This is a genomic window from Micromonospora sp. WMMD980 (assembly GCF_029626035.1).
In the GTDB taxonomy this organism is placed as follows: domain Bacteria; phylum Actinomycetota; class Actinomycetes; order Mycobacteriales; family Micromonosporaceae; genus Micromonospora.
Genome location: NZ_JARUBE010000003.1, coordinates 5078734 through 5194076 on the forward strand (window position 1 = coordinate 5078734; position 115343 = coordinate 5194076).

The 115343-nt window shown below is 69.1% G+C and carries 103 protein-coding genes and 4 pseudogenes; 44 read left to right on the top strand and 63 right to left on the bottom strand.

Annotation, left to right across the window (positions count from 1 at the left end):
* The first annotated feature begins 47 nt into the window (after positions 1-47).
* The 4 genes from O7618_RS23900 (at position 48) to O7618_RS23915 (ending at position 4087) form a co-directional block, all read left to right on the top strand.
* On the top strand, positions 48-767 hold the full coding sequence (locus O7618_RS23900) for a protein phosphatase 2C domain-containing protein (RefSeq protein ID WP_278108364.1): 720 nt from the start codon (positions 48-50) through the stop codon (positions 765-767).
* A 52-nt stretch (positions 768-819) separates the two neighbouring features.
* Positions 820-2019, top strand: a complete 1200-nt coding sequence (locus O7618_RS23905; protein WP_278108365.1) for a GNAT family N-acetyltransferase — start codon at positions 820-822, stop codon at positions 2017-2019.
* Positions 2020-2058: 39 nt separating this feature from the next.
* The gene (locus O7618_RS23910; RefSeq protein ID WP_278108366.1) at positions 2059-2808 is read left to right on the top strand and encodes a ZIP family zinc transporter; all 750 of its coding nucleotides are present in this window, start codon (positions 2059-2061) and stop codon (positions 2806-2808) included.
* Between the two features lie 82 nt (positions 2809-2890).
* Complete coding sequence (locus O7618_RS23915; RefSeq protein ID WP_278108367.1) at positions 2891-4087, top strand: hypothetical protein; 1197 nt, start codon at positions 2891-2893, stop codon at positions 4085-4087.
* A 119-nt stretch (positions 4088-4206) separates the two neighbouring features.
* Here O7618_RS23915 and O7618_RS23920 read toward each other — a convergent pair whose 3' ends face one another.
* Positions 4207-5289: an NAD-dependent epimerase/dehydratase family protein gene (locus O7618_RS23920; protein WP_278108368.1), complete on the bottom strand. Its 1083-nt coding sequence runs from the start codon at positions 5287-5289 to the stop codon at positions 4207-4209.
* 321 nt (positions 5290-5610) lie between these two features.
* Here O7618_RS23920 and O7618_RS23925 point away from each other — a divergent pair, with 321 nt between their 5' ends.
* Positions 5611-5946 carry a hypothetical protein gene (locus O7618_RS23925; RefSeq protein ID WP_278108369.1) on the top strand — a complete coding sequence of 112 codons (336 nt, stop codon included), beginning with the start codon at positions 5611-5613 and terminating at the stop codon, positions 5944-5946.
* A 1222-nt stretch (positions 5947-7168) separates the two neighbouring features.
* Here O7618_RS23925 and O7618_RS23930 read toward each other — a convergent pair.
* Positions 7169-8041, bottom strand: a complete 873-nt coding sequence (locus O7618_RS23930) for a restriction endonuclease (RefSeq protein ID WP_278108370.1) — start codon at positions 8039-8041, stop codon at positions 7169-7171.
* A gap of 381 nt (positions 8042-8422) precedes the next feature.
* Here O7618_RS23930 and O7618_RS23935 point away from each other — a divergent pair, with 381 nt between their 5' ends.
* From O7618_RS23935 to O7618_RS23965, 7 genes are all read left to right on the top strand, one after another.
* On the top strand, positions 8423-8749 hold the full coding sequence (locus tag O7618_RS23935; protein ID WP_278108371.1) for an ATP-binding protein: 327 nt from the start codon (positions 8423-8425) through the stop codon (positions 8747-8749).
* A gap of 120 nt (positions 8750-8869) precedes the next feature.
* Positions 8870-10039 (top strand): ISAs1 family transposase, encoded by a 1170-nt coding sequence (locus tag O7618_RS23940; protein ID WP_278104995.1) that lies wholly within the window; start codon positions 8870-8872, stop codon positions 10037-10039.
* A gap of 42 nt (positions 10040-10081) precedes the next feature.
* On the top strand, positions 10082-10324 hold the full coding sequence (locus tag O7618_RS23945; RefSeq protein WP_278108372.1) for a hypothetical protein: 243 nt from the start codon (positions 10082-10084) through the stop codon (positions 10322-10324).
* Between the two features lie 82 nt (positions 10325-10406).
* Positions 10407-11687 carry an IS701 family transposase gene (locus O7618_RS23950; protein WP_278103967.1) on the top strand — a complete coding sequence of 427 codons (1281 nt, stop codon included), beginning with the start codon at positions 10407-10409 and terminating at the stop codon, positions 11685-11687.
* A 78-nt stretch (positions 11688-11765) separates the two neighbouring features.
* Positions 11766-12647 (top strand): hypothetical protein, encoded by an 882-nt coding sequence (locus O7618_RS23955; protein WP_278108373.1) that lies wholly within the window; start codon positions 11766-11768, stop codon positions 12645-12647.
* Between the two features lie 52 nt (positions 12648-12699).
* The gene (locus tag O7618_RS23960; RefSeq protein ID WP_278108374.1) at positions 12700-15402 is read left to right on the top strand and encodes a Z1 domain-containing protein; all 2703 of its coding nucleotides are present in this window, start codon (positions 12700-12702) and stop codon (positions 15400-15402) included.
* Positions 15399-16442 (top strand): PD-(D/E)XK motif protein, encoded by a 1044-nt coding sequence (locus O7618_RS23965; RefSeq protein WP_278108375.1) that lies wholly within the window; start codon positions 15399-15401, stop codon positions 16440-16442. Before O7618_RS23960 ends, O7618_RS23965 begins: the two co-directional genes overlap by 4 nt.
* 49 nt (positions 16443-16491) lie before the next feature.
* On the opposite strand, the gene O7618_RS23970 is transcribed toward O7618_RS23965, so the two are convergent.
* Positions 16492-17436, bottom strand: coding sequence for a DUF4268 domain-containing protein (locus O7618_RS23970; protein ID WP_278108376.1), 945 nt, complete (start codon positions 17434-17436; stop codon positions 16492-16494).
* Positions 17437-17497: 61 nt separating this feature from the next.
* Positions 17498-20401: a Z1 domain-containing protein gene (locus O7618_RS23975; protein WP_278108377.1), complete on the bottom strand. Its 2904-nt coding sequence runs from the start codon at positions 20399-20401 to the stop codon at positions 17498-17500.
* A gap of 432 nt (positions 20402-20833) precedes the next feature.
* Here O7618_RS23975 and O7618_RS23980 point away from each other — a divergent pair, with 432 nt between their 5' ends.
* Both O7618_RS23980 and O7618_RS23985 read left to right on the top strand, forming a co-directional pair.
* A complete protein-coding gene (locus tag O7618_RS23980; protein ID WP_278108378.1) occupies positions 20834-21616 on the top strand; it encodes a transposase family protein in 783 nt (260 codons plus the stop codon).
* A gap of 123 nt (positions 21617-21739) precedes the next feature.
* Positions 21740-22000 (top strand): hypothetical protein, encoded by a 261-nt coding sequence (locus tag O7618_RS23985; protein WP_278108379.1) that lies wholly within the window; start codon positions 21740-21742, stop codon positions 21998-22000.
* A 302-nt stretch (positions 22001-22302) separates the two neighbouring features.
* Here the strand turns inward: O7618_RS23985 and O7618_RS23990 are convergent, their stop codons facing one another.
* A complete protein-coding gene (locus O7618_RS23990; protein WP_278108380.1) occupies positions 22303-23817 on the bottom strand; it encodes an ATP-binding protein in 1515 nt (504 codons plus the stop codon).
* Between the two features lie 42 nt (positions 23818-23859).
* On the bottom strand, positions 23860-25845 hold the full coding sequence (locus tag O7618_RS23995) for an AIPR family protein (RefSeq protein ID WP_278108381.1): 1986 nt from the start codon (positions 25843-25845) through the stop codon (positions 23860-23862).
* A gap of 380 nt (positions 25846-26225) precedes the next feature.
* Between O7618_RS23995 and dcm the strand changes: the two genes are divergently transcribed.
* A complete protein-coding gene (gene dcm / locus O7618_RS24000) occupies positions 26226-28184 on the top strand; it encodes a DNA cytosine methyltransferase (protein WP_278108382.1) in 1959 nt (652 codons plus the stop codon).
* Here the strand turns inward: dcm and O7618_RS24005 are convergent.
* A complete protein-coding gene (locus tag O7618_RS24005; protein ID WP_278108383.1) occupies positions 28174-29490 on the bottom strand; it encodes an ATP-binding protein in 1317 nt (438 codons plus the stop codon). The two genes, dcm and O7618_RS24005, sit on opposite strands and share 11 nt — an antisense overlap.
* 998 nt (positions 29491-30488) lie before the next feature.
* Between O7618_RS24005 and O7618_RS24010 the strand changes: the two genes are divergently transcribed.
* Together O7618_RS24010 and O7618_RS24015 are read left to right on the top strand one after the other, a co-directional pair.
* A complete protein-coding gene (locus tag O7618_RS24010) occupies positions 30489-30713 on the top strand; it encodes a hypothetical protein (RefSeq protein WP_278104785.1) in 225 nt (74 codons plus the stop codon).
* 32 nt (positions 30714-30745) lie between these two features.
* Positions 30746-31735, top strand: a complete 990-nt coding sequence (locus O7618_RS24015; RefSeq protein ID WP_278109923.1) for an IS3 family transposase — start codon at positions 30746-30748, stop codon at positions 31733-31735.
* Here O7618_RS24015 and O7618_RS24020 read toward each other — a convergent pair.
* Together O7618_RS24020 and O7618_RS32290 are read right to left on the bottom strand one after the other, a co-directional pair.
* A complete protein-coding gene (locus O7618_RS24020) occupies positions 31732-32064 on the bottom strand; it encodes a hypothetical protein (RefSeq protein ID WP_347405393.1) in 333 nt (110 codons plus the stop codon). The genes O7618_RS24015 and O7618_RS24020 overlap by 4 nt on opposite strands.
* A gap of 483 nt (positions 32065-32547) precedes the next feature.
* Positions 32548-32745: pseudogene (locus O7618_RS32290) on the bottom strand (hypothetical protein); the annotation flags it as partial.
* Positions 32746-32801: 56 nt separating this feature from the next.
* Here O7618_RS32290 and O7618_RS24025 point away from each other — a divergent pair.
* Positions 32802-32927 (top strand): hypothetical protein, encoded by a 126-nt coding sequence (locus O7618_RS24025; protein WP_278108384.1) that lies wholly within the window; start codon positions 32802-32804, stop codon positions 32925-32927.
* Between the two features lie 347 nt (positions 32928-33274).
* Here O7618_RS24025 and O7618_RS24030 read toward each other — a convergent pair whose 3' ends face one another.
* The 3 genes from O7618_RS24030 to O7618_RS24040 all read right to left on the bottom strand — a co-directional run bounded on the left by O7618_RS24030 (position 33275) and on the right by O7618_RS24040 (position 37085).
* Complete coding sequence (locus O7618_RS24030; protein WP_278108385.1) at positions 33275-34210, bottom strand: replication-relaxation family protein; 936 nt, start codon at positions 34208-34210, stop codon at positions 33275-33277.
* Between the two features lie 627 nt (positions 34211-34837).
* On the bottom strand, positions 34838-35806 hold the full coding sequence (locus O7618_RS24035) for a replication-relaxation family protein (protein ID WP_278108386.1): 969 nt from the start codon (positions 35804-35806) through the stop codon (positions 34838-34840).
* Between the two features lie 418 nt (positions 35807-36224).
* Positions 36225-37085, bottom strand: a complete 861-nt coding sequence (locus tag O7618_RS24040; RefSeq protein WP_278108387.1) for a hypothetical protein — start codon at positions 37083-37085, stop codon at positions 36225-36227.
* A gap of 477 nt (positions 37086-37562) precedes the next feature.
* Here O7618_RS24040 and O7618_RS24045 point away from each other — a divergent pair, with 477 nt between their 5' ends.
* The 7 genes from O7618_RS24045 (at position 37563) to O7618_RS24075 (ending at position 47293) form a co-directional block, all read left to right on the top strand.
* A complete protein-coding gene (locus tag O7618_RS24045) occupies positions 37563-38306 on the top strand; it encodes a TnsA-like heteromeric transposase endonuclease subunit (RefSeq protein ID WP_278105928.1) in 744 nt (247 codons plus the stop codon).
* A 59-nt stretch (positions 38307-38365) separates the two neighbouring features.
* Complete coding sequence (locus tag O7618_RS24050; RefSeq protein WP_278105929.1) at positions 38366-40348, top strand: Mu transposase C-terminal domain-containing protein; 1983 nt, start codon at positions 38366-38368, stop codon at positions 40346-40348.
* Complete coding sequence (locus O7618_RS24055; protein WP_278105930.1) at positions 40345-41400, top strand: ATP-binding protein; 1056 nt, start codon at positions 40345-40347, stop codon at positions 41398-41400. Before O7618_RS24050 ends, O7618_RS24055 begins: the two co-directional genes overlap by 4 nt.
* A complete protein-coding gene (locus O7618_RS24060; RefSeq protein ID WP_278105932.1) occupies positions 41397-42431 on the top strand; it encodes a hypothetical protein in 1035 nt (344 codons plus the stop codon). The genes O7618_RS24055 and O7618_RS24060 overlap by 4 nt, the downstream gene beginning before the upstream one ends.
* Positions 42432-44273: 1842 nt before the next feature.
* A complete protein-coding gene (locus tag O7618_RS24065) occupies positions 44274-44669 on the top strand; it encodes a helix-turn-helix domain-containing protein (protein ID WP_245716391.1) in 396 nt (131 codons plus the stop codon).
* A gap of 2 nt (positions 44670-44671) precedes the next feature.
* Positions 44672-46150 (top strand): tyrosine-type recombinase/integrase, encoded by a 1479-nt coding sequence (locus O7618_RS24070; RefSeq protein ID WP_278108389.1) that lies wholly within the window; start codon positions 44672-44674, stop codon positions 46148-46150.
* Between the two features lie 510 nt (positions 46151-46660).
* Positions 46661-47293, top strand: a complete 633-nt coding sequence (locus O7618_RS24075) for a 2'-5' RNA ligase family protein (protein ID WP_278108390.1) — start codon at positions 46661-46663, stop codon at positions 47291-47293.
* 425 nt (positions 47294-47718) lie between these two features.
* Here the strand turns inward: O7618_RS24075 and O7618_RS24080 are convergent, their stop codons facing one another.
* Positions 47719-48432 (bottom strand): alpha/beta hydrolase, encoded by a 714-nt coding sequence (locus O7618_RS24080; protein WP_278108391.1) that lies wholly within the window; start codon positions 48430-48432, stop codon positions 47719-47721.
* Positions 48433-48496: 64 nt separating this feature from the next.
* The gene (locus O7618_RS24085) at positions 48497-49666 is read right to left on the bottom strand and encodes an ISAs1 family transposase (protein ID WP_278104995.1); all 1170 of its coding nucleotides are present in this window, start codon (positions 49664-49666) and stop codon (positions 48497-48499) included.
* Between the two features lie 479 nt (positions 49667-50145).
* Between O7618_RS24085 and O7618_RS24090 the strand changes: the two genes are divergently transcribed.
* Together O7618_RS24090 and O7618_RS24095 are read left to right on the top strand one after the other, a co-directional pair.
* Complete coding sequence (locus O7618_RS24090; RefSeq protein WP_278108392.1) at positions 50146-50961, top strand: hypothetical protein; 816 nt, start codon at positions 50146-50148, stop codon at positions 50959-50961.
* Between the two features lie 446 nt (positions 50962-51407).
* Positions 51408-52343: a hypothetical protein gene (locus O7618_RS24095; RefSeq protein WP_278108393.1), complete on the top strand. Its 936-nt coding sequence runs from the start codon at positions 51408-51410 to the stop codon at positions 52341-52343.
* Positions 52344-53000: 657 nt separating this feature from the next.
* Here the strand turns inward: O7618_RS24095 and O7618_RS24100 are convergent.
* The 4 genes from O7618_RS24100 to O7618_RS24115 all read right to left on the bottom strand — a co-directional run bounded on the left by O7618_RS24100 (position 53001) and on the right by O7618_RS24115 (position 56713).
* A complete protein-coding gene (locus O7618_RS24100) occupies positions 53001-54743 on the bottom strand; it encodes an ABC-three component system protein (RefSeq protein WP_278108394.1) in 1743 nt (580 codons plus the stop codon).
* A complete protein-coding gene (locus O7618_RS24105; protein ID WP_278108396.1) occupies positions 54718-54987 on the bottom strand; it encodes an ABC-three component system middle component 6 in 270 nt (89 codons plus the stop codon). Before O7618_RS24105 ends, O7618_RS24100 begins: the two co-directional genes overlap by 26 nt.
* Entirely contained in the window at positions 54984-55952 is a 969-nt protein-coding gene (locus O7618_RS24110; RefSeq protein ID WP_278110134.1) for an ABC-three component system protein, read from the bottom strand. The genes O7618_RS24105 and O7618_RS24110 overlap by 4 nt, the downstream gene beginning before the upstream one ends.
* Positions 55953-56284: 332 nt before the next feature.
* Positions 56285-56713 (bottom strand): hypothetical protein, encoded by a 429-nt coding sequence (locus tag O7618_RS24115; protein ID WP_278108397.1) that lies wholly within the window; start codon positions 56711-56713, stop codon positions 56285-56287.
* Positions 56714-57344: 631 nt separating this feature from the next.
* Here O7618_RS24115 and O7618_RS24120 point away from each other — a divergent pair.
* Positions 57345-58646: an APC family permease gene (locus tag O7618_RS24120; RefSeq protein WP_278108398.1), complete on the top strand. Its 1302-nt coding sequence runs from the start codon at positions 57345-57347 to the stop codon at positions 58644-58646.
* Positions 58643-59965 (top strand): MFS transporter, encoded by a 1323-nt coding sequence (locus tag O7618_RS24125; protein WP_278108399.1) that lies wholly within the window; start codon positions 58643-58645, stop codon positions 59963-59965. The genes O7618_RS24120 and O7618_RS24125 overlap by 4 nt, the downstream gene beginning before the upstream one ends.
* Positions 59966-60045: 80 nt before the next feature.
* Here the strand turns inward: O7618_RS24125 and O7618_RS24130 are convergent.
* From O7618_RS24130 to O7618_RS24140, 3 genes and pseudogenes are all read right to left on the bottom strand, one after another.
* Positions 60046-60132, bottom strand: a pseudogene (locus O7618_RS24130) (IS5/IS1182 family transposase); the annotation flags it as partial.
* Between the two features lie 111 nt (positions 60133-60243).
* Positions 60244-60489, bottom strand: a complete 246-nt coding sequence (locus tag O7618_RS24135) for a hypothetical protein (protein WP_278108400.1) — start codon at positions 60487-60489, stop codon at positions 60244-60246.
* A gap of 105 nt (positions 60490-60594) precedes the next feature.
* Positions 60595-60782, bottom strand: a pseudogene (locus O7618_RS24140) (hypothetical protein); the annotation flags it as partial.
* A 12-nt stretch (positions 60783-60794) separates the two neighbouring features.
* Between O7618_RS24140 and O7618_RS24145 the strand changes: the two are divergent.
* Positions 60795-60953: a hypothetical protein gene (locus O7618_RS24145; RefSeq protein WP_278110253.1), complete on the top strand. Its 159-nt coding sequence runs from the start codon at positions 60795-60797 to the stop codon at positions 60951-60953.
* A 1-nt stretch (position 60954) separates the two neighbouring features.
* Here O7618_RS24145 and O7618_RS24150 read toward each other — a convergent pair whose 3' ends face one another.
* The 13 genes from O7618_RS24150 to O7618_RS24210 form a co-directional block, all read right to left on the bottom strand.
* Positions 60955-62181 carry an XRE family transcriptional regulator gene (locus tag O7618_RS24150; RefSeq protein WP_278108401.1) on the bottom strand — a complete coding sequence of 409 codons (1227 nt, stop codon included), beginning with the start codon at positions 62179-62181 and terminating at the stop codon, positions 60955-60957.
* A 68-nt stretch (positions 62182-62249) separates the two neighbouring features.
* Positions 62250-62717, bottom strand: coding sequence for a hypothetical protein (locus tag O7618_RS24155; protein ID WP_278108402.1), 468 nt, complete (start codon positions 62715-62717; stop codon positions 62250-62252).
* Positions 62678-63931, bottom strand: coding sequence for a nitric oxide synthase oxygenase (locus tag O7618_RS24160; protein WP_278108404.1), 1254 nt, complete (start codon positions 63929-63931; stop codon positions 62678-62680). The genes O7618_RS24155 and O7618_RS24160 overlap by 40 nt, the downstream gene beginning before the upstream one ends.
* Positions 63928-65163 (bottom strand): tryptophan 2,3-dioxygenase family protein, encoded by a 1236-nt coding sequence (locus O7618_RS24165; RefSeq protein WP_278108405.1) that lies wholly within the window; start codon positions 65161-65163, stop codon positions 63928-63930. The genes O7618_RS24160 and O7618_RS24165 overlap by 4 nt, the downstream gene beginning before the upstream one ends.
* Positions 65160-66314 (bottom strand): aminotransferase class V-fold PLP-dependent enzyme, encoded by a 1155-nt coding sequence (locus tag O7618_RS24170; protein WP_278108407.1) that lies wholly within the window; start codon positions 66312-66314, stop codon positions 65160-65162. Before O7618_RS24170 ends, O7618_RS24165 begins: the two co-directional genes overlap by 4 nt.
* A complete protein-coding gene (locus O7618_RS24175) occupies positions 66311-67030 on the bottom strand; it encodes a tryptophan 2,3-dioxygenase family protein (protein ID WP_278108408.1) in 720 nt (239 codons plus the stop codon). Before O7618_RS24175 ends, O7618_RS24170 begins: the two co-directional genes overlap by 4 nt.
* A gap of 42 nt (positions 67031-67072) precedes the next feature.
* Complete coding sequence (locus O7618_RS24180; protein ID WP_278108409.1) at positions 67073-67360, bottom strand: hypothetical protein; 288 nt, start codon at positions 67358-67360, stop codon at positions 67073-67075.
* 754 nt (positions 67361-68114) lie between these two features.
* Positions 68115-69041 carry an IS3 family transposase gene (locus O7618_RS24185; RefSeq protein WP_278108410.1) on the bottom strand — a complete coding sequence of 309 codons (927 nt, stop codon included), beginning with the start codon at positions 69039-69041 and terminating at the stop codon, positions 68115-68117.
* Positions 69038-69349: a transposase gene (locus O7618_RS24190; RefSeq protein ID WP_216932790.1), complete on the bottom strand. Its 312-nt coding sequence runs from the start codon at positions 69347-69349 to the stop codon at positions 69038-69040. Before O7618_RS24190 ends, O7618_RS24185 begins: the two co-directional genes overlap by 4 nt.
* A gap of 357 nt (positions 69350-69706) precedes the next feature.
* Complete coding sequence (locus tag O7618_RS24195) at positions 69707-70540, bottom strand: SAM-dependent methyltransferase (protein WP_278108411.1); 834 nt, start codon at positions 70538-70540, stop codon at positions 69707-69709.
* A 124-nt stretch (positions 70541-70664) separates the two neighbouring features.
* Positions 70665-71060, bottom strand: coding sequence for a hypothetical protein (locus tag O7618_RS24200; protein ID WP_278108413.1), 396 nt, complete (start codon positions 71058-71060; stop codon positions 70665-70667).
* A 675-nt stretch (positions 71061-71735) separates the two neighbouring features.
* Positions 71736-74183 carry an EAL domain-containing protein gene (locus O7618_RS24205; RefSeq protein WP_278108415.1) on the bottom strand — a complete coding sequence of 816 codons (2448 nt, stop codon included), beginning with the start codon at positions 74181-74183 and terminating at the stop codon, positions 71736-71738.
* Between the two features lie 629 nt (positions 74184-74812).
* The gene (locus O7618_RS24210) at positions 74813-76054 is read right to left on the bottom strand and encodes an IS110 family transposase (protein ID WP_278108416.1); all 1242 of its coding nucleotides are present in this window, start codon (positions 76052-76054) and stop codon (positions 74813-74815) included.
* A 668-nt stretch (positions 76055-76722) separates the two neighbouring features.
* Between O7618_RS24210 and O7618_RS24215 the strand changes: the two genes are divergently transcribed.
* Positions 76723-77115 carry an Lsr2 family protein gene (locus tag O7618_RS24215; protein ID WP_278108417.1) on the top strand — a complete coding sequence of 131 codons (393 nt, stop codon included), beginning with the start codon at positions 76723-76725 and terminating at the stop codon, positions 77113-77115.
* A gap of 85 nt (positions 77116-77200) precedes the next feature.
* Here the strand turns inward: O7618_RS24215 and O7618_RS24220 are convergent, their stop codons facing one another.
* The 3 genes from O7618_RS24220 to O7618_RS24230 all read right to left on the bottom strand — a co-directional run bounded on the left by O7618_RS24220 (position 77201) and on the right by O7618_RS24230 (position 78587).
* Positions 77201-77500 (bottom strand): hypothetical protein, encoded by a 300-nt coding sequence (locus tag O7618_RS24220; RefSeq protein WP_278108418.1) that lies wholly within the window; start codon positions 77498-77500, stop codon positions 77201-77203.
* 49 nt (positions 77501-77549) lie between these two features.
* Positions 77550-77750: a hypothetical protein gene (locus O7618_RS24225; protein WP_278108419.1), complete on the bottom strand. Its 201-nt coding sequence runs from the start codon at positions 77748-77750 to the stop codon at positions 77550-77552.
* A gap of 261 nt (positions 77751-78011) precedes the next feature.
* Positions 78012-78587 carry a peptidase A24 gene (locus O7618_RS24230; RefSeq protein WP_278108420.1) on the bottom strand — a complete coding sequence of 192 codons (576 nt, stop codon included), beginning with the start codon at positions 78585-78587 and terminating at the stop codon, positions 78012-78014.
* Positions 78588-79158: 571 nt separating this feature from the next.
* Between O7618_RS24230 and O7618_RS24235 the strand changes: the two genes are divergently transcribed.
* Entirely contained in the window at positions 79159-79755 is a 597-nt protein-coding gene (locus O7618_RS24235; RefSeq protein WP_278108421.1) for a hypothetical protein, read from the top strand.
* A 352-nt stretch (positions 79756-80107) separates the two neighbouring features.
* On the opposite strand, the gene O7618_RS24240 is transcribed toward O7618_RS24235, so the two are convergent.
* Positions 80108-80350, bottom strand: a complete 243-nt coding sequence (locus O7618_RS24240) for a hypothetical protein (RefSeq protein ID WP_278108422.1) — start codon at positions 80348-80350, stop codon at positions 80108-80110.
* 339 nt (positions 80351-80689) lie between these two features.
* Between O7618_RS24240 and O7618_RS24245 the strand changes: the two genes are divergently transcribed.
* From O7618_RS24245 to O7618_RS24295, 11 genes and pseudogenes are all read left to right on the top strand, one after another.
* On the top strand, positions 80690-81274 hold the full coding sequence (locus O7618_RS24245) for an SAF domain-containing protein (RefSeq protein ID WP_278108423.1): 585 nt from the start codon (positions 80690-80692) through the stop codon (positions 81272-81274).
* A 16-nt stretch (positions 81275-81290) separates the two neighbouring features.
* Positions 81291-82037, top strand: coding sequence for a hypothetical protein (locus O7618_RS24250; RefSeq protein ID WP_278108424.1), 747 nt, complete (start codon positions 81291-81293; stop codon positions 82035-82037).
* Positions 82034-83335, top strand: a complete 1302-nt coding sequence (locus tag O7618_RS24255; protein WP_278108425.1) for an ATPase, T2SS/T4P/T4SS family — start codon at positions 82034-82036, stop codon at positions 83333-83335. The genes O7618_RS24250 and O7618_RS24255 overlap by 4 nt, the downstream gene beginning before the upstream one ends.
* Positions 83332-84192 (top strand): type II secretion system F family protein, encoded by an 861-nt coding sequence (locus O7618_RS24260; protein ID WP_278108426.1) that lies wholly within the window; start codon positions 83332-83334, stop codon positions 84190-84192. The genes O7618_RS24255 and O7618_RS24260 overlap by 4 nt, the downstream gene beginning before the upstream one ends.
* A complete protein-coding gene (locus O7618_RS24265; protein ID WP_278108427.1) occupies positions 84189-85055 on the top strand; it encodes a type II secretion system F family protein in 867 nt (288 codons plus the stop codon). Before O7618_RS24260 ends, O7618_RS24265 begins: the two co-directional genes overlap by 4 nt.
* 11 nt (positions 85056-85066) lie before the next feature.
* The gene (locus O7618_RS24270; protein WP_278108428.1) at positions 85067-85273 is read left to right on the top strand and encodes a hypothetical protein; all 207 of its coding nucleotides are present in this window, start codon (positions 85067-85069) and stop codon (positions 85271-85273) included.
* Positions 85274-85332: 59 nt separating this feature from the next.
* Positions 85333-85680, top strand: a complete 348-nt coding sequence (locus O7618_RS24275; protein WP_278108429.1) for a TadE/TadG family type IV pilus assembly protein — start codon at positions 85333-85335, stop codon at positions 85678-85680.
* Positions 85681-85800: 120 nt separating this feature from the next.
* Positions 85801-86190: a TadE family protein gene (locus O7618_RS24280; protein WP_278108430.1), complete on the top strand. Its 390-nt coding sequence runs from the start codon at positions 85801-85803 to the stop codon at positions 86188-86190.
* On the top strand, positions 86187-86606 hold the full coding sequence (locus O7618_RS24285) for a pilus assembly protein TadG-related protein (RefSeq protein WP_278108431.1): 420 nt from the start codon (positions 86187-86189) through the stop codon (positions 86604-86606). Before O7618_RS24280 ends, O7618_RS24285 begins: the two co-directional genes overlap by 4 nt.
* A 29-nt stretch (positions 86607-86635) precedes the next feature.
* Positions 86636-89758, top strand: a complete 3123-nt coding sequence (locus tag O7618_RS24290; protein ID WP_278108432.1) for a BTAD domain-containing putative transcriptional regulator — start codon at positions 86636-86638, stop codon at positions 89756-89758.
* Positions 89755-90051, top strand: a pseudogene (locus O7618_RS24295) (hypothetical protein); the annotation flags it as partial. The gene O7618_RS24290 and the pseudogene O7618_RS24295, both read left to right, overlap by 4 nt.
* A 119-nt stretch (positions 90052-90170) precedes the next feature.
* Here O7618_RS24295 and ltrA read toward each other — a convergent pair.
* Entirely contained in the window at positions 90171-91628 is a 1458-nt protein-coding gene (gene ltrA / locus O7618_RS24300) for a group II intron reverse transcriptase/maturase (protein WP_278107998.1), read from the bottom strand.
* Between the two features lie 616 nt (positions 91629-92244).
* Between ltrA and O7618_RS24305 the strand changes: the two genes are divergently transcribed.
* Positions 92245-92973, top strand: coding sequence for a DUF2637 domain-containing protein (locus O7618_RS24305; RefSeq protein ID WP_278108433.1), 729 nt, complete (start codon positions 92245-92247; stop codon positions 92971-92973).
* 418 nt (positions 92974-93391) lie between these two features.
* Here the strand turns inward: O7618_RS24305 and O7618_RS24310 are convergent, their stop codons facing one another.
* From O7618_RS24310 to O7618_RS24425, 24 genes are all read right to left on the bottom strand, one after another.
* On the bottom strand, positions 93392-93745 hold the full coding sequence (locus O7618_RS24310; RefSeq protein ID WP_278108434.1) for a DUF4262 domain-containing protein: 354 nt from the start codon (positions 93743-93745) through the stop codon (positions 93392-93394).
* A complete protein-coding gene (locus O7618_RS24315) occupies positions 93679-94131 on the bottom strand; it encodes a hypothetical protein (protein WP_278108435.1) in 453 nt (150 codons plus the stop codon). The genes O7618_RS24310 and O7618_RS24315 overlap by 67 nt, the downstream gene beginning before the upstream one ends.
* Before the next feature lie 95 nt (positions 94132-94226).
* A complete protein-coding gene (locus tag O7618_RS24320) occupies positions 94227-94820 on the bottom strand; it encodes a hypothetical protein (RefSeq protein ID WP_278108436.1) in 594 nt (197 codons plus the stop codon).
* Positions 94821-95969: 1149 nt separating this feature from the next.
* Complete coding sequence (locus tag O7618_RS24325; protein ID WP_278108438.1) at positions 95970-98060, bottom strand: hypothetical protein; 2091 nt, start codon at positions 98058-98060, stop codon at positions 95970-95972.
* 150 nt (positions 98061-98210) lie between these two features.
* Complete coding sequence (locus O7618_RS24330; RefSeq protein ID WP_278108439.1) at positions 98211-98642, bottom strand: DUF3085 domain-containing protein; 432 nt, start codon at positions 98640-98642, stop codon at positions 98211-98213.
* Between the two features lie 27 nt (positions 98643-98669).
* Positions 98670-99839, bottom strand: a complete 1170-nt coding sequence (locus tag O7618_RS24335) for an FAD-dependent monooxygenase (protein ID WP_278108440.1) — start codon at positions 99837-99839, stop codon at positions 98670-98672.
* A gap of 209 nt (positions 99840-100048) precedes the next feature.
* Positions 100049-100567, bottom strand: coding sequence for a hypothetical protein (locus O7618_RS24340; RefSeq protein WP_278108441.1), 519 nt, complete (start codon positions 100565-100567; stop codon positions 100049-100051).
* A 173-nt stretch (positions 100568-100740) separates the two neighbouring features.
* Positions 100741-102339, bottom strand: coding sequence for a VWA domain-containing protein (locus O7618_RS24345; RefSeq protein WP_278108442.1), 1599 nt, complete (start codon positions 102337-102339; stop codon positions 100741-100743).
* A gap of 27 nt (positions 102340-102366) precedes the next feature.
* A complete protein-coding gene (locus tag O7618_RS24350; protein WP_278108443.1) occupies positions 102367-103479 on the bottom strand; it encodes an AAA family ATPase in 1113 nt (370 codons plus the stop codon).
* Between the two features lie 177 nt (positions 103480-103656).
* Positions 103657-104238 carry a hypothetical protein gene (locus O7618_RS24355; RefSeq protein ID WP_278108444.1) on the bottom strand — a complete coding sequence of 194 codons (582 nt, stop codon included), beginning with the start codon at positions 104236-104238 and terminating at the stop codon, positions 103657-103659.
* A gap of 231 nt (positions 104239-104469) precedes the next feature.
* On the bottom strand, positions 104470-104868 hold the full coding sequence (locus tag O7618_RS24360; RefSeq protein ID WP_278108445.1) for a hypothetical protein: 399 nt from the start codon (positions 104866-104868) through the stop codon (positions 104470-104472).
* Positions 104855-105520, bottom strand: coding sequence for a hypothetical protein (locus O7618_RS24365; protein WP_278108447.1), 666 nt, complete (start codon positions 105518-105520; stop codon positions 104855-104857). Before O7618_RS24365 ends, O7618_RS24360 begins: the two co-directional genes overlap by 14 nt.
* Positions 105520-105879 carry an Lsr2 family protein gene (locus tag O7618_RS24370; RefSeq protein WP_278108449.1) on the bottom strand — a complete coding sequence of 120 codons (360 nt, stop codon included), beginning with the start codon at positions 105877-105879 and terminating at the stop codon, positions 105520-105522. Before O7618_RS24370 ends, O7618_RS24365 begins: the two co-directional genes overlap by 1 nt.
* Before the next feature lie 119 nt (positions 105880-105998).
* Positions 105999-106271: a hypothetical protein gene (locus O7618_RS24375; RefSeq protein ID WP_278108450.1), complete on the bottom strand. Its 273-nt coding sequence runs from the start codon at positions 106269-106271 to the stop codon at positions 105999-106001.
* Positions 106264-107427, bottom strand: coding sequence for a DUF4314 domain-containing protein (locus tag O7618_RS24380; protein WP_278108451.1), 1164 nt, complete (start codon positions 107425-107427; stop codon positions 106264-106266). The genes O7618_RS24375 and O7618_RS24380 overlap by 8 nt, the downstream gene beginning before the upstream one ends.
* Positions 107428-107536: 109 nt before the next feature.
* Positions 107537-108205 carry a hypothetical protein gene (locus O7618_RS24385; RefSeq protein WP_278108452.1) on the bottom strand — a complete coding sequence of 223 codons (669 nt, stop codon included), beginning with the start codon at positions 108203-108205 and terminating at the stop codon, positions 107537-107539.
* A 98-nt stretch (positions 108206-108303) separates the two neighbouring features.
* Positions 108304-108804 (bottom strand): hypothetical protein, encoded by a 501-nt coding sequence (locus O7618_RS24390; RefSeq protein WP_278108453.1) that lies wholly within the window; start codon positions 108802-108804, stop codon positions 108304-108306.
* 47 nt (positions 108805-108851) lie between these two features.
* Positions 108852-109523, bottom strand: a complete 672-nt coding sequence (locus tag O7618_RS24395) for a hypothetical protein (protein WP_278108454.1) — start codon at positions 109521-109523, stop codon at positions 108852-108854.
* Positions 109524-109715: 192 nt separating this feature from the next.
* A complete protein-coding gene (locus O7618_RS24400) occupies positions 109716-110828 on the bottom strand; it encodes a C40 family peptidase (RefSeq protein ID WP_278108455.1) in 1113 nt (370 codons plus the stop codon).
* Entirely contained in the window at positions 110825-111340 is a 516-nt protein-coding gene (locus O7618_RS24405) for a hypothetical protein (protein ID WP_278108456.1), read from the bottom strand. The genes O7618_RS24400 and O7618_RS24405 overlap by 4 nt, the downstream gene beginning before the upstream one ends.
* Positions 111341-111872: 532 nt before the next feature.
* Complete coding sequence (locus O7618_RS24410) at positions 111873-112472, bottom strand: hypothetical protein (protein WP_278108457.1); 600 nt, start codon at positions 112470-112472, stop codon at positions 111873-111875.
* Between the two features lie 97 nt (positions 112473-112569).
* Entirely contained in the window at positions 112570-113196 is a 627-nt protein-coding gene (locus O7618_RS24415; RefSeq protein WP_278108458.1) for a GGDEF domain-containing protein, read from the bottom strand.
* Positions 113197-113295: 99 nt separating this feature from the next.
* Positions 113296-114126, bottom strand: a complete 831-nt coding sequence (locus O7618_RS24420) for a MarR family transcriptional regulator (protein WP_278108459.1) — start codon at positions 114124-114126, stop codon at positions 113296-113298.
* Positions 114127-114310: 184 nt separating this feature from the next.
* On the bottom strand, positions 114311-115177 hold the full coding sequence (locus O7618_RS24425; protein WP_278108460.1) for a hypothetical protein: 867 nt from the start codon (positions 115175-115177) through the stop codon (positions 114311-114313).
* Between the last annotated feature and the right edge of the window lie 166 nt (positions 115178-115343).

Consider the following 115343-nt stretch of genomic DNA (forward strand, 5'->3'; position numbering starts at 1 on the left):
GCAGCGCGTAGAGACGCGGGGGCGTTCTTCTTGGCAAGCTTGTCCCCATGACGCTCATCCTCCGCTCGGCGATCCTCAACGACGTCGGCCTCGTCCGGACCAACAACGAGGACTCCGCCCTCGCCGGTGACCGCCTGGTGGCGGTGGCCGACGGGATGGGTGGCCTGCCGGCCGGCGAGGTGGCCAGTGAGATCGTCATCCGGATCCTGGACGAGCTGACGCCGCCCACCGGCGCCGACGAGGCGGCCGACGCGCTGCGCGCCGTGGTCAGCACCGCGAACCAGCGCATCCGCGCGGCCATCACCGTGGACCCGGCCCGCGACGGCATGGGCACGACGCTGACCGCCGCCCTGCTGGCCGGCGACCGACTGGTCCTCGCCCAGGTCGGCGACTCACGGTGCTATCTGCTGCGCGACCACGAGCTGACCCAGCTCACCCGCGACGACACGTTCGTGCAGGCGCTCGTCGACCAGGGCGCGCTCTCCCGCGACCAGGCCCGCCACCACCCGCAGCGTTCGCTCGTCACCCGCGCGGTGCAGGGCTCGGACGCGCCCCCGGCGGTCGGCGCGCTCACCGTCTTCCCCGGCGACCGGCTGCTGCTGTGCAGCGACGGCCTCTCCGACTACGTGGAGGACGCCGCGATCGCCGCCGCGCTGGCCACCTACGGCGACCGCCAGCAGTGCGGCGAGCAGTTGGTGAAGCTGGCCCACCAGGCCGGCGCGCCGGACAACGTCACAGTGGTCATCTCCGACGTCACCGAGGCCTGATCCCGACCCCATTCGGGTTGCGACCCCCACCCGGGCACGTTGGGATGAACGGATGCACATTCGCCGCCTGGCTGCCGAGGACCGCCTGACCACCAGCTTCCCGCTCCAGGCGTACGCGTTCGAGGCGTCGCCGATGACAGCCGCCCGGACCGACGAGTTCCGGGCCTACCTGCCCTACAACGCCGGGAACACGACGCTCGTGGTCGAGGAGGACGGCGTCACCGCGGCGGCGGCGTCCGCGATCCCGATGCGGCAGAACCTGCGCGGCGCGGTGCTGCCGATGGCCGGCGTCGCGGGCGTGGCCACCCACCCGCTGGCCCGCCGGCGCGGGCACGTGCGGACGCTGATGCACCGGCTCCTCGACGGGATGCGGGACGAGGGGCACCAGCTCAGCGCGCTGCACCCGTTCCGGGCCTCGTTCTACGAGCGCTTCGGCTACGTCGGGTTGCCCCGGCGGCGTACCGCGGTCTTCGCCCCGGCGGACCTGGCGTCGCTGCTGCCGGCCGAGTTGCCCGACGAACTGGTGTGGGAGCGGATCGGCGCCGGCTACCCGCGGTGGCGCGCCTACACCGACAGGTGCCTGCGCGAGCGGCACGGCTTCGCGGTCTTCCCCGACTTCCGGGCGGTCGGGCTGCGCGAGCGGGACGACCGCTGGCTGGTCAGCGTGGTGCGCGATGGCAGGACGGTGGGCGCGGTCACCTACCGGATCGACGACCACGCCGGCACGCTGATCGCCGACGACCTGCTCTTCGACGACGCGTACGCGCGGGCGTCGCTGCTGCAGTTCTTCGCCCGGCACGTCGACCAGGTGGCCCGGGTCAGCGTCGAGTTGCCGCCCGAGGAACTTCCCGAGCTGTGGCTCACCGACCTGGACGTGCGGGTGGAGGCGCGGGTGGCCCGACCCGACCCGACCGCGCCGATGGCCCGGCTGCTCAGCCTGGAGGCGCTCGCCGACCAGCCGGTCGGGGTCGGCCGGGTGCTCGTCGAACTGGTCGGCGACCGCTGGCTCGCCGGCCGGCACCTGCTCGACGGCACCACCGGCAAGCTGGCGGTGCTGCCGGCCGACAGCGCCGCCCAGGGCGGCGTGCCGCACGCGCGGCTCACCGCGGCCGGGCTCTCCGCCCTCGCGTACGGGGTGCTCGACCCGGCCGAGGTGGCGGTGCGCGGGCTGGGCGAGGTGTCCGTGGAGGCGGCCACCGAACTACGTCGACTCTTCCCCCGTGAGCTGCCCTACCTGTTCGCCGATTTCTGACCGGGTTGCCGGCGGCCGCGCAGGGGTAGGTTCCTGCGGGTGCCGGGATGGTTGGAAGCGGGATTCTGGGGTCTGCTCGCCGGTTCCGCCCTGTTGATCGGGGCGGCCGTCGGGTTCTTCGTGCGGGTGCCGCGCCGGGCCACCGCGTCGGTGATGGCGTTCGGGGCCGGCGTGCTGCTCTCCGCCGTCTCGTTCGAGCTGATCGACGAGGCGCACGAGCAGGGTGGCCTGGTGCCGGTGGCGATCGGCGCGGCGGCCGGCGCGCTCGCGTACACCGGGGCGAACGTGCTGCTGGCCCGGCGCGGGGCGCGGCACCGCAAGCGCTCCGGCGACGAGCAGCCCTCCGAGCAGGAGCAACCCGGTTCGGGTAACGCGATCGCGGTCGGCGCGCTGCTCGACGGCGTACCGGAGTCGGTGGTGATCGGCACGAGCCTGCTGGCCGGCGGCCCGGTCAGCTTCGTCACGGTGATCGCGGTCTTCCTCAGCAACGTGCCGGAGGGGCTGTCCAGCGCGGCCGGGATGCGGCAGGCCGGGCGGACCCGCCGTTATGTCTTCGGGCTCTGGATCGCCATCGCGTTGATCTCCGGCGCCGCGTCGCTGGCCGGGTACACGCTGCTCGGCGGCGCCCCGCCCGAGGTGTTGGCCACCATCACCGCGCTCGCCGGCGGCGCGATCCTGGCGATGATCACCGACACCATGGTCCCGGAGGCGTTCGAGGACGCGCACCTGCTGGTCGGCCTGATCACCGTGCTCGGCTTCCTGGTCGCGTTCGCCCTCTCCCACACCTGACGCCCCGGCGGGTGGCTTAGCGGCGGGTTAAGGATCGCCGGCGGAGTCGTGCCCGGGCGGTCCGGCCTCCTAGCATCGGGCGGTGCGCGTGACGTCCGCTGTCTCCCTGCTCGCCCTCGCCCTGGCCACCACCACGCTGACCGGCTGCGGCGGCGACCCGTCCGACCGGCCCGCCCCGGCGGCCGCCACCGGGACTCCAGCCGGCACCGTGTCCGCCCCGGCGGCGGACGCCCCGGCGGCCTCGCCGAGCGCCCGCGCCGGCTTCGGCAGCGCCAAGCCCAGCCCGTCTCCGACGGCTGCCGCGTTACGCGCCGGCAACCCCGCCGGGCGGGCCACCGTGCCGGCCGAGGCGCGCGCGGTGGACACGTCGCGCCCGACCCGTACCGTCGGCACCGGAACGCCCGCGAGCTGCACCTCGGCGGCGGTGGTGAAGGCGGTCGCGGCCGGCGGCGTCATCACGTTCGACTGCGGCCCGGCGCCGGTGACCATCACCATGACGGCCACCGCCAAGGTGGTGAACTCGCACGGCCCCCGCATCGTGCTGGACGGCGGCGGCAAGGTCACGCTCAGCGGCGGCGGCAGCCGGCGGATCCTCTACATGAACACCTGCGACCAGGCGCAGGGCTTCACCACCTCGCACTGCCAGAACCAGGACCACCCGCAGCTCACCGTGCAGAACCTGACGTTCACCGGCGGCAACTCCACGGGCGACCGGACCGAGGGCGGCGGGGGCGGCGCGATCTTCGTCCGGGGCGGCCGGGTCAAGGTGGTCAACTCGCGGTTCGTCGACAACCGCTGCGACCGCACCGGCCCCGACCTGGGTGGCGCCGCGATGCGGGTGCTCAGCCAGTTCGAGAACAAGCCGGTGTACGTGGTGGGCAGCACCTTCACCGGCGGGGTGTGCGCCAACGGCGCGGCGCTGAGCAGCATCGGCGTCTCCTGGGCGGTGCTGAACAGCGTCTTTCGCGACAACCGGGCGGTCGGCACCGGCGCGAACCCGGCCCGGGGCGGCACGCCCGGCGGCGGCAGCGGCGGCGCGATCTACTGCGACGGCAACGAGTTCACGGTGAATCTCGCCGGCACGGTCATCGAGGACAACAGCGCCAACGAGGGCGGCGGGGCGGTCTTCTTCGTCAGCAACAACCGCACCGGCACCATGACGATCTCCGGGTCGACCCTGCGGCGGAACCCGAGCCGTGGGTTCGAGACGAAGGGCTTCCCGGGCATCTTCTTCCTGGGCGCCCGACCCCCGTCGGTGACCTCCTCCCACCTCTCCTGAGGCTGAAGGAGGGGCCCCCTGTTAACGCCTCCGGTAGAGAAGGGGCCCCCTGTTAACGCCTCCGGTAGAGAAGGGGCCCCTTCTCTACCGGAGGCGAGCCTGCGGCCGGCGCGGCGGGGTCAGTACGGGTCGGGGCGGCCGGGGAGGGCGCCCTTTGTCAGGGCGACGGGGCGGCCGGGGAGGGTGGGGTCGGTGGACAGGGGCGGTGAGTTCGTGCCGGCCCTCGTCGCCATGCCGGTGACGAGTTCCCGCAGGGCGGTCACCGTGTCGACCCGGGGCTCCCAACCGAGTTCGGTCTCGGCCCGGTGGGTGGACATCAGCGGCACGTTCAACGCCAGGTCGACCCAGCCGGTGTCCACCGGTTGCAGGCGCGCGCGCCAGGTCACCGCCGCCGCGCCCCGCAGCACCGGCACCGCCACCGGCACGGTCCAGCCGTGGAAGTGCCGCGCCACCAACTCCGGCGTGAGGACCGGGTCGGTCGCCACGTTGAAGGCGCCGCGCGCGTCGCCGATGACCGCCCGGGCGTACGCGTCGGCCACGTCGTCGGCGTGCACCGCCTGCATCCGCAGCCGCCGATGCGTGGGCACCAGCGGGATCCGGCCGTAGCGCAGCAGCCGCACCGGCACGAGCGGGCCGAGGAAGTAGCGGCTGATCTCCGTACCGGCCTCGCGCTGGAAGATCAGCCCCGGCCGCAGCCGCACGATCCGCAGCTCCGGGTGCTCCCGCTCCACGCCGTCCAGCAGCGCCTCCACCTCCGCCTTGTCCCGGCTGTAGGAGGACGTCTCCACCCCGGTCGCCGGCCAGTTCTCGCTGACCGGGTGGTCCTTCGGGCCTGGCGCGTAGGTGCCGACCGAGGAGGCGTACACCAGGGCGGGAACGCCGGCCCGGACGGTGGCCTCGGCGACCGCACGGCTGCCGCCGACGTTGGTCCGGTAGAGCGTGCGCCGGTCGTGGCTGGGCTGGATCTGCCAGCCCAGGTGCACGACCGCCCGCGCCCCGGCGAAGATCCGCACCAGCTCGTCGGCGGCGCCGGGCGCGCCGATGTCGCAGGAGTGCCACTGGACGTCGTCGTACGGTTCGCCGGCGTCCGGCCCGGGCAGCCGGCGGGCCACCCCGACCAGTTCGGCCGCCGACTCCTGCCGCAGACGGCGGAGTACGGCGGTGCCGACGTTCCCGGTGGCCCCCACGATCACGATGCGCATGTCCGGTGCGGTACCCGCTGAACCGGCCCGCAACCGCCCAGGGGCGGGGGTTCGTGCCTCCCCACCCCTCCCACGGGACGACCACCGGCGGCGGGCGCACAGCACGGGCAGACGGGGACTGGAGATCGACAGGCGGTGGAAGCCGGAGGCCCGGGCCGGGAAGGTTTCGGTAGCCTGGGCGGGCCACTGGCTCAATGGCAGAGCTGTGGACTTCAATTTCCAGAAGCGCTTTTTGTCTCTTCTACTTACCGTAGCCTCTTTCAGTCTGGGACTCTTGCGCCCATTTCCAGGAAAATGTCGCCAGGTATCAGCAGGTCAGCGTTGGACTTCCCGCACGCCGTGCAAGCGCTGCGGATCCGGCGTCGCCGACTGAATGCGACCACCGGCCGCTGGTCCACCGTCACCGTCGACGCGATCACCAACCTGAACGACCTGAACGCCGGCCAGGCCAGCCCCACCGACCTGGCCGACGCCCTACGCGGGCACTGGGCCATCGAGATCCTGCACCACATCCGCGACACCACCTACGCCGAAGACGCCAGCCGCCAACGCACCCCGCGTCATGGCCACCCGGCGCAACACCGCGATCAGCCTGCTCCGCCTTGCCTGCGCCCTGCCCGGGACTCCGCTCGAACTGGCGTCTCGTCTCAGCCATGAACCTCTATCCCTCAAGCTCTGGCCCCCACGCTACGAGGGGAAGGGCACCTATCGAACAGCGACGGCCCGCAGAGTCCTCGAACCCTCGCCATCCACGCCACGACCGCCCTCGTCCTGCACGACCTCGGCCACTGCCACGCCGCCCGGACCCTGCTCACCAACACCATCGCCACCCACCGCCAGCAACATCCCGGCCACCCCGCAGCCACCCGCATGACCCGGCAGCTGACCCGCATCCACGACGACTGCGTCGCCAGGGGCCATCAGCACGACACCTGACAATCACCCGAACAGGGCCAAACCTGGCGTGGATTACCCGCCGCTCGGGCCTGGGTTTCCCGCTCCGACGTAGCGTCCAGACGATGATGCGGCGGGCCGCCGCGCGGCCGGCGGTTCTCCCGGTGCCGGCCGCCCGCGCAGGCTGGGCGGACCTCAACCCCGCAGCCGGTGATCGGGTAGCCTGATGGCCCAACGGGCCGTTAGCTCAATTGGCAGAGCTGAGGACTTTTAATCCATAGTTGTCATTGCATTCCATCGTCACCTATGAAAGTGACGAGCCGGTTCACCTGCCCCGTTTTGCCCATTAACGCGATGGCTGGCGTCCTATGCGGACGCGGGTGGCTCGCGGGGTGCTCGACCGCTCAGGATGCGGTTGGGCAGCGGGCGTCTGCGTAGGTGGGCCGTGCGGACCGCCGGCAGGGACGAGCGCTTGACGTCTCCTTCAACCCGGGCGGGCCGCCAACCGGATGTCGGTTCGGGCGATGGAGGTTGTCCCGTTGCAGATGCTGCGCCGAGGAGTGGCGACGAACAGCGGCAGATGGCGTGATCGAGGGGCCATGCCCTCGATCGGCGATCCGGGTTCCAACGGCAAAACGGATCGATCAGCGCCGTGACCGAAGACGACGCCTCGACGCGCGGCGGCGTACCCGGGTTGCGAGCCGGGGCGCGCCGCTATTGGGGCAGGCGGTGGACCTCGGCGGCGGACTGCGAAAGTCCGCGCCTTCGTCGACAACAAGCCACAGCAGGCTCGGGACACCCTGGCTCTCCGGTTGCGCGAACAGCTTGCCGAGACCACCGATGCGAAATTCACCGCTGCGCTGACCGCGTGGAGGACGATAGTGGACTTGGAGAGGGCCTACGAGGTCATCGCAGCTGGCCGCCACTGAAGGATGAACGCCGGGCATGAGGTCCTGACGCCCGGCCCAGTCAGGGTTCTCGAACGTCACAAGTCAGCGAAGAAGTCCTTCTCGACGGTCACGTCCTCTACGACGCGCGTGGCCGTCCGTACACCCAGCTCATACTCCTTCAGCAGATCGCATAGGCGCCGTCCGTCGATCAGGTCTACCGGCGGGGCGCCGTCACGAGTCGCCTCGGCCTTAGCCTCCGCAGTGAAGGTTCCGGTGGTGATCAGCAGGCCCTTGTCTCCTCGGCCCGCCATAGCACCACGAAAATCCCGGACAGCACCGGATCCAACGCTGCCTCGATACCGCTTGGACTGAAAGAAGACCGGAAACGACACGAGTGACATGCGGTATATCCCAAGCCCATCGATGCCGCCGTCACCCGTTCGTCCTGTCACCGTCGCACTGATGAAGCCTGCCTCGCGCAGCAGACGCTGGGCCAGCCGCTCGAACGCATCCGGAGGCACGGACATCAGAACGTCTAGCAACTGTTCCCGCCAGTCCTGCTCGTCGTCTATCTGCTGCTCGTCGCTGCCTGTCACTTCTTGGGCCTGCTGCGCGTTGCGCTTGGCTCGCTGTTCATCGCGGAGCTGCGCGACGACCTGAGCGCGAAGACGAGGTATGTCGTCGCGCTGAACCAAACGGCCCCGCTCAGTCAGCGCCCAGACGCCGCGGCGGCTGTTGACCAAGAGGTTCATGCGCTTCAAGTAGGTACGAGCCCAAGCTAGCCGATACTCGAGCTCGGTTCGGGGCCCATCCCCGTGAAGAACCTGCTGCTGTTCCTCCGTGAAGTCTTGGCGCTCAAGCACTGCCTCGACGATCTCATCGATGGAGCCGGAACCCCCTAGGGCTTGGACTGCCGCGACCGTCGGCCACAGCAGTTGGGAGTAGTCCGGTACCAATGCGCGTGCCATGCGCCAAGTCTGCCGTATGACCGGAGCCCAGACGTTACTGCCGATCACCGAATTCCACGGATGGTGTGGCGGGACTGCCGCCCGGGAGCTCGCAAGCAGCAGCCAGGCCAACCATGGGGTTCCCAAGGTCGGAAACACGACAGCCCGCAGTGCAGTCGCACGACACCGACGACCTACGACCATGAACATGCCGGACTGGCAGGCACGCGAGGGGCGACAGGCCGCGGACGGGTCCGCTGCCGAGTCGGGGCACGTGTCGTAACGCGTCTCTATACTGACCGGCGTCGAAGATCGAGGTGATCGAAGTTTTGGCGATCCCCCGCGGCCAACACCTGGCAGGGCTGCGGGTGCCCGAGAAGTCGGTGCATGAGGGGGCAACGGATGAGGCGCGAAGAGATCATTCCGAGTGCGGCGAGGTTGACGAACTCGCTTCGTGACCTCGGATACGAATTCTCGAACGCGGTCGCGGACCTGATCGACAACAGTGTCACCGCGGGCGCCGGCAAGGTCGGGATCACCTTCCACTTCGACGGCCCTGAATCCTGGATCCGGATCGTGGACGACGGTAGCGGCATGACCGGCGCGAGCGTGTCCGAGGCCATGCGGCTGGGAACTGCGCAGGACTATGGCGAGGGTGACCTCGGCAAGTTCGGCCTCGGTCTCAAGACAGCGAGCCTGTCCCAGTGCAGGGCCCCGGCAAAGTCGTAACGGTGTCCGACTTGTGAGGCTTGGGGTAGAAGCGCCGTTGGTGGTGGCAGCAAGGCGGGCATGACCGGCTCAGAAGATCATCAAGGTTCTCTACGCCATGCTGATCGCCCGAAGTGAGTCATGCCCGCGCTGCCATCATCGCTGATCTCGTCCCTGTCCTGCGCACCGGCTCTGACCGTTGCCGAAACCGCTGGTGGGCTGCCCGAAGCGCTCGCTGGTCTGCCTGATCCACGGGCCCGGCGAGGTGTCCGGCATCGGCTGACGGTCGTGGTCACCGCAGCCGTGTGTGCTGTGGTCGCCGGCTACCGCTCGTACGCCGCGATCGCCGAATGGGTCGCCGACGTGCCGGCCACGACGGCTCTCGCCCTGGGCATGCCTGCCGACCGGCGCCCGTCGGAGGCGATGATCCGCCGGCTGTTACAGGCCATGGACCCGCAGCTACTGACCGCGGCGATCAGTGTCTGGCTCGCCGGCCGGGCCACCGCCACCACCTCAACGGCCGGCCGGGCGATCGCCGTCGACGGCAAGACCCTGCGCGGCTCCCGCACCACCGACACCCCTGCCCGGCACGTGATGACCGCCTGCGACCAGGCCACCGGTGTGGTCCTGGCCAGCATCGACGTCGACGGCAAGACCAACGAGATCACCCGGTTCGCGCCGCTGCTCGACCAGATCAGCGACCTGCGCGACACGGTGATCACCGCCGACGCCCTGCACTGCCAACGCGAGCATGTCGACTACCTCGCCGAGCGCGGCGCGCACTGGATCCTGACCGTCAAAGGCAACCAACCCCACCTGCACGCCCAGCTCACCGCACTGCCCTGGCGGGCAGTCCCCGACGCCACCCGCGACACCGACCGCGGACACGGCCGCCGCGAGATCCGCAGCTGCAAGATCCTGACGATCTCCACCGGCATCGACTTCCCGCACGCCGCCCAAGCCATCCAGATCCGCCGCCGCAGACGCCGCCTCGACCAGCCGAAACGCTTCACCACCGAGACCGTCTACGCCATCACCGACCTCCGCGTCCACCAGGCAAAACCAGCACAACTGGCAGCGTGGACCCGCGAGCACTGGTCGATCGAGAACAAGGTCCACTGGGTCCGCGACGTCACCTACGACGAGGACCGCAGCCAGATCCGCACCGGCACCGGACCCGAGGTCATGGCCGCTCTACGCAACGCCGCGATCGGCGCACTCCGCACCGCTGGCGTCACCAACATCGCCGCCGCCAACCGGCATCACGCCCGCGACAGCATCCGCCCGCTGGCACTGCTCGGCATCACCTGACGACTTTGCCGGGGCCCTGTGTCCCAGTGCCGGCGTATCAGCGTGGCCAGCCGTACCGATCCGAACCGCCGCACGATCGAGGTGCGGCGGCTCGATCTGGACCACGTGACGGCGACCGACCGTTGGGAGATTCTGCACCTCACCGGCGCCGAGCGGCCGGAGCCGCTGATCGCGCCGCTCAGGGAGTCGACGGGGACCGTTGTGATGTGGGAGGACCTAGTACGGCAGCCGCCGTTTGAGATGTTGCTGGTGGGGGTCGGTAGACGAGGTGCGGCCACCGCGTGATCGTCTGTCTGCTGTGGACATAACTTCAGATCTGGCGGTGGCCGCGTGCCACAGCGTAGACCCTGCCCGGTGGCGGCAGGTCCTGGCCGGGGTGTGCGATGCGTTCGCGGGACGGTTCGGGCGGGTGGAGCCGCGGCGGGCGGCGGCGGCGTTCGTGACAGGGCTGCTCACGAATATCGAAATCAAGACGTGTTGGCAGTTGGCGGAGCAGGCCGGGCATGGCCGGCCGGACGCGATGCAGAGGTTGCTGTATCGGGCGAAGTGGGACGCCGACGCGGTGCGTGACGACGTGCGACAGGTCGTCGTCGACCGGCTTGGCGACCCCGACGGGGTCCTCGTCGTTGACGAGACCGGCGATCTGAAAAAAGGTGTGCACACCGTCGGTGTCCAGCGCCAATACACCGGCACCGCCGGGCGGATCGAGAACGCGCAGGTTGGCGTGTTCCTGGCCTACGCGAGCAGACACGGCCACACCCTGATCGACCGCCGGGTCTACCTACCGAAGTCCTGGACCGACGATCGACAGCGGTGTGAGCAGGCCGGCGTCCCGGACGACGTCGCGTTCGCCACCCGATCCGAGCTGGCCGACGACATGATCACCGCCGCTGTTCAAGCCCTGGTCCCGGCCCGATGGGTCGCTGCGGACGAGGCCTACGGCAACAACACTCGGCTGCGGGGTGAACTGCGCAAACTGCGCCTCGGCTACGTCCTGGCGGTCTCCTGCGATCATCTCGTGCCGATCGACGGCGGGAAGACCCGTTGTCGCGCCGACCGGCTGGCCGCCGACCTGCCTGCCACCGCGTGGACCCGGCGCAGTGCCGGCGACGGGTCGAAAGGGCCACGGTTCTACGACTGGGCATGGCTGACCGACGTCGGCGCCGACGGCGACTCGGACGACGACGGCCGGCACAGTCTGCTGATCCGCCGCAACAACACCACCGGTGAGCTGGCCTTCTACCGTTGCTGGACACCCGGCCCGGCCACCCTCGCCCAGCTCGTGCGGGTAGCGGGAGTTCGTTGGGTCGTGGAGGAATCGTTCCAGGCCGGAAAGGGTCAGGTCGGTCTTGACCAGCACCAAGTCCGCCGCTGGACGTCCTGGCACCGGTTCACCACCCTGGCCCTGGCAGCCCTCGCGGTCCTCGCGATCTGCGCCGCCGACGCCCGAACAGCAGACCGTCACGGTCAACCCGACATGATCGAGCTGACCGTCAACGAGATCCGCCGCCTGATCAACATCCTGCTCATCCGGCCGACCCGCAGCATCGCCTACCGTTTGCGCTGGTCAACATGGCGACGCCGACACCAAGCACGAGCCAAACGAGCCCACTACGCCCGCCGCCTCAACCTCGAATTCCCACCATGATCACGAATGGCGGCTGCCGTACTAGACCGCATACTCAGTTTTCGTGACCCGTGGGGAGGGTGGGCGCAGAAGTATCTGATGGCCCTTGCCGAACAGCTCGACCGTCATCTCGGGATGGTCTTCGGGCGCTTCATCTCCGGCCTGGCTCGGCGGCGTAAGAAGCTCCACATCACTATCAACGGAACGCCGGTCGAGGCGTGGGATCCGTTCGTCCGAGCGGAACCCCGGGTCGAGTCGCTTCCGGTGGGGGAGTTCCCGGTGGCAGGCGGACTGGTGAGGTTCAGTCCATTTGTCGTTCCGGCACAGCGTGAGTTCAGTAGCGATGCCGCGTGGCGGCGGGCCAGCGGCCCACAGAACTGGAACCGCCAGCAGGGCTTCTACGTCTACCGCGCTGACCGCATGATCCAGTCCGGTGGATGGTCACGGATGCGCACACAGGACGAACACACGAAACTGGCACGGGCGTCCCTGGAGTTCTGGCCGGACCTGGACGACGCCTTCGAGATCAACATCTCGAAGATGCGGGTACGGCTGCCGGAGGAACTCAAGGAGCAGCTGAACCGGCCTGTCGCCGATCTGCTCAAGCGGGCGCAGGAACGCTACCGCGGCGGCGACAAGAAAAGGTCCCCTCGCCCTCGGCCGCCCTCGGAACCCCCGTCACCGTCCCCCAACGGTGGTGCAACCCCGCCCTCGACAGGTGGGGAGCGGCGAGGTGCCGAGCCTGTGGCAAAGCCGTCCACGACCGGCACGCACGGGGGTGGCGGCAGTATCGGCAACGGCGTCGTGGGCCCGCCTGCGAGCAGGTCCGGCGGTTCGGGACCTCGCGTGTCGGCGCCACCGGCCGTGGCTACAGCCCTGCATCGGGCGGCCGAACGCGCCGGGCAGTCGGACGCGCTGGGTCTCATCCTCGACGAGCTGCGACGAGAAGACCCGGAGGTGGCCCGTGAGTTCGGCCTCTGAACCGGTGGACCAACACGCGCCGGAAACGTACCTGCGAGCCGTCCGCGCCGTCATGAGCACCGGGCTGACTCTGGAGCAGGCGTTGGCCGGCTTCGTGCCGGAGGAACTACGGGACGAGGTCGCCCGGCGGTGGAACGCCGACCGCGTGACCCTCGAACCGGTTGCTGTGCTGTCCAGGGGTGGGCCGCGAGCGTGGTTCGACAGCTACGACCCTGCCGGCGGCTACTACTGGCCGCGGCTGCGAGAATGGCTGCTGGTCGAAAAGGGGCGCACCGAGAGCGCCATCGACGCGATCGACACGGCCACCGACAGAATTTTGTCGATGCTTGAAGACCCCCGGCCCGCCGGTCCCAGCGGCTTCCAGGTTCGGGGTCTGGTCGTCGGCTACGTGCAGAGCGGAAAGACCGCCAACTTCACCGCACTGATCGCTAAGGCGTACGACGCGGGCTATCGCATCGTCATCGTGCTCTCCGGAATCCACAATTCGCTACGTCGACAGACGCAGCTGCGGCTCGAGGACGAACTGGGCCTCGCCCCGGACGAGGTCGGCCGCCGAGGTGTCGGCGCTCCCGAGCAGGGGCGCCAGATCATCCGCATGACCGGCGCGGAGGTCTGGCAGGACTTCCATCCCGGCACGGCCGACGCCAGTCTCCTGCAGGGCAACGTTCCCCTGATCTTCGTGATCAAGAAGAACGCGAGTGTGCTGCGTCGTCTGGTTGGCTGGCTCGAGGATCGGCAACCGGTCAGCACACCCGTGCTCGTCATCGACGACGAGGCCGACCAGGCAAGCATCAACACCGGCGGAAACAGACAGCTCCTCGATGAGGTCGTCGACTTGGTCGCTGACGACGTCGACGCCGCCGCTGACGGCCTGGACCGGGTGTCGGACCACACCCAGGCAGAGGAGATCAACCCCTCGGTCATCAACGGGCTCGTTCGGCGGCTGCTGCACCGCCTCAGGCGCGCCAGCTACGTCGGATACACTGCCACCCCGTTCGCCAACGTCCTCATCAACCACGAGGCGATGGACCGGGAGGTCGCCGAGGACCTGTATCCGCGGGATTTCATCGCTTCGCTCCCCCCGCCCCACGGCTACTACGGACCGGAACGCCTCTTCGGCCGTGAGGCGCTGGCCGGTGAGGGCGGCGAGAACGTCCAGGAGATCGATGTTATCCGTCAGGTGCGCGACCATGAGGCCCGCCTGCTCACGCCAGCCCGGGGGGCGCCTGCGGTGAACGCCCTTCCGCAGAGTCTCGACCACGCACTCGCAGATTTCATACTCGCCACGGCCGCCCGCGACACCCGCACTGGCGGCTCACCGGCGAGCGCGATGCTTATCCACGGATCCCAGTACACCTACCAGCAGGACGCCATTGCGGCGCTGGTCCGCGAACGGCTGTCCGTGCTGCGGCAGCGTTGGCGCTACGACAACGAGCACGCCTCACCCGAGTTCCAACGCCGTTGGGAGGAGAAGTTCGTCCCTGTCACCGACGCCATCGCGCCGGACCGACGCGTCGACTTTTCCGAGATCGAGCCGGCGGTCGCCCGTCTGTTCCGCGGAGAACTTCCCGTTCTCGTCCTGCACAACAGGTCCGCGGACGAGCTGGACTACGAGCGCAACCCCGACCTGCGGGCGGTGGTCGTCGGCGGCAACAAACTGTCGCGCGGTCTGACGATCGAGGGTCTCCTCGTCTCGTACTACGTCCGTAACGCCAACTATTTCGACACCCTGCTGCAGATGGGCCGGTGGTTCGGCTACCGCGAGGACTATGTCGACCTGACCCGGCTGTGGACCACCGCGGACCTCAACCAGCGCTTCCGGGACCTGGCAACCGCGGAGGAGGATCTCAGGCGCGAGATCCGGCTGTACGAGGTACTCGGAAAGACCCCTCGCGACTTCGCCCCCCGGATCCGGGCCCATGAGACGATGCGCATCACCGCCCCGAACAGGATGGGCAGCGCACAGGAGATCAGTTACGACTTCTCGGGCACATTGTTTCAAACCATCCTGTTCCGCCTCGACGACCGGGACTGGCTGCGGTACAACCTCGACGCGACCCGCCGATTCCTGAGCAGACTCGGCCCACCGAACGCGACAGGCGCCGACGGTCTGCCCGCGTGGAGCGACGTGGACTGGCGCGATGTCGAGGAGTTCCTCGGCGACGCGGGGTACCGGACAGCGCCCGGCTCCCAACGCTCGAGTCTGGCCCTGCGCGAGTACATTGCGACGCAGGCCAAGCACCGTGAACTGGCGCGGTGGAGGGTGGCTGTCCGCGGCCGGCAGAACATCGACACGGGCCTGGGCAGCGAGGACCTGCACATTCAGGGATGCGGACCCGTGGCCTGTATCAGCCGCGCCCGCCACGGGCTCTCCGAAACCAGCATTGGCTCGCTCGTCAACCCGGTCAGCCGCGGCAATCCGGGTGCCGGCGACGAGGACATCGGCCTCGGCGACGAGGACCGCAAGTGGGCGGCGGAGGTCGCGGAGAACAGCGACGTTAGCTACCCCGTCGCGCTGCGCCACCGGCGGACGCCCACGGAGGGGTTGCTCCTGCTCTACCCGATCAGCGCCTACAGCAGACCCAAGGAGCCGGCGTTGTCCGGCGAACCCAAGGGACAACCCAGGCAACCGCTGTTCGACAATCCCGACGAGCAGGGCGAGACAGTCATTGGGATGGCGATCAGCTTCCCGGCCTCGGAGAGCCCGGGAACCATCCGCTACGTCGTCGGGTCGCCCGGCCCGGTCACGGCATGACCGACGCCGACGAGCAGCGCCTGAGTGATCCGGAGGCTCTGGAGATCCTGTGGCGCTCGCTGCCGACCCCGACCGGCCTGCAGTTGGAGGCGCAGCGCGTCGCAGACTGGCCCGGTGGACCGGTGCTGGCCGCGGTCGACGCCACCGGACGACGGCACCTGCTGATCCCTCTGCCAGCATCCACGGGCTTTCGCGCACCACGACAGAGTCGAGGTCTATACGCCGAGGTCCGCCGACTGAGGGTCCACCGAACGGACGAGGACGAGAACTACTGGGTAGACCTCAGCTGCCCCGAGCCCGCTCTGCAGAGACTGTTCACGTCCTTCGCGCAGGAAGTTGTCAACGCGTTGTCCGCCAGCTCGTCGGCCGACCCAGCTGCCATCACTGACACGGCGGAGCGGTGGCGCAAGTTCTGGTCTGTTCCGGCCGAGGGCCTCGGCGTCGGCGCCCAACTCGGACTGATCGGCGAACTCTGGCTGCTCACCCGCTGGTTGCCGTCTCTCACCCGGTACGCGGTCAGGTCGTGGCAGGGACCGTTGGGCGGAAGGCACGACTTCACCAGCACCCGGCTGTCGGTCGAGGTGAAGACGAGCGGCTCCTCTACCGGACCCACAGTCCACCGGATCGGCTCGCTCGATCAGCTGGCTACGCCCGTGTCCGGCGTCCTGTACCTGATGTCGCTGCGGCTGACGGCCGATCCTCTGGGCGAGATCACTCTCGACGACCTGATCCGGGAGGCTCGCACATCGGTCCGACACGACGATCTTCTCGCCGACGATTTCGACAAGCGCCTCGCCTCAGCCGGCTGGACTCCGGCCGACCTGGGTAGGTACGACGGATCGTGGCGGCTGCTCCACCAGTCGCTCTACGAGGTTGGCGAGGGCTTCCCACGCTTGACGTCCGCGACGTTCCCTACAGGCCTACCGACCGGGATCACCGATGTCGGATACACGCTCGACACTACGGCCTGCCGCGACTGGCTCGTCGCGGATGATCCACGGGCAACTACCGCGCTGTCCGCCCTCGCCTCCGTTCGGTGACCGGGGTGACCGGGCCTTCTGACACCTCGGCCGGTCGCCGGTGGGCGGATCACCGTCCCATCGGGGTCATCGACCCGAACACGTTGGTCATCGCCGTACGCAGCCTGGTCTGGCAAGCGATGAACCACTCGACATACTCCTGCCAGTCCTCGGTCAACCCGATCTGACCAGTGCGGTAGTCCGCGATCCGGCACCCCTTCTTGCCGATGAGCGGATCGAACCGCAGAGGTCCGCCGTAGGTGCCCTCGATGGTCTCCCGCTTCGCCTCGGCGGCCGCGAAGCGGGCGTCGTTCAGGGCAGGCTCGGGACTCTCGAAGAAGATCTCGCTGCATAGACCCGCTCGGCCGAACGAGCACCTGAAGGTAATCCCGGTGGTTCCAGACGGCAGGGCGAGCCAGTTCTGCACAAGCCCCTTGCCCGACCGCGTCCAGTCGAGTTGGCGACCGGACAGCTCGGCCAACATCTGCGTCCAGAACCTCTGGTACGCCTGGCCCTTCGACGAACCGCCCTCCGCCTGGGCCTTCGCCCTGACCGACTTACCCCAGTCGTTGGGCTGAGCGACGAGCCGCAGCAGAGGAGCTGGCGGGGAAGCCGCGATGCGGACGACGCCGACCTCGACGCCGAAGAACCTCGTCGCCTCGTCGGTGCGGGTATTGAGCCAGTCGAGGGCGGCACGGTGCTCCTCACGGAATCGCGTCGCGATCCAGACCACGTTTACCGCGTCGGTGCCGCCGGCGTAGGTCAACAGCTGGCCGAGATTGGTGTGGTCCGTCGGCGCGAGCTGGTTCTCAACGATCACCAACTCGCCGGTTGCCTGGTCCACGCCGATGAGATCAAGGGCGAACGTGCCCACCGGATGCTCGGCAGCGGAAAGCTCGAGATCCATGCCCAGCACGTCGCCGAGGGCCCCGGCATTCGCCAACAGCCACGGTGTGAAGTCGTGGGCCTCGTGCGGCCAGACCTCCCGCGCGTCGACCACCTCCAGCCTTCCCAACTGGAGCCACCCCGCCGTCGGGCCCTCCTCCGCCGAAGGCGTGCCCGCGCCTCGGGGCGCATCAGCGTGCATCGACTACCAGCGCTCTCGGGTTCGCCCTGTCCAAGGTCACCCAGTGCATCAGTTTCCCGCCGGCCGGCGCGGCGGTTAGGGGAGTGACTAAATGGAATCCGATGGTGATCTTCTCGGAGGAGATGACCTCATTCTGGTTGCCGTCAAGGTTGTCCCTCTCGACGGTCGGGTAGAGGATGACCGATCCGGTGGCCTCGCCCCTGAGCGCATCGGCCCCCGGATCCGGAATCGAGGTGTCGACCCCGGCGATTCTCGTGGCCGCGTTGCGGTGTCGATCCTCGCTGAAGACCCGGAACGAGGCGCCGGACGAGGTGCGTTGGCGCTCGAAGACGCTGAACGGCCCGTGCCCGGCGACGACGCGTCGGGTGGTGGACCTGGTCTGTTGGGGTATGAGCACGACCCACCGTGCGAGTTGATCGGGACGCAGTTGGCGTAGCCACGCAAGTTCCGGTTGGAAGGTGTCGTCGGCCAGCCACTTGATGTTGCCGAGGACGGTCAGGAGTGTTGCGTGACTGACAACTGCCACTCCCGCCTCGTAGGTGGTCTTGGCTCCCGGGACTGCGAACTCGACAGTCCGTTGGGTTGCGGCAGCGAGCAGTGGCTTCCACTGCTCGAGGTTGTGCTTGATCTTTGTCGTGGACGTCGGGAAGGCCACGGGTTCCATGGGCTTGCCCGGTGAGCTCTTCATGACGAGCTTGGCGTTCCACATCTTGTTGCGACCGGTCGGGCGCAGATCCGGGCGGTGTTGGGCGATCAGGGGTGGGATCTGTCGAGGGGTCAGCTGCGGCGTACCGTCGGCCGGGTCCGCGTACTGGCGCAGTTCGCGACGGAGGAAGTCCTCGTCGCGGCAGGCGGCCTCGAACATGTCGTGCAGGTCTGGGGTGGTGTAGAGGCGGACCAGGTCTCGGTAGCCGGGTCGGAAGCCGAACCAGCGGCCCATCTGCATGAGGGTGTCGACCTGAGCCGTGGCGCGCCGGTAGTAGGTGACGGTAAGCCCTTCGACGGTGAAACCACGAGCGAGCTTGTTGCCGCCGACGAGGATGCGCCAGATCTCCCGCTGGTCGAAGTCGAGGCTCTCCTGCTGCCTCTCAAGGTCGGTGTCGCTGTTCACGACGATGACCGGGCTGCCGTTACGGTCGGCGGGGCTAATGAGTCTGAGCGCCTCGCCGATGTCGTCGCGCAGGTCGTCGAAATCGGCCGGTGCAAGCAGTGTGGGTGCCTGCGCGCGAGATACGGGCAGGACGTCGGTGATGTACAGGTCGCGTAGCCGCGCCAATCCGCTAGGCCGGTAGTAGCCGGCGGTGTTCCACAGGTGGCCGATCAGCTCGGCTGTCTGCCGGTGGGAGTCTTTGCCCATTGCCTCGTGAACGAGCATGGTGTGGTGCCGGTAGGACGTTCCGTGCCGTTGTCGGTACAACTTGAGGGCACCGGTGAGGACGAACATGTCCACGGCGTGGCGCAGTTCGCCGTCGTCGGGTTCGTCGGCGAGGTACCGGACGTGGGCCCGCTCCTTCGAGGTTTCGAGGGGACGCTGTTCGAGGGCTAGTTCGGCGTCGAAGTCGTGGAAGTCCTCTGCGCCCATGTAGCCAGCGGGACGCGGCAGGGAGATGAGGAAGTCGCGGGGGAAGATGTCCTCGACGTCGGAGGGGTCGATGAACACGTTGGCGTACGGGGTGGCGGTGTAGCCGACGTACTGGGCGCGGGGCATCATTCGCAGCAGTTGCCCGATGAGCCGGTTGATCGCGGTGCGTTTTCTGCTGTCCTCCTTCCACTTCTTCGGGCTGACGGTGTTGACCGACGCCTGGTCAGACTCGTCGTCGATGATGAGGACGGGCACCTCGCCGAGACGCTCACTGATGCGACCCAGGTCCGCCACCAGTGCTTCGAGGACGGAGGCGTTCTTCTTGGCGACAACGAGACGGGCGTCGCTGGTGTGAAGATTCGCTGGGTCAAAAAACTTCCGGTTACGCTCGCGCCCCCTGAACTCGAGGGCGGAGAAACCCATCTTGAGCCGCTTGTAGTCGCCGGCATGGTTGCTCAAGCGGTGGATGTCGGGGTATCCGGCGTCGGAGGGTCGCCCCCCATGTCGGACGAAGCAGTCGCCCTTCCAGTCGGGGTCGTTCTGGTACTCGTGGACCTTCTGGTCGTGGGGGGAGATCTCCCGTTCGATGTTCTCCCGACCGCACAGTTCGATGTCGAGACGCCGCTGGGTCTGTGCGCGCAGCATGTTCGTGGTGCCGGTGAGGACGATGACGAGCCGGTACCCGGCGTCAACGGCCTTGGCCACGACGCCGGTGAAATTGGCGGTCTTGCCGCTCTGGACGTATCCAACGACGAGGCCCTTGGCCTGGTACGCAACGGGTCGAGTCGGGTCGGACAGACGCCGGACGACCTCCTCGGTGGCCCTGTCGAGGTCAGCGACAGCGTCGGGGTTTCGCCACTTGTCGAGCAGGTAACGGTGATAGTGCGCCCAATAGAAGGTGCGCTCGGTGCGGCGTTGCGGGGTGCGCCACTCCTCCCAGTCGTCGGCGATGACGATGACCCCGTCTGCGACGGCGTAGGGGAACAGGTCGGCGATTAGGTCCGCCGTCGGGTCGTCGACGGCGAGCGCGGCCATCACCGCCGCGCGCCGTTCGGCGGTGTTGTGGCTGGTGCCATCGGTCCAAGGGGCGCTGCTCTGCTCATGGTCCCACCCGGCCAGCGTGTGTGCGATCTGCTGGCGTAGGGCATCTTCAGGTCCGGCGTCGCGCAGGTGGGTCAGAAGCGCGGAGCCGTTGGCAATGTCGGGGGCGTCAGCGCCCAGCATGGCGGCCAAGGCGTGCAGACGCTTGGGGCCCGTGCGCTGCATGGCGGCAAGCGCCGCACTGTATGCGGTGGTGACGATGTCGCTCATGGCAGTTCCCGTTGTCCCCTCGCGAGTACGTCGGTCAGGATTTGCGGCGTCTCATCGTCGCTGAGCCCGGTCAGGTCCAGCCGGTAGCGGATGTCGGTCACACGGGTGCCGTCGACACCGGCCTGAGTAAGCAGCTGCGTTGTTAGGCGGGGAAACGCTTCGGTAACCGCAAATGCCTGAGGACGGGTTCGTAGTCGCCAGCGACGCTGGCAGGTGGCCGTGTACCGGTCACGCCAGCCCGAGGCTTGCAACAGGCCGTCGAATTCGGTGTGCCGGGTCGTGGTGGGCAGAAGGGCACGGGCTCTACTGAGCCATTTCCAAGCTGATTTGGCAGCTCAGGGCGGGTGCGGCGGTCCCGGTGATCGATGGGTGCGAGGCTCCAGGTAGGACAGCTGTCGACCAAGACTCGAAGCCCTAACCGGGAGCCTCGCCATGCTGTCCTACCCCGCCACGATTCCGTTGTCCAGCCGCACCCTGAACCACCTCGCCGAACGCATCCGCGGCCACCGCAAGCAGCACCGATCCCGGTGGCGGCGCCTCACACCCGGCCGGCAGGCGCTGCTGGCTCTGGCCCATCTGCGCAACGGCGACACCTACACCCGACTCGCGGCCGGCTTCGAGATCGGCGTCGCCACCGCCTGGCGCTACGTCCAGGAGGCGATAGCCCTGCTCAGCTCGGCAGCCGACGACCTGGACACCGCGATGCGACGCATCCGGCTACTGGCGTACGCGATCCTGGACGGCACGCTGATCCCGATCGACCGAGTCGCCGAGCAGAAGCCCTACTACAGCGGCAAACACAAACGCCACGGCGTGAACGTGCAGGTCATCGCGGACGCCGCCGGCCGGCTCGTGTGGGCATCACCGGCACTGCCCGGTTCGGCACACGACCTGAGCGCCGCCCGCCATCACGGCATCATCGATGCCCTGACCAGCGCGGACGTGATGACCTTCGCCGACAAGGGCTACCAGGGCGCCCACGGTAGTGTCCGCACCCCGTTCAAGCGGCGCCGCTTCCGACCGAAGCTGTCACGCAGGCAGAAGGCCGTGAACCGGGCCCACGCGAAGATCCGCGCCCGCGGAGAACGAGCGATCGCCACACTCAAGACCTGGAAGATCCTGGTCAAGCTGCGATCCTGCCCACGCCGAGCCACCGCGATCGTCCAAGCCATTCTCGTCCTGCACCACGTCGAAGCGAACCGCTACGCAGGATGAAAATGGCTCACTGATAAGTTCCGGGAGGGAACAACCGCCGCTGCCCGCCGCGGTGATCTGCAGGGACACCAGCCAGAGCGGCCGGTCGCCGGTCGCGACCATCTGGGTCAGCGAGGAGATCCAGTGCGCGCGTCGCTCCGACGTCGTGGTCTTGACCTCGACGTCGTGCTCGTCCAGCCCGAAGTCGTGTTCCTCGGCCTGCCCGCCGCGCCATGCCGTCAGTGCGGCGTCCGGCCCGACGACGTGCACGAGGCCTGCGAGGAACAGCAGTTCTCCGACAAGCCCGGTTTCCCTTTCCTGCGACAGGACATCCTCCGTCTGCAGGAGGTGGCCCAAGCGACGCAGGGTCTCGGCGAGCGCGGCAGTCAATGTCTGCTGATCTAGCTGGACTCGATCGGCTACAGCGCACAGCAGCGGGTAGGCGTCAACGAAAAGCCGCGGATCGGTGACGGCGATCTCGATCATGCGTTGTCCGTCGTGGTGGACGGTGTGCGCGGTGAGGTGTTCGAGGCCGGCTGGTGGAACCTCGTGGGGCGTGGCAGGCCCGCGTAGCCCGATGCGGGAGGCGTGAGGGTCGACGAAGAGCACGAGCCGCGGCGATCCCGGGATGGGATGGTCGATCGGGGCCCGGGTGCGCAGGTAGGCGTTGAAGCTGTCGGTGCTGAGGTGACGGTCTGCTGCTGTGGTCACTGGCGGGCCTCGAAGGTCGACTTCTCTGCCTTGGCCGCCGCGGTCAGGATCTCCTGCCAGAGCTCGATGTTGTCCTTGTCGCGCGCACCGAAGTGTGAACCCTCGAAGACGTTGCCGGCGAGAAGGAACAGCGCGGCCTTCAGCACCGGTAGATCGTTGCTTCCGCCGCGACGTCCACCGAGTAGAGCCTGCCGGTATGTCCGGTTGAGCCACAGAGTCCTGGTGTCGCGGTCAAACTCGAGGAACGCGTCCGTGGTGAACCGCTTCCACTGGATGTTTACGGGGTCCTCGTGCAGCAGGGGTAACTCGTCGCGGATCTCGCGGGTGACCTTCGGATGGAAACCCTTGCCGGGTGGTATCGCGGCACTGCGTCGTGCGGTCCTGCGGCGGTTGGCGGTGGCCCACGCCGCCTCGGCCACCTGGAGGTAGTCGGTGATCGTGGTTCCGTCGTCGGCCTGGGCAGTGGCAACAGCGGGGGCGAAGCGGGGGCCGGCGGACACCCGCGACTTCTCGGGGTTCATCACGAACATTCCCGCTGTGTCACCGTCGATATCGATGCGAACGCGAGCGAGCTGGAGCCGAGTGTCAGGCGCGTGAATGCCCTCCCACCCTCCGGCGTGCAGGAGCCGACCCCGGCGGTAGAAGTAGAGGCCCTGCCGCGTCTCCGCCCCGCCGGGGAGTCGGTACTCAGGCGTGTTGGAGCGGCGCGACCAGATGTGACAGTCAAGGACAATCTTCGCCCCCTCGATCGGCGCCTTGAGCTGTTTCGGCCAGCCGGGCAGGGTCTCGGCGTAGGCGAAGGGGTCGATCGGCGCGACCGGGTGACGTACCCCGGCGCCGAGGTCGGCGTCCTCCACGTCGATGACGATTCGCACGCCACGGTCGACGAGGATGCGATGGAAGGTCAGGCCGAGGTGCCCCTGCAGATGCGAGATCGTGCGACTCAGGAACTCGTCGACCTGCTCCGGGTCATCTGTCGAGGGGAATCCATTGACGCTGTCCCACCGCACGACGGTGCCCGACTGGCCGGTCGGGAGCTGCCAGTCGCGGTCAATTTCGGCGGCGGCGAACGCCTCCGGAACAATGTCGCATCCGAAGGTCTGGCGACCGGCGTCGAGCTGCCAGCGCCGTCCGACCGGTTCCGACCCGGCGGCACGCGAGAGCACGCTGAGACTGGCCGCCTGACTGAACGATGCCGCCTTCAACCCGAGGCCGAAGTGGCCGAGATCCGCTCCCGTGTAGCGGCGTTGCCCGCCGATCGTCATCGCGTCGTCGATGCTCTCGGGTGTGATGCCACGACCGTTGTCGACGACGTAGAGGCCGACCAAGCGGGCGTTGCGTTGGACGAACCGGACGAGAATGTCGGTCGCGCCGGCGTCGATGGAGTTGTCCACCAGGTCGGCCAGGGCGGTCTCCAACGAGTGGTTACGGCCGAGAGCATCCAAGGCTCGTGGATCGGGTGGCAGCTCCACCGATCCCTCGGTGGGAACCTCCTGGAACCAGACGGACATCTACCGCTCCCGAGTCGTTGACCGGCGGCGCCGGCGAAACCTTCAGAATCCGCTGACTGGACGGAACCCGTTACGTCGGCCGCGACGCATGGCCTCCAGTCCGGTGGCTACGTGTTTGCCGGCGGGGTCCCACCCCTGGTCAATGGCTTGGGCGATCTCCGCTGCGGATCTGCGGTGCTCGGCGTCGAGGTGCCCGGTCTCGACGCCCCATGCGACGAGGTCGGCCCAGTCGGTCCCGGTGGTGCCCCTGATCAGGTCCATGTCCGGGGCGTAGGTGTCGATATCGGCGAGTTCCGCCGCGAGCGGCGGCGGCGTGGCCCAGTCGAGATCCTGCACGGCAGTCCAGCACTCCGGCCTCTTGGTCCACTCGCCGACGTTGGTGCGGCCCTCGGGCGGGGACGTGATGACCTTGTGCACGAGCAGGGAGAGGTCGGCGACGGCGTCCTGCAGCGCGAGGGTGAGGTCCTGTGTCCGCCAGATGCGGTCCAGGTCGATTCTTCCCCCGGTCCCTTGGACCAGTTTCGCGATGGTGTAGGTGACGATGTTCGCCTTGTAGCCGCCGAAGTTCTGCCTGGCGACGAGCTTGTCGATCTTCCGGAACAGGATCGCCTTGGCCACCAGGTGCCGGCAGTACTGCTTGTCCACGGCGGGCGGCTGCTCTTCAAGGCGTTGCGAGAACAGGGTGAAGTTCTTTTCGGCACCCAGGCTGACCAGGTGTGGTTCCTTTGCCCAGGAGTGTTCGAACTTGGCGAGGTCCGACTTGGTGAACTTCTGGGCGGGCGGGTTGGCTGCCTTGAAAACCTTCTGCCGGGCAGGCGTGCCCTCACGGGTCAGTGCGTTGGCGTACTGGCCCCGGGCGCGCTCGTAGAACCAGTGGGTGTCGTGAGGGTGCGATGCACTGGGTGGCGCCCACAGGGTCCGCATGATGCGTTCGACGTCCACGTGGAACGCACTGTTCGCCTTCAGATCCGAGGCGGTGACACGGTTCTGGGTGTTGGAGTAGGCCGAGATCTGCGGAACGATGTCGTCGAGGCGGTCCGGCGATACAACTGTCAGCTTCATCTGCACGTACGCCACGTCGACGTCCACCTTGTTGCGGTGGGCGTGGTGGATGGTCGCGGTGGTTTGCCCGCCGTTAACGATCTGAAGATTGTGGATGCGACGGATCACCCGCTGCCCCGATGGGGCATCCTCGAAGTCCACCTTCGACGCGGTGGCCGAGATGCCGTTGTTGTAGGCGAGAAACCGCTCCGGGTTATCTCTGAGGGTGTCGAGGATTCCTCGGTTGACCGCCCCACGCACTTGCAGGAACGAGCGGACGTTCAGCTCCAGGAGCCTGGCTCCGTGTGTGGAGTACAGGTCGGCGAGGCCGCGGGCCGGCACGATGGCGAGGAGGACCGAGTAGTCCTCGTCCGTTCGCGGGGTGGCCAGGCAGGGTAGACCTGCGGGAAACTCCGCCACGATCGGTTCGGCCTTGTTGCCGGACGCCGACCAGTTCGCCAGCCGGCGCAGGTCCCACAACTCCCGGGTGACGTGCCGGCCCTCGAACAACATCGGCGGAACGCCTTCACGCGCGACGCTGCGTGCATTGGTAATCAGCACCAGACGGACCGACTCGACCCTGCCGAACTTCTCCGCGACGGCTTCACACATGCCGGCCACCTCGGAGGACCGCTCCCGCCTTGCCACGGTGCCTCTCACGCAGCGGGACAGGAAGTTCTCCAAGCGCCGGAACGCCGCCTCGACGTCGGCACGCCCGATCTTGTGGTCGTCATCGGCCCGAGGACTGTAGTAGGTGAGGAACAGGTCCAGCGACCGGTCATCGGACGCTGCGCCGTAGCCGCTGACCTCGACGCCGTGGTCCTTGAAGTGCGCAGCTACGGCATCCTCGGTGTGCCCGTCGGCGGCCAACTGGTCGAGCATCAGCTGGGTGAAGGCCTCCGGGAGGTCGCAACCCTCGATCTCAGCCTGGGCCCTGACGTCCTCAATGAGGCCGTGCGCGTAGGCACCGACGTCCGGTTCAGCCACGCGACACCCTCTGCCGCGGGACGCAGGCACAGTGCAGCGGGCCACACGTCCCGGGCGGATTGGTGAGGGGCATGCAGTTCTCCGGAGGATCGTTCGGCATGTGCGGTGACAGTAAGCGCCGACTCGGTCGCTGATGGCACCAACTCTCCACGATATGGACAGGACCGACAAGACCCACTGGGCCGAGGCACGGTCACCGCATTGGTCCTGTTCCGGGTCAGCCGAACCAACCACCTCAGGCGCGATCGGAGGCCGAGGAATCTTGTGGTCTCGTCAGGGTCGACGAGCCTGTGGCGACAACGCGGAGCGGCCGGACGCGTGGCGTCGGACCGCGGAGGTAACCTGCGCAGTGCGTTCTTGCCGATCGGGAGGTGACACGGGTGACGGACGATGCCGTCGAACGACGTCGGGCGGGCTATGGGGTCAAGCTCGTACGTGGCCCGTTCGTGCGCCTGACACCACACCCTCAGGCATGCAGGGACGACGACGAGTTCCTCCGCTTCGCGGCGACGTGCCGTGATCGAGGCGACCGGCTGGCGGCGGACCTGTTCAGCGGTGCCGGTGGTCTAAGTCTGGGTCTCTCCGAGGCTGGGTTCCGCGTGGTCCTGTCAGCCGACCGCGACCCTGAGTCCGTCGAGACGCACCGGCACCACAACCCCGGCCTCACCCTCGACTGCGACCTCGGCGAATCCGCCAATGTCAGACGGATCGCCGCCTTGGTCAAGGAGGCGGGGATCGAGCTGCTCGCCGGTGGTCCGCCGTGTCAGCCCTTCTCCCGGGCGGGCCGCTCACTGATCCGTCACCAAGTCCGCCACGGCCTTCGCCCGGCGCACGACGAACGCCGGGACCTCTGGCGTTCGTTCCTGGAAGTGATCCAGCTGGCAAGACCCGCCGCCGTGATCATGGAAAACGTCCCCGACATGGCACTCGACCGGGAGATGTTCATCCTCCGCACCATGGTCCACGAGCTGGAGTCCATCGGTTACGCGGTCGAGGAACGAGTCGTCGACACCCTGCGCTACGGCGTACCGCAGTTCCGCCAGCGGCTGATCTTGGTCGCACTGCGAGACGGGATCGCCTTCGACTGGCCGGAGGAGGTACCGGACCGGGTGTCGGTATGGAACGCGATCAGCGACCTACCCGAGGTAGAGGGCGGCTGGAGGCCCGAGGGCGGGGCGGACGGCTGGACTGATTACACCGGTCCGATGTTTGCCTTTCAGAAGCACATGCGCAGGGGTGTCGCACCGTCGGACGCGGGCAAGGTCTTCGACCACATCACCCGACCCGTACGCGAGGACGACCTGCGCGCCTTCGACATGATGGACGCTGGCACCAGATACTCGGACCTGCCGGACGACGTCAAGCGCTACCGCGACGATATCTTCGACGACAAGTACAAACGCCTGAGCGAGGATACCTACTCCCGCACCATCACCGCGCACATTGCCAAGGACGGCTACTGGTACATCCATCCCCGTCAGGACCGCACACTGACTGTGCGTGAGGCCGCGCGGCTGCAGACCTTTCCCGACTGGTTCCGCTTCGCCGGCCCGCCGTCGGCGGCGTTCCGCCAGATCGGCAACGCCGTACCCCCAGCGCTCGGCACCCAGCTCGGACGAGCCGTCATGACAGCGCTGGACGCCCTGAGGCCAGCCCTATACCGCAGCCACGACATCGCCCAGGCCCTCGCCACCTGGTTCGACGGCCTAGGCGAGCCGACACTTCCGTGGCTGCGCGCCCGGACGCGGTGGCAGGTCATCTCGGCCGAGATGCTCCTCGACCGGGCGGCACCCGAGCAGATCCGAATCCTCTGGTCACTGCTCGAACGATGGGAGCAGCCGCAGGACACCGTTGACGCCGGCGACGAACTTCTCGAGATCGGGCGGTGGGTCAACCGCGCGCACCGAGCCGAGCGGCTGCTCGAACTGGCGCGCACGCTCAGGTCGCTACCCGACCCGCTCGACGACGACAAGATTCATAGTCTCCGCGGGGTCGACGCTTCGGTAATCGACCTCGCCGTCCTCGCGATCCCGACCCGCGGCGAGGACGACGCGGAGGAGCCTGTTCTGATCACCAAGGGCACCCACCGCGTCGCTGCCCGCTTCACCGGCGAGCACGTCGAACGAAGCCACAGGATGACCGCTGGGCGTCTGGCCGTCGCCCGGATGATCGGCGATGACACCAACGCACGGCGAGCGCACCTGGGACTCATCGAGCTGGCAACCTCCGTATGCCGCCCCACCGACCCCGCCTGTCCCCGCTGCCCGTTGAACAAGACGTGCAGCGAAGCCCCCAAATGGGGCAGTCGGACCGCGCGGCAGCGGGTGATCAGTCCCTGAAGCCGAGCGCGGCGGCGACGTCAGGTGCCTCAGCCCGCAACATCTCCCCGATACGCTGCAGGGCCGCATACTCGCCGGCACGCATTGCTGCGGCGCGCAGCGCCAAACCGACAACTGGCATGGGCGGCGCCGCCCCAGACGCCTCACCGCGAGACAAGGCGGCCAATTGCTCGGAGCCTGCCTTCGAGCCCTCGGCGGCACTGCGCGAGTTCTTGCGGTAGGCGTCGTCCGCACGCATGCACAGCTCGTGAACGGGACGTTCGATCAGCTGACGCAGCTGCGGCGGCATCGCCACCCTGATCTTCGCCACGTTGATGTTGAACACCACGTCAAGGTCCGTGTCGAAGTCCAGTGCTACCCGCGCGAGCTTCGTGTGCTCGTCGATGCCCCGCATCCCGTTCCAGCCGCCCCACTGGACCAACCGCTGGGCGCGGTAGATGTATAGGCCCTGCTGACGGTTCCAGTTCAGCGGGCCCGACAGCCGCTCGAACTCCGCCTGGGACGTGAACTGATCGCGAGACGGCAGGACGTATCGCTGTAGTGCCACCGTGCCGGCGGCTTCACCGACTGTGACCTCGAAGCGCAGCGGTGGAAGCACCTCGCGGGCGGGCTCGTCTGGAGCAAATGGGTTCCACGGCCGGACCTTCTCGCCGTTGATCGTGATCACGAGACCACCGCCAACCTCACCCTCGAGGAAACGGTGGAAAACCGTACCCAAATGGTCTGCCGTCCTGCCTGCCAGCGCCTCCAGTCGGCGACGCGCCCAGCCGCCCTCAGGCTTACGTTCCGGCAGAACGCGGTCGAGACCGCGCCAGAGCACAGCGGTCCCTCCCGTGTCCGCCACCGCCTTGCGGGCTCGGGTGACCTGATCGTCGTCTGCCGGTTCGGCGATGACCCAGTCGTCCACCTCGGCGATCAGGTCAAGATCGATCATTCGCGAGACGGTGCGGGCCGTGGCCGCTCTCCTGCGGCTGACCACCGTCAGGGACCGGCACTGCGACAGAGAGGCAGTCTTCAACCCCAGCCCGTACCGACCGAGATCACCGCGACCGTAGTCGCGTCGGCTGCCGTAACGCATCGCTTCCAACAGTCCGTTGGCACTCATCCCCTCGCCGTCGTCGGCGATCATCACCCATGAGTCGGAACCATCGAACACGACGTCAATCTCGACCCGACTCGCGCCCGCAGCAACGCTGTTGTCCACCACGTCAGCCACCGCAGTCGGAAAGTCGTAACCGATGTCACGCAGCGAGTCGGTCAACCGCGCAGCAGACGGCGCCACGCTGTACAGGTTTCGCACGCCCACGACGCTTCCTCCGTTCGATAACGACGACGGGGACCAGGATGTCATACTCCTGCGCGACCCACCTCATGGGACGCACAGCGATGCGCCTGAAGCCCAACTTTTGACACGGAAGGCCGGGCGGTCGAGCGGTCGCTTGCGCGCGAACTGGGATGAGATTCCGGTGAACTTTGCCTGCCCTCGGCAGAGTGGATCAAAGCTTCCCGATGCATGACGGCACCTCCCCTCGACACGCGCGCCAGATTAGAACATGGGTACGACCAGAGTGCTCGACTGGGACCAGTCGGACGGACCGCGGTGGATGTGACGATCGGCGGATCGGACCCCATCCGGCTAGCCACCCGTGGGTGGAACAGGTGCGCAGCTTCCGGAACGCAGGAGGCAGACCAGTCACCCAGCGGCGAGGTTCTGACTTGCGGCCGTCCGGGCGACCGGACTCGCGGGGGTGGTGTCCGCGCATGACGGGCCACGCACCTCGACAAAAACTCGACGCGCCGGCTCTTCAACCCCTCGACGAACCTCGCACTCCCACACCCTGACCACTCGCCAACCGGCCTCGATCAACTCGTTGTCGACCCGCTGATCACGGGCCCTGTTCGTGGCGATCTTCGTCCTCCACCTCTCGGCGCGTTGGGACCACGGAATCTGGAGGGTCCGTGCTGCGGACAACCGTGCCAGAAGCACCCGTTCACGAACACCGCGACGCGCGGACCCCCTCCCTGTCACGCTGATGTGAGACAGCCCGTCTACCAGGGGATACTCTTCCTGGACGGTCCTGAGGAGAGATCATTAGCATAACGTCGAAGCCCCACGAGAGCCTGGATCCGGACGCCCGGCCCCAGCGGCGGACATTCACCGCAGAGTTCAAGGCGCGGATCCTGGACGAGTACGACGCGGCGCCGGACGCGGCGGCTCGCGGGGCGATTCTGCGCCGGGAACGGTTGTACGGGTCACACATTCTCGACTGGCGCAAGGCCCGAGACGCCGGAGCGTCGGCCGGCTTGACGGACCGGCGGCAATCGGCCGCGCGGGCAGCGAAGAAGGCCGAGAGCGCCGAACTTGCCCGTCTTCAGCGGGAGAACGCCCGCTTGCAGGCCAAGCTGGCCAAGACTGAGACCGCGTTGCAGATCATGGGAAAAGCGCACGCGCTCTTGGAACTGCTCTCCGAGAGCGCGGATTCCGCGCCGATGCCGAACCCGTCCTCGCCGAGGCACAGCAGGCGCTGACCCCGGCGTGGGGCATCGCCGGGGCCTGCCGGCTGACCGGTGTTTCCCGCGCGACGCTCTACCGGCACCGCGTACCACCGCTAATCTCACGGCCGCGGACCGCGCGCAGGCCACCGCCGTCGGCGTTGTCCGAGGCGGAACGTGAGCAGGTGCTGCAACTGCTAAACCGGCCCGAGTACCAAGATCTGGCGCCGGCGCAGGTGTGGGCCCGCGAGCTCGACGAGGGCCGCTGGTGGTGCTCGGAGTCCACGATGTACCGGATCTTGCGGGCTGCCGGGCAGAGCGGCGAACGCCGCAGCCAGGCCAGCCATCCGGCCCGCACCAAACCCGAACTCGTGGCCGACGCGGCGAACCAGGTCTGGTCCTGGGACATCACCAAGCTGCGCGGCCCGCAGAAGGGCGTCTGGTTCCACCTCTACACCGTGATCGACATCTGGTCCCGTTACGTCGTCGGGCACCTGGTCGCCGCGCACGAGGACGGCCAGCTCGCCGAGGCGCTGATCGCTGACGCGGCCGCCCGCGAACGCGTCGATGCCGATCAGTTGACCGTGCACGCCGACCGTGGCGCCGCGATGACCAGCAAGACCGTCACCCAGCTGCTGACCGATCTGAAGATCGGCCGTAGCCACAGCCGTCCGAAGACATCGAACGACAATCCGTACATCGAGGCGAGCTTCAAGACGTTGAAGTACGACCCGACGTTTCCCGAGCGGTTCGGGTCGATCCAGCACGCCCGGCAGCACTGCGAGGCGTTCTACACCTACTACAACCACGAGCACCGGCACTCCGGGGTCGGCCTGCACACCCCGGCATCGGTGCATCACGGCACCGCCGGGCAGATCCGTGAACAGCGGCAACAGACCCTCGACGCGGCCTGGGCAGCGCACCCGCAACGGTTCGGCCGCCGCCGTCCACGCCCGCCCCGCCTCCCGGACCGGGCATGGATCAACAAACCCGACAACAGCGACCCCGAACAGACCACCGCCTCGCCCGTGCCCAACCAACCAGCAGCACAAAGCTAAACAAAATCAAGAAAATGTCTCAGTTGACTTGACAGGCTCCGACCGGGGAACACGAGGTCCGGCCGGCAACGGTTGAACAGGGTCCGCCCCAGGCGAAATCGGAGACCCAGTGCGTGTACGGCGCGGCGCAACGCCATTTCGGGTGCGGTGTCTCGTGTACGCCGTCCTCGCAAATGAGATCCCTGGGCTGTGGCCACCCAGGCTCGAGACCCTTCCCGAGACGGCGGGGCGCCGCCGTCGGCACTCGTCATCACAATCGCCTCCTCGGTATCTCGGTAGAGGGCCACCCGGGTTCCCAGCCAACTTTCACCCTGTTTACCAGTACCCATTGGGCTCGACCGACGTCGACGGACGGCCCGAATGCAGCTCACTTCGAGGGCATACCTGGCGATCCCCCTGCGGTCGAGGCCCTCGGCTGCAGGGGAGACGACGCTGCGTGAGCCCTGGCTCGCCGCCTATCCCAACGATGACGCGGGCGCAGGTCGACGGCCAGGTATTCTCGGCGCCGTCGCACGGGCGGTCCGGCGCTGGCCCGACGCTGAGGAGACGACGATTGATCAGGCCAGGTCCACGGCCCGGTCCTATATGCGGGCAATCGCTGGCGGATCTTGCGGGTCAGGTCGGGCGTCGTCCTATGCAACCGTCGGTGCCGAAAAGGAGGGCTGAGGAGATCGCTGCGGGAGCCTGCCCGCCGCTGGTTGTGCAGGCGAGGTGGTGAACCAGCCACGAAATGGCAGCGGCCGGAGGGCGGCCACAGTCGCGCGCCGGTGCGGTCGCCGGCTCGTGGGCGGGGTGGCGGATGGCCCTGCTGGCCGGGCGAGGTTCATGGCTCGGCGGGCGGTGCGGGCGGCGGCGCACATGCCGCGCTGGCCGGCGCACTGCAGGTTGCGGCAGTTGCCGTGGCTGTCGGGTTGGTGGGCGGCGGTGACATCAAGGGCGAGCCGCCACAGGAGTGGGTCGGTCACATCGCCGTGGATCACGGCGAGCAGGCTGAGGCGTTCACGAGGCATGGCGAAGTCCCTTTCGTCGACGGTTACGTCGTCCGGGACGGACTACCGGACGGACGGTGGACACGATCGACGCTCACCTTCGCCCGGAGATCAAGCCGTCCGGTCTCTTCGGCTTTCCGGCCGGCGGCGCGAAGGTTGTTGTGACCGATCAGCTGCAACTGTCACTTTTCGGCGATAGTTAGCACTGCGGCTGATCCGCCGCTCCGGGCGGTGGTAGGAATTCGTTGAAGATTGATCGCTGGGTTCCGCCGGCCGGAGTCGGCGGCGGGTCGCGTGAAGACGTTCGCCACTCACAGGAACTCACAGCGGCGTGCCGCCGTGTGAGTGCGGGCGCGGGCGCTGTGGCCGGACAGCGTGGCTGACAGACTCTGACAGCTTCCGGTCGGGCGCAGTTCGCTTCCGGTCGCCTCGGTGCGTGCCCGTAGGGCGGGTGACGGTTACCGGACCGGCGAGCTGGCGGATGGGGGTGGGTTCGGCGGCGTGTGCGGCCGGCATGCACCGCACGGGGCCGTGTGTTCCGATCCCCTCATTAGGCGGCCCGCTCGTCGGGGGTGGGCTGGTGGTGGGTGGGGTATCGGTCGTCGTGATCGGTGTCGGTGTAGGGCAGGTCGATGAGTCGGTGACGGCCGGTACGGCCGCGTACTTGCCAGATCTGGTTGGCGGGGCTGGCGGCGAGTGCAGTGCGCAGTTCGGCGGTGGTGGTGGCGATGACCGTCTCCAGGCTGATCCCGGCGAGGCGGTGGTGCAGGTTCGCCTCGCGTCGTGCAGAGGGGAGGTGAAACAGCACCGGCCACGCCCAGGTGCTCATGGTGTACAGCCGCTCGTACTTGATGACTTTGTCCATGAGGACCTGCAGGTTTTCCCCGCTGGTGTCGTACTCGAGGAAGAACGGCACGGACCGCCCGTGCTCGGCCCACACCCCGGCGCCGTCCGGCCGGGGGAAGCCGGTCGGTCCGGCGAGGATGAACTGCGGGTCGTCGCCTTTGCGGTAGAGGGTGCCGGGTTCGTGGTAGGCCGATGCGGGCTGCCAGCGGACCAGCTCGGTGTCGGGGTGGGTGCGGGCGTGGGCGGCGAGGTCGATGAAGACCTGGTTGCCGCCGAGCAGGTGCGGCAGGTCCGGCCGGCGGGTGAGTGATTGTTTGCGGCGGCGGGCTTGGTCCCGGCGGCCTCGTGGGAGTCCGCGTTGGGCGTGGACGTGGTCGTAGCCGAGTTGGTCCAGGACGTAGTGGTAGGGGTAGGAGCCGCCGTCGGCTTTGTTGGGTCGGAACCGGTCCGCCGCCCGCAGCAGGGTGAGGCGGCGTAGGCGGCGTTGGGTGAAGTCCAGGGACGGGAATAGGGCGGCGGCGATCTGGTCGGTGGTGAGCACGCCGTGGTCGTAGAGCCAGCCGAGGAGGCGGTCGTCGCGGGCGGTGATGCTGGCCTGCAGCCGCAGTAGCGGATCCGCTGCTGGTAGGTGTCTACCCATCGGCACAAACCCCTGGGGAGAGACCCGAGACTGGAGGGTCTTTCTGGAGCGGTCCCAGACTCCTGACAGCGGGGCTGGCCTGGGGTGTGAGCGGCCGTGAGGGGTCAGGTTGGGGGTCAGGATCAAGACGGACGGTAGAACGGAGGTCGGCACTGACTGCTGAAGCGCCGGGCACAGCGGGTCTCGTGTGACCGTGCGGTGCGAGTGGGTGTGAGTCGGGCCGGTGACGCTGGTGAGGTTCGCGGTGCGAGGTGATCATCGTTGTTGCTCCAAGGTCGCAGGTGCGAGTGGGTGAGAGGTTAGGGCGTTCCGCGGCCGCAGCCGGCGGGAGCAACCGGAGCTCCGCAGTCGCGGTACGGAGGCCTGGTTGGAGATGGCAGCCTCCCTGGTCTCGCGCGTTTGGCCGAGTTTCGGGGACAGGGACATGCCAGTCGCCTGCCGGTCGAAATTGGTCACAACGGCTGCGGCCTGCGGTGTGAGAGCCGCCAGCGACACCGTTTCGGGTTCGAATCAAACGGCAACCTCCGTAGTCCCCCTGGCAGCGAGCGGGTAGGCGCTTCGTGGGGCCGCCCTGGTCTGCTCCTCGACCGGCCCGGATGACGCGGTCGAGGAGCAGCGGTCGGTTGGTCAGGGGCGCGGCGGGTAGTGGTACTCGCCGTTGGCGACGGATTCGTCGTAGGGGCGCTCGGGGTCGTAGATGGGGTGTGGGGCTCGGGGCCGTACCTCCTTGAGGGTCACGGTGGCGGGCGGCCACTGCTCGGGGGTGTGGGGAAGGTCGGTCAGGGCGAGGCGGTGTGTCTCGCCGATCGGCTGCCAGACCGGCTCGGCGGGGTGGCCGTGCTCGGGGTTGGTGGTGACGACGGTGAGGTGCCGCGTGTTGCGGCGCTCGAGGTGGCGGCGCAGTTCCTGCTCGCGCTGCGGGTCGGCGGCGTGGAACAGCAGGGTCGCCAGGCCGGTCTGTTCGGCCAGCCGCCGGTAGCCGTGGACGCGGTCGGCGAAGTCGGTGGGGCGGATCTGGCCGGGGTCGGGCTGGTACCAGAACGCGTGGCGGTCGCGGTCGTGGATGTACTCGCCGTGCCACGCCGCATGTCGTGCGCCGGTGACGTATCGGCAGGTGCGCGGTGACCACCAGGTGCGCAGGTCGCTCCCGGGGTTGGTGAGCGAGTGGGTGGCCAGGTCGACGAAGAACTCGTTGGCCTGCAGCAGGCCGGGCAGGCCGGCATGCTCGCGGAGCCGGTCGCGGGCGCGGTACACCTGCGCCGGTGTGACGTCGCGGTCTTCGGCGAGTGGGGTGAGTTGGGTGCCGATCGGGCCAAGGCACCACGAGGTGTCGGCGGTGGCCGCGGCGTCGGTGTTCCAGAGGCGGTCGATCCAGCCGCGGCGGGCGAGGATCGCCAGACGTCGGGTGGCTGACGCCGTGGTGGTGGCGAAGCCGAGTGCGGTGAGTTGCGCGGTGGTCAGGACGCGGTGCTCGGCGAGCATCTCGACGGCCCACCAGTCGGGCAGGCGCAGGCGGCTGCTCTCGGCCAGGAGCAGTTCCGCGGGGATCGGTCGGGTGGACGGGGCAGTGAACTGGGGATGGTAGGTGGTCGCCATGACCGGTACCTCCAAGGTGGTGCCATCCCCGGCTTCGGGGGTGGCAGGGGTGGATGAATGCCTGTGCGACCGCATCGGTACGGCCCACGGGTGCGGATTACGCCACCGCGGCGACTGCGTCGCGGCGGGTGACAGTGCGCGCCGGCTCGCCGGTTGGTGCCCGCAAGCGCCGCCCGGCCGGTCAGCGCGGCCGGCTCGACGGCTGAGGCATGCGGCACGGCGTGAAGCCGAGCGCACCGCGGTCTCCGGCGCCGTCATCAAGAAACCGCCGTTTGTGTGCTCTGGCGAACGCCTGTCCCACTCACAACCGCTCACAGCCACTCACAGCGGGCGGCTTTCTCAGTCGAGGTCATCCGGGTCAGCAGCTTCAGCTGGGAGGGTGACGGCGCCGCGAGACGGGGTTCGGGGGACATCGGATCTACGCCGCTGCCGTCGACGTGGTGGTGGGGAGGCGACGGCGGCTGGCGGCGCGCAGGCTGGCCCGGCGTTCGGCTCGTGCCGCCAACGCCTCGGCGGCCTGCGGGGATACCGCGCCGGTCAGGATTCCTGAGGCGAGGGCTTCGGCGAGGCGGGTGTCGATACGGCCCAGCCGCATGCGCAGGGCGTCGGTGCTGATGCCCATGCGAGCCGCGATCGGGTCCATGGCCCGCCGTCCCAGCCGCACGTCGATGTAGGCCTGCTCGTCGTCGGCGTCGAGGATCCCCAGGCGCACCGCGCGGCGTACCAGTACGTCCGGATGCCCGTAGGGCACCCGCGGGGTCCGCGGACCCGTGACGCGCTCCACGTCCTCAACCGTGAGGTACTCGCGGGCCTGCTGACGCAACGCGTAGCCCGCGCGCCATCCGGCCCGGCACAACGACGCGTACGGTGCCCGGCTGGCCACATCCACGTGGTCACGCAGCGCCGCCAGGAAACCCGCGAGGATCTCCGCGCCGATGTCGTCGGGATCATCGCGGTAGCCGTCGGACAACCGCCTCGCGTAGCGGCGCAGCGCCGGCATCGCCATGCCGGCCGCGGCGATGACCCACTGCGGTCCGTCCAGGCGGGCGCGACGGATCAACTCCCGCCACACCGCGTCCCGGGCGCAGTAGGCACGCGGGTTCGCCAACAGCCACTCCCGCAGCGCCGGCAACGCCACGACACCCGCCGGTAGACCGTCGACCGGACCGACCACGTCAAGGTCGATGGACAGGGGCGCGGGTTCGCCGCTCAACGCGGCGAACGCGGCCTCGACGGCGTCCAGAGGCGCGGTGGGCCAGATCGTGTCGGACACACTCATGATCAGTACTCCCGGGTCAGCAAGACCATCAGGCGCCGCCGCGTCCCGGCGGCGCTGGAACGCCGATTACGCCACGACCCACTCACAGCCGCTCACAACGCAGGTCAACGCCGGTATGCCACCGCTACTCGCCCTGTCACCCCCCGCCCGCAACGACCGCGTCCACGGCCATTCGGCGACAGCGAATACGCCTCTGACCAGGACTGTGAGCGGCTAGCCAGCCAGGAACGCACCCCGTCGCAGCACACAACCGTCTACAGCCGATTCCCCATGCATATGCCGCTCACAGCGACTCACGGAAACTCACAGCGGCTCACAGCGGACGGCCCACACTCGCTCCCGGCGGCGTCCGCCCTGTCCGTTGCCAGCGAAGTTGAACTCCTTGCCATCGAATCTGGTTCGGATGGATTTTCTGCCACTACAGTTGGCCCACCCCGGTGATCGAGTCTGGAGTGGATGGTGGGATTGGCTCGGTCTGTGGCGGTGGAGCCCGGCCAGCAGGAGGTGGTGCTGGAGTTCGTCGGTGCCGCCGGGCGGCAGCGTGAGCCGTTGCTGGCGTGCCGGGCGATGGCGTTCGAGGACGTTGAGCCGGTGCGGCGTTTCCGCTGGTCGAGGGGTCGGCGGGATTTCGCCGGGTGGTGGTGGTCGGCCACGACGGGCCGGCACGTGGGCTACGAGTCCTGGCTCGAACGTGACCATGTGATGTTGCTGGACTTCGACCAGGAGGTGGTGGGTGTCGCGTCGCAGCCGTTCTGGTTGCACTGGTCGGACGGGACGCGGTCGCGTCGGCACGCGCCCGACTACTTCGCGCGGAGCGTGGACGGGACCGGCGTGGTGATCGATGTGCGGCCGGACGAGCGAGTCGCACCTGCTGACGAAGAGGCGTTCGCCGTGACGGCGTGGGCTTGCGCGCAGGTGGGGTGGGAGTTCCGCCGGGTTGGGGTGCTACCTGGTGTGTTGCTGAGTAACGTGCGGTGGTTGTCGCGGTATCGGCATCCCCGGTGCGGCCAGGACATCGATCTGGCGGACCGGTTGGGTGAGGTGTGTCAGCGGCCGAGGCCGTTGTTCGAGGCCGCCGCGGAGGTCGGTGACCGGCTCGCGGTGCTGCCGGTGCTGTTCCACCTGCTGTGGTGGCGGGTGCTTCGGGTTGATCTGGAGATCGAGTTGTTGCATCCGGGCAGCCTGGTGAGCGTCGCCGCCCAGGGCGGGGCCCTGCGGTGACCGGGCGGGGAAGGTTGGGGCCTGGTGATCGGGTCCGGGTCGACGGGGCGGTGTTGACGGTGGTCGGTGTCGCGGGGCCGGCGGTCCGGCTGGCCGATGCGATGGGCGTGGTCAGCACGGTGCCGTTGGCGGTGTTGCAGGCGTCACCGGGTTTCGCCGTGGTCGGCGCGGGAGCGCCGGCGGTGGTGCCGGCGGCTGGCCAGTTGGAGGATGTCCCGGCTGCCGTGCTCGAGCAGGCGCTCTGGTGGGAGCAGCACATTCTGGAAGTGCTGCATGGCCGCCGTCGTGACGGTGACGTCGGCGAGGGGCCGCGTCCGGAGTATGACCCGGTGGTGCAGTCGCTGGCCCGCAGGGAGCGGGCGAAGGTGGCCGAGCTGAACGCCGCTGGTTGCCCGGCGGCGATTAGTACGGTGCGTCGGTATCGGCTGCGTTATCAGGCGCAGGGGTTGTTCGGGCTGGTTGATCAGCGGGCGGCGCGGCGCACGCCGGTGTTCGGGCGGGTGGACGAGGCGGTGGTGGAAGCGATGCGCGCGGCGATCGCCGAGACCACGGACGCGTCCTCACGCACGGCCGGTTTCGTGCTCTGGCGCACCGAGCAGCTGCTCGCCGCCCGCGGTGATGCGGTGGTGGTGCCGTCGCAGCGCACGCTCTACCGGCTGTTCGACAAGCTCGCCGCGGGCAAGCACGTGACCGGGGCTGCGCGCACCCGCCGGTCGTTGGCCAACCGCCCGGACGGGCCGTTCGGGCAGGTGACGGTTTCCGCACCGGGTGAGCTGATGCAGATCGACTCGACCCCACTGGACGTGCTGGTCCTGCTCGATGACGGGGTGGTCGGCCGGGTGGAGCTGACCGGCATGATCGATGTCGCGACCCGCACGGTCACCGCCGCGGTGTTGCGTCCGACGACGAAGGCGGTGGACGCGTCGGTGCTGCTGGCGCGCACGGTGACGCCCGAGCCGATGCGTCCGGGGTGGGTCGACGCGCTGCGGATGTCCCGTTCGGTGCTGCCGCACCAGCGGCTGCTGAGCATCGATGAGCGGCTGGAACACGCCGCTGCCCGTCCGGTGATCGTTCCGGAGACGATCGTGTGTGATCACGGCAAGGTGTTCGTGTCGCACAACTTCCGGGCGTCCTGCCGGTTCCTGGGGATCAACTTCCAGCCGGCGCATAAGGCAACGCCGACCGACAAACCCCACATCGAGCGGATGCTGGCGTCGGTCGCGACCGGGTTCACGCAGTTCGTCGCCGGTTACACGGGCGCGAACGCCGAACGTCGCGGACGCAAGGTCGAGGACGGACCGTTGTGGTCGCTGCTTGAGCTGCAGGAACTACTCGACGAGTGGATCGTCGCGGCATGGCAGAACCGGCCGCATGACGGCCTGCGGGATCCGGTCAGCCCGGGGCGGGCGTTCACCCCGAACGAGAAGTACGCGGCGCTGATCGAAGCGGCCGGCTACGTCCCGGTGGCGCTGTCCGGCGCCGACTACATCGAGCTGCTACCGGCCCGCTGGCAGGCGATCAACGCCTACGGCATCCGAATCAACTACCGCACCTACGACGCCGAGGCGCTCAACCCGCTGCGCGGGCAGCCCTCCGGGGTGACGGCCAAGAACGACCGGTGGGAGATTCACTACGACCCTTACGACGTGTCCCGGGTCTGGGTGCGTGACCCGGCCGGCGGCTGGATCCGGGCGGGCTGGAAACACCTGGACAGGGTCATCAGTCCGTTCGGGGAACTCGCCTGGGACCACGTCCGCAAGGGCCTGCCGGAGGCCACCGAGGCCGAGCTCGCCGACGCGGTCAACGCCCTGCTGCAACGCGCGCATCGCGGACCGCCTGAGTCTTCCGCTGCTGCCGCGCCCTCGCGGCGAGACAGGCGGGTCGTCGCCCGCACCCGCGCCGCGACCCCTGCCGTCCCTCTGCCGTCGCCGCCCTTCGACGGCGCTCAGGACGAGGCGGACGGCGAGGACACCGGCCCGATCGCCCCGGTGATCCCGCTGGGAGTGTTCGACGCTCACGAGGAAGCGAAGAAACGCTGGTGACCGCCCGGCCCCAAAACTCCGACGACGGCACGCACCGGCAGCTGACCACCCTGGCCGGCTGGCGGGCGTTCGTGCAGGAGGCCCCGGTCGCGTCGAAGTTGCTCCCTGAGCGGGACTGGAACCAGCTGTCCGACCACGATCGCCTGACTTACGACGAGCGGCGCCTGAACTATCACGCCTACCTGCTGGTGGTGGCCACACCCACGATCCGGCAGGTCATCACCGAGGGACGCCGCCTTACCTACCTCAACCGCAACGCCCACTCCGGCCGCAGCGGACTGATCCTGTCCGGGGCCGCCCGCACCGGCAAGACCACCGCCCTGACGCAACTGGGCAAAACCCTCGACGTCATCCACCGGGGACGCCGCCCTGAATCCGCCGGTGACATTCCGACCGTCTACATCACCGTCCCACCGGCCGCGACGGCGAAGATGATCGCGATCGAGTTCGCCCGGTTCCTCGGCCTGCCCACGGCCCCACGAGCGAACATCACCGACATCATCGAGGCCGTCTGCGGGGTCTGCATCGACGCGCGCACCGCTCTGATGGCCGTCGACGAGATACACAACCTCGCCCTGGCCACCCGCACCGGCGCCGAGGCCTCCGACATGCTCAAGTACTTCTCCGAACGCATCCCCGCCACATTCGTCTACGCCGGCATCGACGTCGAACGCGCCGGTCTGCTGGCCGGCACCCGCGGCGAGCAGATCGCCGGACGCTTCAGCATGATCCGCACCGAGGCGTTCGCACCCGGCGAGCACTGGACCGGGCTCATCGCCGTCCTGGAAGACAGCCTCCGCCTGCACCGCCACCACCCCGACACCCTCACCGGCCTGGGCGACTACCTGCACCAACGCACAAGCGGCATGATCGGCAGCCTGCTGAGGCTCATCCGCGGCGCCGCGGTCCAAGCCGTCCTCGACGGCACCGAACGCATCACCCGCCGCAGCCTGGACTCCATCCAGATCGACATCGCCGCGCAGACCGCCGCCAGCAGGGCCACCCGCAGACCCCGCCAGCCCGCGAGCAGGCAAACCGCCCCGATCCCATGAGCCGCGACACCACGCCCGACCGTCCGCAGCGGCTACCCCGGCACGTTGCGCTGAGCCCAGGGGAAAGCCCAGAGTCGTTCCTGCGGCGTCTAGCCACCGCCAACCACCTGCGCCCCAGCTACCTGCGCACCTATCTCAGTTCCACGCCGGGAACCGTTGGTGGTCTCCAGGTCTCACGCCTGGCGGCCGTGACAGGCCGCACGACCGACGAGCTCACCCGGGTGATGCCCGCCCTCCGACCGGCAGCGCCCGGCCCCCCACTGCGCACACCGCGGCCAACCGACGCGACGCCCGTCACGCGGGAACCCCACGATCCGGCGGGCCTGCCCTCGGCCCTGCGCCGCGCAGCCGGCGCAGACGAAACCGTCAACCGACTGAGCAGGCAATTCGCGGTCCCGCGACGCACGATCATCCGAGCGCTAACGAACCAGACCGGGCCCCGCCACCACAACCGCAGCCCATGGAACAACCCCGTGCTGAACCACGTCGCCGGCCACCTCGACCACCTCATCGCCCAGAACCCGACGGCGACGATCTGGTCGATCTGGCAGCAGCTGCAAGCCGAGCAGGCCCTGACGGTCTCCTACTGGACCGTCCGCAACTACGTCAACCGCGCCCGCGCTGACCCCGCCGACACCGCATCCGCCCAATTCCTACTCAGCAGAGCCGAACTGTTCACCGCGATTCGCGCACACGCAGCCGGCCACGACCTCATCACCGCACTGGCCAGCCAGTTCCTCACCGACCCCGCAGTCGTCGAGCAAGCCCTCACCGGCCGGGCACCGGAACCAGCCACACCAAAAGCGCAGAGCACCTACAGCAACCCCATCCTGGATCGGCTCCGCCCCCACATCGACCAGATGATCACCACCGAACCAGACATCACGATCGTGTCCATCTGGCAGCGCCTCGTCGACGACCACCACGCCGAGACCTCGTATCACACCGTCCGTGACTACGTCTCCCGCGAACACCGCCAGCACTCCATCGGCAGCCGAACCCGTCAACGACCGAACCCGAACGCTCCCTAACCCGGTCGCAGCGCGACGGCCAACACCACGATCAGGTTCAGATTCGGTGGCACAGATCTCAAGCCCGACGGCCACATCTGAGCACGCGAACCAACTTCTTTGCCATCGAAGATGAACCGTCCCTGGTCACGACGACCAACACGGTTCAACTTCGCTGTCAACGGACACGCCCTGACTGAAGCCGCAGCCGTCACCGCACTCGGCCAGCCGTCTCCGCCCCGCCACTCGACGACGACAGCGCGTCTGAGCAGGACTGTGAGCAGCGAACTGCTGACGCCCGCACGGTCACGGCAGCGCTCGCAGAAACCCGCGGCCATCGACTCCCGCCACTCACACCCCTTGCCGGAGGCCGTCCGCCTGTCGGCCGCAGCGGTGCGCGGCAGGCCCCGGTCGGCGGGCCGCCAACGCGCCATCCCGCCGGCAGGCGACCGATCGCCGCGCGCGGCCCGGACACCGATGACGATCGGACGCCTGCGGCGATGACATTTCGGCGTCGTCGACGGAGTGAGCCGCAGTCGGCCGTGAGGTGCGCACGGTCGCGGCGACACCGGCGGCCGCCGCCGACGCCCCGGCCGCCGCCGAGATCGCCGACAGTCGTGCGCTGGCCGGGAGGTGTCACCGATGCCGGGTGCGCACTGGTGGCGCGATGACCGTCCCAACGATGTTTGTCGATTTAGGTGGACACGGCGGCAATGCCGGCGGCCATGACAGCGGTACCGCCGTGGACGTGTCATCGAGACCACCGGCGCCGTGTCCCGATGACAGTGACAGCGACCGGACGCCTATGCCTGCGGACATGTCGGCGGTCGCGATGACCGTGTCGCCGCGAGGGGCCGCCGGATGGCATCTCACGCCGCGCTGTGACGATCCGGCATCCACACACGTCGTTGACGTGCTGTCCGAGCAGCTCGCTGAGCTGCACTTTGACATCTCGGGCGGCCACGCCGTGCCCGTGACCGGCGCGCCGCAGTCACATCGTCAAGACCGGCGCCGGGCACGACGGGCGTCACAGTCACGCCGCCCGCGCAGTCATTGCGCTGCGGCAGGTCGGTCACGCCGGCGGGTGGTGTCATGACATCAGCGCATGTCCCGCGCGGACGCGGCGAGACAACCATGACATCCACTCTGGTGGATGACACGTGACATGCCAGTGGCCGCCCTTCTGGTGTCCGCGGCGGTCGCCCCGCCACCGGTGGCCATGCTGCCGCGCGGATCGGATCCGCGAGAGCGACGGCATAGACCGGTGGTTCCTTCCCCAGGCCGTTGTGCCCCGCGTGGCCCGGGCTGAACGTCAAGCGTCTGTGTCTGGACAGCCCTGCGCACGACGGCCTCGGGCAGTTTGTGTCGTCGAGCCCCGGGCGCGAGTGGGCGTCTCCCTCCGACGACCCGGTCCTCGTCGCACCGGCGGACGCGTCGCCCCGGCTGGGCTGAGGTGTCGCCGGCCTCGCTGCGGCACCTCGACCCCGGGAAGCCCGCGTCCGGAGCCTCTGTGAGCGCGAATGATCAGGTCAACGCCGTCGGAGCCAGCCGGCCGGGTGTGCGCTGTGAGTTTTCGTGAGCGAGGCAGGCGTTCGCCAGAGCACACAAACGCGGCCTTTTAGGTGTCAGCGCACACCACGCCCGCACCGCAGCCCGCAGCACCACGGCGCCCGTTCAACTCGCCGGGTCGTCCCAGCCTCCACCCATCCCCGTGCCGGTTCGGCGTCGTCGATGATCCGCCGTCGTCCGGGCGACGGCGCGGGGATGGCCTGGTGGCGGCCTGCGAGCCACTGCACCGGCTGGCCGCCCAGAGGCGGCACGGCCGCCTCTGCTGTCTCCATCACCGGAAGGACCGCCCGCACGATGAGCACCCCTGACCAGCACGCCACCCACACGACCCCTACCCACTCCACCGGCGACGGCTCGCGCGAGACGTGGACCGCGGCGCGGATCCGCGCCCTGGGCGCGGTCACCGATCTGGGCACCGCCGCCAGGATCTTCGGGCTGTCCCGATCCGTCGCCTACGACCTGGCCAAACGCGACCGGTTCCCCGTACCGGTGCTGCGCTTCGGCAGCCGCTACCGCGTACCGGTCGCGGCGATCCTGACCGCCCTGCACCTGCCCACCACCGACAACCCCGGGCCTCCGACAGGGCCGACCGAGGGCGACTTGACCCCGGGTGGAAGTCACGCGTCGATCACCCCGTACCGAATCCGCAGCCCCCGGCTGCCGCACACCCCGACCGAAGGGAACACCTGATCATGGCGGACGGATCCGTCTTCAAACGCTGCTCCTGCCGCGACCGCGACGGCCGTAAAATCGGCAACCGCTGCCCCCAGCTACGCCGCCCCAGCGGGGCGTGGAGCCCCACCCACGGCCGGTGGGCCTACCAACTCGAACTGCCCACCCACCCCGGCAAACCCCGCCGGCAACTACGCCGCAGCACCTTCGACACCCGCGACGCCGCCACCGCCGACCGCGACCACGCCAAAGCGCTCCTCGCACTCGCCGCCGACGACCCGGCCGTCGCCGCCGAGATCGCCGACCTGCTGCTCACCGTCACCTCCGGCGCCCCGCTGCCGGACCGCGACACCATCGCCCGCCGCGTCCGCGCCGGACTACCGGCCACCGTCACCACCACCGTCGGCGAGTACCTCGAGTCGTGGCTGGCGTCGCGCCGCAACCTGCGCAGCGTCCAACCCAACACCCTGCTCGCCTACGAGTCCCACATCCGCACCCACCTGATCCCCCACCTCGGCGCCATCCCGCTGGTCAAGCTACGGGTGGAGCACATCGAGGCCATGTTCACCGCGATCGCCGACCGCTCCACCGCCATCGAGATCGCCCGGCAGAGCGACAAGCCGTGGATCCGCGCCACGGTCCGCGGCCGACGCACCACCAGACCGGCCAGCATGCACCGCATCCGCGCCACCCTGCGCAAGGCGCTCAACGACGCCATCCGCCGCGGCAACCACCGGCTCATCGACTTCAACCCCGCCGCCCACATCGAGCTGCCCTCCGGCGTACGCCCCAAAGCCCGCGTCTGGACCGCCAACGCCGTCCAACGCTGGCGCGACACCGGCGAGCGGCCCAGCCCCGTCATGGTGTGGACACCGCAGCAGGCCGGCGAGTTCCTCGACCACGCCGAAGAACACGACCCCGTCCTCTACCCGCTGTTCACGCTGATCCTGCACCGGGGCCTGCGCCGAGGCGAAGCCGTCGGACTCACCGACACCGCCGTCGACCTCGACAACTCCCTGATCCACGTCACCCAACAGATGGCCACCCACGGCTACACCCCCGTGATCAAGAAGGTCAAGTCCGAGTCCGGTAACCGGATCATGGCCCTGGCCAGCATCACCCGGGCCGTCCTGCGCGCCCACCACACCCGGCGCGCCCAATGGAAACTCGCCGCCGGCCCGGCCTGGCCCGACACCGGGCTGTTCTTCGTCCAACCCGACGGGCAGCCCTGGCACCCCAACGCCGTCACCGACCGCTTCGAGAACCTCGTCCGCGACGCCGGCCTACCCCCGATCCGGCTGCACGACCTGCGCCACTGCGCCGCCACCTACCTCAAAGCCGCCGGCGCCGACCTCAAAGACATCCAGGAACTCCTCGGCCACTCCTCCGCCGCCATGACCGACGTCTACACCTCCGTCATCGCCGAACTCGACGTCGAACGCGCCAAAGCCGAAGCCGCCGCCAAACTCCTCCCCCGCCGGCGCAGACGCGCAGCCTAGGGAAGTTCCGTGCCAAGGTCGGGCGGCAGCCACGGCTCCCGCCCGGCTCTCGTCCTCGAAGACCGGCCGCAACGAGGACATCCCACCCATCTGCGGCGGCGGCCCGCCCGAATCTCGGCCGGGATCCTGGACACACATCACCATCGCGCAGGAACGGCGGCGACCCTCAAAGCCGATCGCGAAGCTGCCACCAAGTTCGAGACCATGGACCACGGCGGGGCTCGGCGAAGTCATCGCCTCCCCCGCGCCGCTGGACATCGGCGTCAACCGCGGCCACGTCATGTTCACCCACAACGCCGCCGTCGGATGAGCGGCGCAGTGAGCGGCTCCGGCAGCTCCACAACGAGCCGTCGAAGCAGAGGAGACAGGATCAAGAGCAACAAGGATGGACTTCTGCCATCGACCCTCCCCGCCCGGGAAGCGCGCCAGCCGCTCCGGCCTGTGCAATACGTCTACTCACCCAAGTCCTGGACGCCCGCCCGCCAGTTCCCGTGATGACCTGGAGAAGCGATGACAGTTCCGCACAGCAACAGCATCCGCAACCACTGGTACTGGCGGCCGGGCTGGGGCGTCGGCTCCCGCTTCTACGCCTGGCACATCACCTTCGACGGGCAACCCGAGGTCGCCGAGCTCGCCGACCGGCACCGCCCACTACTCTCCCCGCACCCCAGCCTCGACGTGATCCCGAGCCGGTGGCTTCACCTCACCATGCAGGGCCTCGGCTTCGTCCAGGACGTCGCCGCCGCCGACGTCAACGCCATCGTCGCCGCCGCACGGGACCGCTGCGGACAGCTCGCGCCCTTCGCGCTCACCATCGGCGCGCCTCACGTCGACCCCGAGTCCATCCAGATCGCCGTCGCCCCGGTCGAACCCGTGCGGCAGCTACGCGCCGCGATCCGCGCCGTGATCGCCGATGTCTGGGGAGCCGACCGGGTTCCGGAGGCCGTCGAGCCGTACCACCCGCACCTCAGCCTGGCGTACACCAACACCGACGCTTCCGCGGTGCCGCTGATCGAGACTCTGAAGGACGCACCGAAGATCCACGCCGACGCCGTCATCGACTCATGCCAGCTCATCGTCCTCCATCGCGACGAAGGCATGTATGTCTGGGAGCCCTACGCCACCGTGAAGCTCGGATCGTGACATCGGCCGCGGCAGCGGGCGGTGGAACAGAGCTGAAGCTAAGGCGTGCGCACCACAAGATCATGGCGTGGGGCTGTGAACTGGTTTTCCGCCAGCACGTGAGCATCCATGGAGCCGGTCGCGGGGCGAGCCCTGTTGCGCAGGGGTGCACCCAGAACAGTTGACGATCATGTAGGTCAGGACCGAGACGACTTCAGCTCGCTCGCCACGCCGCAGGCCGCAAACTCTGGCCCGGTCCTTGTGCAAGAACGGGCAGCGGCGAACGGCCGGGACGACGTCTCTGCGATAGCGCTGGGACACGCCAGCTCAAGAGGCTTCGGCCTAACAGTGCAGGGTGAATGGTGATCGGAGCCGATCTCGCTGCGCGCTGACTCGTTCTCGACACTCGGACGCCGCGGGGTTCGCGGCTATGAGCGTGTGTCGGCTTATCCGGCTGGTGAAGTCCACCCTGCGGTAAGGGCGATGATGTGAGCGGTCACCAATTCAGGGTCGATGAGTTGATGAAGGTGTCCGCCGGGCGCCTCCGCGATGCTCCAGCCCCGTGTCCGTGACTCCTGCGCCATGCGGTCGTACGGCGGCCCGAACAGCAGGTAGGCGCATGGCCGGTGGTCCCAGCCCGGGGGCACCGGGATTTGCTGCTCGTAGTAGCTCACCGGGAGCCGGGGCTGCTCGGCCGCGACCAGTGCTCTGGTCCGAGGGTCAGGAAACAGTGATGCGACGGTCTCCTCTTCCCACCATTTCGTCCATTGCGGCAGCCGGCCCTCCGCGGCGATCGACCGCAGGTAGGCCAGGCGCTCGGGTGACGCGGCAGGCGTCGGCCCGCAACGCGAGGGCAGACTGGCATCGACGAACACGCACCCCACGACCGGCCGGCCGACCGCCGCTACGACAGGTGGAACCACAACGCCGGCGTTGCTGTGGGCAACCAGCACGATCGGCTGGTCCTGCGGCAGGTCGGAGACGCTGTCTTTGACCACGGCGCCGATCTGTGGCCAGAACGGCGGGTCGTCGACATCGGTCACGTGGACCATCGACGGGACCACCGTAGCCACGCCCAGTGCCCTCAGCTTGGCCGCCACCGGAGCCCAGGTCAGGGGCCCCAGCAACAGGCTGTGCAGAAGTACAAGCGTGGGCTTCACACATCCACCCTCCACGACGGCGCCGGGCGACCGCCACCCACATGGCAGGGCCCCGGCAAAGTCGTCAGGTGATGCCGAGCAGTGCCAGCGGGCGGATGCTGTCGCGGGCGTGATGCCGGTTGGCGGCGGCGATGTTGGTGACGCCAGCGGTGCGGAGTGCGCCGATCGCGGCGTTGCGTAGAGCGGCCATGACCTCGGGTCCGGTGCCGGTGCGGATCTGGCTGCGGTCCTCGTCGTAGGTGACGTCGCGGACCCAGTGGACCTTGTTCTCGATCGACCAGTGCTCGCGGGTCCACGCTGCCAGTTGTGCTGGTTTTGCCTGGTGGACGCGGAGGTCGGTGATGGCGTAGACGGTCTCGGTGGTGAAGCGTTTCGGCTGGTCGAGGCGGCGTCTGCGGCGGCGGATCTGGATGGCTTGGGCGGCGTGCGGGAAGTCGATGCCGGTGGAGATCGTCAGGATCTTGCAGCTGCGGATCTCGCGGCGGCCGTGTCCGCGGTCGGTGTCGCGGGTGGCGTCGGGGACTGCCCGCCAGGGCAGTGCGGTGAGCTGGGCGTGCAGGTGGGGTTGGTTGCCTTTGACGGTCAGGATCCAGTGCGCGCCGCGCTCGGCGAGGTAGTCGACATGCTCGCGTTGGCAGTGCAGGGCGTCGGCGGTGATCACCGTGTCGCGCAGGTCGCTGATCTGGTCGAGCAGCGGCGCGAACCGGGTGATCTCGTTGGTCTTGCCGTCGACGTCGATGCTGGCCAGGACCACACCGGTGGCCTGGTCGCAGGCGGTCATCACGTGCCGGGCAGGGGTGTCGGTGGTGCGGGAGCCGCGCAGGGTCTTGCCGTCGACGGCGATCGCCCGGCCGGCCGTTGAGGTGGTGGCGGTGGCCCGGCCGGCGAGCCAGACACTGATCGCCGCGGTCAGTAGCTGCGGGTCCATGGCCTGTAACAGCCGGCGGATCATCGCCTCCGACGGGCGCCGGTCGGCAGGCATGCCCAGGGCGAGAGCCGTCGTGGCCGGCACGTCGGCGACCCATTCGGCGATCGCGGCGTACGAGCGGTAGCCGGCGACCACAGCACACACGGCTGCGGTGACCACGACCGTCAGCCGATGCCGGACACCTCGCCGGGCCCGTGGATCAGGCAGACCAGCGAGCGCTTCGGGCAGCCCACCAGCGGTTTCGGCAACGGTCAGAGCCGGTGCGCAGGACAGGGACGAGATCAGCGATGATGGCAGCGCGGGCATGACTCACTTCGGGCGATCAGCATGGCGTAGAGAACCTTGATGATCTTCTGAGCCGGTCATGCCCGCCTTGCTGCCACCACCAACGGCGCTTCTACCCCAAGCCTCACAAGTCGGACACCGTTACGACTTTGCCGGGGCCCTGACCCACATGGGCGGCGTCCGATAATTTCACCTATCACACCCCCGCCCGACCTGCGGCAGATGTGCGCGCCGCTGCGCCAGGGTCGAATGCCGAAGTACACTTCAGGGACCGCTTCCAGTTGAACGTGAACGAGTTCGGCGGTGGAAATCTGACAAGCATTCCACGGGGCCGCCGGGTCCTCAGTGATCCGGTGATCGATGCTTGGCAGTACGCATGTCGAGGCACCACACCACTTAACCGCCCTACCCGAGACACGTAAGAAAACCGGTTGTTGCCCGACAACGAAAGAACTAGGGTCCGCTCAGCATCGAAGCACCAACGAGCGGAGTCGCATTTCATGTTCGACGACCTCCTCCGCGCCAGCGCGGCACTACTCCATGAGATCAGCGTGCAGGTTCAGGACGTGCGCCACAACGAGCCCGCCCCCGGCTCGGTGTGGCGTCTTGAGACGGCGCTGGATGCGACAGTTGGCGACGAGGGTTTCCCAGTGCCTTACAGCTTCGCCCATCACGTGCACCGCACGCTCAACTACGCTGCTGCCGAACGCCTCGAAACTCTTTCGTGGTGTGTGCAGCCCGGCTTCCCGCAAATCCTCAGCGCCATCGACTTGGCACGCGCCGCAGCAGAAACAGCGAGTTTGGCGGCGTGGCTGGGTCGTCCGGAAGCGGACGGCGAGGCCCGGCTTCGTCGTCTGATGTACATGGTGCAACGGGCGGATGGGGAGCAACGTGGATTGCAGACAGCGCTGGGCGTAAAGCTGTCATCGAGTTCGAAGGCGATCCTCGACTGGGCTGGCCGCAGGAGGCTGCGTGCCGAGCGATACCCGTCTCGTGAGGCGCTGCTAGCTGCCGTCGATGAGGATGCCGGCTCCATACATTACAAGCGGCTGAGTTCGTTTACTCACGGCAACCTCGACGCCATGATGGCCCTCTACATCGAGATTGAGAAGGCTCAGAAGGGCGATAGCCGGCTCCTTGAGGTGCATGCCCTGTCGGTTGCGACTGTGGCAGCGAGTTACATGCTCGGGGGGTTAGCCTCGCTGGTCCGAATTACTGGTATCGGGCAGCCGGAGCTGGCGGCTCTCGACGAGAGGGCCGAGGAGATGGAGGAGGCTTTGGAGTGGGCTGCGGAACAGGTGCCCGACTTGGCGTAGTAATTGGCGCCCGGTCCTCCATCTCTCTACGGCAGAAGTGGCTGATCACCAATATTGGGTCCGATTCGCAGCACACGCACCACGGCAGATCCGGGCGTCCGGCGATGGGTGTTGCAGCGTGATGCTTGGTCACCCCGGGGGGCTGGCGAGGTGGACGGCTTGCCTTGCCGAGTGTGTCGCCCCGTGTGATGGAATGACTGCATGACGATCTTCTCTGTCGCACCCCGAACGGATCCGTCACCGGCCGGCCATAGAGACAGTCACTTCCAATTCCTCGATCGCGTGTCTGGGTCGTATTGGGACCAGGTCCGCGACCTGGTCGAAGACTGGTTCTCCCGCCTATGCTCCGACGCGCAAGCCGACGTTCAGGGCCGTCTACGGTCCAAGGCGACCGCCAGTTCAGGGGAGCTTTCTTTGAGCTGTACCTTCACGAGTGCCTACTCCGGATGGGCTACTCCGTAACCTGCCACCCGCAACTTGAGGGGACGAGCAGGCGGCCGGACTTCCTTGCCCAGAAGGACGGTCGGTCCGTCTATATCGAAGCTCGGTCGGCCTCACCCAGCGACGTCGTGGTCGGCAAGTCGGCCCGGGTAAACGCGGTATACGAGTCGCTCGACAAGTTGGTTAGCCCAAACTTCTTCCTCTGGATCAACGTTGCTATGCACGGTGAAGCCCCGCTCCGCGTGCGGCCGCTGCGGGGCCGTTTGGAGAAGTGGCTTGGCGGGTTGGACCCGGACGACCACACCCTGGAGGGCAAGCATCGCGACGACCTTCCTGGGTTCATCCACGAGGACGCGGGTTGGAAAATCGACTTCCGTGCGATCCCCAAGTCGCCCAAGGCCCGCGGCAGGAAGGGTGCAAGGCCGCTCGGCATCTTCGGGGGTGGCGAGGCCCAATGGGTACAAGACGAAGAGGGGATCCGAGGCGCGTTGGCCGACAAGGGCTCGGCCTACGGCTCGCTCGATGCGCCGTTCGTCGTCGCAGTCGCCTCGAGCAGCATCTCTCTGGATGACTACGACGTGATCAACGCCCTGTACGGCACCGAGGTCGTCGAGATCCGCACCTACGCCGACGGTACGCAGTCAACCGCAATGGCCCGCAAGCCCGACGGTTACTGGTACAGGGGCAACCGCTGGGATCACCGTGGTGTGTCAGGGGTCCTCGTGGTCAAGAATCTTCACCCCGCCTTCGTCGGCAAGCAGCAGCATACGATCTGGGAGCACCCTAGCCCAGAGCAAGCCGTTGATGCGTTGCCGATGTGGCGGCGTGCTGTCCCGGGTGCGGACGGGGACATGACGTTCGTCGAGCCCGAGCGCTCGCAAGCTTATTGGTTCGGCGTTGGCGACCCGTGGCCCGTGGGCGAGCCCTTTCCGACAGAGTGAGCGCTCGCGGACGCCCGGCGGCTTCAGCATCTTCAACACGGTTCCCGCGACACGGACCGGAGCGGGCAGAGTACCCGAGGTCGACTTACTCACATCGGCCATGAGCGGATATCCACTGCGTTCGTGGGCTCAGGCTGCAGCAGAGGGGGGTCAGCGCCGAGATGGCCGCTCCCTCCAGGTACCCAACCGATCTGCCATCGGTCGCGAGACCATCACGGCTGAAAGGTCCGCACGCACCAAGCCGCAACGCGCACGGACCGGCTACAGGCGCCCGCTGGAGCCGGGCGGGCAAATCAGGCATATGTGGGCCGCCTGGGACTCGAACCCAGAACCTAAGGATTAAAAGACCACAGCTTTGTCGTAATTACATCTACGGCCAACGATATAAAACCCGCCTTGACCAGCGCATTAGCTAAGGATCTTGGTGCTGGCGTCGGGGCTGGGTGATCCCCGGGTGATCGTCCGTCTGGTGCGGTCCCGATCCGGCCACCACTGGTCAGTCCGGGCCCGTGTGCATCAGTCCGGCCGCGAGATGCCCTTGCACTAGGGCGCGACGGTGGATCCGGGCCGACCTCCGCAACGCGTTCGAGGGTCGCCTCGGAGAGGGCGTCGTGCGCCTCGGCCGCCTCTCTTTGACCAAGCTCCCCCGAGTCTGCGTCAGAAGCGGAAGCCAAAAAGTCCACCTTCATCAAAGCTGTCGGTGAGCCGTTGTTCGAGGACGTGGCCGGCCGGATCGAAGCCGCGGCGTACGGCTTTGTCAAGTTCGTCGGAGTTCAGCGTGACGATGTACTGGAGCCCTTCCTGACGACTCACTTCGGCTGCGAGGGTGAGGGCGCGGGCGAGCTGGCGCTCGTCGACGCCGTCATAGAGGTGGCTGTCGTGGACGAAGAAGTCCGGTGCTCGCCCGCTTCGGTGCGCTAGGACGGCGACGGTCAGGTCGAAGCAGAAGATGACCATATTGCCGATGCCGCCGCTGTTGTCGCTCGCGATGTGTGTCTCGATCTTTAGGCTGGTTTCGCCTGGACCGATACGGAGGTACGCCTCGCGGTTGGCGCCGTAGAGGGCCTGGGCGTACTGAGCGAACAGGACGACCGCATCGTTGACGATGGGTCGCCGCTCTTCGATGTCGGTCTCCATCTCCTGTTGGAGACTGACGCGCTGTTGTTTGATCTCGCGACGGTTCGATTCGAGCGCCTGTGCTGCGTCGAAGCGGTGTCGTAGGGCTCCGAGTTGTGCCTGTTCCTGGGCGAGGATCTGTTGAAGGGTGGTCAGTGCGTCGAGCGCGCCGCCTTCGTTAAGGGTGCGCAAGGTTGCAGCGAGTCGGTCACCGAGTTGTTCTCGCTCGGCTTCGCGTTCCTGGAGCCGTGATCTGATCGCCGAGGCCTCTTCGTCCAGGTACTGGCGCCGGTTGCGGACAACGGATCCGTGGAACGCCCGGACGTCGTCGAAACTTCGGCGCACCTGGTCGCCGAGCACCACGCCGAGCTCTGCGTAGGCCGTTTCGAGGTAAGCGAGATCGGGATCTATGGTTTCGTCGACGGCCCGTTCCAGGTCGGCGAGGTTGCGCCGGTCGATGACGTCGTCGTTGCGGAGCTGGCGGATTCGCTGGTCGGTCTGGTCGGCTTGGGCGCGGAGGTTGTCGTACTCCGGAACCACTCGGAAGTTCTCGATCCGTCGTTGAATCTCCGCAACGCGGTGTTCTGCGATGGCGATCTGGCCTCGGAGCTCTGCGGTCTGACCGATGATTCGTCCGAGAACCGGGTCGGAAGCGGCTTTACGGAGCTGCTTGCTGACGGCTTCGCGGGCCTGTAGCTCGCGGTAGCGATCGGCAAGCCGCCAGTCCAGTCCGAGTAGGTATGCCAGCGACGTGGCCGCTTCAGCATTCGCTTGGCGGGCGAAGCTGCGGGTGGCCTCGTTGAAGGCGTGCGATCCGACTCTCCGCATGAGGAAGCTAAAGAGGCTGCGGCCGGTGATGCCCGGGTGGTCGGCAGGAAGGTTGAAAAGATCCCTTTCGATAAGTGTTTGCCACTCAGGCAGCGTGACCTGACCGTCGCCGAAATCAAGTTGGTCCGAGCCGACACCCGAAGGCAAGGGCCGTAGGCGGATGGCGCCGGCATTCGCTCCAGTGCGTTCGACGGTCAGCTCTTCGAGCAGGCCGGGCCAGTCCAGGCTCAGCGCGAACGTTGTCTGCCGAAGCCTCGGGTGAGCCGGTAATGAGTTCTTGTCTGCGCCGCTGCCCAGCAGGAAGTGCAACAGTTCGATCATGCTGGACTTGCCGGCACTGTTACGGCTGTCGGTCTCGGCCGAAGCGCCGGTGGTATCCGCGACCAGGATGTTTAGGCCAGGGTGAAAAGTCAGGGCCTTGAAACGTGGATCATCCGCGGTCAAGTGCCGCAGCATCTGCCCTCCTCCTGACCAGGAGTTCGTTGTCCAGCTCGACAACTCCGAGGGCATACAATAGATCAAGAGCTAGCACAAACCACCAGAAAGGTACAGGGGCATGGTGATTATGACTGCGACGCCATTGCTGCAGTCTCGCCCATGCCTGGCTCACCGTGAGCGGCCCGTCAATGATCTCCAGGATCTGGGCGCCCACGGCGATGAGCGAACGCTGCGGCGTGATGCCCTTGGTTGGGATGATCATGTCAGCGAAGGTTCCCGGGCTGGCGGGGTCCAACCGGTTGGCGGCTCCGCGAGGATGTCGCAGGTCTCGAAGAAGTAGGCCAAGACAACGGAGAGGGCTCTCGCACTCGCGCGGTCGAGGTGGCGGTTGCCCGCTACGTACTTTTCAAGCTCGTAGATTACGTCGGCCGCCGCCGGGTAGACCGTCGCGATCTCGCGGTAGTAGGCGTTGAAGTCGGCTGCAACCTCGTCTCGCTCGGTGACGTCCGTAAGCCCCTGGTAGTACTCCTCCACGAGGTGGGTGTGGAGCATCCCGCGGCGGAGCATCTCCCGATCATCCTCGTCGAGCTGGTTATAGTCCATCTTCAGCGCAGACACCTCCCGCGGCGACTGCTGTCCGTTGGCCTGCCGCCGGCGTTCGACGAGATGGTCCAGGAGGGGCTTGAGGTCTTCCAAGCCCACGCCGTAGACGACGTCCTCTACCGGGATGGGAGCGGCGAAGACCTCTTCGATCTGATACTTCACCAGCCGAAACAGCTCGCCAAGCAGCTGACGCGGCCCTAGGGTTTCGAACGCCAGCGGGGCGTGACTGCGGCGCGCTTGCGCCAGCAGTTGGGTGATCTCCGGGTGCAGTCCGCGCCGCGGGTCGTTATAGACAAAGACGAACGTCTGGAACTCACCCGCTCGTTTGGCCAGCGCGCCGGTCAGGTCTCCGGTGAACTTCTTCTTCACGTCTCGGGCGCTGTCCGCGTCGAAGGTTTCGGGCGCATAGCAGGCGTACAACTTGCCGTCGTGAAGGCGCAGGCCGTCCGACGAGAGATCGCCGATGTTCCCGTGGGTCCGAACCTCGACGAAGTCGCTGTAGCGGGCGGTCATGATGCGGATGAAGAAGTCCTCGAACGCGGATCCGTTCAGGTCCGCCATCCGATCGCGGAACATGGTCTTTACGAACATGCGTTCCGTGAAGCTGAGGACCTCCACGAACACCTCCAACCCGACAGCGAGTACCGAACGTATCCGGTCAGTGTGGATGGGTAAATGACCAGAACGGCCAATGGCTCCCAAGCAGTGTCGCGTCGGGCGCGCGCATGACCGACGTCGGCGGACATGGTGTGGTCTGTTACCCAATCTCGGTGCGGCTCGCCGCGTTCCTCGGCTATACCCGCGATCGACACCTTGTTCGCCCTGTGGTGGCTGATCGTTCGATGTGGCCTGCCGCTACGAGTCCACGAAGGCCCACTGAAGGCTGCCATCAATCGCCGCACCATCGCCCGGGATCGACCCCACCGTATGGATCCTGCGTCTGGGCAGGTTCGCCTCTACCTTGTGGGCGGAGTCCTGTCGCTGCCGTTGTCGCGTGCGGCCTCCTCAAGCTGAAGGAACTCGTCAATGATCTTTGCCAGGCTGCGGCGCGCTCCGGGAGTTTGCAGTCTGTCGAAGGAACGGGCCATTACGCGGGCTTCACGACTGGCGGTATCGGGTTCGTCGTCGCCAAGGAGGTAGCCGGCGGGCACGCCGAAGAAGGCAGCGAGAGCGCGCAGGGTGGTGGCGGTGGGGTTGATGCGGGGCGCGACGAGGAGTTTGCGGAGACCTTCAGCAGTCACGCGGTGACCGCGGGTCGCCATCTCGCGGGCGATCTCGGTGTAGGGCGGCGTGCCCCGATACCGCTCCTCGAAGAGTTCGCGCAGTCGGGCCTGGATCACGCGCGAGGCGACCTGTTCCGCCCGGTCGTCAGCCTGATCAGCCATCCGACGCTCCCAACTCTGGTTGCTCCTTCGCCAACCATGGTTGACGTAGTGAAGGTTCCGTGCTTAGCTCTGCACATCGCTGCGGCAACTGTGGTTCGGTGTAATCGAACTGAAGTTGTTTGCAGCGTAGCGGATCGGGGCTGTTGTGCGCGAGCGAGTACCCCCGGTCTGTCGGTGTCGACGTCTGAGGGGGACCCGTCGTCGCCGTTGACGCGCCTCACCTCCCATCCGGCGAGGTCTGTATAGACATCGCAGGCTGGCCAACCAGACGAGGCGGGTCAGCTAGACGCCGGCCTCATCCCGCCCGGGGTGCGGCGGCGAGCAGGGACCGGCGTGCGGGAGAGGGCCGGCGCCGGTCCCTTGCCCCCGATGAACGACGTCACATCACGTCCTGGCAGCGCCTCAAGAATCCGGCCTCGTGTCAGGCCGACCGAGCAACTGCCGGTACACCAGTGGAGGGAGATGTCTCGTGATCAGACACCGGCAGGTAAGCGCAGACGCCTCGGGCGCAGGCCACCACAGGCGTCGGGTCATCCGACGTCGCCTGGGTGGTCCAAGCGTCGCGCTCGGCAAACCAGTCGACGCAGTCACCAGCGATCTCCGGCAGCTACGACGTGACATCGATGTACTTATGGACGCCCGGGGCGAGCCGCTCTCAGATCCGCTGCGCCACGGCCCGGGTGTGCTGGTCCTGCCGGCGGTAGCGGTGGATGTAGCGGGGCCAGCCTCGCTGCTTGCCTGGGCGGCGCTGCTGTGCGTGTCTGCGCTGATCGCGACCTCGTTCGCGGCGTTGGGCAGCCACTACCCGGACTCGGGTGGGGTGTCGTCGTTCGTCGGGCGAGCGTTCGGTGATAGCGCGGCGACGGTCGTGGGGTGGTGGCTCGTGGCGGCGGTGCCCGCGGGTGTGGTCGCGGGAGCGGTCACCGCCGCTGGCTATCTGGGCGCCGTGTTCCACGCCACCCGCCCAGCTCTCATCGGCATCGCGGTCAGCGTGCTGGGCGCGGTGTACGGGGCGAACCTGCTGCGGTTGCGCGTGTCGGCCCGGGCCCAGGTCGTGCTGACCGCCTTAGTGGTGGCGATGCTCGTCATGGTCCTCGTCGTGTCAGCGCCGCACGTGGACCCGGACAACGCCACCCCGTTTGCACCACACGGCCTGGCCGGTGTCGGCAGCGCCGCCGCAGTCCTGTTCACCTGCGTCTGCGGGTGGGAGGCCACGGCCAATCTGTCCGCCGATTTCACTAGCGCACGGCAGGTACGCCGCACGGCCTTGGTGAGCGTCGTGGTCGTCGTCGTTCTCTACGCAGGCTTGGCCGTCTGTACTGTCGGCGTCCTCGGCGCACAGGCCGGCCGCGCCCCGGCGCCGCTCATGCGGCTACTCGGCTCAACTGAGAGCGCCTGGACGGCCGGCGCGGTCTCCATGACCGCCGTACTGCTCACGGTCGCAGCTAGCGTCACCTTCGTCGCAGCCAGCGCGCGGACCGCGTTGTCCGTCGCCCGGCGTCGCCACCCAACTCTACTGATGGCCACGCACCACAGCGCCCTGCAGCGCTCGGTGACCCGGCAGAGCGCCGCCGCTGCCGTCGTCGCCGCAGCCGTCGCCCTCACGCCGAGCCTGGTGACCGTGGAGACCTTGATGCGCATCTTCGCGGTGCTGCTGGCATGCGTCACTCTGGCCGGCCTCGCCGCCGCGGTACGGCTCCTCCCGACTGTCCGCCACCGTGGATGCGCCGTTACCGCGGCACTCGCGGTCGGGGCCGTCACCGTGTTCGCCGGCCTGTTCCTCCTCGCTCCCGCAGCGGTCGCGACAGCAGCGATGCTGGCTCGCCGCAGACGATCGCCTGAACCGTCCTCACCACCACTGCAGGAAAAGGGTTCCCGGATTGACGACGCGACCAGTCTCTACGCGGCATCCATGAAAGCACAGATCCGATGACGACCGCGACCTCCACGTCACTAGCGCTACCTACGGCGTGGCCCCGAGCAGCGGGTTGGCGGCTGGCGGCCCTTTACGGGCCGGGCGTCTACGGCGTTACCGCCGCAGCAGTCGCTCTCCCCGCGGCTGCCGGCCCGCTGCGCAGCGGTGGGGCGGGAATCGCCTGGATCTTGACCGCCTACGCCGCTGGCATGGGCGTCGGAGCCGTCACTGCGGGCCGCCTTATTGACCTGAAGGGTGATCGTGATGTTCTTGTTGTCACGGTTTTGATCCTCATCGCCGGCGCGATGCTCTGCCTGATGGCGCCGAGCCTGCCTGTTCTCGTCGCCGGACGCGTCGTGCTGGCAATCGGCTCAGGCGCAGCTAAAGCAATCGCCCTGGCCGGCATCGCCCGGTTGCCGCCGGCGAGGCGTCCAGCCGGGCTAACTGCCTTCGGAGTCTGTCTCGCAATGTTCTGCGCCACCGCCCCCCTCGCGGGTGCTGTAGCTGCACATCTGAGCTGGCGAGCACCACTAATCCTGCCTGTACTCTCCATCGCCGTCGCCCCGGTGGGCTGGTCACTGACGACCAGACTGGCCACGCCAAGACCGATCGATTGGAAGGGAGCTGGTCTGTGTGCCGTCACTGCTGCTGGACTGCTATTGGCCGTGCAAACTCTCTCTTATCAAACACACGCGGTACCTGCTACTGCTGCCGCTCTGACCGCAGCCACCGGCATCGCCCTCGCCGCGCGCTCCCGGCACAGCCAACTGCATCAGTTCGTCCCGGGCGAAGTCATACGCGCGGGCTGGTTCTGGTGGGCAGCCGCCACGGGTGCCGGAGCTTACGCCGGCTTGTTCGCCATCTGCTACGCCGGCCCGTCCCTACTCCACCAGCACGGCTTTACCACGATGGGCATAGGCGTACTCCTGCTGCCCAGTGCCGCGATCGCCGCAGGCTTGACCCGCACCGTAGGTCGCCTCGCCCGCCGTGTGTCAGCTCGACGGCTGCTAACAACTACGAGCGTCCTACTTGCCGTCGCACTCAGTTGCACCGCTGCCGCACCCCATCCCATCACCATCGTCTGCTGCGCAGCCGTCGCATTCACGGCGTCAGCTTCCGCACAGATGCTGCTCAACGTGCATGTAAGCGGGCACAGCCACGACGCGGCACGCAGCGCTGCGGTCGGGCTGCTCGCGCTCACCCTCTTCCTCGGTGGCGGCTGCGGCACCGCAATCCTTGTGGCCATTTGGCAACTGCATGGGCTCGTAGCAGCAATGGCCGCCGTAGCGGGCCTGGCGCTCATCGGCGCCGTTGCCGCCCGTCAGCTACGTGACTGAAGAGCAAATTCGGTGAGCTAACCGACCACGAACCCGCGGAGCGAACACGACGCCGCCGCGCCGCCGGGAGCACCATTGTCCAGCCGGACCAGCGTGCGGATCTGGGCGGGCTGCAGCCCAGTGAACGGAAATATCCAAGCCGAGCGAGCTGCCGAGATCACCTGCACCCCCGGCATCCTGCCCCACCCTCCTCAACAGACAGATTCCTGGGGCTGCGAGGTGTCGCTTCGCAGAGTTTCGTCTGTCCGGTCTCAGGGGGTCACTTCACAGTCAGTCAGTCAGTCAGCGCCTGCGCCGGCCCGCCTTGCATAGCCGCATACGTCGTGCACCCAGTAGTCCAGATACCTGGCCACGGCCTCGCGATCGGCAAGGTCCAGCGATAGCCACTCCCGCGCCGCCCGGGCCATCTCAGCTGCGGCCTGCTCATGCTCATCAGGCTTGAGCTCCACCCAGTCGGTAAGTTCGCCCCAGATGAGGTACACGTAGCCAGCCGGATCCACCTCGATCGACGCATGCGCAGACACCCCATGGATGTAGACGCCGAGCGATGGTCTGGGCTGTTCGACGAGCTGATGGACGTGGTGGGTTACGTTTCGGCCGGCCGGAGCCGCGCCGGCGGGTACGGGACTTCATGACCGGGCTGCTGGCGCCGTTGCCGGCCGAAACCATTGAAGTAGCGCGGCGATGGTGACGGTGACGGCTTGGTACGAGGTGGCGGTCTTGTTGAAGCGGGTGGCGACGCTGCGGAACTGCTTTAGCCGGTTGAAGCACCGTCGACGACGTTGCGCCGCTTGTAGAGCTGTTTGTCGTACATCGGCGGCCGGCCGTCGTGACGGCGGTCATGTGCGCCACCACCAGGGGCACGGTGGTGCCGGTGCCGGTGCCGGTGCCGGTGCCGGTGCCGTCGCCGGAGGACAGGTCGACGTCGAGCCGGGAACCCACCTCCGAACGGGCGAGCACGAGGACCGGCCCCGGCGGCATCGGCTGACTCACGGAGCCGTATCCAGGTCATCCTCCTCGGGCAGATCCGCATCCGTCAGCTCGCCGTACATCAGCTCGATCGCTCTTGCTCTGGTGATTCGGCTGGCTCGCCATGCCTCGATGACCGCCTTCGCATAGCCGGGCGATACGCGCACCGAGGCAAGATCCGGCTGCGGCGCCCAGGCCAGGGCTTCCATGAACTCCGCCCGGGTGGGCCGACGGAAGCTCCAGGCCTGGCGTGTCGCGGCATCGATCAGCCCGGCCCGCTCAGCCTGTCGCAGCGCCAACACCCAGGAGGTGCGGTAGCGAGCTGCGTAGGAAATCAGGCGTTCCCGACTCGCGTGCCCACCGCGCCGGGCCCCGGTCATCGCATCGACCGGTAGCAGCAACTCCGCGGCGAATGCGTCGATCACCCCTTCGCGTTCCGCGCGAGACGTGCTGACTCCAAGGTCACTAGAATATTCGTCGCCTACAACCAGATGGCCCAGCTCATGTGCGACGGTGGCTCGCCGGCTAGCAGGATCGGCTTCCGTGCTCACCACCGCGACGGCCAGATCTCCCTCGACGAGGGACGCGCCATCGCCCGGCAGGTCGGTCACCAGCACCCACTGACCTGTGCGCTCGCAGAGATCCATCACGCTGCCGACCGGCTCACTGCCGAGACCGATCTGCTGTCGTAGCCACCGGGCCGCTTGCCTCGCGTCAGCCTCGGATGCCACCGTACCGGGGTATCGTAGTAGCGGAGCTGTCCGCAACGCGCCGACGGCTACGAGTTGCTGCACGTTACGCAGCCACTCGACCAGGGCGATCTCCATTCGCTCCGAGGATCGTGCGGCCGTCGTGTCGGTCTCTTCGGTCAACATCGCGGCCCGTCGGGACAGCACCGCCGGCCGCGGCTCGATCAGGTACTCCATCGACACCCTGAGCGCACGGGACAGACGTGCCAACTCCACCCCGTCGAGACGCCTGCTGCCCGCCTCAACCTTGGCCAGCATGGTTCGGTCGAGCCCCACGCGGTCGGCGAGATCCTGCTGCGACATGCCCACTGACAGACGCGCCTGTCGCACCTGCTCTCCGATGCGGCGCCAGTCCTGCTGCTCCCCGGCCATGGTGCGATAATCGCACAACTTGAGCACGGAATGGGTCAACGCAAAGTCTGAGATTGCGACCAGGGGCAGGGGCCACACGCGGACAGCCACCACGCCGCCAGTTCGGGTGATGAGCTCAGCGCCCACCGGGGCCCCCGCCTAGCGCTAGGCGGGGGCCCCGGTGAGGGCGTGACCTTCATTTTGAGCTCGCCGGCCTACCAATCGCCTACGGCGGTGTAGCCGTAGTACTCGCCCATGTCGATCCGGATCCAGATGTAGAACCTGGTGCCGTCGGCGACATTGGTGGCGATGTTGCGCCATTGGCCGGCCGGGACGCGGGTCCAGCCGTTGCAGGTTGCGCGTCCGTAGAAGTTGACGCAGGCGTCGAAGGGACCGAAGTCGTCGTTGTCTCCGGTGTTGCGGACCTGGATGTCGCGGCACTGGCTGGTGGTGCGGTAGTAGCTGGGGTACGACGGGTAGCTGAAGACCTCCGGTCCGTTGTACTGCTGGTAATAGTCGGCGGCGCCGAGTTTCGCGCTGTACGGGGCGGTGCGGCAGCCGGCGGCCTGCGCGGGAGCGTTGACGGCGACGAGGCCGGCGGTGACTGTCGTTAGGGTGAGCGTGGCCGCCGCAAGAAGCCGGGTTAGACGTCGCCGTGGCGGTGTGGTGGTGCGTGCGGACATGTGTCCTCCCTGGGTTGGTGACGGGTGGCGTCAGTGGCCGGGGGGACGTCGGCGTGCTGACGTGGTGAGGGTCGGTGGCCGGGCGGCGCCGCGGCTGTGAGGGTGACGCTGTACGGGTCTGGACGTAGGGCTGGGCTGGGCTGGCGGCGGTCGTAGTAGCGGCTCCAGGAAGGGTCCTGGGGAGTCATGGGGTAGGAGTTGAGCCAGCTCCAATCGCCCGTGACGGCACGGCCAGCGGCCTCTTCGTGCTCGACGAAATGGGCGAAGGAGCGGCTTTCCCGGTGGTGGTCGGTGACGGAGATTCCTGCGACGTCGAAGCTGTGAAGTACGGCCTCGTAGAGGGTCAGCAGTGCCTTGTCCGCGCGTAGCCGGTCGCGCTCGGGCAGGCCGAGGCCAGCGACGATGACCGGAAGTTGGTGGTAGCGCTGCCGGTCGGCGAGATTGCGGGTGGCGATCTCGCTGGCCATGAATGTGCCGCTGAACGGGGCAGGGAATCTCAGCCCGCCGAGGTGCAGCGTCATGTTGCTGATCACAGGTATGGCGGGCCAGCGCAGTCCGAGGTCGCCGATCCAGGGGTGGTCGGGGTGGATGATTGGTACTTCCCGGATCCGATCGTGTGCCGAGGGCAGCAGGTGGAGTCGGCCGTCGGCAGTGGCGGCAATCCAGGGCAGGAGGTCGAATCCACTGCGGCGGGTGGGACCAGGCCAGCCGAGGCGGGTGGCCAGTGCGGTCAGGGGGCCGTTGGCGGCGTCGCCGATGGTTCCGACGTCGTCGGTCCAAGCCGCATAACGGGCCAGTTGCGGGCTGACGATGCGCCAAGGCGGCGCGGTTGTGCTGGTGGCGGGTGCGAGAACGGTGAGCACCGGGCGGACATGGCCGCCGCCGGTTGCCTCGTCGAGGTGCCCGGCCAGCGCGCCGCGGAGGCCCTCGAGAGTGATGATGTGGCGGTGGTCGCGGACGGTGAGGCTGGACCACCGGGACCGGCCGATGCAACGGTCGGAGTTGCGCCAGGCCACCTGCGCTCCGAAGTTCAGCTCGTCACGTGTCGGCTGCCAGGTGCCGGTAGCCGCGATGTCGGCGCGCACGGCCCGCCATCGATCAACGAACCCGGTCTCGGCGGTCTCGTCATGTCGCTGTCGGAGAAAGGCATGCGCCTCAAGAAGTAGAAGGTCCACGCCGACATCAGCGGCAGCAATCCGTCCCGCATTGGTCATCGAAAACCTCCGCGAGGGCTGGAACCGGGGTCCTCGAATACGGCGCTGTCGCGGCCGTGTAGGAGGTAAGGGGTGCCCGGTGTGGCACCAGTGCCGCGCTGCCGCGTACCGAGCATCCGAACCGCAAGGCGGTAGTGGGTACGCCGCCACTGGTGCACCGCGCCCGTGAACTGGCGCATCCCGTCGGCGAGGACCGGCGCTTCGGCCAGGACGTTCCGGTCGACCTGCAGGGCAGTGAGGGCGTCGACGACGCTGACCTGCCCGTCGTGGATGCGGGCGCCCACGTCCGGCACAGATCGGTATGCCGGCGAGAGCAGACGCTCCGCCTCGGGGATTCGGCACAGCGATTCGACCAGTTTGTAGGCGCGGGACTGGATCGCGCTGGCGCCGTCGGTATGGATCCGGAAGCGGTGAAAGGCGTCGGGCTGCATGGTCGCCAGCAAGGACCATAAAGGCGCGGTCTCGCGTAGCAGGGTGGCGGCCAGGGTTAGCCGCACCCCCGCCGAGGTCAGTCGGTCGTGTTGCACGGCGCTGATGGCGGCGGTGAGGTCGACGGACAGTAGCCCGAAGGTCACCTCGAATGCTTGCAGGGTGCGGATGAACAGCAACTCGTCGTGAACCGTCGACACCGGCAGCAGGCTCGTGCGCAGCGTCAGCCCCTCGGCGGGGGTGCGGTCGATGCAGACCATCGTGACGAGCCGGCGCGCCAGCGCCACCGGGTCGTCGACGTCTCGGATCGGGACGCTGAGCCGGCGTAGGGCGGCAGCGGCAGCCCGCACAGCGTGGTGCAGCCGTTTACGCGCCAAGAGCGGCGAAGGAGGAAGATCACGCGTTGGCTGGGGTGGACCTTCGAGGGCACGCAGCTCGGCGGCGACAAGATCACTGATTAGTAGGACGTGGAGCCGGTCCCGGCGGGCCAGCAACCGGTCCGCCGGTTCCGTGGCCGTGTCTGGGTCCGGCACGGCCAGTAGGCGCAGGGCCAGGTAGGTGCGGTAGTCGAAGCGGTGGTCTGTTCTGTCAAGCGCAGTGTCCAGGAACGTGGCCAGGAAGTCTGTGGGCCCGGCGTACTCGGGCAGTCGTTCTCGGGTGCGACTGAGCAGCGAGGTCCACTCCTGCGGCACGAAGCGCTTGCCGTGGTGGTGATAGGCGTCGACCACTCGGTCGTAAGGGAAGTGGGCGGCGCGGGGCGTGCCCTGCGCAAGCCAGTGCCGAAGCGGCGCCGGATCCATCATCGCCCTCCGCTCTGGTTACGGTGGTGACGCCGGTAGCTGACGACCGACGCGCACGCTGCGTCGATGTCGTCGTCAGTGGTGTAGGCGTGCGTGGCCAGTCGCAGCACCCGACCACGTGGGGCGGCGAGAATTCCACGGTCACCGAGCCAGGCTGCGATCGCGTCGGCGTCGGGGTCGAACAGGGCCACGTGCGCGCCTTGCGCGTCAGGGTGCGCCGCCGTTCGTAGGACCTCGCCGTGGGCGGACAGTCGTCGGGTGGCTGCGGTGATCAGTTGCTGGGTGTGGCGGCGGACCTGCCAGAGGTCGAGGCCGTTGACCAGGGTCAGGCCGGCGACAGCGGCGTACATCGCCGCTGCGGCTGGGGTGCCGGTCTCGTAGCGGCGGGCGTGCGTGGGAAAGTCCACGACGGTGGCCCGGAAGTCGAAGGGCCGTACGCGGCCGAGCCAGCCGGTCAACGTCGGTGGCGGACCATCCGGATCGCGGACGTAGAGGAATGCCAGTCCGGGGAGTCCCAGGAGGTACTTGCCGGTGCCAGCGACGAGGTAGTCGCAGCGCAGCCCATCGACGGTCAGGGGCATCACGCCGGCCGCCTGGTAGGCGTCGACGAAGACCGTCGCACCCACGCTGTGGGCGGCGTCGGCGATGCGCGCGACATTGAGGTGAACCGCGTCCCGGTAGGTGACCGCGGGAACCGACACCATGCCGATGCGGGGGGTGATCTGCGGCAGGTAGTCGTCCGTCTGCGCGACACCGTCGCAGGAACCGACCCACCGCACCCGGGCCTGCAGCCGGTTCAGCCAGGTGTGCGCGATGCCGGGGAACTCGGCAGTCGAGGCGAGCAACTCTCGGCGGCGCCGCCACCGGCGGCTGCTTGCCACCTGATAGGCCGCGACGCTGGCGTTGGGCAGGATCGCGATCTGGTCGGGGTGGGCGCCGATGAGCTGCGCGAACAATCGCCGAGCCTGGTCGGCCTGCTCTTCGCATGCCCGCCAGAAACCCGGTCGGGCCAGATCATCGAACATCCGGCAGAGAGCTTGCTCGACCTCGATGGTGCGAGGCGCAATGCTGCATGCCGCCAGGTGCGACGCCCCGTCGGCGGTAATTAGCCGCTGGCGCAGCGCTGCGGAGCTGGTCAGGGTTGCCGGCTTCATTGCGGCTGCCGCTGCGGGCAGGAGTCGGCGGGCGCCTGCGTCAGCGTCGACCGTGCTTCCCATAGGGTCGGGAATCGCCGGTGGCTGATCAGGGCGGGCAGGCTGTCGATCGGGGTGTGGCGGGTGCCCAGCACGCCCTGGCCGATGACGCGGGTGGCGATGCTGTAGTGCTCGGTACGCCAGAGCGCGATCCGCTCGTCCAAGTCCACCAGCGCTTCGGCCAGCCGGTACAGCGGATCCCACGCCGCTGCCTGGTACACCTCGACCGTGGTGAGGCGACGCGCGGACAGCAGGCGGCTGAACGCGATGTCCAGTTCCGTCGTGGCCGTGCGCAGTAGCCGCCACCCGGGGGACTCAAATCCCGATCCGGTGCCCAATGCGGGTCTGATCGTCGCGAAGTGCGCGGGCGGCAGGGACCGCAGGATGCGCAGATGTTCGGTGATCAGCCGCAGCGCCTCCGACGCGCGGTCGATGAGCAGCTCCGCCGCGCTGACCTGGCCGGCGCCGAGGTGCGCCAGTGCACGGGACAGGTGAGATCGGGTGAGCTTGAGCCACAGCTCGCTGCTTTGGTGCACGATCTGGAACAGCAGCTCATCCGGGTGGACCCACTGCGCCGGCTCCTTCTGCAACGCCAGCAGCTCATCGGTACGCATGTAGCGGGCGTAATCAGTGGGAGCGGCACCCGGCAGCACCGCGTCCAGCGGTGATACGGACATAGTCGGGCCTCCAATGGTGTTAGTAGGAAAGGATGGCTTCGCTCATGCGCGCAACGCGTCTAGCGCGGATGCCGCGGCAGCAGTCAGCCCGGCGTTCAGGCCTTGCGGTGGATCGGCACCGGGCCGCAGCGGCACCGCGCTCACCGTGAGGTACAGGTTGGCGTCGTAGGTCACGACCGTGACGCCGGTCAACGCATCGGTGTAGGTGTAGGCGGCGGATCCCAAACCCGCTATGTCGACGACTGGGCCGGCGCTTTGCTGCACCTGCCGCAACCCCTCGTACATCACCTGGCCCGAGTCCGTGTCCCCGAGATCGGCGCGCACCGTCACGACCAGACCGTCAGGTGCCCGCCCGAGCGTGATCGAGCAGGCCACATTGGCACGGCCCGTTCCGGCGGGGACGTCCCGCCGGTCATCGTTCGGTGCCACGCGGGCGGCGAGGTCGCGGACGTCCAGGCGAGCGCACAGTGAGCTGACCGACCGGTAGGTTGATCCAGGCCGAGCCTTCGTGGGCTGACCACCGGCGGACGGCGCGACTCCGGGCGCGGATGACGACCTGCCGGGGGTTGAGGATGGCCCACTTCCGTCGGCCCCGGCGCATCCTGTGGCGAGGGCGCCGACCAGGCCGAGAGCCGCCAGCCTTAGCACAAGCGGCCGGCCATTCGGCGCGCTCTGCGGAAGTGACGGTGCTATCTGTTGGTGTGCGATCATGCTCTGAACAGGCATCGTGGCGGCTCCAGGACATGCGCCATCAGCCCATCGCAGATGCTGCGGCCGGGCCGATGAAGTCGGATTGTCTGGCGATGGCGGATGGTGCCGCCAACGACATCTAATCGACCATGGGAGGGCCCGCGCCGTCCAGGATTGCTGCTAGCCCTAGCAGCTTTCTCAGTCTGCGGGCACCCCGGCGACGGAAGGCTGAACTGCTGTAAGAGCTGCTCTGGCTGGCGGCCGGCTTCATGCCGACATGCGCTTCCTCAGCCCAGAGCACGAGGCGGTTCGGTCGCTCTCTTCGATATGTGGCGGGACTGTCCGTTCAGGTCCCGCATCCGGCTGAGTTCCCCCCGCTTTGATGGAGCGGTGGTTACCTGCTGCCGGCTGGCGCAGGGGTGGCGGTAGTTGGCTCGGCTGGCTGCGTCTGGCGGGTGTGCCAGGCGGTCTCGTATTCGTTCGGGCTGAGGTAGCCCAGCTCGCGTTGGATGCGGCGGGTGTTGTACCAGCCGTCGATGTAGGCGAAGATCGCGTTCTCGGCCTCGTCGCGGGTCCGCCATGAGGTGCGGTAGACGAGTTCGATCTTCAGCGTGGACCAGAAGTTCTCCATCAGGGCGTTGTCGTAGGAGTCGCCGACGGAGCCCATCGAGGGCAGGATCCCGTTGTCTTGTAAGCGTTCGGAGAAGCGGAACGACGTGTAGTTCGACCCGCGGTCCGAGTGGTGGATCAACTGGCCGTCGCGGACATCGCGGGACCAGATGCCGTATTCGAGGGCGGCGAGGATCAGGTCGGTGTCGCAGCGGTCAGACGTCTTCCACCCCACGATCCGGCGGGAGAAAACGTCGCGGACGGCGGCGAGCCAGAACACGCCCTCGCCGCACGGGATGCGGGTGGCGTCGGCGACCCAGAGCCGGTTCGGCCCATTGGCGGTGAACTGCCGGTTCACCAGATCCGGCGCCGGCGTGTGCCGCGGGTCCTGCTTCGTGGAGCCGCCGCGCCAGCCTCGACGCAGGAACGCCCCCTGCCAGCCGTGGGCGGCCATCAGCCGCTCTACCCGTTTGCGGCCCACGTAGATGCCGTCGCGGCGTAGCTGCCGGTGGACCCGGTCCGCGCCGTAGGTGCGCCCGGAGGTCTCCCAGATCTCGTGGATGTTGGAGATCAGCCCCAGGTCGACCACGTTCCGGTCACAGGGCAGCTCGGCCTGCTTGACCCACGCGTAGTAGGTCGAGGCGCCGATGTTGAGGACCCGTAGCAGGAGCGCGACCGCGAACTGGTCACGGTGTTCGTGGATGAACCTCATGACCGTCGCCGGGTCGGGTCGAGCTCCGCCGCGAAATACGCGCTCGCAGCCTTCAAGATCTCGTTCGCCCGTCGAAGCTCGGCGTTCTCCTTCACCAGCCGCCGATTCTCCTCCAGCATCTCGCTGGTCGGCCGGTCAGTGCGCTCGCCCGCATCGGCCTCGGCCTGACGGATCCAGTTCCTGAGCGCCTCGTGATGAACACCGAGCTGCTCGGCCAGGCGCCGGATCACGGGCTTCGGGTCCGACTCGCGATACAGGCGCACAGCGCGCTGACGTAGCTCATCGGGGTACTTCTTCGGTGCTGCCACGGACGACTTCCTCCCCCACGGCCATCAGACCATGGTCAAGAAGCTCCATGAAAACGGGGGTGGCTCAGGCGCAAGGCGTCGTTGACTACGACGGGCGCCAAGTTTGACCGCCATCAAGCGGACAAGTTCCGGGCAAGGGAGCGCCGACAGGGAGGCTCATCGAGCCGCCATGGACAGTGGCTTGCGTCGCGCGCACCTCTGGCTCTATGCAGCGGTCCTGCAAGAGCGACGCGCATCAGTAGCCGCAAGTTCCCGATACGCAGATCTATCGATCGCCCGACGACCGAGGGTCAGCCGCCGCACGGCAACGGGATACCTCGAGCTGGCCTCGCGTGCGAAGCGTGGTGGCAGCGGTGACTAGCGGCGGAACGCCACGGCACCGCGCATCGGCGAGGGCATCGATGCGGCTACGAAAGGGTCGGGTGCGCTGAGTTGGGGTCGCCAGCGGTCCAGCGGCACCAGGCCGGGATCGATCATCTCGAAGTCGCTGAACAGCGCCCTGAGCTGGTCGTCTGTGCGGAAGTGAATGTCGGTAGCGGCCTGTGTGCGGAAGACGTCGGTCGCCTGGTGCACGGTCGATTCGCCCCAGCGGTCGGGAACGTCGACGCCTACATGACTGATGACCATGGCGCTGCCCGGTACGAGCCTGTCCCGGATCGGCCCGATGACCGCTTCGATCTGGTCGTCGGGGATCAGCTGCAGCACGGAGCAGTAGAGCGCCACGACCGGCTCGTCGAAGTCGATGATCGACGCGACGTCGCTGTCGTCAAGCGCATCGAGGATGACGTCGGGGCGGGTGAGGTCGGCCTCGATCGCCCGGCAGGTCAGGTTGCCGTCGAGGATCTGGTTCGACGCCACCACCGCGACGGGGTCGATGTCGACGTAGAGAACGCGGATCGCGGGATCGACGGCTTGGGCGATCTCGTGGACGTTGCCCTGGGTGGGGATACCGGAGCCGAGGTCGAGGAACTGCCGCATACCTGCCTGGGCCAGGGTGTGCACGGCGCGGCGCAGGAAAAGTCGGTTGGACAGGGCGAGATTCGCCGCGGCGGGTACCTTGCTCAGGATGTCCAGCGCGGCGCGACGGTCGGCCTCAAAATTCTGGTTGCCGCCGAGAAGGTAGTCATAGATTCGAGCGACGGTGGCTCGGGGATGCTGGGCGTTCGGCGTGTCTGCCTGCTGGTTGGTCACCACTGCTCCCGCCGGCCGGTGAGATCGTCTGTGGTGCGGCAGCTTAGCTGAGTGATGTCCTCTGTGGTGCCCCGGACGGTGCGCAGGCGTTTACACAGCGACAGATGCAGCTACACTCTGACCTTCAATTCGGCGCTGACGACGGTGTCGGGAGGTCGGGATGCTGCTGGCTCGGGCGCGCCTTCGGCGGCGCTTGGCGAGAGCGAGAATCCCCTGTCCGCGCCCGCCGTACACCGTCGACGCCTGGTGTACGGCGATCGGTCTTTCCCGTGGCCGTGAGCTTGTGATTGGCGACGTCGCTCTGGAGCCTGGCCACCCGTCGGGCCTGCTCATCACGGACCGGCCGCAGCGCGACTTCATCCTGGTCGATCGCTCGCTGCCGACGGTGACCCGGACGCAGACGGTGCTGCACGAAGTCGCACACCTTGTCCTCGAACATCCCGGCGACATCCGGCACGACGACATTGATCGGACGATCGAGGCTGAGGCCGAACTCGCCGCGGATCTGCTCTATCAGCAACTTACCGAGGCCGCCGGGCAGGCCGTACCCGACGAGAACGACGGGAAGGACCGCCAGCGTTGGCTACCCCGTGAGACGACGAGCTGGTGGGCCGATCGCCGCTCGGACTGGCACCTGCTGCACCTGTGGATGACGCTGCGTCGCAGTATGCCGGACCTCGACATCATCACCACTAGTACCGCCATCCCGGTGCCTACCGAGATTCGCGGCAGTCGACAGCGTCACCGCACCGTCGTCGAGATACACGAAGCGCTACGAGCACTGCGACCCTGGTGTAGCCCGCAGGTGCACGCCAGCGCGACCGTGCGCTCACGACGCCACCGCCTCGATGTGGCTGCGACGGCCGCCGTAGCCGAGGCGGCAACGATCGCCGTGGCCCTGCGGCACCGGCAGACGGCGATGGCATCACATGCCCCAAGCTCGCCACTGCCACTGCCACTGCCACTGCCACTGCCACTGCCACTGCCAACGCCACGTCACGACCGACACGATGTACGAGCTGAGGCGCGGCACCTGGCCCGCGTGGAAAGAGCGATGCGTGACTCGCCCATCGTCGCTGCAGAGGTCGCGAGGTGGGCGCCGGTAGGCCCCGCCGCGACGGGTGGCTCACGATCGACGCCGCCGTTCGGCGATATTCCTGTTGTCCCACTACCGGCGGGCCTGGCTCCGGCTCGGTCAGCCCGCCCGGTATAGCCGACGCTGTCGAGGCGCCGGGCCGACCGGCTGCGGATTCCACTGTTGCGCGTGCGCGCGAATCTGACTTGGGAACATCTCACCCCCGAACAACTCGCCGCTTCCAAGGGCGCACCCCAGGGCGGCCAGTTCCTGGCGCTGGTCCTGGGTGCTGATGCCCGCAGCGACGGCTACGAGATCGAGGTCCGCCGCGAGGTCCACAGCCGCGCGGATGACTGACCGAGCCGGACGCCATCCCGAGTCGAGCGAGTAGGCAGGATGCAGGCGGAGGAAGCTCCAGTCGACGGCGTTAAGTGCCGCAAGATCTGTGTGTCTGCTGCCGTAGTTGTCCAGGAGCAGACGCACTCCCATCTTGGTCAATTGCTCGGCGGCGCCACGGTCGCCATCGCCCTCGGTGTTCCGGTTGGAGGAGTCACGGGTCGACGTCGCTGGTGGCCTGGTGAGCGCCAGCACCAGATGCGACTCCGGCAGTCCGTAGGTGTGCAGGAGATCTCGCACCGTTGTGGCGAGCTGCATGGTCACGGCCGCGGCGGGCACCGGTACGGCGAGCGCTGCCCCTGGTAGAGCGTCGCGCCATGAGGCTGCTGCGGCCATCGAACGCACCAGTACCTGAGTAGCCAACGCCTGCAAGCCTTCAATATCGTCAATGTGCTGGTACACGTAGTCATCCGCGGCGAGCAGGTCGTTGCGTGAATACAACCAACGGGGAACCGTATGCACCATTGTGATCCTCCCGCTGATGAGATCCACCACAGGCTCGTAGGAGATCGACATCCGGGCCTGGGTCAGCTCGCGGGCCAACGACCATTCACCGACTGTGCCTGACTTGTAGGACACGAGCCTGTCCTCACCCCGACGCAAGGCCCGCCACAGCACCCGCTCGGCGGCATCAAGTACCGCCGGCCCTGGCGCGCCCGACGCCATGCCTGCGCTGGCCCGCAGATCGATACGGCGACCGGCGACGTCAATGCTGTGACGCAGCGTTGCCACCGCCCTGCAGGCCCGCTGATACGCTAGATCATCGGCCAACCCACGTAGGACGAGGGCGAAGGTGGCGTCACCGACGCGAGCCGCGACAGCCGTGCGGTCCGCCGACAGGTGACGCAGCCGATCCGCTACCTGAGCGAGGACCGCTCGCGCCCGTTCCTGCCCCATGGTGTCGGCCAAGAAGTGCAGGTTCTCTACATGCACCGCCAGGATGTGGCACGACACGTCGGGGATGGCAGTGCACCACTGCGACAACCCGAGTCGATTCGGTAGCCCAGTGTCCTTGTCGTGAGTTGCTTCGCGCGCGAGCAAGCCGTAGGCATGGGCTAGGTCGACACTTGACGAGAGCGCCGCGACGAACGCACGCAACGTCGCGCGCTCGCGCACCGACGGCGCGTCTTGCGAACCGCTTAGCCGTAGGCGGACCTCGCCGCGTACGCCCGTCGTTTGGTCGCCGAAATCGTGGTTGAGTACCGCTGGCCAATCTGCGCCGGGCGGAACGGCGTCGGGATCTCCGTCATACTCGATCAGCGCCACATCGCCCCGCAGGACGGCGCGCACCACGCGCCGCTCCCGGGTGATCTCGATATCGGCCGACTGTGCGCCGAACAGCTCCACCGCACCGGCGGCAGCGGTGTGAAGCACTTCGTCGAGGTTCCTCGCGGACAGCGCATCGCTCAAAACGGTCAAGCGCTCCCAGACGCGTCGCTCCTCGCGGATCCGCAGTCGATGACTGACGGCGAAGTACAGGGCCATCATCGTCGAGGGCAAGGCGATGAGGACTCTTGGCTCAACCATGAGGGCGACGGCGATCGTCACAGCGGCAATCACCTCTCCGATGGCGACTGCGAGCCGTGTACGCCAGAGGAATCGCAGGGTCATCACGAGCGGCTGTCCGGTTGACCATGTCACCGCAGCGGCTGTCACCAGCTCTTCGAACAGCAGGGCCACCACTGCTGCGGCGAGGAACGCGACAACCACCCAAGCTGGCTGAAGCTCCCCACTGCTCGACTCGCCGGCCCCCGGCCGGAACCCGACCCTGGACATGACCATCGCCGCTACGGAGGCGGTGACGATGTCCACGCTGGTGTTGTGGATGAGCTTGTGTGCGCCCACCTTTCGCGCGGGCTGCCGCGCGGCACGACCGATCGAGACTCCGACGGCGGTGCAGATCACTACCCAATGCGCGGGTAGCACCGCGACGCACACGATGCACGCCGTCGGGATGAGGGTGATCCTGATCGGCATCCGGGAGGGCAGCGGCATGGGTAGAACCGCGCCCATCGCCATCAACGCCACGCCCGTCAGTGCGTACACCCAGGATGTGGCCGGCGCCGGCTTGTCCAGCTGGGCCACCGCCCAGGCCAGGCAGGCCAGCGCCGCTATAGCGATGGTTCCCGTGAGCAGACCCAGCGCCCACCGTCCACGCTGGATCGAGATCAATTACGCCTCCGTGGGCTCACACCGCCATGTCAACGAAGTCCCACGCTAACCGGCTGTGCCAATTCAGTTCCACTCGACGCCTTTGTGCATGACCTACACCCCCTTCAATGTAGCGACAATTCAAAAGGTATGGCTGCGCATCATCCGCAATCAACACCTAGGAGTCTTTTTGGTCATCCACCGTGGAACCAGGCGGGCTGGCGTCACAATCCGTGCGCTACCTGATGGCAAATCTTAACCCTCGGTGTTGATGTCTCTTGCCATCGGGCATCGCTTGCCCAAGGTGGCAACCGCAAGTGATTGTCGCAAACACGCGGCGTCAGATGCCGCTGGTTCGAGGTTGGCGGCCAGTCGGTGGCTGTATCGGGGCCGGTCGCGGTTTCGTCGGCTCGCCTTCACGATCGAGGGGAGCATGTCACGGCACGATCTTTGCGCGGCGAGCCGGCGAGCGCGTCGTCCGCCAGAACCGCCAAGGTAAAGACGCTCAGGACCACGCATTGCACCTGCCTGGGAGTCGTGCGTGCGTCGGGGCGTCGTGGGAGGGGTTTGTGGGGGAGGCCGGGGCGCGCCGTTCCCGCGCGAGGGCTCGTGGCCCGGGGTGAATCCTGGGCGTCGCCCCGGCTCCCGGCTCACGTCCCGTTCTCGGCCATTCCAGGCGTCGTGGATCGGGCAAAGGCAAGTTCATCGCGGTAGTGGACGTGGTGACGCAGGCAGTAGTGCAGGCTGCCGAGGAAGTGAGCGTAGAGCCTGCGCAGGGCTGCGGGGTGGCGGTCGCCAGCAGCGCGGCGTCGGTCGTAGAGCGCTCGGGCGCCCGGCGAGCGGGTCAGTGCGGCAAAGGCCCACAGGTGACCGGTCTCGGCCAGGATGGGATTGGTCTTACGGCGGTGACTGACCCTGCGGGAGGTGCCGCTGGCCCAGGTGATCGGAGTCGCCGCGCAGAACGCCCGCAGATTGCGTGAGGTGGGGAAGCGGCGGGGGTCGTCGCCGAGTTCGGCGAGCAGTCGGGCGGCGAGCAGTGGACCCATACCGGGAAAGCTTCGGTAGATCTCAGTCTGTGGGTGCTGGTCCGCCAAGACCTCGACCTCGACCCACAGGTTCTGCGCGGAGGTGATCGTCGCGTCGAGTTGGGTGAGTAGGGCAGCAGCGCGATGCCCCATTGCGGCTTCGATGCCCGCTGGCTGACGTAGCGCGGGAGTGTGAAACAGCTCGTGCAGGCGGGCGGCTTCGGTGCCGATGAGTCGAGTGCGGCCGGCAGCGGTGAGCAGCGTCTCCAAGCGGCGACGGGTGAGTCGGGCGGCGCGGGTCGGAGTGGGGGCGGCGGCGAGGACGATGCGGGCTTCGGGCCTGGTGAGGCCAGCGGGCAGGTGCGCCCAAGCGGTCGCCGCGCTGGGGTAGTAGTCCCTGAGCACGGACCGAAGTCGGCGGGCAAGCAAGCCGGAGCTGTGAAGCGCTTGCCGGTGCGCGCGGGTCAACTCTCGCAGCGCAGCGGCGTTGGTGCTTACCGCAGGTGTGCTGCGGTGAGCGTCGCCGTCGACGCGCAGTACGTGCGCGAGCAGACGGGCGTCACCGCGGTCGGACTTCTTTTTCTGAGCGGCAAGCCGGCTGCGGTAGTTTGCCACCTGGGTCGGGTTGAGCACGACCACGGGCTGGCCCGCCTTGAGCAGGCCGGCGACCATCAAGCCCCGGCCGGTCTCGATGCCGATCGGAATCGACCGGCGGTTTCGCCGGACCGTGGTGAGGGTGGCAAGGAGTTGCGCCAGGCCCTCGTGGTTGTCGGGTAGACGGGTGTGGGTGACGAGCTGACCGTGGTCATCGACTACGGCCAGATCGTGGTGGCTTTCGCCCCAGTCCAGGCCGGCGAAGTACTTCACGCGTGTCCAGTTCCGGTAGGTAGCTAGGGGCTGGTCGGGCCGCGCGGTCTCACGTCAGAGCTCACGGCTCAGGATCGCAAAGGGCATGGCCCGACCAGCGGCGATCACTGATCGCCGGGAACGGACACTAGGTCAACTATCGGCAGGGATCGAGTCGCTGGGGCCGCGTAGACCTCGGCGCTCGTGCTGCCTGGAAAGCCGAGGTGCGGAAGTGCGCTCGGGATCTGATCGCGTGAGGGCGACAGGGCTGAGGCAACAGCGGCGACGAACTGCCCGGCAATCGTCACCCGCGCGGCGGTACTACCCGCCGTGGGACATCTCCCCTTTCATAGCCCGCCACCTTGCGGAGTTCGCGCTGTTCCGACCTCAACGAGCAGCCGCTGGTCGACCCGCAGGCTGAAAACTTTTAGTAGTGAGTTCTATGCGCTGCGTTCACATTGGCGGGGGTGGGGAGCGGCTTGAGGGCGTCGGGTGCAAGGCGCGGCTTCCCATCCGCCACCGCTCGCGTTGGTTCCGGCACTGACCGATGACAATTTCTCGGTATTGGCGACGCGTGATTGTTCCGGACTGGCTATTGCGCCTGTGTGGCACACAGGCATCCCGCTTCCCTAAAACGGCACCAGGGGTTACTGTTCGGCTCACACTCTTCTGATTGGACTGATGACGCGATGGCTAAGCAGATCATCCATAAGCTGGTCGACGATTTAGACGGCGGCGACGCCGACGAGACGGTGACGTTTGCGCTCGACGGGGTGCAGTACGAGATCGATCTGTCGGCCTCCAATGCCGACCAGTTGCGGGACGTCTTCGCGCCCTACACCAGCAGCGGCGCGAAGGTGGGACGCGGAGGTATCACCGCTAGCACGCGGGCGTTCCGAGGTGTCGCCGGTCCGAGCGGCTCGCGACGTGCCCGCGGTGAGCCCGGCGTTGATCGTGTGCAGAACAAGGCGATCCGAGACTGGGCGAAGCGGACCGGCAAGGCGATCTCCGATCGAGGTCGGATCCCGCAAGAGATCGTGGCCGAGTACCACGCGAGCGCGGGCCGTCAACCCGGCGCGTAGAGTCAGCGCGCCGGTCTGGCCCAGCCGATTCCTCGACTCTGGGCGCCGTCTCGTTCGCTATTGGCATGGCGGCGCTCACTGTCCTTCACGAGTTGGGGTTACCGTGTCGACGCGATGGGGTGTCACGGTCGCTGGACTGAGCCGCATCGGGAAGGGAGCCGCTCTGCTGCTCCCTCCATTGCCCCGACGTACTGGCTCGCAGGAGGCGATCGACCATCGCCGTGGCGTCGTCGAGAGAGTCGTAGCTCCAGCCCAGCAGGTTGCCAGTCTCGGTGTCGCCGGCGCGCGCGACAACCCTCCATCGGGTCTGGCGGACAAGCCACACATCGCGTCGGGTCAGTCGTCCCCAACTGCCGTTCCACCAACGCTTGGTGACCTCCTCCACGCCCACATCGTACAGGTGTTCTAAGTTTCGGTCAGGGTGATGTGGCAGGTCACTCGCAACGGTCGTCGCTACCCCGTCCCCGGGGCTCGCAGCAATCACTGCGGTGCCGGTAGACCCGCAGGCTCGGTCCGCTGCGCTGGTGCCCATGCTCGCCGGTGATCTCGTACAGGCAGGCCCGCCAGAGCACGGTCTCACCGCCGCCGGGCACGACCTGACCGTCGCCCGGGCCGCCCCGCAACAGCACGTCCATCCGTCGACGGTACGCATCGGCTTTCGATCGGGGCATTGCGATGCCCGATCGGGACGCCGTGGCGGGGCAGGAACCGTTCTCGCACGTGTCGTTCGGACCGCCGGCCAGCGCTGTCGCGGCGGTGAGGTTAAAGGGCTACCCGCCAGACCCCTGACGTTCGGTGGTCATCCGCGTCTGACGCTGGCCCCAGGTGGGCCGTCGCAACTCTCGCCGTCGCCTGTCCAAGCGTCGGGCTGGGCCGGCGTTTGAACCCGCGAGCATTTAGAAGTTGACGATGACGACCGCGAGGAGGGCGCCGGCGAGCAGGTATGGGCCGAAGGCGAGGTCGGGTTTGCGTGACAGGAGCCTGGCCAGCGCCTCGGGCAAAGCGACTGCGTAGGGCAGGCATGCGCCCCACATCACCTCGGACCACCCGAGCGCTCCCAGGGCCGCGCCGAGCAGTGCAGCCATCCGCACGTCTCCGAGACCTGTCGTGCTGGGACCGGCGACGGCCAGGATCAGGTGACCACCGCCGAGTGCGATGGCGGCTAGCAGTGCCGTGGTCAGGGTGTGAGCCTGTCGGGTCGCTGCGGCGTCGGCCAAGAGAGCCGCTCCTGTTGCGAGCGAGGCGACGCTGATCAGGGGTGTGGGGAGCCGGCGGGTGGCGATGTCGACGACGGCCAGCAGAATTCCTGAGTACAGCACGATAAGCCACACCCCAACCATCAGCGCGCCGCTCGGCCGGTCACCGAGTAGCCGTGCGATCGCCGCCGACGCGGTCGACGTGCCGAGAATGCTTATGCCGAGCGTGGCCGAGCGGCCGAACTGCCACCGAGCCCGACGGGCTCCCACCGTCATGCCGGCCCTCGACCAGCGAAGGGCACTGTCACGATGCGCCTGAAGGTGGGCGACTGTGTGGGCGCAAGCTGAGGGTAGGACGCTCCCCGCCACCGCGCCGCACAGCACGCTGCCCCAGTAGAGCGCATGGGTCACGGCTTGCCGCCGCTGGCCGGCCGCGTCGCTGTCGCGGGCTGACAGGCGAAGGCCCAACCTACGCGTCCGCGCCGCGGCCACGTGGGGCGTTCATGTGGAGCAGCCATCGGCTGCGCGGCAGGTGGTTGCAGCAATACGCCCATTGTCGAAAACCGGGGCACCCATGACATGTCCGCAACCTTAGTTGGATGAGGCCCAACTGTGGTTGACGACGGGTGCTCGAATGTGCTTAGCTCGCCATCGCAACCCTCAACTGTGGTTCGGATCTAGGCAACCATGGTTGTTGGCGACGGTCGTGGCCCCGCAGGCGGGGTAGCTGCTGTACCGCATACGGATGTCGCCGCCGACCGGCTGTCCGAGGCTGCGGGGTGAGGGCCGGAAAGCCCAGGACCGCGAGGCCCCGTCGTCTCGCCAACGCACGGAAACGAGATCACAGATGACGCCACAGATCATCGCGAAGCGCCGCCGCGTCGACCGACCGGCCACCTGGCTACGCCTAGCCACGGTCCCCCTCGGCCTGTGCCTCGCGGCCATGATCGGCGCCTGCGACGGCGGTGACGCCGACAACGAGTCGCCACCGCCAACGCCTACGCCTGCGAGACAGTCGGACGGCTCACCGGACGCAAGCCGCGAGGAGGCGGCGCTAGCCGCCTATCGGGGGATGTGGCAGGCCTACGCGAAGGCTGGGCGCACCGCTGATCCGAACGAGCCGGAACTCGTCCGATTCGCCGGCGGCGATGCGCTGGCGACGCTCAAGAAGGGGCTGTCGTCCTACCGCAGCAAGGGCCAGATCCTCAAGGGCAGGTACTCATCGGAACCTCGAATAGCACAAAAGTCACTAACGTCGTCACCGCTGAGCGTGACGGTGACGGACTGCGTCGACGACACCCACTTCCTCGTCTACACGGCATCCGGAAAGCCGATCAACGATGTGCCCGGTGGCCGTCGGGCGACTCGGGCGACGGTCACCGACCTCGGTGCGCAGGGCTGGAAGGTCGCCACCTTCGCCGTGCAGGGCGTCGGCACATGCTGAGGCGCCGCCGGGCTCTGGGGTTGAGCATCGTCATCGGCGTCACCGCCGTCCTGGCCTGTGCGGGGGTGGCAGAGGCCGACGGTGGTTTCGGTGACGTCGATTGTGCCCAAAATCCTTCAGCCGCAGGCTGCGACATCATCGCCGTTCATCCCGGTAAGCCTGACCGCCCACCTGGTCGCCCTGGTGACGGCGGCTCAGCTGGCGAGGACGCAGACGGCGACCGCAGTTGCTATTGGGCTCCCGTTGTCAGTGACCGGCCGCCGCCGGCAGGCAGCGATCTGCGAGGTGGGTGGTACGCGCGGACCTGCAACATCGACGGCATCGGTTCGCAGGGCACGCCGGAGTGGCTGGATCAGCCGCCTGGGGTGGATGTGGGCGCGTTGGCGCTGACTGCGCGGTCGCGGTTGCGGTTGCCCCTTCCGGAGATTCGCACGAACCCTGACGGAGCGCCGTTCGTGTTGGTGCGAGTGCCGGTGTGGTTGTGGGTGGATTCGGTGACCTGGGGAATCCGGTCGGCGTCGGCGTCGGTGCCGGGGGTGACGGTGACCGCCACGGCGACGCCGACCAGGGTGCGGTGGTCGTTCTCCGACGGCACCTCTGACGTGACCTGCGCGGGTCCGGGCCGACCGTGGACGTCAGGCACGGACCCGCTGGCGGTGTCGTCGTGTGGGCACACCTACACCCGATCGTCTTCTGCCGTGCCTGGAGCGGCGTTCATCTTGCGGGCGACCGTCACGTGGACGGTGACGTGGTCAGGGCCGGGTGGCGGGGGCACCTTGGCACCGTTGACGACGACGGCGGCCAGGGCAGTGCGGGTCGCGCAGTCGCAGGCGATCGTCGGGAGCGCCAGATGAGCACCGCTCCCGTCCGCCCGCAGCCGGCGACCACCGCGCCAGCGGCGCGTTCGCGGGCGGGGCGGCCCAACGGGCGGCGGGTGGCCGCCGGACTGCTGCTGGTTGTCGCGACAGTGATGACGTTCTGGCAGGTCGACCTGCGCCGGCATGCCGGGGAGCAGTTCCTGGCGGTGGCACGGCCGGTGCCCGCCGGCGTCGTCATTGCCGAGGCGGATGTGCGGGTAGTGCGGGTGGCTAACCCTTCGGACCTTGACCTACTCGCCGCGGATCGACGCGACGAGGTCGTGGGGCGCGCGGCGGCGGTCCCGTTGGCCGCCGGGACCCTGCTGGCCCCGGCGCAGGTAGGGCCGTCGGCATGGCCTCCGACGGGGCAGGCGGTGATCGCGGTAGCGGTCAAGACCGGCCGTGCACCAGCCGGGCTCGCTGCGGGCGCGCGGGTGGTGGTGCTCGTCGGGCTTCCTGCCAGCGTCGATCAGGCCGGGGGCGGCAGCCCGCCCGCGGGCCAGGCAGCACAGACCCGGCGGGCGATGGCCAGCGTGGTGTCCGCGAGTGAGGCGGAGCAGGGCGGGCAGGTGGTGACGCTGCTGCTGAGCGTTCAGGAGGCTGAGACGGTGGCCTCGGCATCGGGTGACGTGGCGCTGGTGCAGCTCAGGCCAGACCAATGAACGAGGGGGAAGCGACATGTTGGTGATGCTCGCGTCGGTGTCCGGCGCGCCCGGGGTGTCGACCGCCGCGCTGGGCTTGGCCGCTCTCTGGCCGGGCAGGCCGGGTTTGGTAGCGGAGGTCGACCCGTGCGGCGGGGTGCTCGGCGCGCGGTTCGGGGTGCCGCAGGAGCCGGGCCTGGCGGGGTTGGCAGCCGCGTCGCGTCACGGCCTGCCCTCAGGTGGGCTGGCACGGTTCGTGCAGCCGTTGCCACTAGGCGTACACGCGATGGTGGGGCCCGGTGCGGCCGACACCTGCGCGCAGGCGGTTTCCGTGCTGAGCGCCCGACCGGACGTGGTGGCGGGGCTGGCGCCGGTGGTGATCCTCGACGCTGGCCGCCTCTACTCGGGCAGCCCCGCCCACGGGCTGCTGCCCAGGGTGGATGCGCTGGTGGTCGTGACGGCCGGTGACACCGAGCACCTAGACCACGTCGATACTCGGCTTCCGGCTATACGCGCGGCGATGCGTACTTCGCGTCTCGGTGTGGTGGTGTCGGGCAAGGGCGTCTACGAACCGCGGGAAATCAGTGGGCGGCTTGGCGTGCCGGTGTGGGCGTATCTGCCCACGGACCGGTGGGGCGCGGCCGTGTTGACCGGCCGGTTGGCCGGGCCGGCGTGGACGCGGACTCGGTTGGCGCTGGCGCTGCGCGGCCTGGGCGTCGCCCTCTCCGCGCCGCCGCCGCCGCAGCCCGGCGCGACGCGCGCCGCGTTGGAGGTCGTGCGGTGAGCGCACCGGTGACCGCGGTCGCGCCGGAGCTGGTGGCGGTGCTGCGCGCCCGGGTCAGCGACCGTCTCGCCGCGCACGGCGCGCAGCTTCCCGAGGCGCAGCGGCGGCCGGTCATCGCCGGCTACATCGCCGAGGAGCTGCTCACCTACGCCGGGGAGATCATCACCGCTGGTCGCAGCCCGTTATCGCGGCAGGTCGAGGCGGCGCTGGCGCGTGCCGTGCGCGACAGCTTCCTCGGCTTGGGCGGTCTGCAGCCGCTGCTCGACGACGAACGGGTGGAGGACATCTTCGCCAATGGCTGCGACAACGTGTGGATCCGCACTGCCGACGGGCAGGTGTCGCAGGTGCCGCCGGTCGCGGCCACCGACGACGAGCTGGTCGACCTGGTACGGACCGCGGCGGCGCGCAGCGGTCAGGAGGAGCGGCGTTTCGACCGCGGGTCGCCGGGCCTGTCGCTGCGCCTGCCGGGCGGGCAACGGCTGTTCGCGGTGATGGCTGTGTCGAAAAGGCCGTCGGTGTCGATCCGCCGCAACGTCCTGCGCCGGGTCACCCTCGACGATCTCGTCGACCGGGGAGAGTTGACGCCCGGGCTGCGTGACCTGATCCGGGCGCTGGTGCGGGCCCGCAAGAATCTGGTGATCTGCGGTGGGACGGGCGCGGGGAAGACGACTCTGCTGCGCGCCGCCGCAACCGCGATCAGTCCGTCCGAGCGGATCGTCACCGTGGAGGACGCGTTCGAGCTGGGCCTGGATGAGGACACCGACGCGCATCCGAATACCACGGCGCTGCAACAGCGCGAGCCGAACCTGGAGGGCGTCGGCGGGATCGACATGGCCACGATGGTGACGTGGGGGCTACGGATGCGCCCGGACCGGGTCATCGTCGGGGAGTCCCGCGGCGCCGAAGCGGTGCCGATGCTCCTGGCGATGTCGCAGGGCAACGACGGATCGATGTGCACCGTGCACGCCTCGTCCAGCAAGCAGGCCCTGACCCGGCTGGCGATGTACGTGATGCAGGCCCCCGAGAAACTCAGCTTCGACGCGGCGAACGTGCTCATCGGTCAGGCAGTCGACTTCGTGCTGCACCTCGACGTCGCCACCGACGGCACCCGCGTCCTGTCCTCGGTGCGGCAGGTTCTGGAGACCGACGGCACACAGGTGCCGTCCAACGAGATCTTCCGACCCGGCCCCGACCGGCGGGCGGTGCCGGCCGCGCCGCTGCGCGCCGACACCCTCGACGACCTGATCGCCGCTGGCCTCAACGTCGGCATACTCGACGGGAAAAGGTGGGGACGGTGAGTCTGCTGCCGATCCTGCTCGGCCTGGGCTGCGCCGCCGGCCTGACCCTCATCGTCGACGGGCTGCGCCGTCGACCGCTCGTGAACCTAACGCGACGACGGCGTCGAGGGTGGGCCGGCATCGAGCGGGCCCGGTTTCTGGCCGTCCTCGGCGGGGGCGCTGCCGCTGCGATGGTGACCCGGTGGCCGGTGGCGGCGCCGCTGGCCGGCGTCGCCGTGTGGGCGCTGCCGCGCGTGCTCGGCCCGGACCGCGAGCACAACCGGGCCGTGGCCCGTATCGAGGCGATCGCGACCTGGGCGGAGTTGCTGCGCGACACCCTGTCGTCCGCCGCCGGGCTGGAACAGGCGATCACCGCAACCGCCCCGGTCACCCCGCAGCCGATCCGCCCCCAGGTGCAGGCCCTCGCTGCGGCGGTGCGCGCCGGCGCCCGCCTGCCGGACGCGCTGCGGGTGCTCGCCGACGACCTCGCCGATGCGACTGCCGACCTCGTGGTCGCGGCGTTGACGCAGGCCGCCGGCTACCACGGCGGGCAACTGTCGCAGTGCCTGACCAGCCTCGCCGTCACCGCGCGGGAGCTGGCCGGGATCAGGATGCGGGTGGCCACGAAACGGGCCGCGACCCGTACCGCCGCGCGCGTCATCACCGGCACCGCCGCAGCGATGGTCGCCGGGCTGATCGTTCTCAACCGCGGCTTCCTCGCCCCCTACCACGGTGTGACCGGACAGCTGGTGCTCCTCGTCGTCGGCGCCGTGTTCACCGCCGGATTCTGGTGGCTGGCCCGCGTCTCCCGCCTCCCCGAACCCCCGAGAGTCCTTGCCAAAGCCGGGATCGCGGCCGGCCAGGGGCGGTCGTCGTGATCGTGCTCGCGTGCGGCCTGCTCACCGGCCTCGGCCTGCTCCTCGCCGCGTCTGGTCTCGTTCCGGCGCGACCCGCCCTCGCCGACGCCCTCGACGCGCTGCGCCGTGCACCCGCCGCGCCCGAGCAACCGACGTCGGCGCGGGTGCGGCTGATGGCCGCGCCGCTTCGCGCGCTCGGTCTGCCGCGGCGGCGGACGCGCGCCGACCTGGCCGTGCTCGAACGGCCCGCCGCGCTGCACCTGGCCGATCAGACCCTCGCCGTGCTCGCCGGCCTAGTCCTGCCGCCGACGGTGATGGCCGCCCTCACCGCCGGTGGGGTCACCTTCGCCGCCGGCACGCCCGCCTGGGTGTCCCTGGCCGGCGCCGCCGGCGGCTGGTGGCTCGCCGAGTCCACGGTGCGCGCCGAAGCCGGACGGCGCCGCGACGAGCTGCGCTACACCCTGTCCGCCGTGCTTGACCTCGTCGTGATCTCCCTCGCCGGTGGCGCGGGTCTCGAACAAGCCCTCGACGACGCCTGCGCAGACAACGCCGGTTGGGCATCGCAACGGCTGCGCCGGGCGGTGGACACCGCCCGGCTGCTACGGATACCGCCCTGGCAGGCCCTCGATGAGCTCGGGGCGGACACCGGCGTCGTCGAGCTGCGGGAGCTGGCCGCCACGATGAGCCTCGCCGGCAACGAAGGCGCCCGCATCCGCGACTCGCTGAGCATCCGCGCCGCGACCCTGCGCGCCCACCAGGCCGCCGCCCTGGAAGCCCGCGCCAACGCCGCCACCGAACGCATGTCCATGCCAGTCATGCTCCTCGCCGCCGCCTACCTGCTGTTCCTGCTCTACCCCGCCGTCAGCACCGTCGATGCATTCTGAGGAGGTCAACCATGCGGCTCAGCTGGCTCCTGACCCAGCTCACCCTGCTGCGCGCGAGCGCAGCCAACCGGATCCGCCGGCTGCGCGCCGACGGCGACCGGGGCAGCGAGACCACCGAGAAAGTTATGTGGATCGCCCTGCTGGTCACCCTCGTCCTGGCCGTCTACGGCATCTTCCGCTCCAAGATCCTGTCGAAGATCAACGGGATCAGCCTGTGAACCGGCGCGCCGCCAGAGGCCATCCTCGGCGCGCGTGGCGAGGCGGCGACCGCGGGTCGGTGACCACCGAGGTGGTGCTGTACGCGCCGCTGCTGTTCCTTCTCGTCCTGCTCGGTGTGCAACTGGCGCTGTGGGCGCTGGCGCAGCTCGGCGTGCAACACGCCGCCAACCACGCCCTGCAGACCACCCGGGTGGCCGGCGGCACCGCCGCCGCCGGGCACACCGACGCCACCGCCGTGCTCGAGCAGGTCGCCGGTCGCGTCGTAACCGACGCCCGGGTGGCCGTGCAGCGCGACGCCGACACCGCCACCGTCGCGGTCCTCGGCCGCGCGCCCACGGTGATCCCGGGCCTGCGCCTACCGGTGCACACCCGGGTCAGCGCACCCGTCGAAAGATTCCGTCCCTGAGGGCCCCACGAGAGCACTGCCGCCTGACAAGGAGCTCCGACCATGCGACACCCCTTCCTCCGCTGCGCGCGACACAGCATGCGACGGCGCTCCGGTCCGGCCGCCGCCGAACGAGGCTCGGTGAGCGTGGAGCTCGCGCTGGGTTACGTCCCGCTGATGATCCTGGCGATCCTCGCCATCGTGGCCTGCCTACGGCTGGCCTCCGCGGCGATCGACGTGCGCTCCGCCGCCGCTGCCGCCTCCCGACAAGCCTCTCTGGCCGACACCCCCGCTCACGCCCGACGCAGCGGCGCCGGCGCGGCCTCGACCGCGCTGGCCGGCCGAGGACTGACCTGCCAGCCGTCCACCGTCACCATCGACCCCGGCGCGTTCACCCCCGGTGGGCAGGTCAGCGCCACGGTGACCTGCGGTGTTCGGCTGCAAGACCTCGTCGGGCTGGGACTGCCCGGCGCGGTGAACATCTCCGCGACCTCCCACCAACCCCTCGACCCGTTCGGCGCGCGGCCGTGACCGGCCGCTTACGCGGCGACCGGGGACAGATCACCCCGTGGACGGTGGTCGCCACGCTCATCGTGCTCATCCTCGCCGGCCTCGTGTTCGACTTCGGGACTGCCATGGCCACCAAGGTGTCCGCCTACGACACCGCGCAGGCCGCCGCCCGCGCCGGCGCCGGCCAACTCGACCTGACCGCCCACCGCCTCACCGGCGCTGCCCAACTCGATCCCGCTGCGGCCAGCGCCGCCGCCAATACCTTCCTCGTGCAGGCCGGTCAGTCCGGCGCGGTGTCCGCTACCACCACCGAGGTCACCGTCACCATCACCACCCGTCACCGCACCCAGCTGCTGCACCTGGTCGGCGTCACCAGCGTCGACGTGACCGCCACCGCGACAGCCACACCCGAAACCGGCGTCACCGCCCCCGAATAGCCCATCCACCGGAGCGAGGAGGTGTCACGGTGATCACCACGCTGAGCACCGTCGTCCGCCGCATCGCCGCAGCCGCCTTCTCGCTGCTGCTGCTCATCGGGCCGCCCGGCCTGCTGCTGCGCTTCACCGAATCGCCGCTGCCCGAGCGGGCGCCCACCTGGAGCACCGTCGTCGCCACCCTGACCGGCCGCCTGAGCGACGACATGATCCTCACCGCGCTCACCGCCCTGTTGTGGGCGGCGTGGGCGTCGTTCGTCTGGTCGCTGCTCGCCGAAATCGCCACCGCCCTCACCGGCCGACGCCTGCCTCAGCCCCGGGCGCTGACTCCCGCCCGCGGTCTGGCCACCCTCCTCGTCACCATGATCACCGGCAGCGTCCTCGCCACCGCGGCGCACGCCGCCACCGCGTCTCCCGCCGCCCACGCCCGGCCCGCCGCCGCTGCCACGGCGACCCCCATGACCGACGCCCACGTCTCGGCCGCGAGAGCCGACACCGCACGAACCCCGTCGTCGACGCTCACCGCTGCAGGAGAGGTCCTCGGGGACGTGCCGATCACCATGGTCAGCAACGGCCGCCAGTACACGCACACCGTCAAGCGCGGGGACACCCTGTCGAAGATCGCCGAGCAGCGTCTCGGCGACGCCGACCGATGGCCGGAGATTTTCGCCCTCAACCGGGGCAACCACTACCCGCACGTCGGCGGCACCCTGCGCGACCCGAACATCATCCACCCGGGCTGGACCCTGGAGCTGCCCCACGACGCCACCCCATCCACCAGCCGCCATCGCCACCGACCGGCGCCCCCGCCCGCGGCGGTGCCCACGCCGACACCCACTGCCCCGACGCCGAGCAACCCGCCGCAGACCAGCGCCGCCGCTCCCACCGCCAGCAACCCGGCTCCCGCCGAGAGCACCCCGACCGACGACAGCAGCCGGCCATCGAGAGCCAACCGGGGAGTGTCACTACCGACCGGAAGCTGGATCGACGTCGGACTCGCCACGGCCATCATCGCCGCGGTCACCCTCGTCTGGGCGCACCGTCAGCGCCGCTACCGCCCGCGCACTCCCACCGCAGCGCGACCCGCGCCCCAGCCCGCCGCGGCGCCGATCCCCCGAGTCATACGACAGATCCGAGCCGGCCTGCGCCACGACGCCACCGCCACACACCTTCCACAGGTGCGACCAGCGGGAAAGGTAAGCGACGCCGGGACCAGCGACGCCGCGCCTCACGCAGGGCGCGGCAGCGACGACACCTCCCGCACCGCACCGGTCAACGCCGTCGGCCCGACTCCGCCCACCGACCTCGCCGGTCTCGATGACGCACCCGTGGCGCCGACCCTGGCCCATCCACTGTCCACGGTATGGCCCCCCGCGGGGCTGGGCCTCACCGGCCCCGGCGCGGACGCCGCCGCCCGCGGCTTCCTCACCGCCGCGCTTGCCACCACCGGCGACGGGCCCCCCGCCGCCCGCCCTACCGTCGTCATCCCCGCCAGCACCGCCGCGACCCTCCTGGGCGCCGCCGCCATCGACCTACCCCGCACCCCACGGCTCACCGTCACCGCCGACCTCGACGACGCCTTGGCCACCTTGGAACACCAGGCCCTACGACGCAGCCGGCTGGTCTACGACCACGAAGTCGACACCGTCAACGACATGCGCGCCGCCGACCCAGGCGAAGAACCCCTCGCACCCATCATGCTGCTCGCCGATGCCAGCAGCCGCCACGGACGCACCCGCATCTCCGCGCTACTCGCGCAAGGCCAACGCCTGGACATCCACGGCGTGTTCCTCGGCGCCTGGCCCGACGGCGACACCGCCATCGTCGCCACCGACGGCACCGTCGACCGCGCACCCACCGACGCCCGCCACGGACCCCACCCCGCCGACGTCGGACGCCTGGCCGTACTCAACCCCGCCGAGACCGTCGATCTGCTCGCCACCCTCGCCGAAACCCACACCGGGCAACCACCGGCCCCCGCACCAGTCGAGATCGCCCCCTCACCACCCGAGGCGTCACACGACCCGCCTCTCGACACCACCGCAACACCCCGCCCCGACGAGAGCGACACCCACAGTCCTCAACCGCACGCGCTCGCCGATGACCCCGACGCGTCGAGCACCGCCGCCGACCCCCTGCCCGGCGGCCCCGCGACAGACGTCATGGACCAACCCCACAGCCTCGACACCGACCACCACCACCACCGCCCGCGGATGCAAATTGAATCTGCCGAACGCGAAACACCTATCGGCGCCGACGAATTGCCGCCCGGCGCGTCCGACACCCATGACAAGCCCACCGGCCGCGCAGAACCAGACGTGGACGACCCGCCACACCACGACCTATCACCGTGGCGGACGGACGGAAACGCCGCCGACGGAACACCTACCGCGGCGCACGTCGAGCGAGTGACGGTGACGGTGCTCGGCCGTCCCACCCTGGTCGACGCCAGCCAGCCGCGCACCCTACGCACCAAGTCACTGGAACTACTCGTCTACCTCGCCGCCCGCGACGGGACCGCATCCACGGAGGAAATCCTCGAAGACCTGCTCCCCGAGGCGCCCAGCAGCAGAGCCCTGCACCGCCTGCACACCTACGTCTCCGACCTACGCGCCGTGCTGCGCCAGCACGCCGGACCCGGCAGCTACCTGACCAACCCGCACCAGAGCTACCGCCTCAACCCCGACCGCTTCGACATCGACCTGTGGCGACTACGCGCCGCCCTGCGCAAACCCGGCAACGACCCCACCCGGGTGCCCGCCCTGCGCCGCGCCGTCGAGCACTACCGGCCTCTCGCCGAGGACTGCGACTACGAATGGCTCGACGCCTACCGACACAGCGCGCAACGCGAGTCCCTCGACGCCGTCACCGCGCTGCTCGACGCCTACGCCGACAGCCCGAGCGAACAAGCCGCCGTCTGCGCCGTCGCCCTGCCCCACCACCCCTACAACGAAATGCTCCATCAACAGGCCATGCGCGCCCACGCCGCGCTCGGCGACCTCGACGCCGTCCGCGCGCTGCGCCGCTCCCTCACCCAACGGCTGCGGGAGATCGACGCCGAACCGACCGAGGAGACTCTGCACCTCGCCCACCAGCTCATCGACGACGCCCGGCCCCAGCGCCGCCCGCGGCCCTCCGGCGGCCAACCGGCATGACCAGCACCGCCCCGCAGGCAAGCTCCGTGCTACCCGCCACCACCCATGACACCGGGCGGCTGGGCGCTCTGCGGTGGGCCGTACGCCTCACCCTGACCCTCGGCGTCGCCGCGTCGGTCGCCGCGAACATCCTGCACGCCCGACCGAACCCGATCAGCCAGATCATCGCCGCATGGCCACCCCTGGCGCTCCTGCTCACCGTCGAGCTCATCTCCCGCGTCCCGCACCACCGCTGGCAGCTCGGCGCGATCCGCGTCACCGCCGCCACCTGCATCGCGGCGATCGCCGCGTGGTGGGGTCGGGTCAGGGCGCGGTGCCGGCCTTTCGGTCCGGTCGTCTCCCTGACCCGCCCGCCCGAACCGGACGTGCGCGTCTCCGCGCATCCGGCTCTCCACGAGCACATGCCGTCAGGTCAGGTGCTGGTTGTGGCCGCCGGTTGATGCCATCTGTCCCACGGGGTGGGGATCTTCGTCCCGCGGTAGCGGTAGCGGTTGATCGCCACTTTCTGCGGGTCGAACAGGGTGATCCCCTCGTGCGTCGGTTTCCATCCAGGCAGGTACCGACGGATCAGGTGCTTCCACGGCACTCCGTCGTGGCGTTTGCGTATCCACCCGAGCACTCGCCGCCAGGCGTAGCGCGACAGGTAGCCGAAGGTGGCATTGGAGACGCCGTGACGGAAGTAGTTGCACCAGCCGGCAAGCGTCGGGTTCAACGCTTGCAGCAGGTCGGACAGATGCGCGTGTGCTGTTCGTCGGGTGATCGTCCGCACCTTGCCGACGATCGAGGCCAGGGCCTTCTTCGCCGGGTAGGTGTAGACGTACCGTTTGTTCGACCCCTGCTGTCGCCGGCGCTGGATGTGCCAGCCGAGGAAGTCGAACCCCTCGTCCAGGTGGACCACCTGCGTCTTCGGCCCGGACAGGCGAAGCCCGATCCGCGCCAACACCGCAGCGACTGTCTCCCGAAGCTCCTCGGCGTGCTCACGCCCGCCGGCCACCATGACGACGAAGTCGTCTGCGTAGCGCACCAGCCGCCAGTTGCAGCGGCCGGTGCGGAGCCGGTTGTGCCGCCGCCACGGGCTGCCCATCTCGTCCTGCCACGCCGCGACGAACCAGTCGTCGAGAGCGGACAGGGCGATGTTGGCCAGCAGCGGTGACAGGATGCCCCCTTGCGGCGTGCCAGTGCTCGTCTCCTGGTAGCCGGTATCGGCGCTGAGCACCCCGGCTTTCAGGAACGCCTTGACCAACGCCAGCACCCGCTTGTCTGCGACCCGTCGACGCACCCGGTCCATCAAGGCCGCGTGGTCGATCGAATCGAAGCACGCCTCGATGTCCGCTTCCAGCACCCACTCGTAGCCCTTGGCGCCGAAGTGGCGGATCTCAGCGATAGCGTCGTGCGTGCGCCGTCGAGGCCGGAACCCGTACGAGCACGGGCGGAACCCGGCCTCGAAGACCGGCTCCAGCACCAGCTTCAGGGCGGCCTGGACCACCCTGTCCCGCACGGTCGGGATCCCCAGCCGGCGCAGCCTGCCGCCGGACTTGGGGATCATCCGCTCCCGCACGGGCAACGGGGTGAACGCACCGGCCTTGACGTCGGCGCGCAGCTCGGCGAGAAACTCATCCTCGCCACGCAGCACCCGAATGTAGTGGGCGGTCTGCCCGTCCACTCCGGCGGTGCGGGCACCCTTGTTCGTCCGCACCCGCTCCCACGCGACCATCAGGAACGCGGGATCGGTGACAAGGCCGAACAGATCATCGAACCGGCGGGCCTCATCCTCGCCCGCCCATCGGTGCAGCTTCGCCTGGATCTCCAGTACCCGCCGCTCCGCCTGACCCAACTCGGGCCACCCGGACGGCGGCGCGCCAGTATTCACCGGCGACCTCCTGGCATTCCAGCATCTCCGCTGCGTACTCGCTGTCGCCCTTCGCCCCGTGGTCGGCTTTCCCGACCTCCGACTACTACGGCGACTCCGCCCCCAGCCGGAACCGTCAGCTGACGGTGCGCCTGCCCCACCGGCACGGCCTGGCTGGCCGACAGGCGGGGCGGTCCCGGACGGGTTCCCACGTTCACCACACGATCGTTCATCGGGTTAGGTGCCCAGCTCTGCCCCTGCGACCTCGCCACGGCTACGCCGCAGACCTTCACCGTGGCCTCCCCGCCAGCCAATACCAAACCAGCCAAGGAGTTACCCGACACCGAACCGGTGCCGGGATACGCGCCGCAACCCAGCCCACATCCGCCAGATTCGAGCTGGTGCCTAGTCTTGAGAGGCTTTACACGCTGGTTCCTCACGTACACCTTCCCAACTTGCTTGCCGGACCCGAGCCGTCTGGCAGTGCCAGCCCGTCCCGGCGTTGTCAGGGCCGCTTCCCACCCACACCCGGCACCTCCCGGAGCAGGCTGCCCTCAGCTACACCGCCCTGCTGCGACAGGAACGGCGGTGGCGGTCTTTCACCTCCACTCGATCGTGCAGCGCCTCGTGGCGCACGGTGAGTTACTGGCACCTCGTCGGCGTCGCCTCCCGCTACGGAGAGAACAGCTACGGCGCCGCCTACCTCCTACCCCTCTCCGTCGACGGCCTCGTCATCGTCGCCAGCATCAGCCTCGTCGAGATCAGCGCCCGCATCCGCGCCGCAAGCACCGCCAATGACACCGCGTCTGCGCCGGCCCTGAGGTCGCCGATTATCGAGTCCTCGACCGAGGACGAGAGACCCCCGAGTGGCGCACCGCCGCAACAACTTCCGCTTGCCACCGAATTGGACACCTCCACCAACGCCGACGACGCCATCGAAGCCGTGCCGTCTCGCGCCGAGCCGCACAAGCCGCTCAGCTTAGACAGGGCTACCGACGACGAGCCGGCCGAGCCCACACAGGCGGCCGAAGGCAAAGACGACGATCAGGTCGGGCCCACGCTGGTGACCGACGGCAAACACGCCACCTCCAAGGCAACGCCCGAGATCGCGACGAGCCGCGAGCCGGAAGAAGCCGGTGATCAACGCCCGGCTGGTGCCGAAGAGCGTCGCGAGGCACTCCCCGCAGACGCCACGACCGCCTCTGCCGTGGCCTACTGGCAGCACCACGATCCGCAACTGCAACCCGCCGACATCGCCGCACGCATCGGCAGGTCAGAGCGGACCGTACGTCGCCACTGGCAACCACGAGCAGGCAACCGCACCACACGCGCCGGTGGGCATCCCACCGGCAAGCGGCGCCGCTGATCCCTGCCGGTCCCGGCCCGACAGCGGCCTCGATGGGCCGCAACGACAATGGACCGGGCTCACGCTCTGCGGGGCGGCGGTGGCTTGAACGAAGGCACGCGTCGAGCCCGCGATTGAGCCTCGGCCCGATGGTGGGCTGAACCGGGGCGACCCGCCCAGCCCACCGCCGACCCTGCGGCCTTGCCGTCCGGATGCCATAACGACCGTGGTCTCCCCGCGCGGCGATCAGTGCAGCGACACTGGCGCGCCATCAATCGCCCGTCGCCCGAGCGAGGCTCCGTGCGTCCGTGTGCTTCCCCTGGTGTCGTGACCGGCAGGGGCGTCGGACGGCCGGTTGCGCCGACGGCGGGTAGGCGTAGCCAGGGTGCCAGGGGAAGCGGCCATGCCGGTCGGGCCACACGATCTGCCGCAAACGCACCTACCAGCCGTATCGGGCGACCGCAGCACCGGGGTATAGCTGTTCGGTAGAAGCCCCGCTGATGACGACGGTGTCGTAGCCGGCGGCGAGACCGCTGATGCGTTGACCGTGGGTGAACCGCGCGGCCCGGTCGTACACGCGGGCGGCGAGGTCGTTGAGCAGGTGCTGTGCGATGGCGGGATCGAGCCCGGCGATCAGCAGCTCGGGATAGTTTGTGGGCGCTGAGCCCGACGGTGTAGGCAAACGGGGCGCTGTCCTCGGCGTCGACCGCGTCGGGTGCACGAGCGTCACCGCCCAGCCAACCCGGTCGATGATCTCACTCTGGCGGCGCAAGAAGTCCTCGATCGGGGCCACGGACGACCTCCTTCCGCGCCGTCGTCGCCCTTGGTCAGCGAGGGGGGATCGACTTCGACGAAACCCCACAGCCGCTCCATGAGCCGCAGCGCCTGGGTGTGATAGCGGTCGGCGAATCCCCGGCAGATCGCCGGCTCGGCGTCGGTGTACAGGTAATGCGGCAGCGTGCTGTGGCAGATGATGAATGACTCTCGTCGGCGGGTTTCGGCGACGAGGTCGCGGAGCCGCCCGGCCGCGAGGTGCATCTTGTCGCCGGGGGCGAAGATGCAGGTGTCGCACTGTCGCGACAGCAGCCGTGATTTTCCCAGGACCGGATCGCCGACGCTGAGGGATTTGTCGAGGCTGGGCTCAGCGGGATCGCCGCACGGATGGGACATGTCTTCCATGACGTCTGCTTTCTCAACGGGCAGGGGCGCCGCCTGTCGGCGACGCCCCTGCTGCCGGACGCTGTAGTCGTGCTCATCGGGTGGTCGAGGCGCGATTACTGCCTCGCGATCGGCGCGTGGACGGCGAGTAGGAGCCGGTCGGCCGGTGGCCAACCGTCGGCGGCGGGATGCCAGGCGTCGGCTGCGTCGATGGTGGGAAACGGCCCGATGACGGCGACGGTGGCGTTGGCGCGGTCGAGCAAAGCCAGGGCCACGCTGCCGCCGTCGAGGGTGGTGATGCTGGCGGCGTGCGCGATGTCTGTCGGTAGGGAGGTCCACTCGTCGTCGCGAAGGCGTGGATTGTCGGGTCGATGCAGGGAGATCGGGGTGGTGGCGGTGATGTGAGGGTTGTGCATGGCCAGGTGGGGCGCGTAGTCGGCTGCGGCGGCCCGTCCGGGGATCGGCCCGTGCAGGGCCAGGGTGTGGGTGGTGGCGTAGGCGAGTAGGGCGTGGGGTTGGTGGTCTTCTGCGGTGTCGAGCAGGGCGAGGCTGAACGCGTCCCGGCTACCGATGTCGATCAGGGTGACCAGCCTGGCTTGTCCGGTGGCGGTGCCGCGCCAGTCGACGATCTCGAAGTGGTCGCTGGCGAGGGCGAGGAAGCACTGGTAGGCGCGGTTGCTGGGATTGAAGGTGTATCCGTTGTCGCTCACTGGTTCTCCTGGTCCTGGGGTGGTGAGGTGCACCGGACGGCGCGCGAGTTGTGAGATAGCCAGAAGGCGGTTCGGGGCGAGGCGGCGGCGGGTGAGGGCAACGTCGTGTCTTCGGCTGCGCGAGCACCGCGATGGCTTGACCGACCAGCGTGACCGATGGGCAGGCGACCACCAGGAGCCCGCCGGGCGTACACAGCGCGGCGGCCCGCGTGAGCGGCGGTGATGGTCTTGCCGGTACCGCAGGCGGCGTGAATTTGACCGCGGCCACCCCGCGCAGGGCCGCGACAGCGGCGGCAATCGCCGCGTGTTGCCACCCGCGCGGTTCGGGCAACCCGTCAGCGGTTCGGTGAGTCATCGCCGCCCCTACCTCCCTCGGTTGGTGTCGCAGCGGACGGGAAGGGGTCAGGCGGCGTGGCGAAGGGGGCGGGCGGGCCGGAACCAAGAGGCGAGGACGGAGCTGACTCGGGCGCGGCCTCGTGCCCGTACGCGGGGTGCGGGTGCGATGGCGGCCTGTTGGGCGCGGTGGGCGTCGCGTGCGGGAGGGCAGGGGTACGCCTGGCCGGTGCAGCGCAGGTTGGCGCATCGGTCGGGGTGGGCGGGAAGGGGATGGTGCGCGGCGGCGACGTCGCTGGCCAGGAGCCAGAGCAGAACGTCGGTGACCGTGTGGGGGATCGCGTGGCGGTGACGGGCCATTGGGGTGTCCTTGCGTCGTCGTTAGTGGGTTGCTCGCCCACCGCCCATGGCTGGCGTCCTGGAGTCGGACGTCATCGGGTTTGCCATGGACGGTGGCGGCGCAATGCAGTGACGCTCGACTTTCCGGATTGATCAAGTCGTGCTGACCGCAGCGGAATGCCGTCCGCATGCCGTCGACTCACGGTTGGGAGCGGTCGTTGCGCCACTGGGGATTGCTGCGCGGCGGGCGGTGATCGCGTCGCCCGCCTTGGGGGGCGAGCAGTAGCGGTACCCGTCGGCGCGATCACGCTCGACTTGCGGTCGCGATCAAAGTCGTCGCGTACGTGGTGGGATGTCGCCTGCCCCGCGTGCGAGCGGGGCAGGCGACATGGTCGTGTCGTACGGGGGTGTGTCGCCGCCTGAAGTGCCCCGCCGGTTCTCGGCGATGCGACGCAGGATGAGCGAGCGGTGGCGAGGTCAGGTGAGGTTGAGGCGGCGCCGTTCGACGCTCAGGAGGGTGCGGGCGGGCTGGTGCCAGGTGTCGTCGTCGAGCGGCGCGGCGGTCGAACCGTCGGCGAGGGCCTGGAGCGCGGGGACCTGCTCGGCGTAGACGCCGCCGAGCGCGGTCAGGTCCGTGCAGGCGCGGGTGATCGCGGTGCGGGTCTTGCCGGTCCAGGGTCCGGGGCGGCCCCAGGTTTCACGTCGTCGTCCGCGGATGGGGCCTTCGCAGAGGTGGTAGCCCAGCCACACCACGGGCGGGTGCAGGCCGGCGGCTTCGGCGAGCAGTGCGACGTTGTCGTAGTCGCCCGCCTGGTCGCCGCGGACCGGGCGGTAGCCGACGGGGCGGGGGTTGGTGAGCAGCCGCCAGTAGCCGGGGTAGACGGCGGTGGAGGCGACGAGGTCTTTGGCGTCGCGGAAGCCGCCGGCGGCCAGTGCGTGCGGGAGTTGGTCGAGGAGTAGGTGGGCCAGGTCGCGGCGGACGGCGGGCACGCTCGGGTCGTCGGCGCGCCAGTTGCGGCCTCGTCTGGCCGGAGTCTTGGTAGTCGAGGCGCCGTCTTGACCGTCGGTGCTGGTGGTGTCGAGGGCTGGTAGGCCGTTGCCGTCGGCGAGCAGGGCGAGCAGGCGGGCGGCGAATTCGCAGAGCATGTGTTCGAAGCCGCGGCTGCGGTCGTAGTAGTCCTGTACGGGTGTGAAGGGGCCGCCGCCGCGGTGGGCGACGCGGTGCGCGGCTTCGTGCAGGAGCACCAGCCGGGTGCGGTGCCGGTTGGTGAGCGCGTCGCGGTGGATGGCGATGTCTCCGGTCAGGGGACGGTAGAAGCCCTCGGCGCAGGGCGCCTCGTCGCTGTGGTCGTACACCTTCACCCGGTCGAGGGCGAACGGGCCGATCGCGCGGCGCACCAGGTCGTAGCTCTCGCGCAGCACCTCGCGCTCTGGGCCGGTCAGCTTCTTGAGCGTGACCCAGGTGGTGCGGTTGCGGTTGCGGGTGTGGTGGCGTTGCTGGCGGGCTCTGGCCATTTCCACGCCGAGCAGCCCCATCACTGCGGCCTGCTGGTGTCCGGGCAGGCCGGCGGTGGCCAGTTCGGTGTGGCCGTTGTCCTTGAGGTCCAGTGCCGCTTCCTCGCCGCCGGGGATCGCGTAGTAGGTGTTGTCGGGAAGGTTGGCGCGTCCCCAGTTGCGCCACGTGGCGCGGGGACGGGGCAGGTTCACGGCGGTGAAGAACTGCTCCTGTTCGCGTAGTTTCCCGCCGTCGAGGACGTGCCGGGCGAACAGGCCGATGAGGGACGGGTCGTCGCTGGTAGCGAGGATGTCGCGCACGGCGGTGCGCAGCGCGGCGGCTTCCACGACGGTGCGGTCGCGGTTCTGCAGCGCCTTGTGGTCGAGGGACAGGTCGTAGGAGGCGAGGAAGCCGGGCATGCGGGTGACGAGCACCCCGCCGATCCACACCCGTCCCGGGTCGCCGTCGCGCACGCACACCCCGGGCGACGCGGGTGGCTGGTAGCCGGGCTCGGCCAGGGCGCGGAACCGTCCGATGGCCTCCTGCGCCAGCTCGCGCCGGCATTCGATGGTGAACGTGGTGCCGCTGGTGCGGGTGTTGGGGTGGAAGTGGTAGACGAGGACTTCGCTGCCCTGCTGGGTGCGTGACGGAATGAGTCCGCCGAGCAGCTTGCGGCGCTCGACGGTGGGCACGAAGCCGTAGGACACGGTCTCGCAGCGCACGGCGCCGATCTCGGGGCTGCGGGCGAGCACGAGGCAGGCGAGTTTCTTGCCCTCGCCGAACTGCCCGATCTGCTTGTCGGTCTTGCTGGACATGCCGAGGATGAGGCCCTCCTCGGGGATGCCCGGGCCGCCGTCGGTGATGGTCAGGATCCCGTCGGCCCAGCTGACCGCCGCGTGCCGGTCCTCGTCGAGGGCGTTGGCGATCAGTTCGGAGATCGCCCGTACGGGCGTCCACGACTTCACGTACTCCGGTGAGATGGGGTAGGCCAGGCTGTCGCCATCCGTCGTGGTCCCGGTCGAGGGCGCTGCTGTCATGCCTGGGGTGCTGGTGGCGTGGGTGGAGTCGGACACGGAATTTCCTCCGTAGAAATGCAGAGATCCGCGACCTGAATCGGTCGCGGATCAGCGAAGTGGGAAGGCTGCTGTGGTCGATAGGGATCGACGGTGCGGCGGTGTCGGTCGGCCCCGCCGCTGCTGGCGGCGGGGCCGACGGCGGGTTGGTCAGGCGAGGCGGGGTGTGCGGGTGAACCGGTGGGTGAAGGTGTCGGCCTCAACCATCAGGTCGAGCCACTGGTAGCCGACGGTGTGGGCGCGGCGCAGCTGCCCGATCAGCGGGTCGGGTTCCGCGGTGAGGTGCAGGTGCTCGACGAAGTCGTCACCGCCGAGGTCGGGGTCGCTGCGGTGCGCGTCGAGGCGGGGGTTCCAGCCGTGGGCGTAGACGGTGAGGTTGGAGCCGGGCCGCTGCGGGTCGGCCAGTCGGGGTAGGCCGTTGGACATCAGGTACACGCCGTCGTCGTGGACCCACTCCAGCGCCCCTGGGCAGGCGACGCCGTCCTCCCGTTCGGTGTAGCTGGCGACGTGTTCGGCAGCCGCAACGGCGTGTTCGGCCAGCCGCAGCGTCTCGGGCAGCGGGAAGTACAGGTGCAGTGCCATCGAAGGGCTCCTGTTTCGGTGTGGTGGTCAGGATCCGGTGCCGAGGTGGGCGCCGAGGAGTGGTCCTTGCCGCACGGCGGTGACGGCGGCGGGGAGTTGGCGGCGTTGCCAGCCGTCGAGGGCGGTGGCGAGGTCGGCGCCCCACCGGTGGTGTTGGGTCAGGGCGACGGTGAGGGCGGCGGCCTGCTCGATGCCGTTGTTGGCGCCCCTGCCGGTGTGGGGTCGCACGGGGGCGAGGGCGTCACCGATGAGCGCCGCCCAGCCGGCGCCGATGGGCCAGGCCATGCGGGTGGGCGCGTCGATGTCCATCACCGGCGCGGCCATCCGCACGGTGGTGGCGTGCACGGTCGCGGCGTGCGCCGCGGGCAGGACGAGGGCGGCGTGGGCGTCGACCAGGGCGCGGGCGGTGTCGGAGACGTGGCGGGGCAGGGCGAATGTGCGCCGGTGCGGCGGGGCGCCGAAGTAGTGGGTGTAGTCGGCGGCGGCGCAGGTGAGGTACAGCGTCCAGTCCAGGCCGCCGGGGATGGGAGCGACGTTGTACTGGCATCCGGGCCCGGGTTCCAGGCGCAGGAAGTCCCGCAGGTGCGGGGACGCGTGGTCGGTGTGTCCGCGGTGGGCGACGTAGCCGGCGTAGCGCAGCCGCCGGGCGGGGTCGAGTAGCCGCCGTCCGGTGGAGGTGCGGCCGTCGGCGAACACCACCAGGTCCGCGGCCGCGTGGCGATGGTTGGCGAACAGCAGGTGCGGGCGCCCGCCGTGCGCGGTGAGACCGGTGACGCGGTGTCCTGGCCGCAGGACGCCGTCGGGTAGGCGGCGGGTCAGGGCGTGGTGCAGCAGCGACCAGGTGGTGTTGCGTCCCGGGTACTGGTGCCGGGCGGTGTGGATGGGCTGCCGGTCGCGGAGGGTGACCTCCCGGACCGTTTCGGAGGGGTGGGCGAGGATCTCCTGCTGGCCGATGCCGAGGCGGTCGAGGACGTCGAGGGCGGGGTGTTCCAGGCCGATGAGCCCGCCGCCGCGTGGCGCCGCGGCGGGCGCGGCCTCGTAGACGGTGACCGGGAAGCCGGCGCGCAGCAGGAGCAGAGCGCAGGTGGCGCCGGTCAGGGAGCCACCGACCACGGCGACGCGGGTCTGAGACGCTTGCGGCGCTGCGAGCGCCTCGGTGGGCGTCGTCGCGGGGATCCGATCGTGCGGCTGTGTCATGCGGGTTCCTTCCAATCGAGGGAAGCCCGGGCACGGCCGTACGGCCGTGCCCGGGCGGGTGCGCGTGGTGCGCGCGGTGGCCGGGCATCGGCCGTGTGTGCTGCGGTTCGGGTCAGGTCAGCGCCTCGGTGGCGCGCCTCTCAGCGCGTGCGGGGCGGGTGGCCTGACGGGGTGCGGAGGTGCGGTATCTGGTGCGGTGAAGGGCCCGCTCAGGTGTTGGGGTGCAGCAGCTGCGCCAGTGTGAGCAGCAGGTCGAGCACGTCGTCCGTGCCGGCCTGCGGGTCGTCGTCGATGGCGATGAGACCCTGTGGTTGGTCGCGCAAGCGGGTGAGGACGTAGGAGGCGCCCTCGTCATCTACCGCGTGGACGTAGCGGATCAGTTGGGGTGGGTCCAGTGCGTCGGTGACGGCGGCGTGCATGAACACCCAGGCCACGATGCGGACCGGGCCGGTGGCCGTGACGAGGCTGGCCTGCACGGCCGGGTGGTGCAGGTCGTCGACAGCGCGGCGCAGCACCGCGACGGGGTCGTCGGTGTGTGCCGTCTGCGGGGCGACGCTGGGCGCGGTCGCCACGCCGATGTGCCGGGCGGTCGGGTCGGGATGCCCGGGAACCGGAGCTTCCCGCAGCACCGCCAGCAACGTCGGACCGGGCCACGGATAGGCCCGCTCAGCGTGCTGGTCGATGCCGTTCAGGCAGTACGAGATGGCTTGTTGCCGTGGGGTAGGCACTCATTTCTCCGTTCCTGGTGAGGCGATCTGTGAGTCATCTGGTGAGGCGTCGGCGGCTGGCGGGGTGGGCCGCGGCTCCGTGTGGCCGGTCGCGGCCGGCGATGCGCCTCGGCGCCGTCTGGGGCCGGTGTCATCGACGTCCGTCGTCGAATGGGAGTCTGCTGTTTAAGGGGTTATGCCTGTTCGAGGGCGGTGACGGCGGCGTCGGCGATGGCGTCGACGGCCTGGATCGGGTTGTCGACGTGCAGGGTGGTGGTGTGGTTGAAGGTGTGTCCGGCCAGGTCGGCGGGTCGTAGCCACAGCACCGCGCACCCGGCGCGGTGCAGGGTGGTGATGAGTCGTTGCGCCGGCTCGAGGTCGGGCAGGTCGCCGTCGGAGACGACGGCGAGCATCCGGACTCGGCCGGGTTGGCGCAGGTTCAGCAGCTGGTCGGCGATTTTGACCGCGTCGAGGAACGCGGTGGTGCCGCCGAGCGCGGACATCTGCAGGACCTGGGTCGGCTGCTGCCGCGGTGGCACGAGGACGGTGGCGCGCTCGCCGAAGCCGATCATGGTGGTGGCCGAGCGGTTGGTGGCGGCGGCGTGGGCGAGGATCCACCCGGCGGAGGACATGGGTGCTGCGTAGGAGCGCATGGAGCCGGAGGTGTCGACGAGGACGCCCAGGTGCAGGGTGGGTTTCGGTGGCGGCGTCTGGGTGCGGCGCTGCCAGGGCGTGGCGGTGGGGATGCTCCCGGCGGCGATCTGCGCCTTCGCGGTGATGGCGTGGCGGGTACGTAGCCGCCCGGGCGGCACCGCGCTGGGACGCAGGTCGGGTTCGGGGATGTGGGTGCGGGCCCGCCGCAGTCGCGCGGCGAGCAGGCGGGCGGCGGCCCGCTCCGCGTCGGTGGGTGCGCGGCGGGTCCAGGACGTCGGCGCGCCGTGCGCGGATGCGATTTGCTGCTCGGCGTACTGGGCCGGGGTGAGGCCGAGGTCGTGGGCGAGGTAGTCGATCAGGGCCTGGGCGAGACGGCCGGCGAACTCGCCGAGATCGGGCCGCGGTGGTTGCGGCTGGCGGTGAGGGTCGATGCCCAGGACGCGGCACCACCGCCACGCGAGGTCGATCATCGTGGCGGCGTCGGTGTCGTCGACGGTGTGGGCGTGGCGCCAGATGTCGCGCAGTTGCCGCAGGGTGGCGCGGCCGAGGACCGTGGTGACGGCGGAGCGGACCCCTTTGATGTCCTTGGCGGTGACGATGCGGGCGTCGATCCGCGCCAGGAGCAGACCGGCGAGGTGGGCGGCGTGCCAGGCGTCGTCGACGGGGGCGTCGCCGGGATGGACCAGGGCGGTGACGGTGTGGCGCAGCCACCGGCGGTCGCCGCGGCGGCGGGCGCGTTGCCGGTTCTCGGCGCGGGACTCCTCGAGCATGTCAGCGACGCCGGCGACGACCGGTGGGGTACCCGCAGGGGTGTCCCACCGGCTGTGCGCGGCGTGCGCGGCTTCGTGCACGAGCAGCCCGTAGGCAGTGGGAACGGCCTTCTTGTGACCGGCCTTGAACGGGTCGGTGATTTCGGGCGCGCCGATGTACGTGGCGTCGACCTCGACCCGGTAGGCCCGGGGCAGGAAGCGGGCCGGGGCACCGCCGCCCGCGCCGGGGGCGACGTGGACGGTGAGGTCGTGACGGCCGGTCAGTGTGGGTAGGTGCCGGGTCCAGGCGTCGCTCCACGTCAACCAGCCGGGGTCGCTGATCGGTGCGCCGCCAGCTGCGGTGCTGCGGTGAGCTGAGGGATGAGGCATGAGAGGGTTCCTTTCGTGGGGAGGGGGTTAGCGCTGTTTGCCGAGGGTCAGCGGAGTGACGTCCGCGCCGAAGCGCGCCTTGAGGGCGGCCACAACGTGCTCGCGGTCCTCGGCGGGGGCGCGCCCGGCGAGGTTTCCCACTGCGGCGGCGACGCCGAGGGTCTTGCTGACGCGGGTGAAGCCGAGCAGTTCGCGTAGCTGCGGCGCCCAGCTGACCCGTCCGGCGGCGAGATCGCTGTTGAGGGCAATCGCGGTCTCGACGGCGGGCCGGGGGACGCCAAGGTGGCGGGCGAGGTCCCAGTCGGTGGTGACCTCGATGTGCACGTCGAAGCGCGACGCGAGGGCTTCGGTGAGGATGGCCCCGTGCACGCCGGGGTTGTGACCGGCGACGACGTAGAACCCGTCGGCGGCCTCGACGCGTTCGTTGCGGTAGCCCGCGATGGTGATCACCCGCCGGCCGTCCATGGCCGGGTAGAGCACGGCGAGGACTTTCGGCGCGATGAGGGTGGCGTCGTCGACGAGCAGCGCCCGGCCCTGGCGCATCGCGGTGACGAGGGGCCCGTAGACGAATTCGAAGCCGCCGTCGGGCAGCGGGATGAAGTTGCCGAGGAAATCCTCGACCACGGTGTCGCCGGTGCCGGCGACGGTGAGCAGGTCGGGGTAGGCGGCCTCGATCAGCGCGGTCTTGCCGGTGCCGGGCGGGCCGTAGAGCAGCACCGGGATACGCTTGTCGCGCAGCCGCTGCAACACGTCCACATCGGTGGCCCCCGCCAGCTTGCGGGGGAAGTACAACTCGCCGTTGGGTCGGCTGACCGGCTGCCGTCGACCCGTCCCGCGTCGTCCTTGGCGGGGTGTGCGCGGGGCGGGCGGCGGCATCGTCCCGGCGGCGTCGATCCCGGCTTGGGTGACCTGGTAGCGGTGCGGGCCGCTCAGGTGGGTGGCGTACCCGGCTTTGGCCATCTTCTTCAACGCCTCGTACACCGCCCCCGTCGAGGGCACGTCGAGGACTTTCGTGAGCTCACCGACGGTGAAGATCTGGTCGGGGTGAGCGGCCAGGTGCGCGGCGACCATGCGGTACAGGTAGCCGGGACGCCGGTCACCGGTCGTCGCGGCCGAGGTCGTGCTGGTAGTCGGATTCATGCGGGTCCTTCCGGGAGGAGGGCCCGCGCACCCGTCTCCGGGGGTGCGCGGGCAGGGCAAAGTCCGCGCAGCGGAGACGGAGATCGGATAGAGCGCAGAGCGGGGAAGCCAGCCGGTTCTAGGGCTTCGAGGAACCGGTCGTCTGCTGCTCAGGTGGGTTAGCGAGGTGGCGTGTTGTCACAGGGTTCGAGCGAGATCCACCAGCCGGTCCAGGCCGGCCACGATGCGGCCTTCAGCGGTTGCAGAGGGTGGACGCTGCGCCCGATCGACGGTGGCGGCCCGCGCGCCGCGGACCCGCTCGATCTGGTAGCGGTGACGATCAAGGTCGACAGCGGCGACGATGCGCGTCTCGAATCGCTCCGACGGTGGCGCCTTGGCGAGGTCACCGTGGCGGTATCCCGACCGGATCGGGGCTGCCCACACCTCGACGACCAGGGCGAAGCCGATACAGCGTCGCCCGTCGCGGTAAAGCCGCGACCGCATCGCGTCGCGCGCGGGCGGGCTGCCGGCGATGTCGGCCAGGCTGTGCAGGACCACGGCAGGCGGCAGACTCGCGTCTCCTCCCGCGAGGGTCAGGTTGTGCCAGACACTCGGATCGAACAGGTCGGCGTCGAGGGTCACCGCGTGCGCTTCGGCGGCAAGCGGCCGGTCGAACAGGCCGATCAGCGTCGGGAGGAGATCCCATCCGCGGCGCTCATGCAGGGTCTCGACGTCGAGCAGTGCGCGGGTCAGCGCGTCTCGGGTACGGGGGTGGAGCATGCATCCTCCTTCAGGAATACGTGATGTCGTCAGTGGGGTCCGGTCGCCGTAGGACCGTCGGCTGCCAGCGCGTGACTCGCCGGTGGTGCCGGTGCTCGGTTTGGCTGCAGGAATGAGCCCGCGCAGCGGTAGTCAGGAACAGTGGAAACGGACGTCAGCAGCGAGGCGGCGGGTGTGCGCAGCGATCTGCTGACGGTCGCGATCGCTGCCAACTGGGAGCCGGTGGGGGTGTCAGGCTCCGGGATGGCCGACCACCCGGTCGCAGCGCCGAGGATCGACCGGTATCCAGGGCAACCCCCAGCCGATCCGGTAGCGCCCGTGCACGGGCCGCGCGAGGTGAACACCGCCGCCGAGCGACAGCGGTCGCGCGACGGTGAGAACGTCACCGTCGAAGTCGACGGTGCGCCAGTCACCCCCGACGGTCTCGGCCAGCTCGGCGAACGTGTCCGCGAGCGCCCGGGCGGCGTCGGCGTCGACGCTGATCTCGCACGCCCCGTTCCACCAGCCGATCAGCGTGGCGGCGTAACCCTCGTGGTAGCGGTGCGAGTGGCGACTCGTCGGGTAGCGCAGCCACGGCCCGGAAAACACCGCGGCGCTGCCGCGAGCCGGCTGGTAGTCAGGCGTGGGCATCGACAACCGCCACCGACCAGTCCGCCGCGCGGAACGCCACCGGTGCCCGCCGCAGGCGCCCAGGCCCCCGGGCGGGCAGGACCCGACCGGCGACGGTGCCCCTGGGCGCCGCCGTCGGCGCCATCGGATCCGGGTTGCGGCGTCCGCTGACGAGGTCTCGGAAGACCATCCCCAGACGTGCAGGAACTTGGCCGCTGTCGCTGACGGCGTCGTAGGCTGCGTCGGTGTCGAGCCACACGACGCCGGCCAGGTCGACCCAGGCCACCGGGGTGCGCCCCGGCGGGAACCGCCAGCCCGGGTGCAGCAGCCTGGGCAGCGCCACGATGTCACCCGGATACGGCGCCCACTCGGTGTAGCTCCAGGGCACCACGGTGCCGGGCCGGCGGCCGGCTTGTGTGGCGTCGGCGCAGGCGGGGCAGGCGGCCCCGTCGATGTGGGTAGCGCCGTGGCAGGCGTCGCAGGTGTGCCAGTTGCGCGGGTCGGCGTCGGGGTCGTAGCGCGGGTCCCACGCTCCGGTGACCTGTCCCCCGAGCCGGTAGCCATCGATGCGGTGCTCGCGGCTTACGAGCCGCATCGGCGTGTCCAGGTGCGCGTCGATGCTGACGACGGTCGCGCCGGCGCGTACCAGCACGGCGAAGAGGTGGTGTGCCATCAGCGCCTCTCCTGACCGTGCGTGCGGGCCGTAGCGGTGCGGTAGGCCTCGTAGACCTCCGCGGGGATCGGGCCGTGCCGGTGGTACGGGGGAAGGTGCAGCTGTTGTTCGTGGGCGGCCCAGAAGGCGCGGACGTCGGCCGGCTGGCCGGTGGGGACGCTCGGCCCCGGTCGCCGGCCGGTGGGCCGCTTGGGCAGCCGGCGGGCTGCTGCGAGGTAGGTGTCCTTGAACTGCCGCAGGTTGTGCGGGGCGAGGTCGATCTCGTACTCGACACCGTCGAGGGCGATGCGGTGGGTGCGGACGTCCTGCGTGCTGTGGTCCAGGTCGTCGGTGAGCACCACAATGATTCTGGTTGACATCAGGCTGCTTTCTGTCCGTGGACATGACGAAGCCCCGCCACCAATGGAGGTGGCGGGGCGGTGCTGACGATGTGATCGGCGCCGGCACTGCAGGGCCGGTGCCGGCGCCGAGGTTGCTGTCAGCCGGCGATATAGGCGACGTCGCCGTCGTTGCCGGCGTCGGTGACGCGCACGATGTGACGCGGCGCCGTGGGAATCAGGTCCTCGCGGTTGACGTTGGGCCACTGATAGCCGTCACCGCCGAGGCGGGCGATGGTATAGCGGGGGTCGTCGAAGCCATCGATAACGACGTACAGGTACGGGCCCATCTGCCCCATCAGCGCTGGCGCGACGGTGACGATCTCGCCGGCATCCAGCGTCCGCTGGTCTTGGCGTGCCGGCTGCTCAGACATCGGCTCGCCCCTGGGGGCGGAGGTTCTGCGCGGTGTCGTCGTTCGTGGGTGGGTCGGGGATGGCGCCGACGATGCGGTCGCAGTCGTAGGGATGCACCGGACGCCAGGGCCACGAGCGGCCCATCACTACGTAGCGGCCGTCCGCGTCCGGGCTGATTCGGTCGATCGCCTCCGGGTCGTCGGCCAGGCGGGTGGCGTCGGCGACGATGATGTCGCCGTCGAAGGACAGCCGCGCCATCGATTGATCCACCGCACGGTCGAGGTCTGCCTCGGCGATGCCGTTGTGCGCCAGGGACTGGCGCAGGTTGTCGCGGGCGGCCTGCTGGTCGGCGACGATCGCCTGCGCGACGTCGCGGGTGCAGGTGAACACAGCCCAGCCGTTCCACAGGTCGACCAGGGTGCCGGCGAAGCCGACCGGGATGCGCATCTGCCCGTCGGCGTTGGGCTGCCAGGCCCAGTCGCCGGCGAACACACCTGTTCCGCCCAGGCGCACATGGTCGGGGTGGACATGGGTGAGGTCGCGGTCGTCGCCGTCGGGGTGCAGGATTATGCGGCACTGACGTTCGGCCTCGGCGTGTGCGGCGTCGTCGTAGCCGCCGCACCAGGCCCACCGCGCCTGGTCGCGTTGTTGCGCGCTCAGATCCTGCCAGCCTGGCGAGTTGGGCGGGGCGTGCTCGGTGTAGCGCTCAGCGTCCTCGGCGAAGAGGTACCGGTTGGCTGTCGGGAGCCCGTCGAGGATCAGCGGGACGACGTCCTCGATACCGGACAGGACCTGTCGGGCGATGTCGGTGACGTCGCCGCGCGCCTGGCCTGCCAGGGTGTGTTGCGCCCACCAGGCGGCGGCGTCGCGGCCGGCAGCCGCCCCGGCGGCACGCAACGCCTCACGCACCTGCCGCCCGAGATCGGCGGGGTGTGGGGCGGGGAGCCGACGAACGCGGTCGGACTCGCCCAACAGAAGCGACAGGGTGGAGCCGTTGTCCCAGGCCACGTCGAGGACCTGGCCATGTGGTTCGTAGCGGCGGATGGTTCCCTCGTCACCGGGACGCAGCCGGGTGTGGGGGTCGCTGGTGTGCGCCAGCACGACCCGGTCGCCGCGGCGGTACGTAGCCGATGTGGGCTGGTCGTCCGGCTGGCTGTGGCTGGTAGGGCTTGTCATCGCAGGTGTCCTTCTCGGTGTGGTGTCGTGCGTACGGCCATCGGCGATGGCGGCCTGGAAATGCGGTGTCCTCGTCTGTGGGCCCGCGCCGGGAGGCGTTGCAGGGCGGTCATCCTTCGAGGCGGATCTGGTGCGGCCAGAGGGCGGTGGCGATGCCGGGCCGAGGGCCGCGGGTGCAGTAGGCGGTCAGGGTGCGCGGGTTGGTCGCGCCGTAGACGAGCCGGTTGTCGACGCGCACGAGCACCCGTTGCCCGGCGGGGAAGTCCACTGGCGCGGCGGGGTCATTGCGCCAATGGATCTCGGCCACGACGCGGCCGAACACCCAGTCGGCGAAAGATGCCGTCGTGTACTGGGGGTATCTGCCGTAGTCGGAGGCGATGTCGGTGATGACCTGACGGGCCTGCTCCAGGCTCAGCCCTTCGAGGAGTTCGTCGGGCACCGGTGGGTGCGCGGCGACGCTGACGACCTCGACGTCGATGCCCGCCACCGTGCGGGTGGTGTCGCCCTCGCCGGTGATGGTGATCTGGCCGTTGTGGTGCTCGACGGCGGTGACCCGCCATCGGGTGGCTTCGCCAACTGCTCGGACCAGGTCGCCGACGGCGATGGCATTGCCGGGATGGCCGCGGCCGGTCAGGCGGTTTTCGACGGCGGCGCGGTCGAGGACCGGGCTGCCCGGGTCGTGGACGTAGGCGTCGAGATCTAGCGGCGCTGCCGGCGGCAGGTGTGGCAGTCGCAGGATGTAGCCGCCGGGTTCGTGCGAGCTCGGCTCGGACGTCATGCGGGGTCCTTCCGATTGAGGGGTGGACGCGTGCCGGCCGCGGCCCCTGGTGGGGGTCGCGGCCGGCGATGAGCGTGGTGGTGTGTGGTCGGCGGGGGTTACTCCTCGCAGCACCACCTGCAGCCGTCGGGACTGCAGGGCTGGCCGGCGGCCATGCGGGTGAAGGCCGTCCGCCCGTCGGGGTCCTGCGCGCTGCTGTGCAGCGGCCAGCTGAGCCCTTCGGCGAACACGGCGATCTTCGGTGCCCCGTACCTCGGGTAAGGGGCGGCGGTCACAGCGGCGACCACGTCGTCGCGGCCGAGCAGCCAAGCCAGTTCGGTGAGCTTGTCGACCGCGCGTGACGCGGATCCGCTGCGGTGATTGACGACCTTGTGCACGGCGAACCACAAGTACTCGCGGCCGTACGCCTCGGCGTCGGCGTAACCGTCCCACCGGCTTCGGTTCCACTGCTGCGCGGTGACGCCGGGTTGCAGGAATGGGCGAGCGTGGTCGATGTCGAGGGCGTTGATCAGCAGATCTTGGCGGAAGCCGAACAGGTCGTCACTGCCGGCGATGTGGTTGATGCGAGACAGGATGTCCTCCTGCGTGCGCGCGATCATGAGCTTTCCCTTCGGTTGTGGAAGCGGTCGGTGGGTGGGGGGTGTATTCAGTGCGTGCTGCCCGACGTGCCGCCGGTGGCGGGTTGCGGCGGCGGCCAGGGCTTGCGGATCAGTCGGTCACCGAAGAACGGGTTCGTGGCGATCAGGGAGCCGCAGCGGTTGCAGGACGTGGTGATGTCGTAGCCGTAGCCGGCCATGGACGGCACCTCGACGTGATCGATGTCGTCGGTTGCGCCGCACACGGTGCACACCGTCACGTCCGGGCCGCTGTCGTTGAGGGCGGGTTCGGTGACGAACAGGTCCTCGGCCGGGTCGAGGTGGTGGGCGCTGTGCCGTAGCCAGCGGCCGTGGACTGTGGTCTGGTATGCGACCAGCCGCCGTTGGTCGAGGTCCAGCAGGTACAGCCATTCCAGTGGCCCGTCGACGCTTTCGCGCAACGAGCCCCGCCACAGGGCGTCGTGGCCGGTCGCGGCGGGGTAACCCACGCCCGGCACCGGCGGATGCTGGTCCCATCGGCGTGGTTTCGGATTGAGGGCGAGTTGCACCCAGGGGCGGGCCAGCAGGGCGACGGACATCGCGGGGGTGTCGCGGTCGAACGTGTTGGTCCAGATCCGGCGCAGCAGCGGTACCAGAACCTTCGGTGCTTCCCCGAGTTGGATGTGGCGGGCGACGTAGGTGCCGCGGTACGCGGTCTCGCCGATCAGCGCGGGTGCGCTCACGGGTCGTGGTCCTCCTTCGATTGAGGGGTGGATGTCGACGGCGGTCGTGGTGCCGCCGCGAGGTGACAGGCGCCCGGACATCGCTTTGGGGTGTGCTGCGGTGTCGCTGGCGCGCGTGCGCGATACCAGCCGCCGCGATGTCGCGCGCCGTGCCGCTTGCAGCCATGTCAGGGGGTGAGTCGCTGCCCGGCGTCAGGGTTGCGCGACGATGCGGCGCACGGCGGCGAGTTGGCCGGCCCAGGCGGACAGGCGGCTGATCTTGACGACGTCGCCGGTGTGGGGGGCTTGCACGATGAGCCCTTGGCCGAGGTACATGCCGACGTGGCCTGGACGCTGCGCGCTGCCGCGGCTGCCGGGGATGAACAGCAGGTCACCGGGACGCAGGTCCCGGTAGTCACTGACCGCGCTGCCAGCGTGGACCTGGTCGGCGGTGGTGCGGGGAATGCCGATGCCTGCGTTGCGGTAGGCCTGCTGCATCAGCGATGAGCAGTCGCACTGGCGCCGGGAGATGCCGGAGTGCGGGTCGGTGCAGTCCCCGCCGAACGTGTAGGGCGAGCCGAGTTGCTTCAGGGCCCATCCGATGGCGGTGGCCACCTGCGGCGGGGTGCCCGGTGGCAGGGTGAATCCGTCCGGCAGGGGTGCCTGGTCGGCGCCGGGTTGGCCGTCGCCGCCGTCGAACAGGCACAGCGGGTTGCTCATCGCCTGTTCCAGGTCGACGGTCACCGGTCCGGCGGGGGTGCCGCCGGCGAGGACGCGGACCAGGGCGATCGCGTCGTCTTCCCAAGTGGCGTAAGCGCCGGGGTAGGCGGAGCGCTGCACGGCCTGCGCCGCGTCGGTGAGCGCCATCGCCTGCCACCCGTCGACCGCGAACAGGGCGGTGTAGAACTTCCCGGCCGCGTACGCGGGGTCCTGCAACTGCGCGGCGGTGCCCCAGCCTTGAGAGGGGCGTTGTTGGAACAGTCCGACGGAGTCGCGGTCGCCGCCGGGCAGGTTGCGCAGGGTGGATTCCTGCATCGCGGTGGCCAGGGCGACGACCCAGCCTCTCGGTGGCACCTTCAGCCGTTCCCCGACGGCGACGATCGCCGCGGCGTTGCCGGTCTGCTCGCGGTCCCACCCGCCAACCCCGGCGGCGGGCGGGGATGTGGCCAGGGTGGGCAGCAGCGGCTGCCCGTCCGGGCCGAGGGCCGTGTAGCAGCCGGCTGAGGCGCTGCCGCCTCCGGTGAACAGGGCGCCGATCCCGCCCGCGCAGAGCACCAGCACGACGATCACCGCGGCGGCGACCATGCCGAGCGCGCGGGTGCTCATCGTAGTGCCGATGCTGGTGGTGGCGGCTCGCTGCCGCTGATCCTGCCCGCGGTGGCGTCGTCGGTGCTCAGGCAGCTGACCAGCGGGTAGACAGCGGTGGGGGTTCCGTCGCCGGTGTGCACGATGATGGTGTCGGTGACGGCGTCGATGAGGTAGATCCATTCGACGTCGAGGTGCGCGGCGTGGCACAGCGGGAACACGGTGACCGGCTCCGGCGGGTCTACCGTCACGCCGTCGCTGGTGGAGGCCAAGGTGACGCCGACTCCTGGCACCGGCTGCTGGCCGGCGAAGTGGGAGCTGGTGGCCGCGGTGGTGTCCTCGTCGAGATGCTCCCAATCGTTGGCGAGGATCGTGGTGATCAGCGCGGCGGTGTCGTGGTGGGCGTGGGTGGCCCAGATCGCGGCGAGGGTCGGCAGGATGTTGGATGGGTATCCGTCGTAGTGCACGATTCTCGCGTGCACGAGGGTGGGGTTGTCAGGGTGGATGGCGCCGATGCAGCAGGTCGTACTCACGGACAGGCTCCTTCGCAGGCAGGTGAGGACTTGGTGGCGTTTTGACATGGGGCAGGGTTCGCGGCAGGCGGGAGGCTGGGCCAGGTGCGCAAGCCGTAGACGGGTTCGGTGGTTTCGCTCGATCCGCGGCGCAAGCAGCAGGGCGCAGAGTTTCCGCCGCAGGCGGCCATCGGTATCGGTGGTTTTGTGACAATGGCCTCGCGCACGGCGCAGCGGACCTGGCACCTGATGGATCCGCCGGCGGGTCCGCGTCGGCTGAAGGTTGGTTCGGTCCGAATCGCCTTGCCGGCGCCGATGAGTTTGTCGGCGCGGAGCTGCTCCCAGTCGTGGGCGGATGAGCGCGGCGGTGTGGTGGGCCCAGATAACGGTTAGGGCCGGCAGGGTGGCGTCCGGATGGCCGTCGGCCGGATACGTAGCGGACTCGCAGTGGGCGCCGGCGTGCACGCGACCGCCGCCTTTGGTGGTTGGCGGTGGCCGCGTCGAGGGCGTCGCGGTGGTGGCGGCGGATGGACGTGTCGTGGGGCGGAGGTGGTCAGCACCGATCACCGCACCTCGCAGAGGGCCCTGACGGCTGCTGTCCGGTGGAGCCGACGGTGGCGGTTAGCAGCGCGACCAGGCCGGTGCGGGTGGCGGGGGTGTCGGCTGGGCCGGGAGTGTCGTCGACGAGGATGAAGGGGCGGTCGTCGTCGAGCGGGTGGGTGAGTTGGTAGCCGCGCTGATCGATGTCGACGGCGTCGACCCGTCGTACCAGTGCGGGGCGGCCGTCGCGCAGGTCGATGTCGTGGTAGCAGACGGCCCAGGCCAGCAGCCGCACGTCCGGGGCGGTGGCGCGGGCCCGGGCGAGCATCGTCTGCAGGATTTTCTGGTACGGGGTGACGGTGCCCGGGTCGCGCAACTGCTCGGCCAGGCGGTGTAGCAGCGCCGGGAGGCCAGCGGGATGCGCGAGCAGGTCTTCGGGGTGCAGGGGGAACTCCAGGCTGCGCATCTTGCGCCGTCGTGGCAGGGCTGGGTTGAGGGGCCAGTCGTGGATGAGTAGCAGGGTCGCGGTGTCGCCCCAGCCGAGGTGCGCGGCGTCGGCGTCGGCGTCTTCGAGGCAGGCGGTGAGGGTGCGGACAGCGTTGTCGGACAGCACGGTGGTCTCCCATCTGGAGGGGTAGCAGTGAAGGGACCCCGCGGCCTGGGCGGCTGCGGGGTCCCTTCACGGGTCGGGGCTCGGAGAGGGAGGGCGGTCAGTGCTGCTGGCGAGCGCGGCTGCGCACGGTCGGGGTGCGGTGGGGCAGGTACTCGCGTACCCGGCCGGTGGTGACCTTGGCTTCGTACATGGCGCTGTCGGCCTGACTGAGCAACTGGCGGGGGCCGACGGCCGAGTGATGGCTGTGAGTGTGGGTATGGCCGACCGAGGCAGTCACGTGGAGGTCGCCGTTGACGACGCGGATCGAGTGGGCGGCGATGGCCTGCCAGGCGGCGTGAGCGGCGGCTTCGGTGGCCGCGCGGTCACCGGTGACGAGCAGCGCGAACTCGTCGCCGGACAGCCGGGCTGCGAGGATCGGACCGGCCAGGCTCGACAGCCGGCGACCGACGTGATTGAGCACGTCGTTGCCGGTTTCGTGATTGAGGGTGTCGTTGACGGTCTTGAAGTCGTTGAGGTCGAGCAGCACGACCCCGGTCGGGATGTTGTCGTTGAGGGCGGCGCGGAGGCGGTCGAGGAACAGCCGCCGGTTCGGCAGGCCGGTGACGTCGTCGTGGTGGGCCATCCAGCGGACCTTGGTCAGGATCCGCTGTTGCCGTGCGAGCACGGGGATGGCGAGGGCGAGGCCGGCGAGCACACCGCCGAGGGCGGTGGCGAGGTGGTGCATCATGGAAGACGCTCCTTTCGTGAGAAGGAGCACCGGGGGCGGGCGGGTCAGCCGTCAAACTTCTCCGCCCGCCTCCGGGCTACCTCGAGGCAGGGCTGGTTACGGGGTGGTGGCGAGTTGGAAGGTGGCGTACTTGTCGTCGGTGCGGATGGCCTTGCCGGCGATGACGAGCTTGTCGGCGGCGTTGGCGACCGCCCCAGGGCTGGCCTTGCGGGCGTCGGTGCCGGCGTTCGCGGCATCGATGAGCCTGCACAGCTCACCGGTCTTGAATGCCTGGTCGGGGCGCGCTTCGAGGACGTCGAGGACCGCGGCCCGCAGTGACCCCTTCGCCCGGCGAGGATGCCCGCCCGAGGCGTTGCTGGGCTGTGTGTCCGCCTCGGGTGGGGCGGCGGGGTCGGTCGCCGGTGTCTGATCGTCGGTGTCTCCCGCCGGGTCGGTGGCGATCCTCGACGCGCCGGGCGCAGGCTCCTCCTCGTCAGGCGCGGGCGGGCGGTCGACGGTGGGCGGCGGATCAGCCGGTGGAGCCGGCGGCGTGAGCGAGGTGTCGTCCACGTCGGCGTGCTCGACCTCGCCGGCCAGCGGCGTCTCGCGGGGCGCGCTGTCGGCGGAGGCATCCGCTCCAGTGGCATCGGTGGGCCTGTCGGCCGGGGACGGGGTGTCGCTGTCGCGGGTTGGTGGCGGCGCCGCGGAGGCGGCGCCGACGGTGGCGTGTCCGGCGTCGGTGAGCCGCCATACAGCGCGCTTGCTGTCGGTGTGCACCCGTTCGGCCTGCCCGGTCGTCTCCCAGGCACGCAGTTTCGCGGTGGCGGTGGAGTAGGCCAGTCCGGCTTTATCGGCGACGGCGGCGGCGGTGTCCTCACCGAGTTCGGCGAGCGCGGCGAGGACCTTGAACATCGCGTGCGGTGCGGTTGGCTCCGGTGCGTCGGTCATGGACGGTGTCCCTTCTGTGAGATGGGGGTCAGCACTGATCCACGCTTCGTTCGCGCCGTGGATCAAGTGCGATTCACGGTTTCGTGGAATCAGTGCGCCGCGTGTCGGCGCGGACGCGGCGGCCAGGTCGCGATCGGCGGCCCGGCTGGAGTTCGTAGGCTCTGATCGGACGGCGCGCGCCGGGTTAGCGGCGGCGGGGGCGCACACGGCCGTGCAGGGTGGTGAGGTGCAGCCGCAGTCGGTCGTGAAGCGGCATGGCGACGGCGGGGACTATGTGCCAGTGCCACCGGTCGATGCCAAGGGGGTAGCAGCCGTCGTGGTCGGGGTGGCAGCGGTCGTCGACCGCAACGCGAGGGTGGCCGCCGCTGTCGGTGTCTTCGAGCAGCACGGCGGTGGCGCCGTAGAAGCGGACGAGTGGGTGCTCTCCGGGCATGGTTGCCGCGCGCCAGGGGGCGGTGAGGTCGGCGGTGAGGTGCCGCACGGTGCGCGGGTGCAGCCGGCAGATCAGGAGGCCGTCCTCACCCAGGACGTGGTCCCGCGCGATCAGCGCCGGATAGCAGCGGGCGTTCAGTCGTGCAGCGGTGACCATCGCCGGCCGCCACCGCGCATGCGGTCCGAGGGTGTCGGCGTGGTGGTCGTAGGCCTCGATGTGGCTGGTGTCGAGGACGGCGCCGGGCCAGGTGTCGGTGTCGATGGCCAGCCAGTGATGGTCCAGGGCGGCGGCGGCGCGGAGCACGTCGATGGGTCGACGCCCGTCGCAGCCGGGGTGACGCAGCGGCAGGTACAGGTCTTCTGCGGGGTCGGGGGCCTCGTCGACGTGCCGCACGGCGCGGCCGTGGGCGGCATGCTCGTCCCCGTCGTCGGTGTGCCAGGTCGGCACTCCGTTGGAGCGCAGGTGTCCGTCGGCGCCGACGCGGCGCAGGGTCAGGGCGGGGGTGTTGTGCTCGCCGGCCATGAGTTGGGCGCGGGTGAGGTGGTGGGTGGTGCAGGCGAGGGCGTGCTCGGCCAGGGGCAGCACGTCTTCGACACGGAACCACAGACGCTGAGACATGGTGAGGGAACCTCCTTGAGAGGGGAAGGGGGTGGGAAGAGGAACAGCGCGGCCTGTTTCAGGCCAGGAGGTGGCGGCGCCCCATGCCCGGGGCGCCCGGCCGGTGGTGGGACGCCGGTTCGCGCGCCTCGCCGGAGGGTGAGACGCGATGGGCACGACCTGGAAT

Excerpts from the sequence above, each read along its gene's own strand:
- O7618_RS24225 (WP_278108419.1), bottom strand. The coding sequence starts at position 77,750 with ATGGACGTGCTGTTGCGGGGCGGCCCGGGCGACGGTCAGGTCGTGCCC.
- O7618_RS24100 (WP_278108394.1), bottom strand. The coding sequence starts at position 54,743 with ATGCTGCGGCACTTGACCGCGGATGATCCACGTTTCAAGGCCCTGACT.
- O7618_RS24250 (WP_278108424.1), top strand. The coding sequence starts at position 81,291 with ATGTTGGTGATGCTCGCGTCGGTGTCCGGCGCGCCCGGGGTGTCGACC.
- O7618_RS24355 (WP_278108444.1), bottom strand. The coding sequence starts at position 104,238 with ATGCTCCACCCCCGTACCCGAGACGCGCTGACCCGCGCACTGCTCGAC.
- O7618_RS24315 (WP_278108435.1), bottom strand. The coding sequence starts at position 94,131 with ATGGAAGACATGTCCCATCCGTGCGGCGATCCCGCTGAGCCCAGCCTC.
- O7618_RS24070 (WP_278108389.1), top strand. The coding sequence starts at position 44,672 with ATGGCGGACGGATCCGTCTTCAAACGCTGCTCCTGCCGCGACCGCGAC.
- O7618_RS23955 (WP_278108373.1), top strand. The coding sequence starts at position 11,766 with ATGGCCCTTGCCGAACAGCTCGACCGTCATCTCGGGATGGTCTTCGGG.
- O7618_RS24165 (WP_278108405.1), bottom strand. The coding sequence starts at position 65,163 with ATGATGGATCCGGCGCCGCTTCGGCACTGGCTTGCGCAGGGCACGCCC.
- O7618_RS24090 (WP_278108392.1), top strand. The coding sequence starts at position 50,146 with ATGTTCGACGACCTCCTCCGCGCCAGCGCGGCACTACTCCATGAGATC.
- O7618_RS24385 (WP_278108452.1), bottom strand. The coding sequence starts at position 108,205 with ATGACGTCCGAGCCGAGCTCGCACGAACCCGGCGGCTACATCCTGCGA.
- O7618_RS23960 (WP_278108374.1), top strand. The coding sequence starts at position 12,700 with ATGAGCACCGGGCTGACTCTGGAGCAGGCGTTGGCCGGCTTCGTGCCG.
- O7618_RS24020 (WP_347405393.1), bottom strand. The coding sequence starts at position 32,064 with ATGGGTACTGGTAAACAGGGTGAAAGTTGGCTGGGAACCCGGGTGGCC.
- O7618_RS24425 (WP_278108460.1), bottom strand. The coding sequence starts at position 115,177 with ATGTCTCAGCGTCTGTGGTTCCGTGTCGAAGACGTGCTGCCCCTGGCC.
- O7618_RS24125 (WP_278108399.1), top strand. The coding sequence starts at position 58,643 with ATGACGACCGCGACCTCCACGTCACTAGCGCTACCTACGGCGTGGCCC.
- O7618_RS23965 (WP_278108375.1), top strand. The coding sequence starts at position 15,399 with ATGACCGACGCCGACGAGCAGCGCCTGAGTGATCCGGAGGCTCTGGAG.
- O7618_RS24380 (WP_278108451.1), bottom strand. The coding sequence starts at position 107,427 with ATGACAAGCCCTACCAGCCACAGCCAGCCGGACGACCAGCCCACATCG.
- O7618_RS24035 (WP_278108386.1), bottom strand. The coding sequence starts at position 35,806 with ATGGCGACCACCTACCATCCCCAGTTCACTGCCCCGTCCACCCGACCG.
- O7618_RS24065 (WP_245716391.1), top strand. The coding sequence starts at position 44,274 with ATGAGCACCCCTGACCAGCACGCCACCCACACGACCCCTACCCACTCC.
- O7618_RS24040 (WP_278108387.1), bottom strand. The coding sequence starts at position 37,085 with ATGAGTGTGTCCGACACGATCTGGCCCACCGCGCCTCTGGACGCCGTC.
- O7618_RS24330 (WP_278108439.1), bottom strand. The coding sequence starts at position 98,642 with ATGGCACTGCACCTGTACTTCCCGCTGCCCGAGACGCTGCGGCTGGCC.
- O7618_RS24390 (WP_278108453.1), bottom strand. The coding sequence starts at position 108,804 with ATGATCGCGCGCACGCAGGAGGACATCCTGTCTCGCATCAACCACATC.
- O7618_RS24075 (WP_278108390.1), top strand. The coding sequence starts at position 46,661 with ATGACAGTTCCGCACAGCAACAGCATCCGCAACCACTGGTACTGGCGG.
- O7618_RS24230 (WP_278108420.1), bottom strand. The coding sequence starts at position 78,587 with ATGACGGTGGGAGCCCGTCGGGCTCGGTGGCAGTTCGGCCGCTCGGCC.
- O7618_RS24335 (WP_278108440.1), bottom strand. The coding sequence starts at position 99,839 with ATGACACAGCCGCACGATCGGATCCCCGCGACGACGCCCACCGAGGCG.
- O7618_RS24415 (WP_278108458.1), bottom strand. The coding sequence starts at position 113,196 with ATGCACCACCTCGCCACCGCCCTCGGCGGTGTGCTCGCCGGCCTCGCC.
- O7618_RS24370 (WP_278108449.1), bottom strand. The coding sequence starts at position 105,879 with ATGTCAACCAGAATCATTGTGGTGCTCACCGACGACCTGGACCACAGC.
- O7618_RS23920 (WP_278108368.1), bottom strand. The coding sequence starts at position 5,289 with ATGCGCATCGTGATCGTGGGGGCCACCGGGAACGTCGGCACCGCCGTA.
- O7618_RS24155 (WP_278108402.1), bottom strand. The coding sequence starts at position 62,717 with ATGTCCGCACGCACCACCACACCGCCACGGCGACGTCTAACCCGGCTT.
- O7618_RS24215 (WP_278108417.1), top strand. The coding sequence starts at position 76,723 with ATGGCTAAGCAGATCATCCATAAGCTGGTCGACGATTTAGACGGCGGC.
- O7618_RS24350 (WP_278108443.1), bottom strand. The coding sequence starts at position 103,479 with ATGAATCCGACTACCAGCACGACCTCGGCCGCGACGACCGGTGACCGG.
- O7618_RS24365 (WP_278108447.1), bottom strand. The coding sequence starts at position 105,520 with ATGGCACACCACCTCTTCGCCGTGCTGGTACGCGCCGGCGCGACCGTC.
- O7618_RS23935 (WP_278108371.1), top strand. The coding sequence starts at position 8,423 with ATGAGGCGCGAAGAGATCATTCCGAGTGCGGCGAGGTTGACGAACTCG.
- O7618_RS23930 (WP_278108370.1), bottom strand. The coding sequence starts at position 8,041 with ATGGCACGCGCATTGGTACCGGACTACTCCCAACTGCTGTGGCCGACG.
- O7618_RS24095 (WP_278108393.1), top strand. The coding sequence starts at position 51,408 with ATGGGCTACTCCGTAACCTGCCACCCGCAACTTGAGGGGACGAGCAGG.
- O7618_RS23990 (WP_278108380.1), bottom strand. The coding sequence starts at position 23,817 with ATGTCCGTCTGGTTCCAGGAGGTTCCCACCGAGGGATCGGTGGAGCTG.
- O7618_RS24060 (WP_278105932.1), top strand. The coding sequence starts at position 41,397 with ATGAGCCGCGACACCACGCCCGACCGTCCGCAGCGGCTACCCCGGCAC.
- O7618_RS24120 (WP_278108398.1), top strand. The coding sequence starts at position 57,345 with ATGGACGCCCGGGGCGAGCCGCTCTCAGATCCGCTGCGCCACGGCCCG.
- O7618_RS24115 (WP_278108397.1), bottom strand. The coding sequence starts at position 56,713 with ATGGCTGATCAGGCTGACGACCGGGCGGAACAGGTCGCCTCGCGCGTG.
- O7618_RS24085 (WP_278104995.1), bottom strand. The coding sequence starts at position 49,666 with ATGCCCGCGCTGCCATCATCGCTGATCTCGTCCCTGTCCTGCGCACCG.
- O7618_RS24160 (WP_278108404.1), bottom strand. The coding sequence starts at position 63,931 with ATGACCAATGCGGGACGGATTGCTGCCGCTGATGTCGGCGTGGACCTT.
- O7618_RS24400 (WP_278108455.1), bottom strand. The coding sequence starts at position 110,828 with ATGAGCACCCGCGCGCTCGGCATGGTCGCCGCCGCGGTGATCGTCGTG.
- O7618_RS24420 (WP_278108459.1), bottom strand. The coding sequence starts at position 114,126 with ATGACCGACGCACCGGAGCCAACCGCACCGCACGCGATGTTCAAGGTC.
- O7618_RS23900 (WP_278108364.1), top strand. The coding sequence starts at position 48 with ATGACGCTCATCCTCCGCTCGGCGATCCTCAACGACGTCGGCCTCGTC.
- O7618_RS23940 (WP_278104995.1), top strand. The coding sequence starts at position 8,870 with ATGCCCGCGCTGCCATCATCGCTGATCTCGTCCCTGTCCTGCGCACCG.
- O7618_RS24235 (WP_278108421.1), top strand. The coding sequence starts at position 79,159 with ATGACGCCACAGATCATCGCGAAGCGCCGCCGCGTCGACCGACCGGCC.
- O7618_RS24345 (WP_278108442.1), bottom strand. The coding sequence starts at position 102,339 with ATGCCTCATCCCTCAGCTCACCGCAGCACCGCAGCTGGCGGCGCACCG.
- O7618_RS24270 (WP_278108428.1), top strand. The coding sequence starts at position 85,067 with ATGCGGCTCAGCTGGCTCCTGACCCAGCTCACCCTGCTGCGCGCGAGC.
- O7618_RS23975 (WP_278108377.1), bottom strand. The coding sequence starts at position 20,401 with ATGAGCGACATCGTCACCACCGCATACAGTGCGGCGCTTGCCGCCATG.
- O7618_RS23980 (WP_278108378.1), top strand. The coding sequence starts at position 20,834 with ATGCTGTCCTACCCCGCCACGATTCCGTTGTCCAGCCGCACCCTGAAC.
- O7618_RS23905 (WP_278108365.1), top strand. The coding sequence starts at position 820 with ATGCACATTCGCCGCCTGGCTGCCGAGGACCGCCTGACCACCAGCTTC.
- O7618_RS24175 (WP_278108408.1), bottom strand. The coding sequence starts at position 67,030 with ATGTCCGTATCACCGCTGGACGCGGTGCTGCCGGGTGCCGCTCCCACT.
- O7618_RS24170 (WP_278108407.1), bottom strand. The coding sequence starts at position 66,314 with ATGAAGCCGGCAACCCTGACCAGCTCCGCAGCGCTGCGCCAGCGGCTA.
- O7618_RS24375 (WP_278108450.1), bottom strand. The coding sequence starts at position 106,271 with ATGTCTGAGCAGCCGGCACGCCAAGACCAGCGGACGCTGGATGCCGGC.
- O7618_RS24360 (WP_278108445.1), bottom strand. The coding sequence starts at position 104,868 with ATGCCCACGCCTGACTACCAGCCGGCTCGCGGCAGCGCCGCGGTGTTT.
- O7618_RS24030 (WP_278108385.1), bottom strand. The coding sequence starts at position 34,210 with ATGGGTAGACACCTACCAGCAGCGGATCCGCTACTGCGGCTGCAGGCC.
- O7618_RS24185 (WP_278108410.1), bottom strand. The coding sequence starts at position 69,041 with ATGAGGTTCATCCACGAACACCGTGACCAGTTCGCGGTCGCGCTCCTG.
- O7618_RS24105 (WP_278108396.1), bottom strand. The coding sequence starts at position 54,987 with ATGATCATCCCAACCAAGGGCATCACGCCGCAGCGTTCGCTCATCGCC.